At 64.7% G+C, this 114,387-nt stretch carries 105 protein-coding genes and 2 tRNA genes (2 of these 107 cut by a window edge); 77 read left to right on the plus strand and 30 right to left on the minus strand.

Annotated features, from left to right (window positions below; all coding sequences use genetic code 11):
- The 5 genes from argC to LDL32_RS14680 form a co-directional block, all read left to right on the plus strand.
- Positions 1-922: the 3' portion of an N-acetyl-gamma-glutamyl-phosphate reductase gene (gene argC, locus LDL32_RS14660; protein ID WP_233068114.1), read on the plus strand. Its footprint begins 14 nt before the window's first position; only the last 922 of its 936 coding nucleotides appear in the window; its start codon lies beyond the left edge, outside the window; it ends in the stop codon at positions 920-922.
- Positions 923-996: 74 nt separating this feature from the next.
- Positions 997-1,080 (plus strand) — tRNA-Leu (locus LDL32_RS14665).
- A gap of 55 nt (positions 1,081-1,135) precedes the next feature.
- Complete coding sequence (locus LDL32_RS14670; protein WP_233068116.1) at positions 1,136-2,317, plus strand: phosphoserine transaminase; 1,182 nt, start codon at positions 1,136-1,138, stop codon at positions 2,315-2,317.
- Positions 2,318-2,396: 79 nt separating this feature from the next.
- On the plus strand, positions 2,397-3,548 hold the full coding sequence (locus LDL32_RS14675) for an ATP phosphoribosyltransferase regulatory subunit (protein WP_233068118.1): 1,152 nt from the start codon (positions 2,397-2,399) through the stop codon (positions 3,546-3,548).
- A gap of 87 nt (positions 3,549-3,635) precedes the next feature.
- A complete protein-coding gene (locus tag LDL32_RS14680; RefSeq protein WP_233068120.1) occupies positions 3,636-4,925 on the plus strand; it encodes an adenylosuccinate synthase in 1,290 nt (429 codons plus the stop codon).
- A gap of 172 nt (positions 4,926-5,097) precedes the next feature.
- Here the strand turns inward: LDL32_RS14680 and rpoH are convergent, their stop codons facing one another.
- Both rpoH and LDL32_RS14690 read right to left on the minus strand, forming a co-directional pair.
- Positions 5,098-5,994 carry an RNA polymerase sigma factor RpoH gene (rpoH, locus tag LDL32_RS14685; protein ID WP_233068122.1) on the minus strand — a complete coding sequence of 299 codons (897 nt, stop codon included), beginning with the start codon at positions 5,992-5,994 and terminating at the stop codon, positions 5,098-5,100.
- 243 nt (positions 5,995-6,237) lie between these two features.
- The gene (locus LDL32_RS14690; protein ID WP_233068124.1) at positions 6,238-7,209 is read right to left on the minus strand and encodes an RluA family pseudouridine synthase; all 972 of its coding nucleotides are present in this window, start codon (positions 7,207-7,209) and stop codon (positions 6,238-6,240) included.
- On the opposite strand from LDL32_RS14690, the gene LDL32_RS18085 reads away from it, so the two are divergent.
- The 17 genes from LDL32_RS18085 to LDL32_RS14770 all read left to right on the plus strand — a co-directional run bounded on the left by LDL32_RS18085 (position 7,178) and on the right by LDL32_RS14770 (position 30,390).
- Entirely contained in the window at positions 7,178-7,297 is a 120-nt protein-coding gene (locus LDL32_RS18085; protein ID WP_370636710.1) for a hypothetical protein, read from the plus strand. The genes LDL32_RS14690 and LDL32_RS18085 overlap by 32 nt on opposite strands.
- On the plus strand, positions 7,258-7,611 hold the full coding sequence (locus LDL32_RS14695; protein WP_233068125.1) for a hypothetical protein: 354 nt from the start codon (positions 7,258-7,260) through the stop codon (positions 7,609-7,611). Before LDL32_RS18085 ends, LDL32_RS14695 begins: the two co-directional genes overlap by 40 nt.
- A gap of 93 nt (positions 7,612-7,704) precedes the next feature.
- Positions 7,705-7,780, plus strand: a tRNA-Glu gene (locus LDL32_RS14700).
- A 645-nt stretch (positions 7,781-8,425) separates the two neighbouring features.
- Positions 8,426-9,436 carry a glycosyl hydrolase family 8 gene (locus LDL32_RS14705; RefSeq protein ID WP_233068126.1) on the plus strand — a complete coding sequence of 337 codons (1,011 nt, stop codon included), beginning with the start codon at positions 8,426-8,428 and terminating at the stop codon, positions 9,434-9,436.
- 23 nt (positions 9,437-9,459) lie between these two features.
- A complete protein-coding gene (locus tag LDL32_RS14710) occupies positions 9,460-10,443 on the plus strand; it encodes an endoglucanase (RefSeq protein WP_233068127.1) in 984 nt (327 codons plus the stop codon).
- Between the two features lie 182 nt (positions 10,444-10,625).
- Positions 10,626-12,863 (plus strand): UDP-forming cellulose synthase catalytic subunit, encoded by a 2,238-nt coding sequence (gene bcsA / locus LDL32_RS14715; RefSeq protein ID WP_233068128.1) that lies wholly within the window; start codon positions 10,626-10,628, stop codon positions 12,861-12,863.
- A 1-nt stretch (position 12,864) separates the two neighbouring features.
- The gene (locus LDL32_RS14720; protein ID WP_233068129.1) at positions 12,865-15,276 is read left to right on the plus strand and encodes a cellulose biosynthesis cyclic di-GMP-binding regulatory protein BcsB; all 2,412 of its coding nucleotides are present in this window, start codon (positions 12,865-12,867) and stop codon (positions 15,274-15,276) included.
- Between the two features lie 2 nt (positions 15,277-15,278).
- Positions 15,279-19,256, plus strand: a complete 3,978-nt coding sequence (locus LDL32_RS14725; protein WP_233068130.1) for a cellulose synthase subunit BcsC-related outer membrane protein — start codon at positions 15,279-15,281, stop codon at positions 19,254-19,256.
- Positions 19,256-19,726 carry a cellulose biosynthesis protein BcsD gene (gene bcsD / locus LDL32_RS14730; protein ID WP_233068131.1) on the plus strand — a complete coding sequence of 157 codons (471 nt, stop codon included), beginning with the start codon at positions 19,256-19,258 and terminating at the stop codon, positions 19,724-19,726. The genes LDL32_RS14725 and bcsD overlap by 1 nt, the downstream gene beginning before the upstream one ends.
- A gap of 213 nt (positions 19,727-19,939) precedes the next feature.
- Positions 19,940-22,138, plus strand: a complete 2,199-nt coding sequence (locus tag LDL32_RS14735) for a glycoside hydrolase family 3 protein (protein WP_233068132.1) — start codon at positions 19,940-19,942, stop codon at positions 22,136-22,138.
- Positions 22,138-22,803 (plus strand): hypothetical protein, encoded by a 666-nt coding sequence (locus tag LDL32_RS14740; protein WP_233068133.1) that lies wholly within the window; start codon positions 22,138-22,140, stop codon positions 22,801-22,803. The genes LDL32_RS14735 and LDL32_RS14740 overlap by 1 nt, the downstream gene beginning before the upstream one ends.
- A gap of 175 nt (positions 22,804-22,978) precedes the next feature.
- Positions 22,979-23,437: a cupin domain-containing protein gene (locus LDL32_RS14745; protein WP_233068134.1), complete on the plus strand. Its 459-nt coding sequence runs from the start codon at positions 22,979-22,981 to the stop codon at positions 23,435-23,437.
- Positions 23,434-24,072: an NUDIX hydrolase gene (locus LDL32_RS14750; protein ID WP_233068135.1), complete on the plus strand. Its 639-nt coding sequence runs from the start codon at positions 23,434-23,436 to the stop codon at positions 24,070-24,072. Before LDL32_RS14745 ends, LDL32_RS14750 begins: the two co-directional genes overlap by 4 nt.
- Positions 24,073-24,167: 95 nt before the next feature.
- Entirely contained in the window at positions 24,168-26,051 is a 1,884-nt protein-coding gene (gene htpG, locus LDL32_RS14755; protein WP_233068136.1) for a molecular chaperone HtpG, read from the plus strand.
- Positions 26,052-26,477: 426 nt separating this feature from the next.
- Complete coding sequence (mtnA, locus tag LDL32_RS14760; protein WP_233068137.1) at positions 26,478-27,569, plus strand: S-methyl-5-thioribose-1-phosphate isomerase; 1,092 nt, start codon at positions 26,478-26,480, stop codon at positions 27,567-27,569.
- A 134-nt stretch (positions 27,570-27,703) separates the two neighbouring features.
- Positions 27,704-29,500 carry an aspartate--tRNA ligase gene (gene aspS / locus LDL32_RS14765; protein WP_233068138.1) on the plus strand — a complete coding sequence of 599 codons (1,797 nt, stop codon included), beginning with the start codon at positions 27,704-27,706 and terminating at the stop codon, positions 29,498-29,500.
- A gap of 5 nt (positions 29,501-29,505) precedes the next feature.
- Positions 29,506-30,390 carry an EipB family protein gene (locus LDL32_RS14770; protein ID WP_233068140.1) on the plus strand — a complete coding sequence of 295 codons (885 nt, stop codon included), beginning with the start codon at positions 29,506-29,508 and terminating at the stop codon, positions 30,388-30,390.
- Here the strand turns inward: LDL32_RS14770 and LDL32_RS14775 are convergent.
- Positions 30,365-31,150 carry an exodeoxyribonuclease III gene (locus tag LDL32_RS14775; RefSeq protein WP_233068142.1) on the minus strand — a complete coding sequence of 262 codons (786 nt, stop codon included), beginning with the start codon at positions 31,148-31,150 and terminating at the stop codon, positions 30,365-30,367. The two genes, LDL32_RS14770 and LDL32_RS14775, sit on opposite strands and share 26 nt — an antisense overlap.
- Complete coding sequence (locus LDL32_RS14780; protein WP_233068144.1) at positions 31,147-31,512, minus strand: iron-sulfur cluster assembly accessory protein; 366 nt, start codon at positions 31,510-31,512, stop codon at positions 31,147-31,149. The genes LDL32_RS14775 and LDL32_RS14780 overlap by 4 nt, the downstream gene beginning before the upstream one ends.
- A 126-nt stretch (positions 31,513-31,638) precedes the next feature.
- On the opposite strand from LDL32_RS14780, the gene LDL32_RS14785 reads away from it, so the two are divergent.
- The 8 genes from LDL32_RS14785 (at position 31,639) to serS (ending at position 40,173) form a co-directional block, all read left to right on the plus strand.
- The gene (locus LDL32_RS14785) at positions 31,639-32,817 is read left to right on the plus strand and encodes a deoxyguanosinetriphosphate triphosphohydrolase (RefSeq protein ID WP_233068146.1); all 1,179 of its coding nucleotides are present in this window, start codon (positions 31,639-31,641) and stop codon (positions 32,815-32,817) included.
- 112 nt (positions 32,818-32,929) lie between these two features.
- The gene (argS, locus tag LDL32_RS14790) at positions 32,930-34,735 is read left to right on the plus strand and encodes an arginine--tRNA ligase (protein ID WP_233068148.1); all 1,806 of its coding nucleotides are present in this window, start codon (positions 32,930-32,932) and stop codon (positions 34,733-34,735) included.
- Positions 34,732-35,772: an SPOR domain-containing protein gene (locus tag LDL32_RS14795; RefSeq protein WP_233068149.1), complete on the plus strand. Its 1,041-nt coding sequence runs from the start codon at positions 34,732-34,734 to the stop codon at positions 35,770-35,772. Before argS ends, LDL32_RS14795 begins: the two co-directional genes overlap by 4 nt.
- A gap of 7 nt (positions 35,773-35,779) precedes the next feature.
- Positions 35,780-36,655, plus strand: a complete 876-nt coding sequence (locus LDL32_RS14800) for a ScpA family protein (RefSeq protein ID WP_233068150.1) — start codon at positions 35,780-35,782, stop codon at positions 36,653-36,655.
- On the plus strand, positions 36,655-37,431 hold the full coding sequence (gene scpB / locus LDL32_RS14805) for an SMC-Scp complex subunit ScpB (protein ID WP_233068151.1): 777 nt from the start codon (positions 36,655-36,657) through the stop codon (positions 37,429-37,431). Before LDL32_RS14800 ends, scpB begins: the two co-directional genes overlap by 1 nt.
- A 78-nt stretch (positions 37,432-37,509) precedes the next feature.
- A complete protein-coding gene (gene tatB / locus LDL32_RS14810; protein ID WP_233068152.1) occupies positions 37,510-38,082 on the plus strand; it encodes a Sec-independent protein translocase protein TatB in 573 nt (190 codons plus the stop codon).
- A 7-nt stretch (positions 38,083-38,089) separates the two neighbouring features.
- Complete coding sequence (gene tatC, locus LDL32_RS14815) at positions 38,090-38,902, plus strand: twin-arginine translocase subunit TatC (protein WP_233068153.1); 813 nt, start codon at positions 38,090-38,092, stop codon at positions 38,900-38,902.
- The gene (gene serS / locus LDL32_RS14820; RefSeq protein ID WP_233068154.1) at positions 38,902-40,173 is read left to right on the plus strand and encodes a serine--tRNA ligase; all 1,272 of its coding nucleotides are present in this window, start codon (positions 38,902-38,904) and stop codon (positions 40,171-40,173) included. The genes tatC and serS overlap by 1 nt, the downstream gene beginning before the upstream one ends.
- A gap of 144 nt (positions 40,174-40,317) precedes the next feature.
- Here the strand turns inward: serS and LDL32_RS14825 are convergent, their stop codons facing one another.
- On the minus strand, positions 40,318-42,768 hold the full coding sequence (locus tag LDL32_RS14825; protein WP_233068156.1) for a helicase-related protein: 2,451 nt from the start codon (positions 42,766-42,768) through the stop codon (positions 40,318-40,320).
- 291 nt (positions 42,769-43,059) lie between these two features.
- On the opposite strand from LDL32_RS14825, the gene LDL32_RS14830 reads away from it, so the two are divergent.
- Positions 43,060-43,938: a ferredoxin--NADP reductase gene (locus tag LDL32_RS14830; RefSeq protein WP_233068157.1), complete on the plus strand. Its 879-nt coding sequence runs from the start codon at positions 43,060-43,062 to the stop codon at positions 43,936-43,938.
- Positions 43,939-44,064: 126 nt separating this feature from the next.
- On the plus strand, positions 44,065-45,465 hold the full coding sequence (gene gorA, locus LDL32_RS14835; protein ID WP_233068159.1) for a glutathione-disulfide reductase: 1,401 nt from the start codon (positions 44,065-44,067) through the stop codon (positions 45,463-45,465).
- Positions 45,466-45,621: 156 nt separating this feature from the next.
- Here the strand turns inward: gorA and LDL32_RS14840 are convergent, their stop codons facing one another.
- Positions 45,622-45,972 (minus strand): hypothetical protein, encoded by a 351-nt coding sequence (locus LDL32_RS14840; RefSeq protein ID WP_233068161.1) that lies wholly within the window; start codon positions 45,970-45,972, stop codon positions 45,622-45,624.
- 306 nt (positions 45,973-46,278) lie between these two features.
- On the opposite strand from LDL32_RS14840, the gene LDL32_RS14845 reads away from it, so the two are divergent.
- The 4 genes from LDL32_RS14845 to gltX all read left to right on the plus strand — a co-directional run bounded on the left by LDL32_RS14845 (position 46,279) and on the right by gltX (position 50,705).
- The gene (locus LDL32_RS14845; protein ID WP_233068163.1) at positions 46,279-47,682 is read left to right on the plus strand and encodes a class II 3-deoxy-7-phosphoheptulonate synthase; all 1,404 of its coding nucleotides are present in this window, start codon (positions 46,279-46,281) and stop codon (positions 47,680-47,682) included.
- A gap of 27 nt (positions 47,683-47,709) precedes the next feature.
- Complete coding sequence (locus tag LDL32_RS14850; protein ID WP_233068165.1) at positions 47,710-48,876, plus strand: nicotinate phosphoribosyltransferase; 1,167 nt, start codon at positions 47,710-47,712, stop codon at positions 48,874-48,876.
- Between the two features lie 50 nt (positions 48,877-48,926).
- The gene (locus LDL32_RS14855) at positions 48,927-49,295 is read left to right on the plus strand and encodes a hypothetical protein (RefSeq protein WP_233068167.1); all 369 of its coding nucleotides are present in this window, start codon (positions 48,927-48,929) and stop codon (positions 49,293-49,295) included.
- A gap of 72 nt (positions 49,296-49,367) precedes the next feature.
- Entirely contained in the window at positions 49,368-50,705 is a 1,338-nt protein-coding gene (gene gltX, locus LDL32_RS14860; RefSeq protein ID WP_233068168.1) for a glutamate--tRNA ligase, read from the plus strand.
- A 144-nt stretch (positions 50,706-50,849) separates the two neighbouring features.
- On the opposite strand, the gene LDL32_RS14865 is transcribed toward gltX, so the two are convergent.
- The 4 genes from LDL32_RS14865 to rpsD form a co-directional block, all read right to left on the minus strand.
- On the minus strand, positions 50,850-51,635 hold the full coding sequence (locus LDL32_RS14865) for an RNA methyltransferase (protein WP_233068169.1): 786 nt from the start codon (positions 51,633-51,635) through the stop codon (positions 50,850-50,852).
- The gene (gene cysS / locus LDL32_RS14870) at positions 51,632-52,996 is read right to left on the minus strand and encodes a cysteine--tRNA ligase (RefSeq protein ID WP_233068170.1); all 1,365 of its coding nucleotides are present in this window, start codon (positions 52,994-52,996) and stop codon (positions 51,632-51,634) included. The genes LDL32_RS14865 and cysS overlap by 4 nt, the downstream gene beginning before the upstream one ends.
- Positions 52,997-53,069: 73 nt before the next feature.
- Complete coding sequence (locus LDL32_RS14875; protein WP_233068171.1) at positions 53,070-54,632, minus strand: peptide chain release factor 3; 1,563 nt, start codon at positions 54,630-54,632, stop codon at positions 53,070-53,072.
- A 118-nt stretch (positions 54,633-54,750) separates the two neighbouring features.
- Positions 54,751-55,368, minus strand: coding sequence for a 30S ribosomal protein S4 (gene rpsD, locus LDL32_RS14880; RefSeq protein WP_007399117.1), 618 nt, complete (start codon positions 55,366-55,368; stop codon positions 54,751-54,753).
- 314 nt (positions 55,369-55,682) lie between these two features.
- Between rpsD and LDL32_RS14885 the strand changes: the two genes are divergently transcribed.
- A complete protein-coding gene (locus LDL32_RS14885) occupies positions 55,683-56,231 on the plus strand; it encodes an HdeD family acid-resistance protein (RefSeq protein WP_233068172.1) in 549 nt (182 codons plus the stop codon).
- On the opposite strand, the gene LDL32_RS14890 is transcribed toward LDL32_RS14885, so the two are convergent.
- Positions 56,210-56,983 (minus strand): NADPH-dependent F420 reductase, encoded by a 774-nt coding sequence (locus LDL32_RS14890; RefSeq protein WP_233068173.1) that lies wholly within the window; start codon positions 56,981-56,983, stop codon positions 56,210-56,212. The two genes, LDL32_RS14885 and LDL32_RS14890, sit on opposite strands and share 22 nt — an antisense overlap.
- Before the next feature lie 122 nt (positions 56,984-57,105).
- Between LDL32_RS14890 and LDL32_RS14895 the strand changes: the two genes are divergently transcribed.
- Positions 57,106-57,459: a hypothetical protein gene (locus LDL32_RS14895; RefSeq protein WP_233068174.1), complete on the plus strand. Its 354-nt coding sequence runs from the start codon at positions 57,106-57,108 to the stop codon at positions 57,457-57,459.
- A 13-nt stretch (positions 57,460-57,472) separates the two neighbouring features.
- Here LDL32_RS14895 and LDL32_RS14900 read toward each other — a convergent pair whose 3' ends face one another.
- From LDL32_RS14900 to alaS, 3 genes are all read right to left on the minus strand, one after another.
- The gene (locus LDL32_RS14900; RefSeq protein ID WP_233068176.1) at positions 57,473-58,351 is read right to left on the minus strand and encodes an endonuclease/exonuclease/phosphatase family protein; all 879 of its coding nucleotides are present in this window, start codon (positions 58,349-58,351) and stop codon (positions 57,473-57,475) included.
- A gap of 4 nt (positions 58,352-58,355) precedes the next feature.
- A complete protein-coding gene (locus LDL32_RS14905) occupies positions 58,356-59,048 on the minus strand; it encodes a carbonic anhydrase (RefSeq protein ID WP_233068177.1) in 693 nt (230 codons plus the stop codon).
- 299 nt (positions 59,049-59,347) lie between these two features.
- Positions 59,348-61,999, minus strand: a complete 2,652-nt coding sequence (gene alaS / locus LDL32_RS14910) for an alanine--tRNA ligase (protein ID WP_233068179.1) — start codon at positions 61,997-61,999, stop codon at positions 59,348-59,350.
- A gap of 147 nt (positions 62,000-62,146) precedes the next feature.
- Here alaS and tenA point away from each other — a divergent pair, with 147 nt between their 5' ends.
- Positions 62,147-62,851, plus strand: coding sequence for a thiaminase II (gene tenA / locus LDL32_RS14915; protein ID WP_233068180.1), 705 nt, complete (start codon positions 62,147-62,149; stop codon positions 62,849-62,851).
- On the opposite strand, the gene LDL32_RS14920 is transcribed toward tenA, so the two are convergent.
- The 5 genes from LDL32_RS14920 to aroB form a co-directional block, all read right to left on the minus strand.
- Positions 62,773-63,297: a GtrA family protein gene (locus LDL32_RS14920; RefSeq protein WP_233068181.1), complete on the minus strand. Its 525-nt coding sequence runs from the start codon at positions 63,295-63,297 to the stop codon at positions 62,773-62,775. The two genes, tenA and LDL32_RS14920, sit on opposite strands and share 79 nt — an antisense overlap.
- Positions 63,298-63,469: 172 nt before the next feature.
- On the minus strand, positions 63,470-64,576 hold the full coding sequence (locus LDL32_RS14925) for an OmpA family protein (protein ID WP_233068182.1): 1,107 nt from the start codon (positions 64,574-64,576) through the stop codon (positions 63,470-63,472).
- Between the two features lie 366 nt (positions 64,577-64,942).
- Positions 64,943-66,085 carry an OmpA family protein gene (locus LDL32_RS14930; protein WP_233068183.1) on the minus strand — a complete coding sequence of 381 codons (1,143 nt, stop codon included), beginning with the start codon at positions 66,083-66,085 and terminating at the stop codon, positions 64,943-64,945.
- Positions 66,086-66,496: 411 nt separating this feature from the next.
- Positions 66,497-67,726 carry an OmpA family protein gene (locus LDL32_RS14935; RefSeq protein WP_233068184.1) on the minus strand — a complete coding sequence of 410 codons (1,230 nt, stop codon included), beginning with the start codon at positions 67,724-67,726 and terminating at the stop codon, positions 66,497-66,499.
- Positions 67,727-67,992: 266 nt separating this feature from the next.
- Complete coding sequence (aroB, locus tag LDL32_RS14940; RefSeq protein WP_233068185.1) at positions 67,993-69,726, minus strand: 3-dehydroquinate synthase; 1,734 nt, start codon at positions 69,724-69,726, stop codon at positions 67,993-67,995.
- Between the two features lie 128 nt (positions 69,727-69,854).
- On the opposite strand from aroB, the gene LDL32_RS14945 reads away from it, so the two are divergent.
- The 3 genes from LDL32_RS14945 (at position 69,855) to LDL32_RS14955 (ending at position 72,037) form a co-directional block, all read left to right on the plus strand.
- Positions 69,855-70,070, plus strand: coding sequence for a hypothetical protein (locus LDL32_RS14945; protein ID WP_233068187.1), 216 nt, complete (start codon positions 69,855-69,857; stop codon positions 70,068-70,070).
- Positions 70,071-70,081: 11 nt separating this feature from the next.
- On the plus strand, positions 70,082-71,005 hold the full coding sequence (locus tag LDL32_RS14950; protein WP_233068189.1) for a tyrosine recombinase: 924 nt from the start codon (positions 70,082-70,084) through the stop codon (positions 71,003-71,005).
- A 75-nt stretch (positions 71,006-71,080) separates the two neighbouring features.
- Positions 71,081-72,037 (plus strand): acetyl-CoA carboxylase carboxyltransferase subunit alpha, encoded by a 957-nt coding sequence (locus tag LDL32_RS14955; RefSeq protein ID WP_233068191.1) that lies wholly within the window; start codon positions 71,081-71,083, stop codon positions 72,035-72,037.
- Between the two features lie 55 nt (positions 72,038-72,092).
- Here the strand turns inward: LDL32_RS14955 and LDL32_RS14960 are convergent, their stop codons facing one another.
- Positions 72,093-72,851: a molybdopterin-binding protein gene (locus LDL32_RS14960; RefSeq protein ID WP_233068194.1), complete on the minus strand. Its 759-nt coding sequence runs from the start codon at positions 72,849-72,851 to the stop codon at positions 72,093-72,095.
- A gap of 81 nt (positions 72,852-72,932) precedes the next feature.
- Here LDL32_RS14960 and LDL32_RS14965 point away from each other — a divergent pair, with 81 nt between their 5' ends.
- Positions 72,933-73,856: an SMP-30/gluconolactonase/LRE family protein gene (locus tag LDL32_RS14965; protein ID WP_233068196.1), complete on the plus strand. Its 924-nt coding sequence runs from the start codon at positions 72,933-72,935 to the stop codon at positions 73,854-73,856.
- Positions 73,857-73,859: 3 nt separating this feature from the next.
- Here LDL32_RS14965 and mutT read toward each other — a convergent pair whose 3' ends face one another.
- The 3 genes from mutT to LDL32_RS14985 form a co-directional block, all read right to left on the minus strand.
- On the minus strand, positions 73,860-74,867 hold the full coding sequence (gene mutT / locus LDL32_RS17935; RefSeq protein WP_305069323.1) for an 8-oxo-dGTP diphosphatase MutT: 1,008 nt from the start codon (positions 74,865-74,867) through the stop codon (positions 73,860-73,862).
- Positions 74,864-75,985 carry an aromatic ring-hydroxylating dioxygenase subunit alpha gene (locus tag LDL32_RS14980; RefSeq protein WP_233068198.1) on the minus strand — a complete coding sequence of 374 codons (1,122 nt, stop codon included), beginning with the start codon at positions 75,983-75,985 and terminating at the stop codon, positions 74,864-74,866. The genes mutT and LDL32_RS14980 overlap by 4 nt, the downstream gene beginning before the upstream one ends.
- A gap of 273 nt (positions 75,986-76,258) precedes the next feature.
- Positions 76,259-77,131 (minus strand): ATP-binding protein, encoded by an 873-nt coding sequence (locus LDL32_RS14985; RefSeq protein ID WP_233068200.1) that lies wholly within the window; start codon positions 77,129-77,131, stop codon positions 76,259-76,261.
- Positions 77,132-77,300: 169 nt separating this feature from the next.
- Between LDL32_RS14985 and yajC the strand changes: the two genes are divergently transcribed.
- Both yajC and LDL32_RS14995 read left to right on the plus strand, forming a co-directional pair.
- Positions 77,301-77,690, plus strand: coding sequence for a preprotein translocase subunit YajC (gene yajC, locus LDL32_RS14990; RefSeq protein ID WP_233068201.1), 390 nt, complete (start codon positions 77,301-77,303; stop codon positions 77,688-77,690).
- An 88-nt stretch (positions 77,691-77,778) separates the two neighbouring features.
- Positions 77,779-79,206 carry a sugar porter family MFS transporter gene (locus LDL32_RS14995; protein WP_233068203.1) on the plus strand — a complete coding sequence of 476 codons (1,428 nt, stop codon included), beginning with the start codon at positions 77,779-77,781 and terminating at the stop codon, positions 79,204-79,206.
- Between the two features lie 95 nt (positions 79,207-79,301).
- On the opposite strand, the gene LDL32_RS15000 is transcribed toward LDL32_RS14995, so the two are convergent.
- Positions 79,302-79,910, minus strand: a complete 609-nt coding sequence (locus LDL32_RS15000) for a superoxide dismutase (protein ID WP_034929349.1) — start codon at positions 79,908-79,910, stop codon at positions 79,302-79,304.
- A 129-nt stretch (positions 79,911-80,039) separates the two neighbouring features.
- Between LDL32_RS15000 and LDL32_RS15005 the strand changes: the two genes are divergently transcribed.
- Entirely contained in the window at positions 80,040-80,900 is an 861-nt protein-coding gene (locus tag LDL32_RS15005; RefSeq protein WP_233068959.1) for a squalene/phytoene synthase family protein, read from the plus strand.
- On the opposite strand, the gene LDL32_RS15010 is transcribed toward LDL32_RS15005, so the two are convergent.
- Entirely contained in the window at positions 80,897-81,772 is an 876-nt protein-coding gene (locus LDL32_RS15010) for an NAD(P)-dependent oxidoreductase (protein ID WP_233068205.1), read from the minus strand. The genes LDL32_RS15005 and LDL32_RS15010 overlap by 4 nt on opposite strands.
- A gap of 190 nt (positions 81,773-81,962) precedes the next feature.
- Between LDL32_RS15010 and LDL32_RS15015 the strand changes: the two genes are divergently transcribed.
- Both LDL32_RS15015 and LDL32_RS15020 read left to right on the plus strand, forming a co-directional pair.
- Positions 81,963-82,919, plus strand: coding sequence for a bifunctional enoyl-CoA hydratase/phosphate acetyltransferase (locus tag LDL32_RS15015; protein ID WP_233068207.1), 957 nt, complete (start codon positions 81,963-81,965; stop codon positions 82,917-82,919).
- A 349-nt stretch (positions 82,920-83,268) separates the two neighbouring features.
- Positions 83,269-84,765 (plus strand): malate:quinone oxidoreductase, encoded by a 1,497-nt coding sequence (locus tag LDL32_RS15020; protein WP_233068209.1) that lies wholly within the window; start codon positions 83,269-83,271, stop codon positions 84,763-84,765.
- A gap of 70 nt (positions 84,766-84,835) precedes the next feature.
- On the opposite strand, the gene LDL32_RS15025 is transcribed toward LDL32_RS15020, so the two are convergent.
- Positions 84,836-85,444, minus strand: a complete 609-nt coding sequence (locus tag LDL32_RS15025) for an NYN domain-containing protein (RefSeq protein ID WP_233068211.1) — start codon at positions 85,442-85,444, stop codon at positions 84,836-84,838.
- A 196-nt stretch (positions 85,445-85,640) separates the two neighbouring features.
- Between LDL32_RS15025 and folK the strand changes: the two genes are divergently transcribed.
- The 20 genes from folK to gloA all read left to right on the plus strand — a co-directional run bounded on the left by folK (position 85,641) and on the right by gloA (position 104,920).
- A complete protein-coding gene (gene folK / locus LDL32_RS15030; RefSeq protein WP_233068212.1) occupies positions 85,641-86,180 on the plus strand; it encodes a 2-amino-4-hydroxy-6-hydroxymethyldihydropteridine diphosphokinase in 540 nt (179 codons plus the stop codon).
- Between the two features lie 82 nt (positions 86,181-86,262).
- Entirely contained in the window at positions 86,263-86,658 is a 396-nt protein-coding gene (rpoZ, locus tag LDL32_RS15035) for a DNA-directed RNA polymerase subunit omega (RefSeq protein WP_233068214.1), read from the plus strand.
- Positions 86,659-86,718: 60 nt separating this feature from the next.
- Positions 86,719-89,016 (plus strand): bifunctional (p)ppGpp synthetase/guanosine-3',5'-bis(diphosphate) 3'-pyrophosphohydrolase, encoded by a 2,298-nt coding sequence (locus LDL32_RS15040; protein ID WP_233068964.1) that lies wholly within the window; start codon positions 86,719-86,721, stop codon positions 89,014-89,016.
- A 3-nt stretch (positions 89,017-89,019) separates the two neighbouring features.
- Positions 89,020-89,433 carry a holo-ACP synthase gene (acpS, locus tag LDL32_RS15045; RefSeq protein ID WP_233068216.1) on the plus strand — a complete coding sequence of 138 codons (414 nt, stop codon included), beginning with the start codon at positions 89,020-89,022 and terminating at the stop codon, positions 89,431-89,433.
- A gap of 127 nt (positions 89,434-89,560) precedes the next feature.
- The gene (lepB, locus tag LDL32_RS15050; protein ID WP_233068218.1) at positions 89,561-90,367 is read left to right on the plus strand and encodes a signal peptidase I; all 807 of its coding nucleotides are present in this window, start codon (positions 89,561-89,563) and stop codon (positions 90,365-90,367) included.
- Between the two features lie 2 nt (positions 90,368-90,369).
- A complete protein-coding gene (gene rnc, locus LDL32_RS15055) occupies positions 90,370-91,146 on the plus strand; it encodes a ribonuclease III (protein WP_233068220.1) in 777 nt (258 codons plus the stop codon).
- Entirely contained in the window at positions 91,143-92,060 is a 918-nt protein-coding gene (era, locus tag LDL32_RS15060) for a GTPase Era (RefSeq protein WP_233068222.1), read from the plus strand. Before rnc ends, era begins: the two co-directional genes overlap by 4 nt.
- A 116-nt stretch (positions 92,061-92,176) precedes the next feature.
- The gene (gene pyrH, locus LDL32_RS15065) at positions 92,177-92,920 is read left to right on the plus strand and encodes a UMP kinase (RefSeq protein ID WP_233068224.1); all 744 of its coding nucleotides are present in this window, start codon (positions 92,177-92,179) and stop codon (positions 92,918-92,920) included.
- Between the two features lie 54 nt (positions 92,921-92,974).
- The gene (frr, locus tag LDL32_RS15070; protein ID WP_233068225.1) at positions 92,975-93,541 is read left to right on the plus strand and encodes a ribosome recycling factor; all 567 of its coding nucleotides are present in this window, start codon (positions 92,975-92,977) and stop codon (positions 93,539-93,541) included.
- 129 nt (positions 93,542-93,670) lie between these two features.
- Positions 93,671-94,345 (plus strand): polyprenyl diphosphate synthase, encoded by a 675-nt coding sequence (gene uppS / locus LDL32_RS15075; RefSeq protein WP_233068967.1) that lies wholly within the window; start codon positions 93,671-93,673, stop codon positions 94,343-94,345.
- Entirely contained in the window at positions 94,329-95,174 is an 846-nt protein-coding gene (locus LDL32_RS15080; RefSeq protein ID WP_233068226.1) for a phosphatidate cytidylyltransferase, read from the plus strand. Before uppS ends, LDL32_RS15080 begins: the two co-directional genes overlap by 17 nt.
- Positions 95,175-95,218: 44 nt before the next feature.
- Entirely contained in the window at positions 95,219-96,376 is a 1,158-nt protein-coding gene (gene dxr / locus LDL32_RS15085; protein ID WP_233068227.1) for a 1-deoxy-D-xylulose-5-phosphate reductoisomerase, read from the plus strand.
- A gap of 48 nt (positions 96,377-96,424) precedes the next feature.
- Positions 96,425-97,534 carry an RIP metalloprotease RseP gene (gene rseP, locus LDL32_RS15090; RefSeq protein WP_233068228.1) on the plus strand — a complete coding sequence of 370 codons (1,110 nt, stop codon included), beginning with the start codon at positions 96,425-96,427 and terminating at the stop codon, positions 97,532-97,534.
- 192 nt (positions 97,535-97,726) lie between these two features.
- Positions 97,727-100,144 (plus strand): outer membrane protein assembly factor BamA, encoded by a 2,418-nt coding sequence (gene bamA, locus LDL32_RS15095; protein WP_233068969.1) that lies wholly within the window; start codon positions 97,727-97,729, stop codon positions 100,142-100,144.
- A 7-nt stretch (positions 100,145-100,151) separates the two neighbouring features.
- On the plus strand, positions 100,152-101,003 hold the full coding sequence (locus LDL32_RS15100) for an OmpH family outer membrane protein (protein ID WP_233068229.1): 852 nt from the start codon (positions 100,152-100,154) through the stop codon (positions 101,001-101,003).
- Between the two features lie 10 nt (positions 101,004-101,013).
- Complete coding sequence (gene lpxD, locus LDL32_RS15105; RefSeq protein ID WP_233068230.1) at positions 101,014-102,099, plus strand: UDP-3-O-(3-hydroxymyristoyl)glucosamine N-acyltransferase; 1,086 nt, start codon at positions 101,014-101,016, stop codon at positions 102,097-102,099.
- A gap of 90 nt (positions 102,100-102,189) precedes the next feature.
- The gene (gene fabZ / locus LDL32_RS15110) at positions 102,190-102,675 is read left to right on the plus strand and encodes a 3-hydroxyacyl-ACP dehydratase FabZ (protein WP_233068231.1); all 486 of its coding nucleotides are present in this window, start codon (positions 102,190-102,192) and stop codon (positions 102,673-102,675) included.
- A gap of 125 nt (positions 102,676-102,800) precedes the next feature.
- Positions 102,801-103,652, plus strand: coding sequence for an acyl-ACP--UDP-N-acetylglucosamine O-acyltransferase (gene lpxA, locus LDL32_RS15115; RefSeq protein ID WP_233068233.1), 852 nt, complete (start codon positions 102,801-102,803; stop codon positions 103,650-103,652).
- Complete coding sequence (locus LDL32_RS15120; RefSeq protein ID WP_233068235.1) at positions 103,642-104,514, plus strand: LpxI family protein; 873 nt, start codon at positions 103,642-103,644, stop codon at positions 104,512-104,514. Before lpxA ends, LDL32_RS15120 begins: the two co-directional genes overlap by 11 nt.
- A gap of 16 nt (positions 104,515-104,530) precedes the next feature.
- Positions 104,531-104,920 (plus strand): lactoylglutathione lyase, encoded by a 390-nt coding sequence (gloA, locus tag LDL32_RS15125; RefSeq protein WP_233068236.1) that lies wholly within the window; start codon positions 104,531-104,533, stop codon positions 104,918-104,920.
- 15 nt (positions 104,921-104,935) lie between these two features.
- Here gloA and LDL32_RS15130 read toward each other — a convergent pair whose 3' ends face one another.
- Positions 104,936-105,163 (minus strand): hypothetical protein, encoded by a 228-nt coding sequence (locus LDL32_RS15130; RefSeq protein WP_233068237.1) that lies wholly within the window; start codon positions 105,161-105,163, stop codon positions 104,936-104,938.
- 152 nt (positions 105,164-105,315) lie between these two features.
- On the opposite strand from LDL32_RS15130, the gene rpmH reads away from it, so the two are divergent.
- From rpmH to LDL32_RS15175, 9 genes are all read left to right on the plus strand, one after another.
- On the plus strand, positions 105,316-105,450 hold the full coding sequence (gene rpmH, locus LDL32_RS15135; protein WP_007399178.1) for a 50S ribosomal protein L34: 135 nt from the start codon (positions 105,316-105,318) through the stop codon (positions 105,448-105,450).
- Positions 105,451-105,526: 76 nt separating this feature from the next.
- Complete coding sequence (gene rnpA, locus LDL32_RS15140) at positions 105,527-105,877, plus strand: ribonuclease P protein component (RefSeq protein ID WP_233068238.1); 351 nt, start codon at positions 105,527-105,529, stop codon at positions 105,875-105,877.
- Complete coding sequence (gene yidD, locus LDL32_RS15145; RefSeq protein ID WP_370636713.1) at positions 105,874-106,170, plus strand: membrane protein insertion efficiency factor YidD; 297 nt, start codon at positions 105,874-105,876, stop codon at positions 106,168-106,170. Before rnpA ends, yidD begins: the two co-directional genes overlap by 4 nt.
- The gene (yidC, locus tag LDL32_RS15150; protein ID WP_233068240.1) at positions 106,170-107,960 is read left to right on the plus strand and encodes a membrane protein insertase YidC; all 1,791 of its coding nucleotides are present in this window, start codon (positions 106,170-106,172) and stop codon (positions 107,958-107,960) included. The genes yidD and yidC overlap by 1 nt, the downstream gene beginning before the upstream one ends.
- An 11-nt stretch (positions 107,961-107,971) precedes the next feature.
- Positions 107,972-108,643, plus strand: coding sequence for a ribosome biogenesis GTP-binding protein YihA/YsxC (gene yihA, locus LDL32_RS15155; protein WP_370636714.1), 672 nt, complete (start codon positions 107,972-107,974; stop codon positions 108,641-108,643).
- Between the two features lie 73 nt (positions 108,644-108,716).
- Complete coding sequence (gene argB / locus LDL32_RS15160; protein ID WP_233068241.1) at positions 108,717-109,622, plus strand: acetylglutamate kinase; 906 nt, start codon at positions 108,717-108,719, stop codon at positions 109,620-109,622.
- A gap of 123 nt (positions 109,623-109,745) precedes the next feature.
- A complete protein-coding gene (dapD, locus tag LDL32_RS15165) occupies positions 109,746-110,594 on the plus strand; it encodes a 2,3,4,5-tetrahydropyridine-2,6-dicarboxylate N-succinyltransferase (RefSeq protein WP_233068242.1) in 849 nt (282 codons plus the stop codon).
- 23 nt (positions 110,595-110,617) lie between these two features.
- Entirely contained in the window at positions 110,618-111,775 is a 1,158-nt protein-coding gene (gene dapE, locus LDL32_RS15170; protein WP_233068977.1) for a succinyl-diaminopimelate desuccinylase, read from the plus strand.
- Positions 111,775-112,416, plus strand: coding sequence for a hypothetical protein (locus LDL32_RS15175; protein ID WP_233068244.1), 642 nt, complete (start codon positions 111,775-111,777; stop codon positions 112,414-112,416). The genes dapE and LDL32_RS15175 overlap by 1 nt, the downstream gene beginning before the upstream one ends.
- Before the next feature lie 120 nt (positions 112,417-112,536).
- On the opposite strand, the gene truA is transcribed toward LDL32_RS15175, so the two are convergent.
- The 3 genes from truA to def form a co-directional block, all read right to left on the minus strand.
- Positions 112,537-113,358 (minus strand): tRNA pseudouridine(38-40) synthase TruA, encoded by an 822-nt coding sequence (truA, locus tag LDL32_RS15180; protein ID WP_233068246.1) that lies wholly within the window; start codon positions 113,356-113,358, stop codon positions 112,537-112,539.
- Complete coding sequence (fmt, locus tag LDL32_RS15185) at positions 113,351-114,286, minus strand: methionyl-tRNA formyltransferase (protein ID WP_233068248.1); 936 nt, start codon at positions 114,284-114,286, stop codon at positions 113,351-113,353. Before fmt ends, truA begins: the two co-directional genes overlap by 8 nt.
- A 77-nt stretch (positions 114,287-114,363) precedes the next feature.
- Positions 114,364-114,387, minus strand: the final stretch of a protein-coding gene (gene def / locus LDL32_RS15190) for a peptide deformylase (RefSeq protein WP_233068250.1). Its footprint extends 519 nt past the window's final position; 24 of the gene's 543 nt are visible here — the last part of the coding sequence; the start codon falls outside the window, past its right edge; its stop codon occupies positions 114,364-114,366.

Raw genomic sequence — 114,387 nt, forward strand, 5'->3', positions numbered from 1 at the left:
ACAGGCGACGGTCTTCATTGATGGCGAGGCAGGCACGACGGGACTGGGCATCCGCAACCGCCTGCGCCACCTGCCGGTCACGCTACGCTCCATCGACCCCGAGCGGCGCAAGGACCCGCAGGCACGCCAGGAGATGATGGCGGCGGTGGATGTGGTGATCCTGTGCCTGCCCGATGCGGCCGCGCGGGACGCGGTGGCGATGGCCGATGCCATGGGTGCGGATGCGCCCCGCATTCTGGATGCCAGCACCGCCTTCCGCACCGACCCGGCATGGGTCTACGGTTTTCCGGAAATGGATGCTGACCAGCCTGCCGCCATCCGTGGTGCCGCGCGGGTGTCGAACCCCGGCTGCTACCCCACCGGGCTGATCGGCCTGCTGCGCCCGCTGGTCAGTGCCGGGCTGGTGCCCGCGGACCATCCCGTGTGCGTCAACGCGGTCAGTGGCTACAGCGGCGGGGGGCGTAGCATGATCGAGGCGCATGAGCGTGACGGCGGCCCGGCGTTTGAACTGTACGGGCTGGGGCTGGGCCACAAGCACATACCGGAAATGACGCTGTACGCGGGTCTGGCGCAGCCGCCGGTATTCGTGCCGTCGGTCGGGCATTTCCCGCAGGGGATGATCGTATCGGTGCCGCTGCATCTTGACCGGCTGCCGGGCCGGGTCCGCATTGCCGACCTGCATGCGGTCCTTGCTGCCCATTATGCGGGATCGGACCGTATTTCGGTGGCCGAACCCTGCACGAAGCTGCTGGCCGATACCCTGGCGGGCACCGACCGGATGGAACTGCGCGTGCATGGCGATGACGCCCTGCGGCAGGCGGTACTGACCGCCCGGCTGGACAATCTGGGCAAGGGCGCATCGGGCGCCGCACTGCAGAATCTGGCGCTTATGCTTGGGCTGGAACCGCCGCCGCCCGTGTGATATAGCGGGTCCGCAAGACGTCCCTGGACTGATTGCCGTGGTATTCCGTCCCGCACGGGGTGGGGTGCCTGTATGCGAGAGTGACGGAACGGTAGACGTAGTCGACTCAAAATCGACCGCCGCAAGGCATGGGGGTTCGAATCCCCCCTCTCGCACCAGTGTGGCGCACCGGACCCGGTGTTGCTGTCCCCTTGCCGTGTCGCGAACAGGACGATGTCTCCCTTGCCTGAAGCCCTTACTGCAAAGCCGTCCGTGCGGCCCGCCAATCCGTGCTTTTCCTCTGGTCCGTGCGCAAAGCGGCCGGGCTGGTCGCTCAGTGCCCTGTCGGATGCGCTGGTGGGCCGTTCGCACCGTTCGGCCGAAGGGCGCGCCCGGCTGAACGAGGTCATAACCCGCTCCCGCGCCATGCTGGGCATGCCGGAGGAATGGGTGCTGGGCATCGTGCCCGCATCCGACACGGGCGCGGTGGAAATGGCGCTGTGGTCCATTCTGGGCACGCGGCCGGTGGATGTGCTGGCGTTCGAAAGCTTTTCCGCCACATGGGCCAATGACATCATCGCCCAGCTCGGGCTGCCTGACGCCCGCGTGCTGGAAGCCGGCTATGGCGAGATACCGGATCTGGCGCAGGTGGACTGGGCGCGGGATGTCGTGCTGACATGGAACGGTACGACATCGGGCGCGCGCCTGCCCTATGATGCCGCCATTCCCATGCATCACGACGGGCTGGTGATCTGTGATGCGACATCCGCCGCCTTTGCCATGGACCTGCCATGGGAAAAGCTGGATGTGGTCACATGGTCTTGGCAGAAGGTGCTGGGGGGGGAGGCGGCCCACGGCATGCTGGCCCTGTCACCGCGCGCCGTGGAGCGGCTGGTCTCCACGCCGGCACCCCGCCCGCTGCCCAAGATCTTCCGGCTGACCGGCAGCAAGGGGCTGATCGAGGGTATATTCCGTGGCGACACCATCAACACTCCCTCCATGCTGTGCGTTGAAGATGCGCTGGATGGCCTGAGATGGGCCGAGGAAGCAGGCGGCCTGATGGGCCTGATCGCGCGTAGCGAGGCCAATCTCGCCGTTGTGGCGGAATGGGAGGCGCGGTCGGACTGGGCACGCTTCCTGGCCGCCAATCCCGATCACCGCTCCAGCACGGCCATCTGCCTGCGTATCGTGGCGCCGTGGTTTACCGCGCTTGATCATGCAACCCAGGTAAAGGCCGCGAAGCAGATCGTCTCCCTGCTGGACAGGGAAGGTGTGGCGCTGGACGTGGGCAGCTACCGTGATGCACCCCCGGGCCTGCGGCTGTGGGGCGGGGCGACGGTCGAGGCATCGGACCTGCAGGCCGTCCTGCCATGGCTGGACTGGGCCCATGCACAGGTACGTGGCCAGTACGCCTGAACCAACCGTTTTCCGTATCCGATCCATCATGCCACGGTTCCGGCCATCGGTGTGATGCAGCACGACAGGCTTCCCGCATATGACTGATGACCCGCCGTTCAATCCCGCCCTGCTGCCGGCCGGTTTCGTGGACAGGCTCCCGCCCGAGGCCGAGGCCGAGGCCGCGGGGGTCGAAACCCTCATGCGCGTGTTTGCCGCCCATGGTTATGACCGTGTAACGCCGCCGCTGCTGGAATTCGAGGAAACGCTCCTGTCCGGCGCGGGCTCGGCGGTGGCGGAACAGACTTTCCGCCTCATGGACCCCGACACCAGGCGCATGATGGCGCTGCGGCCGGACATGACGCCCCAGATCGCCCGCATCGCGGCCACCCGCCTGCCCGACGTACCACGCCCGCTGCGCCTGGCCTATGCCGGGCCGTGCGTGCTGATGGGGGGCAACCGGGGCGAGGATGACCGGCAGATATCGCAGGCGGGCGTGGAACTGATCGGTCCCGACCGGCCGGAAGCGGATGCGGAAATCATCGCCATCGCGGCGGAATGCCTGGCCACGCTGCGGGTGGGCGGCGTTTCCTTCGACCTGACCATGCCCGCGCTGACTACGGCGCTGCTGGATGCGGGCGGATTTGACGCCCATGTGCGTGGCACGCTCATGCGTGCGCTGGACCGCAAGGACGCGGCAGCGGTGGCCCGGCACGGCGGCGTGCTGGCCGATGTGCTGATCCGTCTGCTTCATGCCGCGGGCCCGGCCCATGGCGCGCTGGCGGAACTGGCCGCCGTGGACCTGCCGCCAGCTGCGCGGGCGCTGAGCGCGCGGCTGGCCGCCACGGTTGCCGCGATCGAGGCCCGCGTGCCCGGCATCCGGCTGACGGTGGACCCGGTGGAATTCCGTGGCTGGCAGTACCATACCGGCGTGTGCGTCAGCGTATATGCCGCGGGCCAGCGAGAGGAGCTGGGCCGGGGCGGGCGTTACCTGTCCAATGATGACGAACCCGCCTGCGGCCTGACCCTGCGGCCTGACATCATCCTGCGCGCGGCCCCGGCGCTGCCCTGCCGTACGCGTGTGTTCCTGCCGTGGGGCACGCCGGCGGAAGTGGGGGCAGCCCTGCGGGCCGCGGGCTATGCCACGGTCAGCGCCCTGGGGCACGATGATGATGCGCGTGCGCAGGCGGTACTGCTGTCCTGCCCGCTGATGGTTGTCGATGGCCAGCCCGTCCCGGTGGATGGCGTGTAGGTCACATCACCCGATTTTTTCCAGAACCCGAAGTTTTTCCCGGTGGGCCGTGCTGTGCGGGCCGGGCAGCATATCAAGGAGCATGAAATGTCCAACGTCACCGTGATCGGCACCCAGTGGGGTGACGAGGGCAAGGGCAAGATCGTTGACTGGCTGGCCAGCCGTGCAGATGTGGTGGTCCGCTTCCAGGGCGGGCACAATGCGGGCCATACGCTGGTTGTGGGCGATCAGACCTACAAGCTTTCCCTGCTGCCCTCGGGGCTGGTACGCGGCAAGACGGGTGTGATCGGCAATGGCGTGGTGGTTGACCCCGAAGCCCTGCTGAAGGAAATCGACCGCGTCACGGCGCAGGGCCTGAAGGTCACGCCCGAGACGCTGAAGATTGCCGAAAACGCACCGCTGATCCTGCCCGTGCATGGCGCGCTGGACCGTGCGCGCGAAGCCGCGCGTGGTGACCGCAAGATCGGCACCACCGGCCGCGGCATCGGCCCCGCCTATGAGGACAAGGTGGCCCGCCGCGCCATCCGCCTGTGTGACCTGGCCGAGCCGGAAACGCTGGACTGGAAGCTGGATGAACTGCTGCTGCACCACAATACCCTGCTCAAGGGGCTGGGTGCGGAGACGTTCACCAAGCAGGCGCTGCTGGACTTCCTGAACGGTGTCGCCCCCCGCGTGCTGCCCTTCATGGCCCCGGTATGGGACCTGCTGGATGACAGCCGCCGCAGTGGTTCGCGCATCCTGTTCGAAGGCGCGCAGGCGGTGATGCTGGACGTGGACCACGGTACCTATCCGTTCGTGACCAGTTCCAACACCGTGGCCGCCAATGCGGGTACGGGTGCCGGGGTTGGTCCCACCAGCATCGGTTTCGTGCTGGGCATTGCCAAGGCCTATACCACCCGCGTGGGCGAGGGGCCGTTCCCCAGCGAACTGCATGACCAGATGGGTCGCACGCTGGGTGAACGTGGGCATGAATTCGGTACCGTAACAGGCCGCCCCCGCCGCTGTGGCTGGTTTGACGCCGTGCTGGTGCGCCGTGCAGTGCGTGTCGGTGGTGTGAACGGCCTGGCACTGACCAAGCTGGACGTGTTGGACGGGCTGGATGAACTCAGCATCTGCGTCGGCTATGAACTGGATGGCAAAAAGATCACCAGCTTTCCCTCTGCCCCCGGCGCGCAGCAGCGTATCCGCCCGGTATTCGAGACGATGGAAGGCTGGAAGGACAGCACGAAAGGCGCACGTTCCTGGGCCGACCTGCCCGCACAGGCCATCAAGTATGTCCGCCGGATTGAGGAACTGGTTGAAGCGCCAGTGACCCTGCTTTCCACCAGCCCCGAACGTGATGACACCATTCTGGTGCGTGATCCGTTTGAAGATTGATAAACTGGAACAGAAGTTTTTGGGTGCCGCCTTTTTTAAGAAGGCGGTGTTCCCTGAAGCTTTTTGAAAAAAGCCTCACCAGAACTTTCGTGAAAAAAAAGCCCCGCAGGCCAGTGGCATGCGGGGCTTTTTTAATGGCAGGGGCGGGAAAGGTGCCGGGATCACGCCGGGATCAGGCCGAAGGCTGTTCCCCATGCTGCGCACGGCGGGCGGCGACTTCCGCCTTCATGGCCGCCTGCAGCTTTTCAAAGGCGCGGACCTCGATCTGGCGCACCCGCTCGCGGGAGATGTTGTAGACATGCGACAGGTCTTCCAGCGTGGCCGGTTCATCCTTGAGCCGCCGTTCGGTCAGGATATGGCGTTCACGCTCGTTCAGCGTTTTCAGCGCATTGGCCAGAAGCGCCTGTCGACCGGAATATTCCTCGCTCTGGGCAAGGGTTTCTTCCTGATTGTCGTTGTCATCGACCAGCCAGTCCTGCCATTCGCCCTCGCCATCCATGCGCAGTGGCGCGTTCAGGCTGTGGTCGGGGGCGGCAAGCCTGCGGTTCATGTTGACCACGTCCTGCTCGGGCACGCCGAGGGACTGGGCAATCTTGTTGACCTGCTCGGGCTGCAGGTCACCGTCATCAATGGCCTGCATCTGCCCCTTCAGGCGGCGCAGGTTGAAGAACAGTTTTTTCTGGGCGGCGGTGGTGCCGATCTTGACCAGTGACCAGCTGTGCAGGATGTACTCCTGTATCGCGGCCCTGATCCACCACATGGCATATGTGGCCAGCCGGAAGCCACGGTCGGGGTCGAAGCGGCGGACCGCCTGCATCATCCCGATATTGCCTTCGCTGATCAGTTCACCCACCGGCAGGCCATAGCCACGATAGCCCATGGCGATCTTGGCAACCAGGCGCAGGTGGGAAGTGACGAGTTTATGCGCGGCTTCGGTGTCGCCCTTGTCCTTCCAGCGGCGCGACAGGCGAAGCTCCTCCTCGGGGGAGAGCATGGGGAATTTACGGATATCCCGAAGGTATTTGGACAGGTTGTTTTCGGGACCGGAAATAAGAGCAGAAGAGGCCATTGCAACGGACTCCTGTTCCAGAGGGATGGGCAGCTGTTGATCCGGTCTAACGTGACCGTGACCGGCGGGGTTGCATCATCACTCTGCTAGACGCACGACTGGACTTCTCACGTCCCCATATCCGGCCCCCGTCTGGGCAGCCTGATACAGGACGTCCAGTTAGCCTGGGGGCGTCGGCCCCGGCGAACAATCACTGAACATATGGATCTGCATCGGTTGAGTCAATGCGGATGCCCCTGCGCTTCAGGCAATGCTGTCCAGCAGAAGGGTGAAATCCGCAGGGGGCGGGGTTTCGAACAGCATCTGTTCACCGCTGCGGGGATGGACAAAGCCCAGCCTGCGCGCATGCAGCGCCTGGCGGGGAAAATCCAGTGCCGCGTCGCGTGCGGCAGGCGGCAGGGCACGCGCGGCGGCGGGCACGCGGCGCAGATAGACCGGATCCCCCACCAGCGCGTGCCCCGCATGGGCGAAATGGACCCGGATCTGGTGGGTGCGCCCGGTGGCCAGCCGGCATTCCACATGCGCCAGCCCGCCGTGAAAGGTTTCAAGGACCCGGTAATGCGTCAGCGCGTGCTTGCCGCCGCCATTGGCAATGACCGCCATGCGCTTGCGGTCGCGCCGGTCACGGCCGATCGCGCCATCGAATGATCCCTGCGACGGGGCGGGAATGCCCCAGCATATGGCCTGGTAGGCACGGTCGATCCGCCGTTCGGCAAAGGCGAGGGAAAGCGCCTGATGCGCCATTTCCGTCTTGGCCGCGACCATGATGCCCGACGTGTCCTTGTCCAGCCGGTGAACGATGCCGGGCCGCTTCTCGCCGCCTATGCCAGTCAGGCTCTCGCCGCAATGGGCCAGCAGGGCATTGACCAGCGTGCCGTCCTCGTTGCCCGGTGCCGGGTGGACCACCATGCCTGCGGGCTTGTCGAGCACGATCAGGTCGCGGTCTTCATATAATATGTCCAGCGCGATGTCCTGCCCCCGTGGCGTTGCGGGGATTGCGGGGGGGAGACGAATTTCATAACACATGCCAGCCCGCACCGGTTCGGCGGGGTCGCGCAGCGGGGTGCCATCGCGCAGCAGGTGGCCACTTTCCATAAGGGCCTTCACGCGGGAGCGCGACAGCGTGGGCATCGTGGTTGCGATGAAACGGTCGGTGCGCTGGCCCGAGTCATCCACGCTGGCAATGACGGGGGCTGGGGGGGCAGTGTCATTCATGGCATGTGTCTATCGGAAAAAACGGTATTCGGGAACGGAAAGCACGGAATGGAAAAACAGGGGTCGCGCGCGCTGCTTGCGGCGGTGATCGGGATGGGGGTCCTGCTGTTCATAGGGTCGCTGGTGCTGGTGGGCGTGCTGGTGCACCGCATGATGCACCCACGTCCCGCCGTTACGGCGGATGCGCGGGTTGCCACAATGCCCGTGGCGCCCGCCATGACGATGGGGGGCGAGAGCCTGCTGCTGGATGAGGCACCGGGCACGCATGTGCAGGCCGTGACCGTCCGGCCCGACGGGTTGCTGGCGGTCGTGCTGTCCGGAGGGGACAGGGCCGACCGCATCGTGATCTGGGACCCGACGGGGCGGCGTATCGTGGCGCGGCTGGATATCGGCCATCCCTGAACCATGTGGCCTGTACTGGCCAAAATGGCGGCCGCGGTGATTATCCACTTGCGTCCATTGCCCGGATCGCATAGAAGGCGGCCACCGGCCATTGTCCCGTTCGTCTAGAGGCCTAGGACGCCGCCCTCTCACGGCGGCAACACGAGTTCGAATCTCGTACGGGACGCCAGTGCTGTCAATGACATGGCCGTTACATGAAAACCCGCCAGAAGGCGGGTTTTTCGTTTGTACTCATCTATTTTTACTGAAAAGCAATCTTTCTCTAGGCATGGCAATGTTTTCCATATTAATATATAATAAAGGCACCTTTTATACTTGCCGGCATCATTTGACTGAAAAACATTGATTCAGATCAAGGTGCGTTGAAATTTAAAAATATTTTCCGTCTTTTAATTTTGCAGAATATGGCAGCATAGTGAAAACCTGTCGTTTCTTATGTTTCTCCTTATTGATTTCTGCAGGGATTACCAACGGACTTTTCGAGGGACGGCGTCCGGGCCTGACGTGACAAAAATGCAACTTTCTTTCCTGTTCCCATCGACGGGTGGTGGGTGGCTGTTTCGCACAGGGGGATGAAAACGTTATGGTCCCTTTCGTAATGAAGTCCCTCTGGTAATGGTTGCCTTTGGCTTGCAGGATGGAGGAGTTTGCGATTAAGCCGTGATGGTGCGGCCTGACAGGAAAATGAATATCGGACCTGAACTGCGGTTGCATGGGTCCTGGTTTCTGAGTGGTGTGGTGATCGATGCTGTTGGATTTTATGAAGCTGCAAAAACATGTATCCGGAATGGGACGTCGTTCTTTTCTGTCTGTCATGGCGGCAGCTGGCAGCGTCCCGTTCATCGCCTCCGCCAGCGCGGCCGATGATCCGGTCATAAATGCCCAGTGGGCCATTTTCCGCAGCAAGTATTTCCGTCCCGACGGGCGCATCGTCGATACGGGCAACAGCGGCGAATCCCACAGCGAGGGGCAGGGCTACGGCATGCTTTTCTCTGCCACGGCAGGTGATCAGGCATCGTTCGAGGCGATGTGGGCATGGGCCCGCACCAACCTGCAGCACAAGAATGACGCCCTGTTTTCCTGGCGTTACCTGGACGGCCATAATCCCCCCGTTGCCGACACGAACAACGCAACGGACGGTGACCTGCTGATCGCCCTTGGTCTGGTCCGTGCCGGGCGGCGGTGGCAGCGCGCTGATTATATTCAGGACGCTATGGCCATCTATGCCGACGTGCTGAAGCTCATGACCATGAAGGTCGGCCCCTACCAGGTTCTGCTGCCCGGTCATGTCGGTTTTGTCACCAAGGATTCGGTCACGCTCAACCTGTCCTACTATGTCATGCCCTCACTCATGCAGGCCTTTGCGCTTTCGGCCGATGCCCGCTGGCAGACCGTAATGGAAGACGGGTTGCGCATCATTGCCAAGGGACGATTCGGGGAATGGAAGCTTCCGCCGGACTGGCTTGCGATCAATCGCCAGAATGGCAATTTCTCCATAGCCAAGGGCTGGCCGCCGCGTTTTTCTTACGATGCGATTCGGGTGCCGCTCTATCTGTACTGGGCGCATATGCTGACCCCGGACCTGCTGGCCGATTTCACACGCTTCTGGAATCATTTCGGGGCATCCGCCCTGCCGGGCTGGGTCGACCTGACCAATGGTTCCCGCTCACCTTACAACGCGCCGCCGGGCTATCTGGCCGTGGCGACGTGTTCGGGCCTGTCATCCGCCGGTGGGCTGCCCACGCTGGATCATGCGCCGGATTACTATTCGGCTGCCCTGACATTGCTGGTTTATATTGCCCGTGGTGAGGGAGGGGGAATGTGAGTACGCCCGATAAGGAAGGCAACGTGACGACTCCACTGCCCAATGTGGATATGGATAATCCGCAGGATGTGTCGCGGATGCTCGTCAGTGGCTATGGGCTGAGTGGGGAAGGCTTCCACTACCGTTCCTTCGCGCGCCCGGTCATGCTGGAAGCAACGCCTGAACTGCCCAACGAATATGAAGATGATACCCATCATCATGTGGACGACAATCTTGCCGAATTTCCGTCGGCCCCGGTAGCCGAGCCGGAGCCGGTGGCGGAACCGGTACATATCCCTGTAATGCCTCCGATTCTTGCGGAAGTTGCGCCACCGCCACCGCCACCTCCCCCACCACCGCCGCCACCTCCCCCGCATACGCCTGTTGTGGCGCGCGTGGCGCCGTCTGTTGTGGAAACAACAGTGCCCGAGCCCGTGATTGAAGCGGCCGAGGCCAGGGCGGAAACGGCTGCAGCCACAGCGTCGCCGCCGGAGGTCCCGCCCCGGCAGGATACGGTACGCCCGGCCACGACAGCCGATACGGCGTCCCCTGCCGGGCATGAGCGGCGTGGACTGCAGCCTTTCGCCACGGCGCCCGCCGCAGCATCCGCTACCGTGCCGCCGCAGGCCGCGGCGCCTGGTGTTGCGTCCGGGGCGGGCGTGCCGTCCGTGCAGGCTGACGACTGGGCACCCGTGCCCAAGGCCCAGCAACGCCGTGGCCAGCGCCCCACGGGGCCGGGTTTCTTCTTTGCCAAGGGGAATGAGCGGATCATGAGCGCCCGACTGTTCCAGCCGGCACCTGTGGCCCGTCCTGCTTCCAAACCTGTTTCCAAGGTGACCACGATGACCAAGTTCGACAAGAGTGCCAAGAATAACCTGACCGGGCGCCAGTCCGCGCCGTCCGATAATTCACCGACCTTGACGGAAGTGTTCATGACGCTGGGTGGTCGTGCCACGGACAGGCTGGTGCCAAAGCCCAGCCTGCGTGATGCGCTGCTGCGCAAGCGTGAGGAAAGCGAGGGAGCCTGATCTTATCCGGGGATCAGGCCCTGTGGTCGGCCTGTCTGTCATGGATAGGGGACACAGGGGCAACCCGATGATCCGCAGGCTATGCGGGCCAAAAGGCGACATGACGGACCGGACAAGTCTGAAGGTTTTCTTTTGAGTGTAACTATCTGTTTTATCAGTATTTATTATCGGACGAATTATTGATGTCAGAGGTTCAGTCGTCAGCGCCTGCAGAAAGTTGGTTTGGTCGCGTTTCCAACAGGATACTGTCACTTCGGGGTGCCAGTTACGTCGTTGGGGCATTGGGCATATTTGCCCTGATTGCCGCGACTATGGGCACGCTATCGATACATGAACAGCTGATTGTGGCCATAACATGTGTCGTGGTCTTTTTTATCGTTGGCCGTCGCAAGAGCCGCCGTACGCAGCTCTTCCTGGAAGTACTGTCGGCCCTTGTTTCCCTGCGTTACCTGACGTGGCGCCTGACTGAAACACTGGATTTCGACACCTGGCTCCAGGGGCTGCTGGGCGTCACGCTGCTGCTGGCGGAACTGTATGCGCTGTATATGCTGTTCCTCAGCTATTTCCAGACCATCTCCCCTTTGCATCGTCCGCCGCTGCCCCTGTCTCCCAACCCGGATGACTGGCCGACTGTCGACATCTTCATCCCGACATATGACGAAAGCCTGAGCATCGTGCGCCTGACGGTGCTGGGTGCCCTGGGTATCGACTGGCCACCCGAAAAGGTGAATGTCTATATCCTTGATGATGGCGAGCGTGAGGAATTCGCCCGTTTTGCCGAGGAATGCGGCGCCCGTTACATTGCCCGTCCCGATAATGCGCATGCCAAGGCCGGCAACCTCAACTACGCCATCAAGCACACGACTGGCGATCACATCCTGATCCTGGATTGCGATCACATCCCGACACGCGCCTTCCTGCAGATTGCGATGGGATGGATGGTCGAGGATCCGAAGATCGCGCTGATGCAGACGCCGCATCACTTCTATTCTCCCGATCCCTTCCAGCGTAACCTGGCCGTCGGATATCGTACGCCGCCTGAAGGCAACCTGTTCTACGGGGTCATTCAGGATGGCAGCGACTTCTGGGATGCAACGTTCTTCTGTGGTTCCTGCGCCATCCTGCGCCGCAAGGCAATCGAGGAGATCGGTGGCTTCGCGACCGAGACCGTGACGGAAGACGCCCATACCGCCCTGCGCATGCAGCGCAGGGGCTGGTCGACGGCCTACCTGCGTATCCCGCTGGCCAGCGGCCTGGCGACGGAACGCCTTGTCACGCATATCGGCCAGCGCATGCGCTGGGCACGTGGCATGATCCAGATCTTCCGTATTGATAACCCCATGCTGGGGGGCGGTCTGAAACTGGGGCAGCGGCTTTGCTACCTTTCGGCAATGACATCGTTCTTCTTCGCCATTCCCCGTGTCATCTTCCTTGCCTTTCCACTGGCATTCCTTTTCTTCAGCCAGAACATCATTGCCGCGTCACCGCTGGCGGTGCTGGCCTACGCCATTCCGCACATGTTCCACTCCATCGCGACTGCGGCAAAGGTGAACAAGGGCTGGCGCTATTCCTTCTGGAGTGAAGTGTACGAAACCGTTATGGCGCTGTTCCTGGTGCGTGTGACCATCGTGACGATGCTCTTCCCCTCCAAGGGCAAGTTCAACGTGACGGAAAAGGGCGGTGTTCTGGAACGTGAGGAATTCGACCTTGGCGCAACATATCCGAACATCATCTTCGCGGTGATCATGGCGATTGGCCTGCTGCGTGGCATATATGCCCTGGGCTTCGAGCATCTGGACATCATTGCGGAACGTGCGTACGCGCTCAACTGCATCTGGTCGGTGATCAGTCTCCTCATCCTTCTGGCGGCAATCTCGGTGGGACGTGAAACCAAGCAGGTCCGGCATAGTCACCGTGTGAATGCCCGCATTCCCGTAACCGTGTATGATTACGACGGAAATATTAGCCATGGCATCACGCAGGACGTGTCCATGGGTGGGGTCGCCATTCACATGCCCTGGCGCAATGTGACGCCCGACCAGCCGGTGCAGACCGTCGTTCACGCCGTGCTGGACGGGGAGGTGGTCAATCTTCCCGCCACCATGAGCCGCAGCGCGAACGGCAAGTCCGTCTTTACATGGAACATCAATTCGCTCCCGACCGAAGCCGCTGTTGTCCGGTTCGTGTTTGGGCGCGCCGATGCCTGGCTGCAATGGAATGATTACGAGGATGACCGGCCGCTGCGCAGCCTGTGGAGCCTGATCCTCAGCATCAAGGCGCTGTTCCGCAGGAAGGGTCAGATGGTTGCCCAAAGTCGTCCGCAAAATAAACCCATTGCACTGCCGGTTGAGCGCAGGGAGCCAACAAGCAGTCAGGGTGGTCAGAAACAGGAAGGAAAGATCAGTCGTGCGGCCTCGTGATATGAAAATGGTGTCCCTGATCGCGCTGCTGGTCTTTGCAACGGGAGCGCAGGCCGCGCCAGTTGCATCCAAAGCGCCTGCCAACCAGCCTGCAGGCAGTGACCTGCCGCCCCTGCCTGCCGCAGCACCCGCAGCCGCAGCATCCACGCCTGCCCAGCCGCAGTCCGCAACCGCCGCCGCAACCAGCCCCGACCCGGCCGCAGCCAGCGCGGCCGATGCCGTGGTTGACAGTGCCGAAAGCGCAACCGGCATCGGTTCCGATGTGGCCACGGTGCACACCTATTCCCTGCGGGAACTGGGCGCACAGAACGCGCTGACCATGCGTGGTGCCGCACCGCTGCAGGGATTGCAGTTCGGTATTCCGGGCGACCAGCTGGTTACCTCGGCGCGGCTTGTCGTGTCGGGTGCGATGTCACCCAACCTGCAGCCAGAAAACAGCGCGGTTACGATCACGCTGAACGAACAGTATATCGGCACGCTGCGTCCCGATCCCTCGCACCCTTCCTTTGGTCCGCTGTCGTTTGACATCAATCCGATCTTCTTTGTCAGCGGCAACCGCCTGAATTTCAATTTCGCGTCCGGTTCAAAGGGATGTGCCGATCCGACCAACGGATTGCAGTGGGCCAGCGTGTCCGAACATTCCGAACTGCAGATCACGACCATCCCGCTTCCTCCCCGTCGTCAGCTGTCGCGTCTGCCCCAGCCGTTCTTCGACAAGAACGTAAGGCAGAAAACGGTTATTCCGTTCGTGCTCGCACAGACATTTGATCCCGAGGTCCTGAAGGCGTCGGGCATCCTGGCGTCCTGGTTCGGCCAGCAGACCGATTTCCGCGGGGTGAACTTCCCCGTGTTTTCCACCATCCCGCAGACTGGCAACGCCGTTGTGATCGGTGTGGCGGATGAACTGCCTTCCGCACTTGGCCGCCCCTCCATAAGCGGGCCGACCCTGATGGAAGTGGCCAACCCGTCCGACCCCAATGGCACCATCCTGCTGGTAACGGGTCGTGACCGTGATGAAGTCATTACCGCCAGCAAGGGCGTGAGCTTCGGGGCCAGTACGCTGCCGGTGGCGGCACGCATGGATGTGGCGCCGATCGATGTCGCACCCCGCGTGGCCAATGACGCGCCTTCCTTCATCCCCACCAACCGCCCTGTCCGGCTGGGTGAACTGGTGCCGGTCAGCGCCCTGCAGGGTGAGGGGTATACGCCCGGCGTGCTGTCCGTGCCGTTCCGTGTCTCGCCGGACCTGTATACGTGGCGCGACCGGCCGTACAAGCTGAACGTACGCTTCCGCGCGCCGGACGGGCCGATACTGGACGTGGCGCGTTCGCATCTCGATGTGGGTATCAACAATACCTACCTGCAGTCCTATTCCCTGCGCGAGAAAAGCACCATCGTCGACCAGCTGATGCAGCGCCTCACCGGTGGCGGCCAGAACGCAACCGTGGAAAAGCATACGCTGACCATTCCGCCCTGGATGGTGTTTGGCCAGGATCAGCTGCAGTTCTATTTCGATGCCGCGCCGCTGGCCCAGCCCGGATGCCGGCCCGGGCCCAGCCTGATCCACCTGTCGGTTGATCCTGATTCATCGATCGACCTGTCCAACGCCTATCACATCACGCGCATGCCCAACCTGGCCTACATGGCCAGCGCGGGGTATCCGTTCACCACCTATGCCGATCTTTCACGCTCCGCCGTGGTGTTGCCCGACCATCCGAATGGCACGGTTGTCAGCGCGTATCTCGACATGATGGGCTTCATGGGGGCGACGACGTGGTACCCGGTATCGGGGCTGGATATCGTTTCGGCCGATCATGTGAACGATGTGGCCGACAGGAACCTGATCGTCCTGTCTACGCTCTCCAATAGCGGGGATGTTTCATCGCTGCTGTCGAACTCGTCGTACCAGATTGCGGACGGACGTCTCCATATGGGGCTGCGCTCGACCCTCAGCGGCGTGTGGAACATCTTCCAGGATCCGATGTCGGCGATCACCGGCACCCGCCCGACCGAGGTCGATACCACCCTGAGCGGTGGCGTTGGCGCCATGGTGGAAGCGGAATCCCCGCTGGCATCCGGGCGGACCGTTCTCGCCCTGCTGTCAGGTGATGGGCAGGGGCTGGACAATCTGGTCCAGATCCTCGGGCAGCGTAAGAACCAGGCAAAGATCCAGGGCGATCTTGTTATCGCGCATGGGGATGACCTGACCTCATACCGCAGTTCTCCCCTTTATACCGTTGGCACGCTGCCCATGTGGCTCATGCCGGACTGGTATATGCATAACCATCCTGTCCGCGTGATCGTGGTGGGACTGGTCGGATGCCTGCTGATTGTGGCCGTGCTGGTCCGTGCCCTGCTGCGGCACGCACTGTTCCGCCGGCGGCAGCTGCAGGAAGAAAGGCAGAAATCGTGAACATGAACAGACGATACGTCTTTTCCCTTTCTGCCGGCCTGCTTGCCAGCAGTTGCATGACCGTGCTGGTGGCCGTGCCCGTTGCCCGTGCGCAGCAGGCCTCCACCGCCATGACCGGAACCCAGGCTTCGGGCGGTGCGGCGGCGCCACGGCAGATCCTGTTGCAGCAGGCCCGTTTCTGGCTTCAGCAGCAGCAGTATGACAATGCCCGTCAGGCGTTGCAGAACGCCCAGCGCGTGGCGCCGGACGCCCCTGACGTGCTTGAGGTGCAGGGTGAATACCAGACGGCGATCGGCAACCGGGAAGCAGCGGCCGATACGCTGCGGCATCTCCAGCAGGTGGCGCCGGGCAGCACTGCGGCAAACGGCCTGAGCGACCTGCTGCACGAACGCTCCATTTCGACGTCCGACCTGTCACAGGTGCGTTCCCTTGCCGCATCGGGGCATAACGCGCAGGCGGTGCAGGGATACCAGAAGCTGTTCAACGGCGGTAAGCCACCCCATTCGCTGGCGGTGGAATACTACCAGACCATGGCTGGCGTTCCGGCGGAATGGGACCAGGCCCGGGCCGGGCTGGCCGGTATCGTGGCGGCCAATCCGCAGGATTACCATGCCCAGCTGGCCTTCGCCCAGGCGCTGACCTACAACACGGCCACCCGCATGGAAGGTCTGGCGCGGCTGAAGGACCTGCAGGGCTTCCGCAGCCAGGCCCCGGTCGAGGCCGCGGCCGCCACCCAGTCCTACCGGCAGACGCTGGGCTGGCTGCCTGTTACGCCCACTACCCAGCCGCTCATGCAGCAGTGGCTTGATGCGCATCCCAACGATACCGAACTGCACGAGCATATGGTCCATCCGCCCGGCGGTCCGCCGGACAAGGCCGGTCTCGCGCGTCAGGCGGGTTACCAGCAGCTCAATTCCGGTCATCTTGCCGCGGCCGAGCAGTCCTTCCAGTCCGCGTTGCAGATCAATTCCCATGATGCCGATTCGCTTGGCGGCATGGGGCTGGTCAGCATGCGTCAGGGCGACGCCGCCGAAGCGCGTCGGTATTTTCAGGAAGCCATGGCGGCTGACCCCAAGACGGCGGACCGCTGGCGTCCCGCGCTGTCCGGCATGGAAATCAGCGGTGACTACGCCGCTGTCCGGCAGCTTATCGCCGCCCATCAGTATGCCGAAGCCAAGCAGCGCCTGAGCAGTCTTGCACGCCAGCCGGGCCAGTTTACCGGGGCCACCCTCATGCTGGCGGACCTGCAGCGGACAACGGGCCAGATCGGTGCGGCCGAGCAGGAATACCAGTCCGTTCTGGCGCGTGAACCGAACAGCCAGCTTGCACTGATGGGGCTGGCACGGGTCGAGATGTCGCAGGGCAAGACGGCGGAAGCCCGTGAACTCCTGTCCCGCGTCGGGCCGCAATACGCAACCCAGGTGGGGGAGATCGAGGTGACCGGCCTTATGGCCGCCGCATCCCAGACATCTGATTCGGCGCGCAAGGTTTCCATCCTGCGGGAGGCGATGACCCAGGCGCCGCGCGACCCGTGGGTGCGCATCAATCTGGCCAATGCCCTGCAGCAGCAGGGAGACATGGCCGAAGCCGGTCGCGTCATGCAGCCCATCCTGTCCAATCCCGTGACCGCGCAGGACCGGCAGGCCGGTATCCTGTATACCTATGGCAGCGGCAACGACGCGATGACACGCCGCCTGCTGTCCGGTCTTTCGCCCGATGACTATTCCCCCGCGATCCATGCCATCGCGACGGAAATGGAAATCAAGCAGGATCTGGCCAGCCGGCTGTCCATGGTAGCCAACCCTGTTCCGCTGATCCGTGAAGCCCTTTCTCCACCTGACCCGACGGGCGCGCGTGGCGTGGCGGTGGCGGACCTGTTCCGCCAGCGGGGCGACATGATCCATGCCCGCATGGCACTGCGCATCGCCTCCACCCGCACGCTCGACCTTTCGGCTGACCAGCGGCTGGCCTATGCCACGGAATACATGAAGATCAGCAACCCGGTTGCCGCAGCCCGCCTGCTTGCCCCGCTGGGGGACGGTAGCGGCACGGGGGCCGGCAATGCCCTGCTGCCCGAACAGGCCCAGACCCTGCAGCAGCTGCGCATGGGTATTGCCGTCGCTCAGTCCGACCTGCTGAACCAGCGTGGGGATCAGGCGCAGGCATATGACCATCTTGCCCCGGCCCTGCAGGCCGATCCGGAAGCGACATCGCCCAAGCTGGCGCTGGCGCGGCTGTATAACGGGCAGGGCAAATCCGGCAAGGCGCTGGAGATCGACCTGGCCGTGCTGCGGCACAATCCGCAGGATCTCGATGCGCGGCAGGCTGCGGTGCAGGCTGCCGTCAACAGCGATCGCAAGAACCTTGCGACCCGGCTTGCCATGGACGGTGTGCAGGAAAGCCCGATGGATGCCCGCGCCTGGCTGGCAATGGCCGTGGCCGATCAGGCTGATGGTCATGGCCACCGGACCATCAGTGACCTGCGCCGGGCCTATGACCTGCGTCTGCAGCAGGTTGAAGGCACGCGGGCCAGCGCCAGCGGGAACGGTGCGCAGGAGGAATCGCTTGAGCCGCCTTCAAGCAACCCGTTCCGCCATCATGGCTACGGGCGGCAGACGGAACTGGGCGCCCCGGTTACGGGTAGCGCCTACAGTACGGAAGCGACATCGCCTGAAGCATCCGACCAGATGCTGTCTTCCATTGCCGGACAGATCACCACGCTGCGTGAAAACCTTGCGCCATCCATTGACGGCGGTCTCGGTTTCCGGTCGCGTTCGGGTGAGCACGGCATGGGCCGCCTGACGGAAGCGAACATTCCCATCGTCGGGCGCCTGCCCCTGCAGGCGGGTGAATCCAGCCTGACCTTCTCGATCACGCCAACCATGATCTGGTCGGGTCAGCTTGATTCCGGTTCCGTCTATGACGTGCCGCGCTTTGGCACCGATATGGCCACGCAGGCATACAACCAGTATGTCAACTACATGAACCGCAACAACTCCCACAGCGGCCTGCAGACCGAACGTATCCAGGGTGGCCAGGCCGAAGCCGGTTTTGCCCCTGATGTGCAGTTTGGCAACAGCTGGGTGCGGGCCGATCTGGGTGCGTCACCGATCGGCTTCCCCATCACCAACGTGCTGGGTGGTGTCGAGTTCTCGCCCCGCGTCGGTCCGGTCACGTTCCGTGTCAGTGCGGAGCGCCGCTCGATCACCAACAGCGTGCTTTCCTATGGCGGCATGCGTGACCCCAACTACAATACGTCCCTTGGCCGCTATGCCCGCCAGCTTTATGGCAAGGAGCTGAGTTCGCAGTGGAGCCAGGAATGGGGCGGTGTCGTGACCAACCATTTCCATGGCCAGGTTGAGGCGACGCTGGGCAACACCATCGTGTACGGTGGCGGTGGCTATGCAATCCAGACCGGCAAGCACGTGCAGCGCAATGATGAGCGTGAGGCGGGTCTCGGCGTCAATACGCTGGTCTGGCACAATGCGAACATGCTGGTACGCATCGGTGTCAGCCTGACTTACTTCGGTTATGCGAATAATCAGGATTTCTATACATATGGCCAGGGTGGCTACTTCTCGCCACAGTCCTATTACGCGGCGACCGTGCCCATCCGCTACGCGGGGCAGCACAAGCGGCTTGACTGGGACGTGACGGGCAGCGTGGGCTACCAGGTGTTCCATGAACACTCCTCGCCGTTCTTCCCCACCTCGTCACTCATGCAGTCGGGGGCTGCGGCCGTTGCCGCCGACTATGTGACCAATGCAACATCGTCGGATTATCTCTCCCAGGAGACGGTAAACAGCGCCTATTATCCCGGGGATAGTATTGCTAGTCTTACTGGCGGATTTAATGCTAGGGTGGGCTATCGATTTACACACAATCTTCGTCTTGATCTGTCGGGGCGCTGGCAGAAGGCCGGTAACTGGACTGAAAGCGGCGCCATGATTTCCGCACACTATCTTATTATGGACCAGTAATGACAACTTTCAACGCAAAACCGGACTTCTCACTGTTCCTGCAGGCCCTGTCCTGGGAGATTGACGATCAGGCCGGGATCGAGGTGAGGAATGATCTGCTGCGCGAGGTCGGCCACGGCATGGCCGGCCGGCTGCAGCCGCCCCTGTGCAACACCATCCATCAGTTGCAGATTGAACTGAATTCCCTGCTGGCCATGATCAACTGGGGCTACGTGAAGCTTGAGCTCCTGCCCGAGGACCAGGCCATGCGGATCATCCATGAGGATCTGCCCCAGGTCGGCAGCGCGGGTGAGCCGTCGGGCACATGGCTGGCCCCCGTGCTGGAAGGGCTGTACGGTCGCTGGATCACGTCGCAGCCAGGTGCGTTCGGTGATTATGTCGTCACCCGTGATGTGGATGCCGAAGACCTGAACTCCGTCCCCAGCCAGACAATCATCCTGTACATGCGTACCCGCAGCAACAGCAACTGATCCGACAGGCCCGTCCCGGTCTGGCGCGCAGGGCCCTGCCCGTAGGCATGTACATGCCGTACCGGCAGGGTTTTTTGCATTCCGGCCCCCATTTCACGCGGGGCCCACGCCAGATCATGTGGGGCCGGGGTGAAGCATCCGATACTCCTGTCATGGCGTCCCGCCGCATGCCGTGACGTGATTTTATGCAACCGTCAAGGAAGAGTCAGCCGCATGAAACTGTCCCGCAAGATATTCCTGCTTTCCGCAGTGGCATGGGGTGTGGCGGTCTGTGCGCCCGCCCATGCGCGACATGCGGCGGCAGCTGACCCCGCCGATGAACGGGCGCGGCAGGTTCTCGCGCATATGAGCCTGCAGGACAAGATGTCCCTGCTGTTCAGCGTGGACGGCGGTGGTTTCAACGGTAGTGTCGCACCCCCGGGGGGACTGGGCTCGGCGGCCTATCTGCGTGCGCCCGCCGGGTCGGGCCTGCCGGACCTGCAGATATCGGATGCGGGGGTCGGCGTGCGCAATCCTGCGCATATCCGCCCCGGTGGCGCGGCGGTTTCCCTGCCATCCGGCCAGGCGACGGCCAGTACGTGGGACATGGACATGGCCCGCCAGGCGGGCGAGATGATCGGGCGCGAGGCATGGCGCAGCGGGTTCAACGTCCTGCTGGGCGGCGGGGCGGACCTGACGCGCGACCCGCGTGGTGGCCGCAATTTTGAATATGCGGGTGAGGACCCGCTCCAGACCGGGCGCATGGTGGGCAGCACCATCGCGGGCGTGCAGTCGCAGCATGTCATTTCCACGCTCAAGCATTACGCGATGAACGACCTTGAAACATCGCGCATGACCATGAGCGCCGATATCGACCCCGCGGCGATGCGCGAGAGCGACCTGCTGGGTTTCGAGATCGCGATTGAAACCGGGCATCCCGGTTCGGTCATGTGTTCGTACAACCGCGTGAACGACCTGTATGCGTGTGAAAATCCCTACCTGCTGAACACCACGCTGAAGCAGGACTGGCATTACCCCGGCTTTGTCATGTCCGACTGGGGGGCCACTCATTCCTCCGCCCGTTCGGCGCTGGCGGGGCTGGACCAGGAATCAGCGGGTGACCATACCGATGCGCGTCCCTATTTCACGGCCATGCTGGCGGCGGATGTCAAGGCCGGACGCGTGCCTGTCGCCCGTATCGATGACATGGCGCAGCGCATCGTGCGTTCCCTGTTCGCCACGGGCCTGGTGGATCACGCGCCCCGGCGCGGACCGCTGGATGTCGTGACCGATACGCTGGTGGCCCAGCATGATGAGGAGGAAGGCGCGGTCCTGCTGCGTAACGAAGGCAACATCCTCCCGCTTTCCCCCACCGCGCGCATCGCGGTCATTGGCGGGCATGCCGATGTGGGCGTGATCTCGGGTGGCGGGTCCAGCCAGGTCGACCCCATCGGGGGCGAAGCGGTGAAGGGACCGGGCAAGAAGGAATGGCCGGGCGATCCGGTCTATTTCCCGTCATCCCCGCTCAGGGCCATGCGGGCCGAGGCCCCGGATGCCCGCATCACCTATGAATCCGGCAGGAACATCGCCGCTGCCGTACGGGCCGCACGGGCGGCCGACGTGGCGGTTGTATACGCAACGCAGTTCACCTTTGAGGGGATGGACGCGCCGAGCATGCATCTTGATGATAACGCCGATGCCCTGATCACCGCCGTGGCGGCCGCCAACCCGCGCACGGTGGTGGTGATGGAAACCGGTGACCCGGTGCTGATGCCATGGAACAGCAACGTTGCGGGCGTGCTGGAGGCATGGTTCCCCGGTTCCGGCGGTGGTCCCGCCATTGCGCGCCTGCTGTTTGGCAAGGTCGCCCCCTCCGGTCACCTGACCATGACCTTTCCACAGGCCGAAAGCCAGCTTGCCCGCCCCGATATCGCGGGTGTTACGGCGGATAACGTGTTCGAGATGCAGTTCCACACCGATCAGGAACTGGTTTATGACGAAGGCAGTGATGTCGGGTACCGCTGGTTCGACCGCCATCACCTCAAGCCGCTCTATCCGTTCGGCCATGGCCTGACCTACACCACCTTCAGCACCGACGGGCTGGCTGTGCACAGGCATCATGACGCGGTGACGGCCACCTTTACCGTGCATAATACCGGCAACCGCCCCGGGGTGGACGTGCCGCAGGTCTATGTGGGCCTGCCCGACGGGGGCGCACGCAGGCTGGCGGGCTGGCAGCGGGTGAGCCTTGCACCGGGAGAGAGCCGCCAGGTATCGGTCCAGCTTGATCCGCGCCTGCTGGCACATTTTGATGGCCCGAAGGACCGCTGGAGCATCCCTTCGGGCACGTTCCGGGTATGGCTTGGCGCCTCCGCCACCGATGATCGCCAGCAGGTGAGCCTGCACCTGTCCGGCCGTCACTTCGCACCCTGATGGGTCAGGGGGCGGGAGGCCGCTGGCGCTGCGGGCTTGCGGTCGCGGGCGTGCTGGTGGCGTCAGGCACGGCCCGGGCCGGGACCCTGCCGGATACACCACTGAACCGCGCGCGCATGCAGATTGCGGTGCAGGAACTGGAAATCACGCTCCTGACCCATCCCAGCGCCACCCTCGCGCTGGAGGACTGGTGTGCTGCCCACCACATGGCGGCCAGCCCTGTCGTGACCGCGCACAAGATGATGCCCGTGGGGCCGGATGCCGTGCCGGCCACCGTGCGTACCGATCTGGGCGTGGGTGCGACGCAGCCGGTACGGCACCGGCAGGTGCAGCTTGTGTGCGGGACGCATGTACTCTCGGTTGCCGATAACTGGTACGTGCCGGACCGGCTGGATGCCGGGATGAACACAACACTGGAGCGGACCGACACGTCGTTCGGCCATGTCGTCGCGCCACTGCATTTTTCGCGCACCCGGCTGGAGTTCACCCGCCTGTGGTCGCCCTGGCCCGGTCCGGCCACGCAAGCCCGGTCCGTCGGCATGCTGGATGTGCCTGCGGTGATCATTCGCCAGCGCGCGGTACTGCGCGATGCGCAGGGCCAGCCCTTCAGCGAGGTGGTGGAAACCTATACGGACCAGACACTCGACACCTTTTCCCCGCGCTAAAGCAGACCCCGTTTGAATGGACACATTTAAACGGGTGAAGATGCCAGATAAACAGTGAGTTAGAGCAATTCCACTGGGCCAGAGTTCAGTGGAATTGCGCCAGGCGCGCATTGCGGTATGGGGGCGGGGACGCTACGCCAGGTACATGGCCCGAGACCTTGAGCAAGGACATACCATGACCGACCTGCGAGACCCAGCCACCCCCGCCGATGACGTACGCCGCCTGCTTGGCCTGCAACCCCACCCCGAAGGGGGCAGCTACCGGGAAATATGGCGCGATGCGCCCGATGACGGCACGCGTGGCACGGTATCGACCATCACGTTCCTGCTTGCGGCGGGCGAGCGTTCGCACTGGCACCGGGTGGATGCGGCGGAAATCTGGTGCTGGCAGGGTGGCAGTCCCCTTGTGCTGGAAATTGCCACGGCGCGGGGCGCGCCGGTTACCCGCGTTGTCCTTGGCCCCCTGCCGGGGCAGGGACAGGCGTTGCAGGCAGTCGTGCCCGCGGGCGCATGGCAGGCGGCATGCAGTCAGGGTGCGTGGAGCCTGATGGGCTGCCAGGTCGCACCGGTCTTCCAGTTCAGCAGTTTTGAGCTTGCCCCCGCTGGCTGGTCACCGGAAGGAGCCGGCGCATGACCGCCCCGCGCACGCCCCGGTGGCTGGTCTGGGCCCGTGACCTGCAGGCGCTGGCACAGAGTGGGCTGGCCTATACCGAAAACCCGTTCGACCGGGAACGCTATGACAGCATAATGAAAATCGCGGTCGACATGCTGGCCACCGGCAGCAATGCCGACATGACGCGCGTGCTGGAACTGTTTACCGGCCAGGATGGCTACGCCACGCCCAAGGTCGTGGTGCGCGCGGCCGTGTTTGATGAGCGGGGGCGAATCCTGCTGGTGCGCGAAGTGCTGGACCACGACCGCTGGACCCTGCCCGGCGGCTGGGCGGATGTAAACCTCTCGCCCGTGGACAACACGGTCAAGGAAGTGCGGGAAGAAAGCGGCTATGACGTCCGGGTCAAGCGGCTTGCCGCCGTGTGGGACCGTGACCGCCAGGGGCATCCGCCGGGGCCGTTCTCGTCCTATACGCTGTGCTTCATATGTGAACTGACGGGGGGCGCTGCGAAAACCAGTGTCGAAACATCCGAAATCGGCTGGTTCGCCGAGGACGATATCCCCGCCGACCTGTCGCTGGGCCGGGTACTGCCCGGACAGATCGCCCGCCTGTTCACCCATATGCGCGATGCTGGCCTGCCGACGGATTTTGACTGACCCCCGACCACGCAGGCCATTGAAAACACCGCAGGGATTTCCATATCCATTACAAATTGCAACTCACGGCATTTCAATAAAAACAGGAACAGCCCATGACGGAACAGACAACATCTCCCACCCCCGGTGCCACGGGCGAGCAGCATGAGTTCAGCGCCGAGGTCGGCCGCCTGCTCGACCTTGTGGTCCATGCGCTTTATTCCGAACGCGAAATCTTCCTGCGCGAACTGGTGGCGAATGCCGCGGATGCGACCGACAAGCGCCGCTTCGAGGCGCTGTCCGATGGCGCGCGCGCCCTGCCCGATGATGCGAAGATCCGCATCAATCCCGACAAGGACGCCCGCCTGCTGACCATTACCGATGATGGCGCGGGCATGAGCAAGGAAGAACTGGCCCGAAACCTGGGCACCATCGCCCGTTCCGGCACCCGTGCCTTTGGCGAGGAACTGGCCAATGCGAAACCCGAGGACAAGCCGAGCCTGATCGGGCAGTTCGGCGTCGGCTTCTACGCAGCCTTCATGGTGGCGGACAGGGTGGACGTGATCTCGCGCCGCGCGGGCAGTGACGAGGCATGGCAGTGGTCTTCCACCGGCAAGGGCAACTACACCATCAGCCCCGCAACGCGTGAGAAGCCGGGAACTGACATCATCCTGCACATCAAGGAAGATGCGGACGACTTCCTCGATTCGTGGCAGCTTGAAAGCATCGTGCGCAAATGGGCCGACCACATTTCGTGGCCCATCACCATCGTAAAGGATGGTGAGGAAACATCGGCCAACAAGGGCACGGCACTGTGGCGCAAGCCGCGTGGCGGCATTGACGAAGAACAGCTGAACGAGTTCTACCGCCACGTCAGCCACAATTTCGACACCCCCTGGGCCACGCTGCACTGGCATGCCGAAGGCACCATGGAATTCTCGGCCCTGTTGTTCATTCCCGGCAGCAAGCCCTTCGAATTCGCCGAGCCTGTGCGCGAAAGCCAGATCCGCCTGCATGTCCGCCGCATGTTCATTACCGACGATGCAGGCCTGCTGCCGCCCTGGCTGCGCTTCGTGACCGGCGTGGTCGATACGGAGGACCTGCCGCTCAACGTATCGCGCGAAATGCTGCAGGCGACACCGGTGCTGGCGCGCATCCGCAAGGCGGTGACCAACCGCGTGATCTCCGAACTCAAGACCCGCAGCAAGGACGAGGCGGATTTCGAGAAGTTCTGGGACAATTTCGGCCCGACCTTCAAGGAAGGCATCTGGGATGATGCCGTGCACCGCACGGAACTGGCGACCATCGCCCGCTTCCGTTCCAGCACGCAGGATGGCTGGACCACGCTGGATGCCTACCTTGAGCGCAAAAAGCCCGAGCAGGAAGCCATCTACTACCTGACGGGCGACCGCACGGAAATGCTGCCGTCCTCGCCCCAGCTTGAAGGCTTCCGCGCCCGCGGGATCGAGGTGCTGCTGCTGTCCGACCCGGTGGATTCCTTCTGGCCCGACCGGCTGGGTGTGTACAAGGACACGCCGCTGCGCAACATCAGCCAGTTCCACACCGATCTTGAAAAGTTCGGTGCGCCGGAGGAAACGCAGGCCGAAAAGGATGCGCTGGAAGCCGTAATCCCCGCGCTGAAGGAAGCGCTGGGTGACGCGGTATCGGATGTGAAGGGCACCAACCGCCTGGTCAACAGCGCGGTGGTGCTGGCGGCCCCCGAATCCGGGCCGGACCTGCAGATGATCCGCCTCATGAAGCGCAGCGGCCAGCAGGTGCCCGATACGGCGCCCGTGCTGCAGGTCAATCCCGGCCATCCGCTGATCGCCGATCTGGCGGCACGGGTGAAGAATGGCGACCCGGTGCAGGATATTGCCCTTGTGCTGATGGACATGGCCCGCATCCAGGATGGTGAAAGCCCGAAGGACCCGACCGGCTTTGCCCAGCGCCTGACCGCCATCCTGACGCGCCTGCCGCTGACGGACGGCCCGCAGGGCTGAATGTTCCAGCCTTATGGGGCTGGTCGGCACGATCCCGCCATGCATCGCGCATGGCGGGATTTTTTGTTCCTGGCGGCCGTCAGCCATCATTCCCCTGTCTGCCGCGCCATGGGGCCGTGTGCCCGTCATGAACCGCAGTATTTCTTGCGTGCATTCCCACGGCGTGATCATTCCCGCCCCCTTTCCTGTGTAGGGCGGCAGGACCACATGCACGACCGGGCATGCGCTCCGGTGTGGAATACCATGCGGACAGCCTGTATGATGGTTGCCCGGCGGGTGCAGGGCCATGTTGCCACGTTGTACAAAAGGCCCATATTGCCGGTTCGTGAAGTATTCGGGGCCGAAGGGGCTTGAATGCCGGCGGGGCGGATGCTTCCCTGCGCGCCCTTTTGTGTGTTCCGGTTTTTGGATGGCGGCACGTATTATATGAAGATTGATAACGTCTCTTATCGCAGCGTATGGGTGGACACGGATGATGGCTGGTCGGTCCATATCTTCGACCAGACCCGGCTGCCATGGTCGCTGGATATCCTGCGCCTGACCGAACGTGACCAGGTGGCGCATGCCATCCGTACCATGCAGGTGCGTGGCGCGCCGCTGATTGGTGCCGTGGCCGCCTACGGGCTGGCGCTGGCCCTGCGCCGTGACAGCAGCGATGAAGCCATGGAACGGGATGCGGCCATGCTTGCAGCCACCCGGCCCACGGCGGTCAACCTTGGCTGGGCGATCCGGCGCATGCTGACCCGCCTGCGCACCACGGCGGTCGCGGATCGCGTGGCGGCGGCGTATGACGAAGCCGGGCGCATCTGTGATGAGGACGTGATCCAGAACGAGGCCATCGGCCGGCAGGGCCTTGAACTGATCGAGGAAATCGCTGCCCGCCGTCCCGGCCCGGTCAACATCATGACCCACTGCAACGCAGGCTGGATCGCCACCGTGGACTGGGGTACGGCGCTGGCGCCGATCTACATGGCGCATGACCGGGGCATTGACGTACATGTGTGGGTGGATGAAACCCGCCCGCGCAACCAGGGCGCGTCGCTGACCGCATGGGAACTGGGCCGCCACGGGGTGAAGCACACGGTCATTGCCGATAACGCCGGTGGCCACCTGATGCAGCATGGCCAGGTGGACATGGTGATCGTGGGTACCGACCGCGTGACCCGCACGGGGGATGTGGCCAACAAGATCGGCACCTATCTCAAGGCGCTGGCCGCCCGTGACAATGGCGTGCCCTTCTGGGTGGCGCTGCCGTCCACCACCATCGACTGGACCATCAGCGATGGCGTGAAGGAAATCCCCATCGAGGAACGTGACGGGCGCGAGGTCACCCACATTCAGGGCCGTGACGAAGCCGGCAGCGTGACCGGCGTGCAGCTTGTGCCCGATGGCAGCAAAGCCGCCAACCCGGCGTTTGACGTGACACCCGCGCGCCTCGTGACCGGGCTGATTACCGAGCGCGGCCGCTGCCCCGCCACGGCGGACGGGCTGTGCGACCTGTTCCCCGAATACGTCTGAGCAGGCCCGCGCAGGGCACGGCCCTTCACCTATAACCTTGACACGGGCGGGCGGGATTGGCTTTGTCGCGCCTGCAACCGGGTGTGGCCCCACGGGGCGCACTCCCCCAAATCTGGTAGAATCAGGACAAGATCATGCATCCCTATCGTACCCATAGCTGCGCGGCCCTGCGGGCCGCCGATGCCGGGCAGACGGCCCGCCTTTCGGGATGGGTACATTCCAAGCGCGATCATGGCGGCCTGCTGTTCATTGACCTGCGCGACCATTTCGGCATGACGCAGATCGTGATCCCCGCAGGCTCCCCCGTGCTGGAAACGGCGGAACGCGTGCGCGTGGAAAGCGTGCTGACGGTCACGGGCGAAGTCGTGCTGCGTGATGGCGCGACAAAAAACCCCAACCTGCCCACCGGTGAGATCGAACTGCGCGCGCGTGAAATCGATGTCCAGTCCAGCGCCGACGTGCTGCCGCTGCAGGTTGCGGGCAACGAGCACTACCCCGAGGACCTGCGCCTGACCTACCGCTACATCGACCTGCGGCGCGACAAGGTGCATCGCAACATCATGCTGCGCGCGCAGGTGATTGCCAGCCTGCGCAAACGGATGACGGACCTGGGCTTCATGGAATTCCAGACCCCGATCCTGACCGCGTCCTCGCCCGAAGGGGCCCGCGACTTTCTGGTGCCCGCGCGCATGCATCCCGGCAAGTTCTACGCCCTGCCGCAGGCACCGCAGCAGTTCAAGCAGCTTGCCATGGTGGCGGGTTTTGACCGCTATTTCCAGATCGCGCCCTGCTTCCGTGATGAAGCGGCCCGCGCCGACCGCTCGCCCGGTGAATTCTACCAGCTTGATTTCGAGATGGCGTTCGCGACACAGGAAGACGTGTTCGCAACCCTTGAGCCGGTGATGGAAGGCGTGTTCCGCGAGTTCGGCGGTGGCCGTATCGTCAGCAAGGGCCCGTTCGAGCGCATTCCCTACGCCACGGCCATGGAAGTCTATGGCAGCGACAAGCCCGACCTGCGCAACCCGCTGAAGCTGTCGGACGTGACCGAAGCCTTTGCCGGTTCGGGCTTTGGCCTGTTCGCGCGCATCGCCGCCGATGGCGGGCAGATCCGCGCCATCCCCGCGCCGGGTGCTGGCGACCGCCCGCGTGCGTTCTTTGACAAGCTGAACAGCTGGGCGCGCGAATCCGGCGCCGGTGGGCTGGGCTACATCATCTTTGCCGAAGATGGCGGCAAGGGCCCGATCGCCAAGAACCTCGAGGCCGACCGGATCGAGGCCATCCGTGCAAAGACCGGCCTGACGGCAGGTGATGCCGTGTTCTTCGTCGCGGGCAAGGGCGATGAGATGGTCAAGTTCTCGGGTGCCGTGCGCACGCGGGTTGCGACCGAACTGGACCTGATCGAGCAGAATGCCTTCCGCTTCTGCTGGATCACGGATTTCCCGATGTACGAGCGTAACGAGGAAACGGGGCAGATCGACTTCTCCCACAACCCGTTCTCCATGCCGCAGGGGGGGATGGACGCGCTACAGAATCAGGACCCGCTGACCATCAAGGCGTTCCAGTACGACATCGTGTGCAACGGCATCGAACTGTCCTCGGGCGCGATCCGTAACCACCAGCCCGACGTGATGATCCGCGCATTCGAGATTGCCGGTTATCCCGCCAGCGAGGTCGAGGCCCGTTTTGGCGGCATGCTCAATGCCTTCCGCTATGGCGCGCCGCCGCATGGCGGTTCGGCGCCGGGTGTGGATCGCATGGTCATGCTGCTGGCTGATGAACCGAACATCCGCGAAGTCATCCTGTTCCCGCTCAACCAGCAGGGTGAGGACCTGATGATGGGCGCGCCCGCCCCGGTCGAGCCGCAGCGGCTCAAGGAACTCTCGCTCGCCCTTGACCTGCCGCGTCCCAAGCCCGGCCAGGCCAAGAGCTGACCCGCATGCACCCTGTTGCCCCCCAGCGCGGCCGCGCCGGATGGCTGGCCCGTGGCTGGGTGGCGGCGGGGGTTTCGACCGCATGGCTGTGGCATGGCCATGCCATGGCGGCCCCGGCCATGGCGGCCCATCGCGCGGTGTATGACCTGACGCTGGTGGCTGTAAGCGGGGGAGATGTCGTTACGGCGGAGGGAAAACTGACCTTCGTCCTGTCGGACATGTGTTCGGCATGGTCGACCCAGCAGCAGTTGCACCTGCGCACGGTGGACCGGGACGGCGGCGAATCGGTCAGCGATTCGGATTACGCCGTGCTAGAGGAAAAGGACGGCTCATCCCTCGTCTTCCGCGCCGACCAGACGGAAAACGGTCATCCTGCCCCCCGCATAGCGGGGGAGGCCAATATGCGCCCCACGGGCGGTTCCGTGCACTACACGGCCCCCACCCCGCATGACGTGGTGCTGCCGGCGGGCACGCTGTTCCCCGTGGCGCATACCGCAGCCGTGATCGCGGCGGGGGAGACGGGGCGCAGGCAGATCGCGCCCAGCCTGTTCGATGGTACGGTGGAAACCGGGGCGCTGGGCACCTACGTGCTGTTGCTGGGGCAGGAGACGCCGGTCGACACATCCTTTCCCGTCCTGAACGGCATGGCGGCGCAGCGGGTGCACGTGGCCTATTACAATCCCGCCACCCGCGACATGACGCCCATATTCGAGACCGGCATGCGCTACTTTGCCAATGGCGTGGCCGACCGGGTGGACATGGATTTCGGCCAGTTCCGCATGGCGGGCACGTTGCGGGAATTCCGGCTGCTGCCCATGCCGGGCCACTGTCCCGCCCCGGCCAGCGTGCCGGCTTTGCCGCCGCTCAGGCGGTTGCATCCGCCAGCGTAATGGCCAGCGGCACATGGTCCGATGGCTGGGCCCTGCCGCGCTCGTCACGCGCGGGCAGGGCAGCGAGCAGCCGTTCCGCCACCCGGGGGGAGAGCAGGGCGTGGTCGATGCGTAGCCCGCTGTCACGCTGCCAGGCAGCGGCCTGATAATCCCAGAACGTATAGAACCGCCCGGTGGGGTGGAGTGCGCGCAGCGCATCGGTAAGCCCGAGCCATAGCAGGCGGCGGAAGGCGGCCCGGCTTTCGGGCCGGACCAGCGCATCGGTGGGCGGCAGGGCGCCGGGGGCGTAGTCCTCATCGGTGGGGCAGACATTGTAGTCGCCCATCAGCACGAAATCCTGCCCGGCCTGAAGCATGCCACCGGCATGCAGGGCCAGTGCCTCCATGAAGGCAAGCTTGGAGTCGTAGCCCGGACCGCCGCCGGAATTGCCGTTGGGCAGGTACAGGTTGCCGACCACCAGCCCGCCCGTGCGTATTTCTACATAGCGGGCCTGCGGCGGGTCGGTCTCCCAGCCGGGCAGGGCGGTATGCGTGACTTCAAACGGCTGGCGGGACAGGATGGCCACGCCGTTATAGCTTTTCTGCCCGACCACGGTGCGTTCATACCCGGCCTGCGCGAATGCACCGGCGGGAAAGATGTCGGTGGCGCACTTGATTTCCTGCAATGCCAGCACGTCGGGCTGTTCGCGGGCCAGGTAGTCCAGCACATGGTCACAGCGCTGGCGGATGGAATTGACGTTCCAGGTAACGAGTTTCATCATTCGACCGAGAAGCTGGTGCCACACCCGCATGATGACGCGGCATTGGGATTGCGCACGGTAAAATGCGCGCCCATCAGGCTGTCGTTGAAGTCCAGCTCGGCCCCTGCCAGCAGGTCAAGGCTGGCCGGGTCCACCAGCACGCGTGCCGTGCCGGCGGGAATGACGGTGTCATCGGGCGCCACGGTGTTATCGAGCGCGAATTTGTACTGGAAGCCATTGCATCCCCCCGCTTCCACCGCAACGCGCAGCGCGGGTTCGCCATCTGGGGCCGGGGACTGTTCATCCAGGATCTCGCGCAGGCGGCGCGCGGCCGATTCCGATACACGGAAGCCATCGGTGGCGGGGGCAGGGGGCTGGGACATCGGGCTTCACCATGGTCAATGCGGCGCGGCGGGGCCGGATCATGTTGGCCACGGCGCGCGCGCGGGTTATGGATGGGGACGGTATCATCATGTGCCGTTCCATCCATGGCTGGATCCTGATCTTATATGAGTACTGCACCCTATGCTGTCCAGCCCGCCACCGCCCGTGGCAGGCTTTACCCGGAGGCCGAGGCCCCGACCCGGAGCCCATGGCAGCGTGATCGCGACCGGGTGCTGCATTCGTCGGGCTTCCGTACGCTGCAGTACAAGACTCAGGTGTTCCTCAACCATGAAGGGGATTTCTTCCGCACGCGCCTGACCCATTCGCTGGAAGTGGCCCAGGTCGCCCGCTCCATCGCGCGCAGGCTGCAGCTGGAGGAAGACCTGACCGAAGGCCTGGCCCTGGCGCATGATCTTGGCCACACCCCCTTTGGCCATGCGGGGGAGGAAGCCCTGGCGAGCGCCATGAAGCCATGGGGCGGTTTTGACCACAACACCCAGTCCCTGCGGCTGGTCACGTTGCTGGAGCGCCGGTATTTCGCCTTCGACGGGCTGAACCTGACATGGGAAATGCTTGAAGGACTGGCCAAGCATAACGGCCCCGTGGACCATCCCACCCCCTATGTGGCCGGGTACGCCGCCCGTCACGGGTTGGAACTGGAAAGCTATGCCTCCGCCGAGGCACAGGTGGCCGCCCTGTCCGATGATATCGCCTACCATGCCCACGACCTTGATGACGGGCTGCGGGCGGGGCTTTTGCATATCGAGGAACTCGAGACCCTGCCCGTGGTGGGCGAGGCGCTGGCCGAGGCCCGCCGCGCCCAGCACGAGGCCACGCATGCGGGCGGCAACAACGACCCCCGCCTGCGCCACGAGACCATCCGCCGCGTCATCAACACGCTGGCCATGGACCTGATCCGCCAGACCCAGCGCAATCTTGAACGGCTGGCCCCCCGCAGCGCGGATGACATCCGCCACGCCGCCCGCCCGGTCGTGGCCTACAGCCCCGGGATTGGTGCGGCCAATCTGGAAATCCGCAAATTCCTGTATGCGCGGCTGTACCGGCACTGGCGCGTCAACCGCATGACGCGCAAGGCAAGGCTTACGGTCGAATCGATCTTCTCCATCCTGTCGGATAACATGACCCTGCTGCCCGATGGCTGGCGCGAGGCGGCCCTTGCCGCGCGCGATGGGGGTGATATGGCGCGTGCGTGCCGCGAGGTGGCGGATTATGTTGCCGGTATGACCGATCGCTGCGCGATGGAGGAATATCGACGGTTGACGGACCTGTCCTCCCCGGGGTGAAACACCCGCAGCACGCCTGTCCGGCTGCTGCCCGTCTTGCGGGCGGGCCGTCGCGGGTCATCCATGCCGGGCCACAGGGTCCGTTACTGTTTTTGTCGGGAAACCAAACCGCATGTCAGACTGTCTGTTCGCCCGTTACCTTACGCATGTGCGCGATGCGTTGCGCACGATCATGCCCGACCTGCCCGAAGCGGCCCTGGCGCGGGTGGAGGTCACGCCCACCCGTGATCCCGCGCATGGCGACCTGGCGACCAATGCGGCCCTTGTCATTTCCAAGGCCGCGCGCCGCCGCCCGGCGGATATTGCAGGCGAACTGGTCACGGCCCTGGCAACCGTGCCCGGCATCGCGCAGGCGGAGGTGGCAGGCCCCGGCTTTGTCAACATGCGGCTGACCCCCGCCGTATGGCAGGGCGTGGCGCATGCCGTGCTGGTGGCGGGGGAGGAATACGGCACCTCCACCGCCGGCAACGGGGTGAAGGTGAACGTGGAATACGTCTCCGCCAACCCCACGGGGCCGATGCATGTGGGGCACTGCCGGGGTGCGGTGGTGGGTGACGTGCTGGCCAACCTGCTGGCCAAGGCGGGCTACGCGGTGACCAAGGAATATTACATCAACGATGCCGGCGCGCAGGTGATCGCACTGGCATGGGCCACCTACTGGCGCTACCTGCAGGCGCTGGGTACCGCCCTGAGCGAGGAGGAATTCGCGCAGTCCGTGCCCGGCGGCAAGGTCCAGTACGGCGGCGACTACCTTGTGCCCGTGGGCCAGGCGCTGGCTGAAAAGCATGGTGACACGCTGGCCGCCCCCGGCCTGCGGCCTGCCGAACCCACGCTGTGGCTGGACACCGTGAAAAAGGAAGCGGTGGATACCATGATGGGCATGATCCGCGAGGATCTGGCAGCCCTTGGCGTGCATCATGATGTCTTTACCAGTGAAGCCAAGATTCTGGCCGATGGCGAGACCGACCGCGCCATTGCAGCACTCAATGCCAAAGGCCTGATTTACGAAGGCGTGCTGGAGCCCCCCAAGGGCAAGCTGCCCGATGACTGGGAAGCCCGGCCCCAGACCCTGTTCCGCTCCACCGAATTCGGTGATGACGTGGACCGCCCGCTGCGCAAGTCCGACGGGTCCAATACCTATTTCGCCAATGATATCGGCTACCATGCCGACAAGATCCGCCGCGGCGCGGATGTGCTGGTGGATGTGTGGGGGGCCGACCATGGCGGTTACGTCACCCGCATGAAGGCGGCCGTGGCGGCACTGGCAACGGACGGGAAGCCGGTTCTGGACGTGCTGCTGTGCCAGATCGTGCGCATCGTGCGCGACGGGCAGCCGGTGCGCATGTCCAAGCGCGCGGGCACCTTCGTCACCCTGCGCGACCTGATTGACGAGGTGGGCCGCGATGCCGTGCGCTTTACCATGCTGACCCGCAAGGCCGATGCCCAGATGGAATTCGACCTGGATCAGGTGGTGGCGCAGAGCCGCGACAACCCGGTCTTTTACGTGCAGTACGCCCATGCGCGCTGCCGCTCGGTACTGCGTGGTGCCGCCGAGATGGTGGAGAAGGGCGTATTCCCGGCCCCCTTCACCCCGGCTGACCTGCGCGCGGCCGACCTGTCGGGCCTGACATCGGATGCGGAACTTGCGCTGCTCCAGCGCATGGCGCAGTGGCCGCGCATGGTGGAGGCCGCGGCCAGTGCGCATGAACCGCACCGCATTGCCTTCTATCTCAATGAACTGGCATCGGATTTCCATGCCCTGTGGAACCGGGGCCGCGATGACACCACCCTGCGCTTCCTGCAGGAGAACGATGTCACCACCACCCGCATGAAGCTCGCCCTTGTCGAAGCCACGGCAACCGTGCTGCGATCGGGGATGAACGTACTCGGCGTACAGCCGGTCGAGGAGATGCGATGAGTCCTGACGAAACGCCGCCCCCCGGCGCCCCCCCCACGGACAGGCAGGCAAACCCGCCCGCACCCGACCCCTATGCCACGCGTCCCGCCGCGGGCCGGGAGCGCATGGGTGCTGATTCCAACCCCGATCTTGAACCGCGCACCCCCATCGACCCGCTGGAGGACACGCATGCCGGCCGGCCCGCGCGCGGGCGCGGCGGGTTTGACATCAGGGCGATGATGGCGCGGTTCGCGGGCAGCAACCTGCTGGGCGATGACCCGCTTACGCGCAAACTGGTCTATGGTGCCGCCGGACTGGGCGGCGTGCTGGTGGTGGCCATTGGGGGCTGGTCGCTGTTCGGCCACCATCAGGATGGCATTCCCGTGCTGGGGCCACCGCCGGGGCCGGTACGGGTCAAGCCCGCCGATCCGGGTGGCATGCAGATCCTGGGCGCGGCCGATGGCATGCCGGGTGATGGCGGGGTGATGCGCCTATCCCCGCCACCCGAACAGCCCCAGCCCGACGCCATGGCCCGCCAGTATGGCCAGACGGCAGCAGGGGATGAAAACGGGGCGGCTTCAGGCAGCGCCCCCGCCGGCCCGGCATCCGCCCCGCCGCCCCCCGCAGCGAATGCGGCCCTCTCCGGCCCACCGGCCCAACCCGCACCGGCCCAGTCCGCACCGGCCCAGTCCGCACCGGCCCAGTCCGCACCGGCACGGCAGGCGGCGCAGGATACGACGGAGGATGAAGCCCCCGCCCCTGCGCCCCGTGCCCTGCCGGCACCCGTGCCGCGTGCCACCGGCAGCCAGGGAACAGGCAGCTATGGCGTGCAGCTTGCGGCCCTCGATACGCATGAAGCGGCGCTGAAAAGCTGGAACCGGCTCGTCACCCGCTACCCTGACGTGTTCGGTTCGTACCAGCCTGCCGTGGTTCAGGCGGAACGCAATGGCAAGACGTTCTACCGCCTGCGGGTCAAGGGACTGGGCAAGGCACAGGCCACGTCGCTGTGCGAGAAGGTCAGGGCAAAAAGCCTGCCATGCGATCCGGTCCATTCCTGATGGCCCCATGCCGCAGGCCCCCGTGCAGCGGCCGGGACGGGTGAGCGGGCAGGACAACGGACCTGCCACCGCCCCGGTCGTGTCTTCCTCGGCCCCCATACTGCATCTGGAGGGGTTCGAGGGGCCGATGGACCTGCTGCTGGAACTGGCGCGCGCGCAGAAGGTTGACCTGTGGCGCATTTCCATCCTGCAGCTGGTGGAGCAGTACCTGGCCGTGGTCCGGGCCGCCCACGGCGTGGTGCGGCTGGAGCAGGCGGCGGACTGGCTGGTCATGGCGGCATGGCTGGCATGGCTCAAATCCCGGCTGCTCCTGCCCGAGGATGATGACGAAGCCACCGATGCCGAGGAAGCGGCGGCCCTGCTGCATGAACGGCTGCTGGAACTCGAGCGCATGGTCCAGCTTGGCCGCTGGCTGGGCGCGCGTGCCCAGCTGGGTTTTGACGTGTTCGCGCGCGGGCAGGCGGAAAGTCTTGTGGCGGTTGACCGCTCCGGCCTGGCGGTTGACGTGCCGCAACTCATGCGCGGGTACATGGCCGCCATGCGCAGGCGGGTGCGCAGATCCGTCTACCAGCCGCGGGTGCTGCGGTTCTGGACGGTGCAGGATGCGCTGGGCCGGCTGCGGCGCATGCTGGGCACGCCGGATGCACGGGTGGATGACTGGTGCGGGCTGGAGCGTTTCCTGCCCGACCTGCCGCCCCGGCCCGACATGACGGACATCATGGCGGAAACCGGCCGCCGGGCCGCCGTGGCGGGTACGCTGCTGGCCAGTCTCGAAATGGCGCGCAACGGCGCGATCGAGCTGCGGCAGACCGAACAGTTCGGCCGTATCCTGCTGCGTGAACGGATGGACGAAGGAACACAACCCGGAAAGGACATGGCCTGATGACAGATGAGCGGCAGGCTGGCCTGCTACCCGATGATGTCGTGCCGCAGCCGGTCGCGGTGCGCGTTTTTTCCCTGCGGCTGGTCGAGGCGCTGGTCTTTGCCCGCGCCGACCCGCTGAGCACGCGGGCCATAGCCGAGGTCCTGACCGCGCAGGGCGGCATCCCGCATGACGTCACGGACCGCGATGCGTATGTTGCCGCCACCCTTGCAGCCCTTGGCGCGCAGTATGAAGGGCGCGGCGTGGTGCTGGTGGAGGTGGCGGGGGGATGGCAGTTCCGCACGGCACCCGACCTTGCGCCGCGGCTGACCCGTGTCATGCCGCGTCCGCGCAGGCTTGCACGCTCCACCATGGAAACGCTGGCCATCATTGCCTACCACCAGCCCTGCACGCGTGCCGAGATCGAGGAAATCCGCGGCGTGAGCCTGAGCCAGCAGGTGCTGGACACCCTGCTGGAAGCGGAACTGATCCTGCCGCTGGGGCGCAAGGAAGTGCCGGGGCGACCCATCCTGTGGGGTACGTCGGCAGGGTTCCTGCGGCATTTCGGGCTGAAGGATCTGGGTGACCTGCCCCGGCGCGAGGAACTGCTGGTTGATGTGCCCGATACGGGCATGCCGCAGGAAGGAACCGGGGCGCCCGCCGTCCCGGACCCCGATGCGGCGGGGGCGCCTGACCTTGATGTGCCGGGCTCCGGTGTGCCGGACCTCGATATGCCGGATTCTGGCGCGCCGGACCCGGATGCGCCGGACGAGGTTCCTGACCCGCCCGCGTCGTGATAGGTGTGCGGGACGATAGGTGGTATGCGGGTTTGCGCGGGTGGGCAGCCAGCCGCGCGGTGGTGAAGGAAACTGGTCATGTTCGATTTCGCGTGGTCTGAATTTGCCCTGGTCGGGGTGGTGGGCCTGCTCCTGATCGGACCCAAGGACATGCCTGTCGCCATCCGCACGGTGACCGGGCTGATCAAGAAGGCGCGCGGGCTGGCCACCGAATTCCAGTCCCATGTGGATGAAATGGTGCGCGAGGCCGACCTGGGCGAAGCCCGCGAGCAGCTGGGCCAGCTCAGGCGGATGAACGTGCGTGACAGGATCATGGACGCCATTGACAGTGACGGCGCGCTGCGACGTTCGCTGGATGATACGCGGCCCGCGGCCGATACCGCCCTGCCGCCATCCGTCATTCCCCCACAGCCCATGGATGCGCTGCCCGAACAGAGGATTCCCACCCGTCACCATATCCCGCCCCTGGCCGATCCGGTGGCGCCGGTGGAGGACACGCTGGTGGTCGATGCCCCGGTCTTTCTCCCGCCGCGCACCGCGCGGCGCATCGCCGCCGAACTGCCCGGCCTGACGCCGCCCGCCTTCCTGCCGCCGGTGCGTGTCATCCACAGGGGGCAGCGTGTCTCCGTCACCTCTGGCGGGCGGGAATAAGACCACGATGGACGCAGGAGACGAGACCCTGAAGCCCGATGATACGATCAACGACCAGCCCATGCCCCTGCTTGAGCACCTGGTCGAACTGCGGCGCAGGCTGCTGTGGTCCATGGCGTCGTTCGTGGTGTGCTTTGCCGTCTGTTACTATTATTCGGAACAGATCTATTTCTTCCTGGCCAGGCCGCTGGGTGCCATCATGCGCCAGAAGGGTGAGCAGCCGCACCTGATCTATACCGCGCTGTACGAAGCCTTCTTCACCTACATGAAGGTCGCCTTCTTCGGTGCCGCGTGCCTGTCGTTTCCCATGGTGGCGGTGCAGGCGTGGATCTTCATCGCACCCGGGCTGTACCGTAGCGAGAAGCGGGCCTTCGCGCCATTCCTGGTGGCCACCCCCATCATGTTCACGATCGGTGCGGCGCTGGCCTATTATTTCATTTTTCCCGCCGCGTGGAAGTTCTTCCTGTCCTTCCAGACGGCGGACGGGCAGGACGGGCTGCAGATCGAACTGCAGGCCAAGGTATCGGAATATCTTTCGCTGGTCATGAAGCTGATCCTGGCGTTCGGCATGGCGTTCGAACTGCCGGTTGTGCTGACGCTGATGGCGCGCGTGGGGCTGGTGACATCGAAGGGACTGGCGAAGGTGCGGCGCTATGCCTATGTGGGGGCGTTCGTGGTCGCCGCCATCCTGACCCCGCCCGACGTGATTACCCAGACCGGACTGGCCGTGCCGCTGATCGGGCTGTACGAAATCTCCATTCTCTGCGCCCGCCTTGTCGAGCCGCGCAATCCGCCTGATGCAACCGAGGAGACGACCTGATGCATGACCTGCGCGCCCTCCGCGCCGACCCCGAAGGTTTTGATGCCGCCCTGAAGCGGCGGGGAGAGCCTGCCGTGGCACAGGCCCTGCTGCTGCTGGACCACGACCGCCGCGCGGCCGAGACCGCGCTGCAGGAACTCCAGGCGCGGCGCAGGCAGATATCGAAGGAAATCGGGGGCCTGCGCCGGACCGGCGGTGACAGCACGGCGCTGGAAGCGGAAGTGGCCGGTGCCAAGGCCCGCATGGAAGACCTTCAGGCCCGCGTGGACGAACTGGACGGCCAGATCCGTGCAACACTGGAACGCCTGCCAAACCGGCTGGATGCAGGCGTGCCCGATGGCGCGGATGAAAGCGCGAACGTGCTGGTGCACCAGTTCGGGACACCGCGCGAGTTCACCTTTGCCGCGCGTGAGCATTTCGAACTGGGCGAGGCGCTGGGCCTGATGGATTTCGAGACCGCATCCCGCCTGTCCGGCGCGCGGTTCGTGGTGCTGCGTGGCCAGCTTGCCCGCCTGGAGCGCGCCCTTGGCCAGTTCATGCTCGACCTGCATGTGGGCGAGAACGGCTATACGGAAACCGCCGTGCCGGTACTGGTCAATAGCGAGACCATGTATGGCACCGACAAGCTGCCCAAATTTGCCGACCAGTCCTTCCGCACGGAAGATGGGCGGTGGCTGATTCCCACGGCGGAAGTGCCGCTGACAGCCGTTGTGGGCGCGCAGATCCTGCCCGCGGACGCGCTGCCGCAGCGCATGGTCGCGCTGTCCGCATGCTTCCGCAGCGAGGCGGGGGCGGCGGGGCGCGATACGCGCGGCATGCTGCGCCAGCACCAGTTCCAGAAGGTGGAGATGGTCAGCATCACCACGCCCGAGGAGAGTGACGCCGAGCACGAGCGCATGACCCGCTGCGCGGAGATGGTGCTGGAAAAGCTGGGCATTCCCTACCGCCGCATGCTGCTGTGCGCGGGTGATACCGGTTTTGGCGCGGCCAGGACGTTCGATCTGGAAGCCTGGCTGCCAGGGCAGAAGGCATGGCGTGAGATCTCGTCATGCTCCACCACGCGCGACTTTCAGGCCCGGCGCATGAATGCCCGATACCGTGGCGCGGATGGCAAGCCTGCCTTTGTCCATACGCTTAACGGTTCCGGTCTTGCCGTGGGCCGCACGCTGATCGCGGTGATGGAGAACTACCAGACCGTGGACGGCAGCATTACGGTGCCCGATGTACTGCGGCCGTATATGGGTGGTATCGAGGTCATCCGTCGGGCGTAAACGCCCGCCCGCGGCACGGGCAGGAAACCAGAGGAAGGTTCTGGTAAAGCTTTTTTCCAGAAAGCTTCAGGGAATGCCGCCTTTTTAAAATAAAGGCGGTACCCGGAAACCTTTATTCCCTGCCAGCAAGTGACCTGATGAAGTTCAGCGCCCCTTGCGATGGGGGCGCTTTCCTTTTGGCGGCCCGCCATCGCGGCCGCGGCGCCCGGGCGGGCTGGCACGGCTGTCCGGGCGGAAAGGGGACGCGCCGGGTGCGCGGGCGCGGATGCTCTGCTGGCGCAGCACGTCCTCGATCCAGTCATTGAGGCGCGCGGTCGTGGCCTCGGCGTCCTCGCGGTTCACATAGGCTTCGGGAAAGCGCAGCGCCAGCCACCGCCAAGCCACCAGCCGCTTGTGCCGCTTTTCGGCGCGTTCCAGTTCCGTGCGCTCGGCCCGTTCGGCGGGCGGCAGGCGGCCCGTGCCCGGCGGCGGCACGGCATTGCCCGCCGCGTGGTCCGCCGCCCAGTGCACAAGGCGCTGGATGCCGTTGTCACGGTCATCCACCGGGCACATGGCGTAAACCCAGCGCTGGGCCAGCGTCAGGTCGGCCACACCCTCCAGTGCCGTGGCAATGGCGAAGGCCTGTTCCATGTTGGCCAGCCGGTAATTCGGGTCGTCCCGCCGCAGCACCGCGCGGCGGATGCGCACCAGCACGCCGAACAGGCTGTCGGACCCGATTTCGGCGGCAACGGCCTGCACGATATCCGCATCCGGCTGCACCTGCGGGCGCATGTCCTCGATCGGCTGGGGGGGCGCTGCCAGCATGGCATGGATGAAGGACGGGCTGCCCACGCCCTCCAGCACGGCCACGATACCCTGTTCATGCCTGCCGTAGCGCCCGGCGCGGCCGCCGATCTGCTTGACTTCCTGCGGGTTGAGATCGCGCGTCTGGTTGCCGTCATATTTGCGCAGGGCGGCAAAGACGACGCGGCGGATGGTCAGGTTCAGCCCCATGCCGATGGCATCCGTCGCGATCAGGATATCGGCGTCACCGTCATTGAAACGCTGGGCCTCCGCCCGGCGGACTTCGGGGCTGAGCGCGCCATATACCACCGCAACCCGCTTGCCCTGCGCCAGCAGCAGCGCGCGCAGGTCCAGCACCTCGCGGCGCGAGAAGGCGATCAGCGCATCGTGCTTCTGCAACTCGTGCAGGCTGACCGAACGTTCGGCGGCGACCAGCGGACTTTTGCGCTCCAGCCGGATTTCATCCACCGGGTCGCCGCACAGTTCGGCAATGCGCCTGACCATGGGAATGCAGTCTGGCGCGCCAAGGATGAACAGGTGCCGCGCGGGTGCGCCCATGATGGCCGCCGTCCATGCCGCCCCCCGGTCGGGATCGGTCAGCATCTGGGCTTCGTCGATGATCGCGACATCGACCGGGTTGTTCAGCGGGCACATTTCCACGGTGGCGGCCAGATGGCGGCTGCCGGGCACGTCGATGCGTTCCTCCCCCGTGGCAAGTGACGTGGGTACGCCGCGCGCGGTCAGCGACTCGCGGAACTCATGGGCCAGCAGGCGCAGCGGGGCGAGCGCCAGCCCGCTTTGCGCCTGTGCCAGCGCATCCAGTGCCGTGTGGGACTTGCCGCTGTTGGTCGGCCCCGTCACCAGTGTGATGCGACGATTGAGCGCGCGCGCCGTGCGGAAATGGGCGGCATAGCGGTCAAGGGCCGCGACCTGCGCGATGACGGCATTGCCGATGCGCTGGTTGCCAAGGTCAGGGGCCAGCGGCGCGCGGCCCGGGCCTTCCGGTCCTTCCCTGCGCCACTGGGGAAGCTGCTGGCGCAGCGCCATGAGCTCGCCGGGGTCGAACTCCCAGCGTTCCTGCCCGCCCGGCTGGGGCACGCGGCGGGCGACGGGCAGGCGGTTTTCGGCAATCCAGCGCAGCGCCTCGCGCTGGGAGCAGCGCAGCAGGCCGGGCACGTCGCTGAAGGGGACAAGGCTTTTTTCCCACTCCCGCAGGCGCAGCACTTCCTCGCGCCGGCGGGTGCGCGCCGTTTCTTCTATCCGGGTGTCGCGGTCCCGGCGGCTGGTATCCTCGCGCTCCATCTCGGCGGCGAAGGCTTCGGGGTCCGGCAGCGCGAACGCATCCGCCACGGCCAGGGCAAGGGTGCGGGTCCCGGCAGGTGCAAGCGTGCGGCCCGTGCCATCAAACAGGTCGCCACGCACGTTATCCATGGCCGCGCGCGGACTGTCACCCTGCGCGCGCAGTTTCTCGCGCAGCACGGGGGCAAGTGCTGCAAGCAGGCGGGCATCGTCGGGTTCGGGGTCGTCCACCGTCATGGCGGCGGCTTCCGTATCCGCGCGCGTGACCCATACCTGCCCTGCGCGGCGGGTCAGATCCATCAGGCGCGAGCCCCATGGCTTGCGGCGCACGGTGCACAGGGCTGTGCGGAAGCCGGCATCGTCTATCCGCTGGGCGCCGGGGGGCAGCATGCGTGCGATCACGCGCTCCAGCTTGGGGCGTTCACGGGTTTCAACATGCAGGCCGGTTGCGGCAATCGCCGCGTCCAGCGCCAGCAGGGCAGGGGCGGCCCGGTCGGGGAATTCAGAAGTCATACTGCCTATGTGCGTCATCCGCGCGGTCGGGACAATGGACTCAGTACTTGCATCCGCGCGTGAAATCATTGAATAGAAGCCCGCATCGTACGCATGTGACGTGACATGAGCGCCCCGGAATGGGCATTGTGCGGTGAATTCAGCTTCCCGTGGCGCGTGATATGTTTGTTTGTGCTGGAATTCCACGCTGTGGATGGCCTAGACATGCCCGCCTGAGCGATATCGTTGCGGGGCGCATGTTTCAGGAAATCCTGTGTCTGCGTCATGTCCAGCCGGGAGAGTGATAACCAGATGTCCGATACGTTGATTGTGCCAACCGCCGAGACCATGCTGACGGGTCTTGCCCCGGTCGAGGGTCAGGCAGGCGTGTTCCACCTTGCCGAGCCGACCAAGGAATACGGCCACCTGAATGCGGAGACCGTCCTGTCCGTCCATCACTGGACCGACCGGCTGTTCAGCTTCACCACCACGCGCGATCCCGCGCTGCGCTTCGAGAACGGCCAGTTCACGATGATCGGCATCGAGGTCGAGGGCAAGCCGCTGCTGCGCGCCTACAGCATTGCCAGCGCGAATTACGAGGACCACCTCGAATTCCTGTCCATCGCCGTGCCCGACGGGCCGCTGACCTCACGCCTGCGCCATGTGAAGGTGGGGGACAAGGTGCTGATCGGCCGCAAGCCCGTGGGCACCCTGCTGCTGGACAACCTGCGTCCGGGCCGCAACCTGTATTTCCTGTCCACCGGCACGGGGCTTGCGCCCTTCATGAGCCTGATCAAGGACCCGGAATGCTACGAACGCTACGACCACGTGATCCTGAGCCACACGGTGCGCATCTCGGGTGAACTGGCCTATTCCAACCACATCCGCCACGAACTGCCCGAGCACGAGTTCCTGGGTGAGGACGTGAGCGGCAAGCTGCTGTACTACCCCGCCGTAACGCGTGAGGAATTCGCGGTGACCGACCGCATCACCAAGCTGATCGAGACGGGCAAAATCTTTACCGACCTGAACATTCCCGAACTGGACCCCGAGCATGACCGCGTCATGATCTGCGGTTCGCCCGAAATGCTGGCCGATACGGAAAAGCTGCTGCAGGACCGTGGCTTTGACGAGGGGAACAACTCCAACCCCGGCGCCTATGTGGTGGAAAAGGCATTCGCTGAACGCTGATCCCCAAGCCCCCGGCCACACACCATGGCCGGGGTTTTTTTATTGGTCCCGCCGCATGCCAGCGCGGCGGGAGAGCCGGCGTGCGGCGTGCTGTCCCGTCCGGCCGAGACAGGATGCACAACCGGCATGAGTCATGATTTTGATCTGTTCGTAATTGGCGCGGGCTCCGGCGGGGTGCGCTGCGCGCGCATCGCGGCCAGCCACGGCGCGCGCGTGGCGGTGGCGGAAAGCCGGCACTGGGGCGGCACCTGCGTCAACCTTGGCTGCGTACCCAAGAAGCTGATGGTCCAGGCCAGCGACTATGGCGACTGGGTGGAGGACAGCCACGGCTTCGGCTGGAACACGAAGCGCGGCCAGCATGACTGGGCTGCCCTGATCGCCGCCAAGGACCGTGAGATCGAACGCCTCAACGGTATCTATGTCTCCATGCTGGAAAAGGCGGACGTGGCGCTGTTTACCGGCCATGCCACGCTGGAGGATGCGCATACCATCCGCATTGATCCCTCGCCACTGGCCCCGCAGGCACAGCCCCGCCGTGTTACGGCCGCGCGCATTGTCATTGCCGTGGGTTCCACGCCCACCGTGCCAAGAATACCGGGCGCGGAATACGCCATTTCCTCCGATCAGGCCTTCCACCTCGAGGAACGCCCCCAGCGGGTGTGCATGGTTGGCGGGGGGTATATCGGGGTGGAGTTTGCCGGCATATTCCGTGGCTTCGGTTCGGAGGTGGACCTGGTCTACCGCCAGCCCCAGCCGCTGCGCGGCTTCGATGCCGACCTGCGCCATGCCGTGCATGACGCCATCGACCTGCGTGGCATCCGCCAGCATGCAGGGGCATCGCCCACCGAAATCGGGAAACGCGCAGACGGCAGTTTTTCGGTCAGCCTTGATAATGGCACACGGATCGAAACCGACTGCGTGTTCTTCGCCACTGGCCGCCACCCCAAGATCACCCATCTGGGCCTGACGCAGGTGGGGGTTGCGATGCAGGAGAACGGGCGCGTCATCGTGGATGAAAACAGCGAGACATCCGTGCCCGGCATCTACGCCATTGGCGATGTGACCAACCGGCTGAACCTGACCCCCGTCGCCATTGCCGAAGGGCATAACCTGGCCGACCGCCTGTTTGGCGCGGCCCCGCCCCGGCAGTGGTGCTATGCCACCACGCCCAAGGCCGTGTTCTTTACCCCCACCGCCGCCAGCGTCGGCCTGACGGAGGCCGAGGCGGCGAAGGAAGGCGATGTGGATGTGTATGTCAGCCGCTTCCGCCCCATGCGCAATACGCTCAGCGGCCGTGCACAGCGCACCTTCATGAAGCTGGTGGTCGATCAGGCCACGCAGGTGGTGGTGGGCGCGCACATGCTGGGTGATGACGCGCCCGAAATCATGCAGGGCCTGGCCATCGCGGTCACGGCACGGCTGACCAAGGCGGACTGGGACCGTACCATAGGCATTCACCCCACCGCGGCGGAGGAATTCGTGACCATGCGGACGCGCACGCGCGTCACACCCCACAAGGTGGATTAAAACAGGATAAAGGCTTCCGGGCGCCGCCGTCTGTCCGGAAGCGCCACCAAAAACGGTTTCATGATTTGCAGGCCGGTCCGGGCAGCATTCAATAAAAAACCGTTGCCGGGTCTGCTCCGGCAACGGTTTTTTTTCATACAGCAGGCAGGAACGGGCCTAGCGCGGGGCCACCCAGCCATTGCCGGTGGAATCGCCAAGCTGGCCATCGCCGTTAATCCCGCTGCTCTGGTATGCGGAACCGAATTTGGACAGGTCGGTGCCGGTGACCGAGTCACGGTGCACATGTTCCAGATGGTCGGGGTCCGGCCCATGGTTCAGTTCCATGGAAGGCGCTTCCTCGTACCCGGGCGGAAGATGGTTGCGCTGGCCATGAACGGTCATTTTGTCTTCGCTCTGGCTGTTGCTGTCATCACCGCTGTCTTGCGGTGCGGCCATGGCCGTCACGCTGAACAGGCACAGCCCTGCGGACAGGGCGGTTAAGAATTTCCCACGCATCGTCGTGGCCATGATCCGTAATCCTTTTAGCTGGGCAATCACCATGCCAACCATGCGCCACAGGGGAAAGGCGTGGTCCGACAGGCCAACCATGTCAGTTTTACATATGGGTACGCTTTACCGTATTGCGACCGTCAAGGCCATGGGCGGGGCCGTTTTGTGGCCCGGATGCAACATTTTGTACGGGCATTGCGCGCCGCGATGCCGGGCCGGGGCAGAACAGGCTTTGCCATGGCGGTCTTTTTTCGACATAAAGACTGCCCTTCCGCCGCGGGTGGCGGGGACTGTCTTGTATCAAGAGGAATTAGGATCCGACCCATGAGTGCGACGCACAGCCACAGCAGTTCTTCCCGGCAGGCCTGGACGCCGGAGAGCTGGCGGTCGTTTCCGGCGCGGCAGATGCCGCGATACCCCGATGAGACGGCCCTGAGCGGCGTCGAGGCCCGCCTGCGCCGCTACCCGCCGCTGGTCTTCGCCGGGGAGGCCCGGCGCCTGCGCGCCCATCTGGCGAAGGCCGCCACCGGGCAGGCCTTCGTGCTGCAGGGCGGCGCGTGCGCCGAAAGCTTCAGTGAGTTCACCGCCGATATCGTGCGCGACACCTTCCGCGTGCTGCTGCAGATGGCGGTGGTACTGACCTTTGGCGCCAAGGTGCCGGTCATCAAGATCGGGCGCATGGCGGGGCAGTACGCCAAGCCGCGTTCGTCCGATAACGAGACGAAGGGGGGGGTGACCCTGCCGTCCTATCGCGGTGACATCATCAATGGTTCGGATTTTACGGAAGCCGCGCGCATTCCCGACCCGAAGCGCATGGAAACCGGCTACTTCCAGTCCGTCGGCACCATGAACCTGCTGCGCGCCTTCGCCAGCGGTGGCTATGCCAACCTGCATGAGGTGCATCGCTGGAACCTGGGCTTTGTCGAGCGCTCGCCGCTGGCCCAGCGTTATGGCCAGCTTGCCGAACGCATTGGCGAAACACTGGACTTCATGGCCGCCTGCGGCCTGACGGCGGCCACCACGCCGCAGATTGACGAGACCGAGTTCTATACCTCGCACGAAGCCCTGCTGCTGCCCTATGAGCAGGCGCTGACCCGTATCGATTCGACATCGGGCGAATGGTATGACTGCTCGGCCCATTTCGTATGGATCGGCGACCGTACGCGCCAGCCCGATGGCGCGCATGTGGAATTCCTGCGCGGCGTGCGCAACCCCATCGGCATCAAGGTCGGTCCCACCACCACCATCGAGGACCTTGAGCAGTTGCTCGATATCCTCAACCCGTCCGATGAAGCCGGACGCATCTCGCTCATCTCGCGCATGGGGGCGGGCAAGGTACGCGACCATCTGCCGCCGCTGCTCGAAAAAGTGATGGCTACGGGGCGCACGGTCACATGGCTGTGCGACCCCATGCACGGTAACACCAGTTCGACCTCGACGGGTGTCAAGACGCGCTCGTTCGATGCCATCCTGTCCGAGATTCACGGGTTTTTCGATGTGTTCGAGGCCGCCGGCGCCAACCCCGGCGGCGTGCATTTCGAGATGACCGGCCAGAACGTGACCGAGTGCATCGGCGGTGCCCACCGCTTGACGGAAGATGACCTTGGTGAGCGCTATGAGACTTTCTGTGACCCGCGGCTGAATGCGGAGCAGTCGCTGGAGATGGCGTTCCGTCTGGCCGAGGAGCTCAAGACCCGGATGCATCGCATGGCGGCCGGGGCACGCTAGTCCCGTCGGGACAGGAACGGAGTGACCATGACCCAGCGTGACAGGACAGCCCGTGACCGGAATGCCGGCGCGGTGGAGCACGATGTGATCGCCGCCCGCACGGATGCGTATTTCAACCGCACGCGGGCCATCGTCGAACATTTTGGCGACAGGAAGGTGACCTATGCCATTTTCCTGCGCCGTCCCGTCGTGTCTGCCCCGCGGCTTATGGTGGACTGGCTGCATGCCGTGGCGGCCGAGCGCGGGATCACGATCGAATGCGACCTCATGTTCCCCGAGGGGACATGGGTGGGCGCGGGTGAACCGCTTGCCTACGTGACCGGTTCGTTTGCACAGCTCGCGACGCTGGAGACGCTGCTGCTCCAGCGCCTTGGTCCCGCCTGTGTCGCGGCCCACAATGCCTACCAGATGGCCATGGCGCTGCCGCATGTGCGCTTCATGGCCATGGAGGCCCGGCACTGCGCGGGCTTTGGCATGCAGGAACAGATGGCCTATGCCGCCTCCGTCGGCAGCCACGCCGCCCAGAAGGAGGGCGCACTGGGCTTTATTGGTGGCGCCAATGATGCCACGGCGCATTATTTCGGCACGGCCCGGGGCCTGGGCACCATGCCGCATGCGCTGGTGGGCTATGCCGGGTCCACCCTGCGCGCCGCCGAGATGTTCCATGAGGTCTATCCGGAAATGGATCTTGTGGTGCTGGTCGATTATTTCGGGCGCGAGGTGACGGATGCGCTGGAAGTCTGCCGCCATTTTCCCGATCTTGCGGCCACAGGGCGGCTGGCCGTGCGGCTGGATACCCATGGTGGCCGCTTTCTGGAGGGGCTGGACCCGCAATCGTCCTATGACGTGCTGGAGCGTCATACGCCGGGCAGCATAAGGCGCTACCGATCGGACAAGGAACTGCGCTATCTGGTAGGCACCGGCGTGTCGGCCGCCGCCATCTGGCGCATGCGCGAGGCGCTGGACGAGGCGGGATTCGCGCATGTGCGCATCGTCGCGTCCTCGGGCTTCAGTGTTGAAAAATGCCTGAGCATGGCCGACGCCCATGCCCCGGTGGATGTGATCGGCACCGGCTCCTTCATTCCCGACCACTGGTCCGAGACCTATGCCACGGCGGATATCGTGGCCTATGACGACATGCCCCGCGTCAAGGCCGGGCGCGAGTTCCTGCTGCGCCACAACCGCGCGCGCTAGGGCACGCGGCACCGCCGCCGTTACGCGACCGTTTAACGAAAGGCTTCATCTTGTCAGAGACCATTTTTGCCCCCGAAGGGGGCTGGCGTGTGCGGATTCTGGATCTGTCGGGCGGTGCGGAAGACAATATTGTCGAGGAAGTGGGCGGCTTCCCCGATCTGATCCAGGCCAACGCCTTCGCGCGTGCCTATGTGCGCGACAGTATCGAACGCTGCCGTATGGCGGGCCTTTCCCCGGCTGATGTGCTCAAGGCGTGGTTTACCTTCGGGGAGGACGCGGAAGTGCTGGAAGCGGGCGACCAGGGCTGGCGTTCATCCAACGAACTCGATGATTTCGCGGCCCACGCGGCAACACCGATGGAGCGCGACTGGCGCGCCTTCGACCCGCGCCGCAACACGGACGATGAAGAGGCGGACTGAACGCGCCGTTTCATGGCGGGTCGGGTCATGTGCTCTCTGGTGTTCGGGGCGTAATCGCCGCATATAGGGGGCATGAAACTCCGTTTTGCGCCCAGCCCGACCGGGCTGATCCATGTCGGCAATGCGCGTCAGGCCATTGCCAATGCCCTGTTCGCCCGCCGCCACAGGGCCAGCTTCCTGCTGCGCATTGACGATACTGATCGCGGTCGCTCGAAAGAGGAATACGTGCAGGCCCTGCAGGACGACCTGCGCTGGCTGGGCATCGGCTGGGATGAATTCGTGCGCCAGTCCGACCGGCTGGAGCGTTACGCGCTGGCCATTGAAAAGCTGAAGGCAAGCGGGCGGCTTTACCCGTGCTTTGAAAGTGAGCAGGAACTCGCCTCCAAGCGTGAGGCGCGCATCCGCATGCGCAAGCCCCCGCTGTATGACCGCGCCATGCTGCGCATGACACCGCAGCAGCGTGCGCAGGCCGAAGCCAATGGCAAGGTGCCGTACTGGCGCTTCAGGCTGTCCGACCACCGTACGGTGGAATGGAACGACCTGGTCATGGGGCCGTCGCGCGTCAAGCTGCCTGCCATTTCCGACCCGGTTCTGGTGCGCGCGGATGGCACGGTGCTGTATACGCTGGCCTCTGTCGTGGATGATATGGAACTGGGCATCACCCACATCATCCGGGGTGAGGACCATGTGACCAATACCGGCGTGCAGATTGACATCGCGGAAGCACTGGGCGCGAAACGCAACCAGTTTACTTTTGCCCACCTGCCGCTTCTGCTGGATGAAGGTGGTGGCAAGCTGTCCAAGCGGTTTGATGGACTGTCGATTCGCGCGCTCAGGCAGGACGGGATCGAGCCTTCGGCCATCGTCTCCTATCTCGCCCGGCTTGGCAGCGCCGATGACCCGGAACCGCTGTCGTTCGATGAACTGGCCAGAAGCTACGATCTCGGTCGTGTCTCACGCTCCGCCGCGCGGTTCGACATGCGCCAGCTGCTGGGGCTGAACCGTCGCGTCATGCACGCCATGCCGTTTGAGGAAATCCGCACGCGCCTGCCCGAAGGGGCTACCGAAGCCTTCTGGCTTGCGGTGCGGGGCAATGTGGACATGGCGGGCGAACTGCGCCACTGGTGGGATGTCATGGCCGGCGGGATCGTGCCCCCGGTCATTGATGAAGCGGATCGTCCCTTCCTGCTGCAGGCGCTGGAGTCGCTGCCTGCGGAACCGTGGGATGGCACGACATGGAAGGCATGGACCGCCGCCGTGAAAGAGGCCACAGGCCGCACGGGCCGCGCCCTGTTCCACCCGCTGCGCCTGGCGCTGACGGGGGAGGACAGCGGGCCGGAAATGCGCGACCTGCTGCCGCTCATGGGCCGGGCGCGCGTGGCTGACCGGCTGCAGATCGCAGCGCGCTGATATAAAAAGGCCCGGTTCCGTACCGGGCCTTTTTTCAACGGAAAGACGTTTTTGGTGGAGCTTTTTTCAAGAAGCTTCGTAGAAGGCCGCCTTTTTAAAAGAAGGCGGCGCCCGAAAAACCTTTATTCTTTTCCGGTAACCTTCTTACCGCTTGTCACCCTGTCGCGCCTTGCGCCCGCGTGAAAGCTCGGTCACCACGCCATGCAGCGTGCGCAGTTCCTGCTCCGTCACCTCGCCACGCAGGAAGAAGTGGCGCAGGTTGCGCACCATGCCCGCGCGCTTCTGTTCATTGCGCAGGAAGCCGCAGTCATCCAGATCGGTAATCAGGTGGCGCATGAAGTTGTCGAGTTCGCCACGGGTGGCCACATGCGTCTCGTTGGTCATGAGGGTGCGGGGCTGGGTCTGGTCCTCCGTCATCCACCACTCATAAGCCATGATCATCACCGCCTGCGCCAGGTTGAGCGACATGAATGCGGGATTGAGCGGGTAGCGGATCAGCGCATCGGCGCGCGCCATGTCCTCGTTATCCAGTCCCGCGCGTTCGGGGCCGAACATCAGCCCGACCTTCAGGCCGCGATCCGTCATCTCGCGCAGTTCCGCAGCACCGCCGCGCGCGGTCAGCACCGGCTTGACGATATGGCGCGGGCGCGGGCAGGTGGCAAAGACATGGTGCAGGTCGGCCACCGCATCATCCACCGTGTCGAACACCTGTGCGGATTCAAGAATGCGGTCGGCCCCCGACGCGCTGCGCCATGCGCGCTCAAGCGGCCAGCCATCACGTGGTGCGACAAGGCGCATGTGGAACAGCCCGCCATTGGCCATGGCGCGGGCCGTGGTGCCGATGTTCTCGGCCATCTGGGGCCGGACAAGGATCACGACCGGGCTGTTGCCAATGGGGCCGATATCCGCCCCGCCGTCACGGCCGGTCATGCCTGCCTCCATGTCGTGCCCTGCGGGCCGTCTTCCAGCACGATTCCCTGTGCGGCAAGGTCATTGCGGATTTCATCGGCGCGGGCAAAGTCACGCGCCTTGCGGGCGGCCAGCCGTTCTGCAATCAGGCGTTCGATATGCGCCGGGTCCACCTTCGCGCCACCACGGAACCATGCTTCCGGCGTGTCGTTCAGCAGGCCGATCAGGTTGCCCGCCGCCTTCAGTTGCGCCGCGGCCATGCTGTCCCCCGCCATGGCGGCATCGGCCAGTGCGTGCATTTCCGCCAGCGCGCGGGGCGTGTTCAGGTCATCGCACAGCACCTGTACCACGCTGTCAGGCGCGGGCACGGTGTCCTGCATCGGATCAAGGTTTTCCAGCGCACGGTAGAAGCGGCCGAGCATCTGACGCGCCTCCTCCAGCCCCTCACGCGTGAAATTCAGTACCGAGCGGTACTGCGCGCGCAGCAGCAGCAGGCGCAGGGCCTCGGCGGGCGTGTCACGCAGCACGTCGCGCACGGTCAGGAAGTTGCCGAGGGATTTCGACATCTTCTCCCCGTTCACCAGCAGCATGGCGTTATGCACCCAGTGGTTGGCGAAGTGACCATGCGGGTGGCAGCACATGCTCTGCGCGCGCTCGTTCTCATGGTGGGGAAACAGCAGGTCCGATCCGCCGCCATGGATATCGAAGCTTTCGCCCAGATAACGGTGTGACATGGCGGAACATTCGATATGCCAGCCCGGCCGCCCCCGGCCCCACGGGCTGTCCCAGCCCGGTGTCTGGTCATCGGACGGCTTCCACAGCACGAAATCACCGGGATCACGCTTGTAAGGAGCAACCTCCACCCGGGCGCCAGCAATCAGGTCATCAGGCGTCCGGCCCGACAGCGCACCGTAGGACGGGTAGGTATTCACCGCGAACAGCACATGGCCTTCTGCTTCGTAGGCATGGCCACCTGCGATCAGGCGGGCGATCATGTCCTGCATCTCGCCAATATGGTGGGTCGCGCGTGGTTCCACATCTGGCGGCAGGATGGAAACGGCGGCCAGGTCTTCATGGAAATCGGCAATGGTGCGTGCGGTCAGGTCGGCGATGGATTCGCCACTGGCATGGGCGCGGGCGTTGATCTTGTCATCCACGTCCGTGATGTTGCGCACGTAGGTCACGCGCTTGTACAGGTGGCGCAGCAGGCGCACCAGCACATCCGCCGTGAGCATGGCGCGCAGGTTGCCGATATGCGCCAGGTCATAGACCGTGGGGCCGCAGTAATAGACCCGTACGTTATCGGGTGCCAGCGGGACGAAGGGAACGGTGCTGCGCGTCCTGCTGTCATGCAGGTGCAAACGGGGCTGTGTGTCGGACATGATGCGCCTAGATGCGACAGACTGGCAGGGGGACGCAATAGTTCATCTGCACCCGCCCCGCCGGGGTGGCCGGTCAGCCGATTTCCTGGCCGATCTGCTTGATGTCATGGAACGTCAACTCCGGGTTTCCTTCCGCCGTGCGCTTCATCATGAACGCGGATGAGGCAAGGAAGACCGGGTCGCCATCAATATCATCCGCCATGGCCGTGCGGTTAGCCATGCAGAAGGCTTCCAGCCTGTCACGCGGGCCGGTGACCCAGCGGGCAAGGTTGTACGGCGTCGATTCGAAGCCGATCGCCACCCCGTATTCCCCCTTCAGCCGCGACTGAAGCACGTCAAGCTGCAGCGTGCCGACCACGCCCACGATCGGTGGCGCGCCATCCTGCGGGCGGAACAGCTGGACCACGCCTTCTTCCGCCAGTTCGGTCAGGGCCTGCCGCAGCTTCTTGGCCTTCATCGCATCATCCAGCCGCACGCGGCGCAGGATTTCGGGGGCGAAGTAGGGTACGCCGGTAAAGCGCAGGTCCTCGCCCTCGGTCAGCGTATCGCCAATGCGCAGCGTGCCATGGTTGGGAATGCCCACCACGTCGCCCGCGAATGCTTCCTCGGCCAGCTGGCGGTCACGGGCAAAGAAGAACTGCGGGGTGTGCAGCGCGAACTGCTTGCCAATGCGCACATGCTTGAGCCGCATGCCGCGCTGCAGTTTGCCCGAGCAGATGCGGGCAAAGGCCATGCGGTCGCGGTGGTTGGGGTCCATGTTGGCCTGGATCTTGAACACCAGCGCGGTCAGGGCGGGTTCATCGGCGCGCACGCTGCGGGTTTCGGTCGCCTGGTCACGCGGCGGCGGCCCGAAGGCGGCCAGCGCGTCCAGCAGGTCGGTCACGCCGATTTCCTTCATCGCACTACCGAAGAACACCGGTGTCAGGTGCCCCGCGTTGAAGCTTTCCAGGTCGAATTCCGGCAAGGCGGCCTCGACCAGTTCCAGTTCCTCGCCCAGCTGCACCATGCGCGGGTCGGACTGGTCCAGCGGTTCGCTCACGTGCAGTTCACGGCTGCGGATGTCATAGGTGCCGACGAATTTGGCGGCACGGCCCACCGGCCATGTGGCGGGCGAGACATCCAGCGCCAGCGAGGACGAAATTTCATCGAGCAGGGCAAACGGGTCCTGCGCCTCACGGTCCATCTTGTTGATGAAGGTGACGATGGGAATGTCGCGCAGGCGGCAGATCTCGAACAGCTTGCGGGTCCGGGCCTCGATGCCCTTGGCGGCGTCGATCACCATCACCGCCGCATCCACCGCCGTCAGCGTGCGGTAGGTATCTTCCGAGAAGTCTTCATGGCCCGGCGTGTCGAGCAGGTTGAAGATGCAGCCGCCATATTCGAACGTCATGACCGATGTCACGACGGAAATGCCGCGGTCGCGCTCGATGCCCATCCAGTCCGAACGCGTGCGCCGCCGTTCGCCCTTGGCCCGCACGTTGCCCGCCATCTGGATCGCGCCACCGGCGCGCAGGATGCGTTCGGTCAGCGTGGTCTTGCCCGCATCGGGGTGGGAGATGATGGCGAATGTGCGCCGCCGGGTAATTTCGGCGGCAAGGGCGGTATCGGCTGCGGTGGCGGTCACGGTCTTGTCCATTCCTGCGGCTGGCCCGGCGGAAGGGAGGGGGAAGCGGGCAGGGGCCAGAAACGCGGACGCCGGACGCGGGGACAAAACCCCACGCCCGGCGTCACGCCTGCCCGGTTCCGGGACTTGATCAGCGAGAGTAGAATTCGATGACCAGGTTCGGTTCCATCTGGACCGGATACGGAACGTCCGACAGCTTGGGGCTGCGCAGGAAGGAGCCCTTCATCTGGCGGTGGTCCACTTCCAGGTATTCCGGCACGTCGCGCTCGCCGCTCTGGGCCGCATCCAGCACGATGGCCAGCTGCTTGGACTTCTCGCGCACTTCGATCACGTCACCATCACGCACCAGGTAGGAGGGGATGTTGACCTTGCGGCCGTTGACCGTGATGTGGCCGTGGCTGATAAACTGACGTGCCGCGAACGGGGTGATCGCGAACTTCAGGCGGTAGACAACCGCATCCAGCCGGCGCTCCAGCAGGTCGATCAGGTTTTCGGAGGTGTCACCCTTGCGGCGGACGGCCTCGTCATAATACTTGCGGAACTGCTTTTCGCCGATGTTGCCGTAGTAGCCCTTCAGCTTCTGCTTGGCCATCAGCTGCACGGAGAAGTCGGAAGGCTTCTGCTTGCGGCGCTGGCCATGCTGGCCGGGACCATATTCGCGCTTGTTGACCGGGGACTTCGCACGGCCCCACAGGTTCACGCCAAGGCGGCGATTGATCTTGTACTTGCTCTCAAGGCGCTTGCTCATCTGCGCGCTCTCTCTTCATTCATCTGCATGGCGGCGGACGGGCCGCATCCATGGTGTTGCACCGGTAGGTCCTGTTCCTCATGAACAGGGCGGGCGCGCTCCGTATTACTGGCACCGGGGAGCAATCACCCATGGGCACCAGCCGGATCGTCCACGTTCCCGGCAGTCGGGCGCATATAGAAGTCCTGCCCGCTCCTGTCAATCTCCACCGTAGGGTCTGCCGCGTGGCAAAACTCTGTATCGCACCGGCAGCCGCCTTTGTTATGAAGCAGGAACCGGGATGGCACGGGCCAGCAGGGACAGGAGGATTACACATGGATACGTCATTTACGCAGCGCTGGGGGCTGTTCGTGGGGCTGGGGGCGATTTCCTTCGGCCTTGGCATCGTGGCGTGGGTAGATGCACTGGCCGTCTCGCTTGCCAGCACCATCCTGCTTGGCGTGCTGCTGTTCGTGGCGGGTACGGTGCAGCTCGTGCACGCCTTCGTGGTGCGTGACTGGAGCGGGCGGCTCATGTCCATCCTGGGTGGTGCGCTTTATATACTGGCAGGCACCATGATGATGGAGGAACCGGCCACGGGTTCCATGGTCATTACCCTGTTTATTGCCGCCTGCCTTGCGGTGTCGGGCATCGGGCGCATCATCATGGCGTTCCAGCAGCGTGGCCTGCAGGGCTGGTGGCTGATCCTGCTGGGGGGTGTCATCAGCCTGCTGGTGGGCGTGTGCCTGTATGCCACCCTGCCGTGGTCGGGGCTATGGCTGATCGGCACGTTCGTGGCCGTTGAACTGATCGCGGCGGGCATCGGCTGGATCCAGTTCGGCCTGGCGCTGCGCCAGGCGGTCTACATCCCGCCCGCGAACTGAGCGGCGAGCCTGCGGTTGACCGGATTGTCCGCCGTAACGCCCAGCAGGGTGCGCAGGTCATTGGCGTTCATCTGCGCCTCAAATCCTGGGTGGCCGGGCTGGAACAGCATCGCGGCAGACAGCGGGCCGACCATGACCGGGTCGAAGCCAGCGTCATGGATCAGCCAGCCCGCCGTGTACAGGGCCTGCAGCACATCCCCCGCCATGGGCAGCGCCAGGCGGGGGGGGGTGCGCCAGGTCTGGGCTGCAAGTGTCGTCATGTCTTCCGAATTGAAGCACCGGACAACGGAGGCGGACGGAAACAGGGACTGGGTGGTGATGCCCGCCCCGTTCTTCTGGGCCAGGCGGCCGATCTTGCCGTCACGCCAGCCATAGGGATTGGTGGCATCGATCAGCGGCTTGTCGCCAATGGTCGCACCGATGGTGTGCCCCAGCACCGGCAGGGCGCCATAGGGTACGGCCAGCACCACGGCATCCCCGAATTTCGCGGCTTCCTGCACCGTGCCGGAACGGGCGAGCGGATAGAGTTCGGATGCAAGCCTGTTCGCGGCTTCCTTCTTTATGTCGGCAAACATGATCTGGTGGCCCGAGCGGTTCCATAAATGGCCCAGCGTGCTGCCGACATGGCCCGCCCCGATCATGCCGATGCGCAGCGGCCTGCCCGCACGCGCCGCAACCGGCAGGGCCGTGGGCAGGAGCGTGGCAAGCAGGGCGGTCAGGCCCTGTCGGCGGGTCAGTTTCAGGGCTGGCATGCATCTCTCCTGTTCTGGCGGTATGTGGTAGTATGGCACGTCATGGCCAGATCCGCAGTTTGGTTCTTTGCCGACCTGCCGGTATATGGCACAGACTTGGCTGAAGCAGGAGTACAGCGTCAATGACCGATACCCCCGATCAGGACAGCACTGTCGTCGCGCAATCCGCCGTGCCTGCTGGCGTGGAGCATCCCGAACAGGCACTGCATGAAGCCGTGCAGACGGACGAAGCCGCCAGTGCCGCGACGCATATTCCCGATTCCGGCCCGCTGCCCGATGCGCAGGAGCATGTGGTCACGACCGACCATGATGCCGTGGCCACGACACCCCAGGCCGCCGCCGCCGCTGCTGGCATGGACCCGGCCTTCATGCCGTACAAGGAACTGTTCCAGCTCATGGGGGCGGTGGTGTTCGTGATGATCGTACTGATGGTAGGGGTCAGCGCCATGCACGATTCCGGGATCTGGCCCGAATAGGCCCGGCGCGGGTTCAGGGCAGGGACAGGCGTACCGAGACCGGGCAGTGGTCGGACAGGCGGATGGCATCCTCGTGCCCGCCAGTACCATAGAGCATCACGCGCAGGCTGTCCGGTTGCAGCCATGCGCGCGCGGGGCCACCGAGCAGGATATGGTCGATGAAATAGCTGCCGCCTGCGCAGGGACTTGCGTGCCCCGCGGTTGCAAGCGTGAGCGGGCCACTACTGGCAAGGCTGCGCAGCGCCGGGTCATCAGGGGCAAGCAGGCGGTTGAAATCACCGATGACCGCAAAGGCCTCGCCTTCATCCTGCCGTTCCAGGATCCAGTCCGTGATGACGGCAATCTGCCGCAGTAGTGTATGGCAGGCCGGCTTGCGGCTGTCGGGCCCCGAATCGCGACATCCGGCCTTGAGATGCACCACCAGCACGCGCAGGCTGTCCGCCCCCGTGCCGATGCTGACATCCAGTCCCGAACGGAGATGGCGCGGCGCATCGGGCGGATAGACATCCAGCGCCGTGACATCCGCATGCCGCGTCACCGCCAGCCCCGTGCGAATGGCAAGAGCGACCTTCTGCACCACAGGGTCATGGGAGACAAGGATATGGTAGCCCGGCGCGGGAAACAGCCGGGCGGCCAGTTCCGGGCTGTCCACTTCCTCCAGCGCCGCGATATCGGGTGCCAGGCGGCGGGCATAGGCCGCCAGCCGCTCCAGTTCCGCCGCCGTACGGGGGGTGACATCGGCGGGCAGGGCGGCATCGCCCTGCGGGCGGGTGGTCAGCCAGTCCAGATTCCATGTGGAAAGCCTGATATCCCCCCGCGCGACCGCGGCGGCAGGCGGAAGCAGCAGGCCAAGGATGACGGGCAGGCAGCAGGCCACCCGCCATCCGGTCATGGTTTCAGGCCGTGGGCGGGCTGTCGTCCTGCTGGGCACGCAGCTGGGCGATGGCTTCATCCACATGGATGAAACGGCGCGATGTTTCATCCAGCACCACAACTTCCCCACTGGCGATATCATAGAACCATCCCTGCAACGTCAGGGTGCCACGGGCAAGCCCCGCCGCCACGGCGGGGTGGGTGCGCAGGTGGGCGATCTGGAGCTGTACGTTCTGCTCCGACAGGCTGCGCACGGTGGCCGGGCCTGCATCCGATGCTTCCAGCACGGCGCGCGCGGCCTCGGCATTGCGCAGCCAGCTTGCCACGGTGGGCATCTTGCCCAGATTGGCGGCCTCGGGGTCGAGCAGCGCCTTCATCGCGCCGCAGTTGGAATGGCCACATACGATGATGTGCGAAACCTTGAGCGCGCTGACCGCATATTCAATGGCCGATGATACGCCGCCCAGCATTTCCCCATAGGCGGGGACGATATTGCCGATGTTGCGCAGCACGAACAGGTCACCCGGTCGGGTCTGGGTAATCATGCTGGGGTTTACCCGGCTGTCGGCGCAGGCAATGAACAGCGTATCGGGGGACTGGCTGTTGGCAAGGCTTGCAAACAGGTCGCGGTTCTGCGGAAAGACTTCGGTATTGAAGCGCTCAACACCATGCAGCAGGTCGATCAGCGTATCCCGGGCGGTATTGGTAGCGGCCATTATAAAATCCTGTCACACGAATGTCCGGACACGGGGAAAGCCATGATCCGCACCACCATTGCGGTACAATGCGGTACCCCGGACGATATCCAGCTTCCCCTGTATCATGAAAACCCCCATCAGTCCCAACAGTTTCTGGATGAACTGATTTGGAAATACTATGTAACCGCGATATAATTAAGGAATATTCATTTACTATATTGTAGTATTCATGTGCCTGACAGTGGGGTGTACAGCACAACGGCGCGCCTGGGCGCGCCGTTGGCGGATGAAAACCCGTATGGGGCAGGGCGGCCGGCCTAACCGGCAGCACCCTGCTGCAGGGCGGTACGCACGGCTTCCAGCGCTGCGTCCACCTTGCTGATATCGGGGCCACCAGCCTGCGCCATGTCGCGCCGGCCCCCGCCACCCTTGCCATCCATGGCGGCACTGGCCGCGCGCACCAGTGCCACGGCATCGACCTTTTCACTCAGGTCGGCGGTTGCGGCGACCACGATGCTGCCCTTGCCATCGGCAGTGGAAATCAGGGCAATCACGCCGGAACCGATTTCCTTGCGCAACGAATCCGCCAGCGGCTTGAGTTCCTTGGGCGGCAGTTCACCCACGTTGCGGGCGTCGAGCCGGATGCCATTCACTTCCACAATGCTGCTGGCGGCCTGGCTGCCGGATGCCAGCTTGCGCTGCAGGTCCGAAATCTGGCGTTCCATCACCTTGCGCTCTTCCAGCAGCACGGCAAGACGTTCCGGTGCTTCGGCCGGGGGCACGCGCAGCATGGCGGCAACCTGATTGAGGCGCTCCTCGGTGGCGATGGTGATGTTTTCCGCCGACCGGCCGGTCACGGCCTCGATCCGCCGCACGCCGGATGATACACCGCTTTCCGATGTGATGCGGAACAGCCCGATATCCCCCGTGCGGCGGACATGCGTGCCGCCACACAGTTCGATCGACCAGGCGGCGCGCCCTTCCTCGGGGCCACCCATGGAGACCACGCGGACCTCATCGCCATATTTTTCACCAAACAGGGCCATCGCGCCCTCTTCAATGGCTTCGTCGGGTGTCATGTGGCGGGTGGTGACGTCCGTGTTCTCACGGATGCGGGCATTCACTTCGGCTTCGACATCCGCCAGTTCCTCGGGGGTTATGGGGCGGGGCTGGCTTACGTCAAAGCGCAGGCGGTCCGGTGCGTTCAGGCTGCCTTTCTGGGTGACGTGCGCGCCCAGACGGCGGCGCAGGGCCTCATGCAGCAGATGGGTTGCGGAGTGGTGCGCGCGGATGGCGGTGCGGCGGGTGTGATCGACCTGCGCCGTGACCGCCATGCCCGGCTTTACCGTACCTTCGATGACCGTGCCGTAATGTACCAGCAGGTCGCCCAGTTTCTTCTGCGTATCGGTAATGGCGATGTGCAGGCCGGGGGCCGTGATGGTGCCGGTATCGCCCACCTGGCCGCCGCTTTCACCATAAAAGGGTGTCTGGTTGAGCAGCAGGGCCACCTTCGTGCCGGGGCCGGCACTTTCCACCTGCGCGTTGTCCACGACCACGCCCTGGACTTCGGCGTCCGATGTCTCGGTGGTGTAGCCAAGGAATTCGGTGGCGCCGAAGGCGTCTCGCGCCTCGAACCACACGGTCTCGGTCGCGCTGTCGCCCGAACCGCTCCAGGCGGCGCGGGCGCGCTTGCGCTGCACGTCCATGGCTTCGTTGAAGCCCGCCACATCCACGTTGTGGCTGGTGCCGCGCAGGGCGTCCTGTGTCAGGTCAAGCGGGAAGCCGAACGTATCATACAGCTTGAAGGCAACGGCACCTGGCAGCGGTGCGCCATCGCCAAGGCGTTCCGTCTCGTCCGCCAGCAGCGACAGCCCGCGGTCGAGCATCGCCTTGAAGCGCTCTTCCTCCCCCTTCATCGTCCCTTCGATCAGGGCGCGGGCGTGGATCAGTTCGGGATAGGCCTCGCCCATCTGCCGGATCAGCGCGGGAACCAGCTTGTAGAAAGTCGGCTCCGTCGTGCCCATCATGTGCAGGTGGCGCATGGCACGGCGCATGATGCGGCGCAGCACGTAGCCACGGCCGTCCTTGGACGGCAGCACGCCATCGGCGATCAGGAAGGAGGTGGAGCGCAGGTGGTCGGCCACCACGCGGTGACTGGCATTGAACGGCCCGTCCGGGTCCTGACCCGTCACCTCGGCGGAAGCCAGGATCAGCGCGCGGAAGGTATCGGTATCATAATTGTCGCGCTTGCCCTGCAGGATGGCGGCAAAGCGTTCCAGCCCGAGCCCGGTGTCGATGGACGGGCGCGGCAGGGGCGAACGGGTGCCGGGCGGGTTCTCGAAATACTGCATGAACACGAGGTTCCAGATCTCGGTAAACCGGTCGCCGTCCTCATCGGGGGAGCCGGGGGGACCACCGGCCACGTCGGGGCCATGGTCATAGAAGATCTCGGAGCACGGGCCACACGGGCCGGTATCGCCCATGCGCCAGAAATTGTCGGCAGTTGGAATGCGGATGATCCGGTCATCCGACAGGCCCGCGATCCTGCGCCACAGGCCGGCTGCTTCCTCATCATCGGCATAGACGGTGGCCAGCAGCTTTTCCCTGGGCAGGCCAAAGGTGCCGGTGACCAGCTTCCATGCCAGTTCGATGGCTTCCGCCTTGAAATAATCCCCGAACGAGAAATTGCCCATCATCTCGAAAAACGTGTGATGGCGGGCGGTATAGCCCACATTGTCCAGGTCGTTGTGCTTGCCGCCCGCGCGCACGACCTTCTGGGCCGTTGTGGCGCGGGAATAGGGACGTGTTTCCTGCCCGGTGAACACGTTCTTGAACTGCACCATACCAGCATTGGTAAACAGCAGTGTCGGATCGTTATGTGGCACCAAGGACGAGGACGGCACGATCTGATGCCCGTTCCCCGCAAAATAATCGAGGAAGGTGGCACGAATGTCGTTTGTTGTGGGCATGGCGGGAAACAGACGATCCTGTATTGAAGATATAGAAACCGGATTCATTCACCTAGCGCACGTAGCACCATACCGGAAGTACGAACATGCGTGTTCGCCCATATGCCATGGCATGACAGGCGGGCAAGACCAGCAGGAGAGAGCAATATGACATGGAAATGGGTGGCGGAACAGGACTGGCCGCTCCTGACAACCGGGCTTGCGGGGCGTCTGCGCCGTGACTGCATGCCCCGGTGGCTGGAATTCGTCTGCCACCCCTTTGTGCGGGGGGTGGCCGATGGCTCCCTGCCGGCCGATGCGTTCAGGAACTTCCTGATCCAGGATTATCTCTACCTGATCCAGTACGCCCGTGCCTGTGCGCTGGCTGTTCACAAGGCCGACGGGGTGGCGGGCATGCGGCAGGCGGTACGATTGCTGTCGGGCCTGCTGGACACCGAACTGTCCATGCATGTCGGCTATTGCCGGGAATGGGGGATTGCGGAAGATACGCTGGAGCAGGCCGAGGAGTCTCTGGAATTACTTGCCTACAGCCGCTTTATACTTGACCGCGCCCAGACGGGCGACCTGCTGGACCTGCTTGTCACCATGGCGCCATGCCTGATCGGCTATGCGGAGGTCGGTGCCAGGCTGCATGCCAGTCCCGACACGCGCAGGCAGGGCAATCCTTACTGGTCATGGATCAACCTGTATGGAGGGGACGCATATACCGTGCTGGTGGAAGACGGGATCCGCCGCCTGGATCAGGTTGGCGCGGCCTATGGCGCTGAGGCGCGTTATCCCACCTTGCTGCGGGAGTTCACGACAGCAGTGCGGCTGGAGACCGCATTCTGGGCCACGGCACGTTCGGGCTGAAAGGGCACGATCTGTGCGCAGGGACGCGCATCGGTCCGGGATTCCCCGTGGAAGACAAGTTTCCGGCTGATATGAAAGTTCGCCATCATGCCCGCGGCGGCCCCGGCCGCCAGGGCCAGGACAGGATTGGCCTTGAAGATGGGGGAGAGGTGGAACAGCATGAACACGCAGCCACGGTTCAGGAAGAACCCCAGCGAGTTGCCTGCAAGGAAACGGAACCACTGGATCACGAAATGATGCTGGTTCCCGGCCTTGCGGAAAGTCCACAGACGGTTGATGAACCAGTTGATCGATGCCGCGATGAAATACGCGGCGATGGTTGCGGTTGTCAGCCCGACCAGCGGGCGCAGGCTATAAACCGCCGTTGTATCCCAGCCCAGTCCTAGCAGCCCGACAATACCGAATTTCAGGAATTGCGTGATTTTCTCGGAAGGGAGTTTGAGCAAGGGATAATCCTTTTGCCTGCCGTGGCAGGCCTGCAGGCCATATGGTCAGGATACGGCCTGTCCACGGAAGCCGGACAGGCGTCTGGTATCGTATTAAGGCAAATACTGATCCAGTAAAAGAGAAAAGGGGGCACCAAGGCACCCCCTTTTCATCATGACCGTCCGGGCAGCATCAGTGCAGGATGATCTCGACGCGACGGTTCTGGGGCTCACGCGTGTCGGGGCCGGTGGGGACCAGCGGGTGGGCTTCACCATAGCCATGGATGTCGATGGCGTTGGCGGGCACGCCGTCACGGATCAGTTCAGCCTTCACGCTGTCAGCACGACGCATGGACAGGCCAAGGTTGTACTGCTGGCCACGCGGGCCGGGGTGGGCTGCCGTGTTGTCGGTGTAGCCGTTGACCTCGATGCGCGTGGTCTGGACGTGGGTGGAAGCCTGTGCGGCCTCTGCCACGATCTCACGCGAGCGGCCGGTCAGGGCTGCGCCGTCCCAGTCGAAGAACACCAGGTAGGTGCGGGCCGCGGTCGGTGCGGGCGGCACGACGGCGGGGGCCGGCGGCGGCGGCGGCGGCGCGTTGTTGAACGCGTAGCGGACGCCTACGATGAATTCGTGGTTGAAGCGGTGGTCGAAGCGTTCAGCACTCGTGTAGCCACCACCGGAAGCGCGGATGTTGCCCATGCCGAAGTCTTCAACCTGACCAACCATGCGGTATTCGGTGGTCATCTGCAGGCCAGACACGCCCGGGATGTCGTAGGCCGCACCGACGATACCCTGATAGGCAAAGCTGCCGTTCGTACCCTTCATCTGGGCGCCGGAGGACATGCCCGTGACATTTGCGTTTTCCCACAGGTAACCGGCACCGGCACCGACAAACGGCGTGACAGGCACATCAATGCCGAACAGACGCTTCAGGTCGATATCATACAGTACGTTGACGAAGCCGCCATACGAACGGTCATGACCCTTGGTCTTCTCGGTGTCGACACTGGTGATCGCGGTCCAGCTGTAGGCCCCTTCGACTTCGGCGCGCAGGCCGTTACCGAAACCCCAGCCGACGTTGGCAAAGCCGGTCCAGCCATGGCCGTGACGGACATGCTGGCCATAGTCATTGTTGCCGTTGGCACCGTTTTTGTCTTCAGCATCATGCATATGCTGGGTCTGGGTCAGATCGTAGCCACCGCCGATGCCGACATACGGGCCAGTGATGGTGGTTGCCTTGGCGGCGAACGGTGTCGCTGCAAGCAGGCTGGTTGCCAGCAGGGCAGAGCGGAGACGCATATGTTCGTCCTTCCTCATGTTATTACTTCTTTGTAAACCACATCGCACATGGGATGCGAAGATTAATCAATCTACAACCCTAAACACCGCGTGCCGCCGGGGGTTGCGTCGTTCTGCCGGACCGGGACGGCAAAAAGGTAACACCCTGGCCAATGCGCGCAAGTCAGTCGGTTTTTGCGTTACAGAACAAGTATCTAGATGGGGAAGTTTTTGCGGCAGACAAGCGCCTGGCCCCTGTAGAAAAGAATCTGGTGCAGAAATATCACAGTAGGACGGGAAGTATTTCAAAAGTTAAAAGATTTTTTCATGCATAAAAAAAGGGGGCACCGAAGTGCCCCCTTTCTTTCAGTGACCGACTGGCCAGGATCAGTGCAGGATGATCTCGACGCGACGGTTCTGGGGCTCACGCGTGTCGGGGCCGGTGGGGACCAGCGGGTGAGCTTCACCATAGCCATGGATGTCGATGGCGTTGGCGGGCACGCCGTCACGGATCAGTTCAGCCTTCACGCTGTCAGCACGACGCATGGACAGGCCAAGGTTGTACTGCTGGCCACGCGGGCCGGGGTGGGCTGCCGTGTTGTCGGTGTAGCCGTTGACCTCGATGCGCGTGGTCTGGACGTGGGTGGAAGCCTGTGCGGCCTCTGCCACGATCTCACGCGAGCGGCCGGTCAGGGCTGCGCCGTCCCAGTCGAAGAACACCAGGTAGGTGCGGGCCGCGGTCGGTGCGGGCGGCACGACGGCGGGGGCCGGCGGCGGCGGCGGCGGCGCGTTGTTGAACGCGTAGCGGACGCCTACGATGAACTGGTGGTTGAAGCGGTGGTCATAGCGCATTGCAGCACGACCCGAGTTCTGGCCGTTATAGGATGCACCAGCGGAGATGTTGCCCATGCCGAAGTCTTCAACCTGACCAACCATGCGGTATTCGGTGGTCATCTGCAGGCCAGGCACGCCCGGGATGTCGTAGGCCGCACCGACGATACCCTGATAGGCGAAGCTGCCATTCGTACCCTGGCGGTTGGTCGAGAAGCCCGGAGCGCCTGCGAAGGTGTTGGCCGTGCTGACGTTCTGCCACAGGTAACCGGCACCGACACCGACGAACGGCGTGACGGGCACGTCAATGTTGAACAGACGCTTCAGGTCGATGTCATACAGCACGTTGACAAAGCCGCCATAAGAACGGTCATGACCCTTGGTGCGACCGCCGTCACCGGTGCTGGTGATCGCGGACCAGTTGTAGGCACCTTCGATTTCGGCGCGCAGGCCGTTACCGAAACCCCAGCCAACGTTGGCAAAGCCGGTCCAGCCATGACCGTGGCGGGTATGCTGGCCATAGTCATCGTTGCCGTTCTGGCCGTTCTTGATCTCGGCACTGTGCTCGTGCTGGGTCTGGGTCAGGTCGTAACCACCGCCGATGCCAACATAGGGGCCGGTGATGGTGGTTGCTTTGGCGGCAAACGGTGTTGCCGCTGCCAGCAGGCTGGTAGCCAGTAACGCTGCGCGAAGACGCATATTTAAGTCCTCAAACTCTGTTGTTGCAGGGCAAAGCCCCATCTTGTGGGCCGGGCAATGGATTTGCCCCGAAGACAGGGCAGCCTGAGATTACCCGCAAGCTATGATGCGGGGATTAGCCTGTCTGGACTGAATTGAGAATGGGTAAAATGGAGCAGGCAGGGCATGTGTGGCAAAAAAAACACATATCTTTCAGCAAGCTTTTGAAAGGCTCATGGAAAGTTGTGGGTTTATAAAGGATTTTTGCCAGTCACCAGTCAGCCCCTTCTATTTTGCATAGGACGTTGCCGGAAATGGGGGGGCTGGTTTTGTGCCTCTCCGATCCTAAACGATTCGATATGAAAAAGGGAGAATGCATGCGCATTCTCCCTGATTCCCGAAAGGTTTCCGGTTTCTGGAACGGGCCGCCGGTCAGTGCAGGATGATCTCGACGCGGCGGTTCTGGGGCTCCCGCGTGTCGGGCCCGGTGGGGACCAGCGGACGGGCTTCACCATAACCCTGCACGGCAATGGCGCTGGCGGGCACGCCGTCACGGATCAGTTCGGCCTTCACGCTGTCCGCGCGGCGCATGGACAGGCCAAGATTGTACTGCTGGCCACGCGGGCCGGGCTGGGCGGCCGAATTGTCGGTATAGCCGTTCACCTCGATGCGGGTGGTCTGGACGTGGCCGGATGCCTGTGCCGCCTGCGCCACGATTTCCCGCGCGCGACCGGTCAGGGCCGCGCCATCCCAGTCAAAGAACACCAGGTAGGTACGGGCCGCCACCGGTGCGGGCGGCACGACGGCAGGGGCCGGCGGCGGCGGCGGCGGGGCGGTGTTGAACGCATAGCGGACGCCAACGATAAACTGGTGATTGAAGCGCTGGTCATAGCGCAGGTGGCTGTTATCCGTGCCGTAGGTGCCGTTGTTGTACGACTGGGTGATGTTGCCCATGCTGAAGGACTCGACCTGCCCGACCATGCGGTATTCGGTGGTCATCTGCAGTCCGGCAACCCCGGGTATGTCATAGGCCGCACCGACAATGCCCTGGTAGGCGAAGCTGCCATTTGTGCCGTGCTGGCGCAGGTTGAGGCTGCTGTTGGATGCCATTACCGTGTTGCTGTTCACATTTTCCCACAGGTAACCGGCACCCACACCGACGAATGGCGTGACAGGCACGTCGATGTTGAACAGGCGCTTGAGGTCGATGTCATACAGTACGTTGACAAAGCCGCCATAGGAACGGTCGCTGCCCTGGGTCCGGCCCGAAGTGGCGCCGCCCCTCGGGCCGCCCTGGCTGAAGCTCATCCCCGACAGGCCGGACCAGCTGTAGGCCCCTTCCACTTCGGCGCGCAGGCCGTTGCCAAAGCCCCAGCCAACCGCCGCGAAGCCGGTCCACCCATCACCATGGCGCATCCGTTCGCGGTAATGTTCGTGGGGGGTGTATGTATTCGCGATGTCGGCCCTCTGGGCGGCACTCGTGCCGTGACTGACATAGTCATTCATCAGGGCTTCATTGTCGAAATCATGAACATGCTGGGTCTGGGTCAGGTTATAACCGCCCCCGATATCGGCATAGGGACCGGTGATTGTTGTTGCCATGGCGGTGACAACCGGTGTCGTGGTCAGTGCAGTCGCCAGCAATGCCGCGCGAAGACGCATATTCCCGTCCTTGATACTTGATCAGACGCCTTCTTTCCTGTGGAGATGGGGGCATTCCACACTGGCCTGATGCTTGTTGACACAATTGGCCCGGGGGCCGTGATCTCGGTGCCGGCGGGAAGGTGGGAACATGACGTGCATCCAGCCCAGCCAACCCATGGCGGGACCGTTGTGCGGGGCAAGGATTGAAATACGGTAAATGCCCCTTTCCCGTCGGGGAAAGGGGCTGGCGCTGTGGTAAAAAGATCACATGGGTGGGGGACGGATCAGGGCGTGCAGCCATCCGCGCGCAGTACGTCCAGCACCGCCTCGTCGGGCACGTCGCGGCAGGTGAAGGCGCGGCCGATACCCCGCACCAGCACGAAGGACAGGCGGCCATCGCGCATTTTCTTGTCGCGCTGCATGTTGCGTACAAGCTGGCTGGCCGGGAAGGTCCGCCCCGTGTCCCCCACCCGCGCGGGCATGGACAGCTGCTCCAGATGGCGGGTCACGCGCTCCAGATCCTCCGCCGGGCAGTAGCCCAGCCTGACCGACAGCATGAAGGCCAGCCGCAGCCCGATGGACACGGCCTCCCCATGCAGCAGGCTGCCGTCATAGCCCATTTCGGCTTCCAGTGCGTGGCCGAAGGTGTGGCCGAGGTTGAGCAGCGCCCGGCCATCGACCTTGCGCTCCTCGCGCTCGTCTGCCGTGACCACGCGGGCCTTGAACGCACAGGCCATGCGGATGGCTTCGGCCTGCATGGCCGGATCACCCGCGAGCACCGCCGCCCCATGGCGTTCGCACCAGTCGAACAGGCCCGCATCCCCCAGCAGCCCGGACTTGACGATCTCGGCATAGCCCGCGCGCAGTTCACGCACCGGCAGGGTGGCAAGGGTGGATGTATCGGCCAGCACGGCGATGGGCTGGTGGAACGCGCCCACCAGGTTCTTGCCGAACGGGGTGTTGATGCCCGTCTTGCCACCCACGGACGAATCCACCTGCGACAGCAGGGTGGTCGGCACCTGCACGAAGGGCAGGCCGCGCAGGGTGGTTGCGGCACAGAATCCGGCCAGGTCCCCCACCACGCCACCGCCCAGCGCCACGACCGTGGTGCCGCGTTCCACATGGGCTTCCAGCAGGGCGTTGGTCACGTGTTCATACATGGCCATGTTCTTTGATCCCTCGCCGGGGGGAATGGTGATGACCTCGGCGTGGATGGCGGTCTCCTCCAGCCCTTCGATCAGGCGGGGCAGGTGCAGGGGGGAGACGGTCCGGTCCGTCAGGATCACCACGCGCTTCTGTGGCAGCACGGGCGCCAGAAGCGCGCCCGCGCGGCGGATCACGTCGGGGCCGATCATCACCTCGTAGCTGGCGCGGTCCAGCCGCACGGGCACGCGCAGGGGCTGCAGGTTCTGCTTCAGGGCCTGCATGACATGGTCGGCGCTGTGTTCCACGTTGTCATCTCCACAATCCACGATGATGTCCGCCTCCGCATAGACCGGGTGGCGTATGTGCATGAGATCCGCCAGCACCGCGTGCGGGGAGGCCGCGTTGAGCAGCGGGCGGTGCGTGCGTTCCGCAACCCGCTGCACCAGCAGCGGCAGCGGGCAGCGCAGCCAGATGGACACGGCATGCTCGCGCACGCTGGCGCGCGTGCGGGGGTCCATGAATGCGCCCCCCCCCGTTGCCAGCACCACCGGCGGCCCGGACAGCAGGCGGCGGATGACCAGCCGCTCGCCCCGGCGGAATTCCGGTTCACCGTATCTTTGGAACAGGTCGGCAATCGAGCAGCCTGCCGCACGTTCGATTTCCTCGTCCGAATCGATGAAGGGCATGCCCAGCGCCGCCGCAAGGATGCGGCCGATGGTGGTCTTGCCCGCCCCCATCAGGCCCACCAGCACGATGGTCCGCCCGCAGCCGGCCTGCCGGGGGGCGGATGAGCCAACGGCGGTCAGGTCAAGCGGAATGCTGAGCGATGGGGACTCCGGGCTGGGCCGGTCGGGGGGAATCTGGCGTGACATGCGGCACAACCTAACATACAGCAGGACAGGACCGGTAGACTCCGCCCCCGGGGCCAGTGTCGCGCATGGGGCGCATCTGGCCGTGACGGGCGTGATGCCGGAATGTGCTGGATATGGGAAGCGGTTGGATGGTCCGTATAGTTATTGCCGTGGTTGGCGTTCTGGCCCTGTGCGCCGTGGGGGGCTTCTTCTCGCTTGGCGCCTTTCCGCCCGCGCTGGTGCAGCAGACCGTGCACAAGGATATTACCTTCGCCCCGCCTGCGCCGCCCGCTGCGGCGGCCCTTCCGGCGCCGCTGGGCACGCCCGCGCCGCTGCCGGTGACACCGCTCGCGCCGATGCACTGAGGGGCGGCGCCGTGTCGATGGACGGCGTTGACGCCTTTCTGGAAATGCAGGCTGCCGAACGGGGTGCCGCCCTCAATACGCTTCATGCCTATGGCCGTGACCTGGCGGATCTCGCGGCGGTCCTGCATGCCGGTGGCCTGACGGCGCGTACGGCGGGGGAAAATGACCTGCGGACCTATCTGTCCGGCCTTGCGCGGCAGGGGCTTGCGGCACGCACGCAGGCGCGCAGGCTGTCATGCCTGAAGCAGTATTTCCTGTTCCTGGCGCGGGAGGGACTGCGGCCGGACAATCCTGCCGCGCTGCTGGAAGCCCCGCGTCTGGACACGCCGCTGCCGCGTTTCCTGTCGGAGGGGGAGGTGACGGACCTGCTGGCCGCCTGCATTCCGGAACCCGATGCCACACCGGCGCGCAGGCGCAGGCTCCTGCTTGCCCGTGCGGCGCTGGAGATCCTGTATGCATCGGGCCTGCGCATATCCGAACTGCTGGCCCTGCCACGCCGTGCGCTGGATGCGGCGCCGGGCATGATGCTGGTGCGTGGCAAGGGCGGACGCGAGCGCATGGTGCCCATGTCGGCCCGTGCGCGGGCCGCCGCCCGCGCGCTGATGGATGTCGATGCCGGGCGGAAAAGCCCGTTCCTGTTCCCCGGTCGCGGGGCGGCCCGGCCCATGACCCGGCAGGGATTTGACCGAATCCTGCATGACGCGGCCCTGCGCGCGGGGCTGGACCCGGCACGGCTGTCGCCGCATGTGCTGCGCCATTCCTTCGCCACGCACCTGCTGGCCCACGGGGCGGACCTGCGCGCGCTGCAGGTGCTGCTGGGTCATGCCGATATCGCGACGACACAGATCTATACCCATGTCATGCTGGACCGGCTGCGCGATGCGGTGGCGGCCCATCATCCCCTGTCCCATGCGGGGGAGCAGGCCGCCGGGTAGACAAAAATGCATGGCGGGACAATTTCGCCGTGCGAAAATGTTTGGCTGGCGTGCAGGCTGTGCTATCGGCAGCGCATGCGCCAGTTTCTAGATTTCGAAAAGTCGGTCGCCGAGCTTGAGAACAAGATCGACGAGCTTCGCAGGATGTCCGGTCCGGACGGGATCAACATTGCGGAAGAGATCACCCGGTTGAGCGAGAAAGCCGACCGGCAGTTGCGTACGGCCTACGCCAAGTTGACCCCATGGCAGAAGGTGCAGGTCGCCCGCCACGCCCAGCGGCCCCATACGGTGGATTACATCGGTGCGCTGATTACCGAATTCTCGCCGCTGGCCGGTGATCGCCTGTTTGGCGAGGACAAGGCCATCATTGGCGGCATCGGCCGTTTCAATGGCCAGCCGGTGGTGGTGATCGGGACCGAACGCGGTGCCGAGATCGAGACACGGCTCAAGCACAATTTCGGCATGGCCCGGCCCGAAGGCTACCGCAAGGCCCAGCGCCTGATGAAGCTGGCGGGACGATTCGGCCTGCCAGTCCTGACCTTCATCGATACATCGGGTGCGTGGCCCGGCATCGATGCGGAAGCGCGCGGCCAGGCGGAAGCCATTGCCCGCTCCACCGAGACCTGCCTGAACGTGCCCGTACCGGTCATCGCCACCGTCATCGGCGAAGGCGGGTCCGGCGGTGCCGTGGCACTTGGCGCGGGTGACAGGGTGATGATGCTGGAGCACGCCATCTACTCCGTCATCTCGCCCGAGGCCTGTTCCTCCATCCTGTGGCGTGACCCCAAGCAGGCGAGCACCGCGGCGGATGCGCTGAAGCTGACCGCGCAGGACCTGCTCCAGCTGCACCTGATCGACCGCATCATTCCCGAACCGCTGGGCGGTGCGCAGCGTGACCCGGCTGCGGCCATCCGGGCCGTGGGTGACGCCATTGCCGCCGAATTGCCCGGCCTGCAGACCAAGGATCCGGCACTGCTCAAGGCGCAGCGGCGCGACAAGTTCCTTGCCATGGGGCGTGAAGCGGTTTCCTGATCTCTCAGCTCCCCCGCCCGTGCCGCCGTATGCGGCTACGGGCGGGGATTGATCGTCAGGCTTTCCCGGGTTCGCCTTCCTGCGGTTCAAAACCCATCCCGGCAATCAGGTCGCGCACGGCACCAGCCGCGTCCCGCACCGCCTGCGTGTCGGTCCCCTTGCACAGCAGGCACACGCCACGCTGGTTTTCATCCAGCCGGTAGGGATAGGAGCCGATGTCGATGGCGGGATAGCGATGCTGTATCGCTTCCAGTCCCGCGGCCAGTGCGCCTTCATACAGCCCGCTGGCATGCCATGCCATTGATGTGACCGGCGTGCCGTGTGGCAGGGTGGGCAGCACTTCCTCGAACATCGCACGCATGATGCGCGGCACGCCCGCCATGACATGCACGTTGCCCATGGTGAAGCCAGGCGCGACCGAGACCGCGTTGCGGATGGGTGTCGCCCCCTGCGGCATGGTGGCCATGCGCTGGCGGGCGGCGTTGAACGTGCCGGGGGCAAAATGCGCTTCAAGCAGGCTGAAGGTTTCAGGCTGGTGGACCCAGGGCACGCCAAACGATTCCGCAACGCAGGCTGACGTGATATCGTCATGCGTCGGCCCGATGCCGCCGGTGGTGAACACGTTGTCATAGGCCGCGCGGGCCTCGGTTACGGTACGGACGATGACGGCGCGGATATCGGGGATGATCCGGACTTCGCTCAGGGTGATGCCGGTTTCCGACAGGCGGCGCGCGATATACTGCACGTTCACGTCCTGTGTGCGGCCGGACAGGATCTCGTTGCCAATGACAAGCAGGCAGGCTGTGGGATTCATTGTACTCATTCCACTCGGTTGCGGGCGGGGGCATTTCACGGTCACCCTATAATGACAGACAGCCCATCAAAAGGAGAAGCCATGAACACGCCAGCCATGCCCCAGCCACACTGTGTATGGGATATCAGGGCGCAGCTGGGTGAAGGCCCGGTCTGGTCCATGCGCGAGCAGGCGCTTTATTTCGTGGATATAGTGGGGCAGGCCATCCATCGTTTCCACCCCGCGGATGGCAGGCATGACTCATGGGCGGCCCCCCTGCGCCCCGGATTCGTGGTGCCGGTCAGCGACGGCACGCTTGTATGCGGGCTGAAGGGCGGGCTGTACCGCCTTGATCCCGGAACGGGGCAGTTCACCTGTCTGGCCGCGATCGAACGGGAACTGCCCGGCAACCGCATCAATGACGGCTGTGTCGATTCGAAAGGCCGCCTGTGGTTCGGCACCATGGATGACAGCGAGACCGCGCCCAGCGGTGCGCTGTATTCCGTCACCCGCCATGCGGGCGGGCTGGATGTCCAGCGCCATGACGAGGGATATGTCGTGACCAATGGCCCCGCCGTCTCGCCCGATGGCACGAAGCTGTACCACAACCATTCCCCCGCCGGGATCATTTACGTGTTCGACCTTGCCCCTGATGGCGGCCTGTCCAACCGGCGCATCTTCGCCCGTGTGACGGATGGCTACCCCGATGGCGTGGTGGTGGACAGCGCGGGCACCTTGTGGGTGGGTGCATGGAACGGGGGACGGATCATGCGTTTCACGCCCGATGGTGTGGAACTGCCGCCGGTGGCGGTGCCTGCCGTCAATGTGACCAAGGTGGCCTTTGGCGGTCCCGACCTGCGTACGCTCTACATCACGACAGCGCGGAAGAATACGCCGCCGGACGTGCTGGACCGCTTCCCGCAGGCGGGCAGCCTGTTCAGCATGCGCGTGGACGTGCCGGGGCAGCCGCCGGTCGCCTTGCCGGTGGACGAAGTGACGGCATTGCGCGGCATCACGCAGGGTTAGGAACTAGAGCAGGTCCTGCAGAAGCGGAATGAGCGGACGGTCGGCATCTGGCATGGCGTAGTCGCGCAGGTTTGCGGCGGGTACCCATTCCAGCTTCTGGCCTTCGCGCGCGGTGGGCGTATTCCGCCACCGATGGCAGACATAGACGGGCATGAGCAGATGGAAATGCCCGTAATCATGGGAAATGAAGGTGAACGGCGCCAGGCAGGAGCGGGCGACATCCAGGCCCAGCTCCTCATCCAGTTCCCGGACCAGCGCTTCTTCCGGTGTCTCGCCCGTTTCTACCTTGCCACCGGGGAACTCCCACAGTCCGGCCATGGACTTGCCTTCCGGCCGGCGCGCCAGCAGCACGCGGGCATCCGAATCCACCAGCGCCACGGCGGCGACCAGAACGATCCGGCGCGGGTTGCCCGGCCCGGCACTGGCGTCGGGCATGGCTTCGCCAGACAGGTCGGCATGGCGTGCCACGAACAGGCGCACGGGGTATTCCCCCCCGCGTGAGACGAATTCCTGCGTGCCGGTGCCGTCCTCGCGAAAGCCGATCCGCTTCAGCACCGCGATGGAGGCATGGTTGTCGTGCGCCGCCGAAGCCGTAAGCCGGTCCACCGGCAGGTTGGCCAGCGCCCAGCGCGCCAGCCGCCCCGCCGTGGTGCTGGCAACCTTGCGGTTCCAGTGCGCGCGGCCCACCCAGTAGCCCAGCGAGCAGGAGCGGTCGGCGGCGTTGATGCGCAGCCCGATGCAGCCGATCAGTGCATCGGGCTGGTCGGATTGCGGGCAGGTGATGGCGAAGTGATAGGCTTCGCCACGCTGGGACTGTTCTATGGTGGCCGCGATCCATTCCTCGGTCAGGGCCAGCGAATACGGGAAGGGAACGCGGCTGAGCATCCGCACCACGCTCCAGTCATTGATCAGCCTGTGCATTGTGCCCGCATCTGATGTGCGGACTTCACGCAGGCGGTATTCGCCAGCCTCCAGTAGGGTACCCGGATCATGTCCTCCATGAACGCTCATGCGCCGGAGGCACCCCGGGCGACGGGTGCGGGCGCATCCTGTTCCGCCGGCAGTCCGCATTCGGCCAGCAGGGAACGCAGGCTGTTGATAACGGGGAAGATTTCCTGGTTGCGGTCCCCCCCCTGCTCGTACCAGGCATTCTGTTCCAGTTCCACGATCTCGCGGTCCTCACGGAAGATCCGTTCGGTAAACGCGGTCAGGAACGGCCAGGCCAGATCCAGTATGCCCGGAATGCCCGGCCGCTTGATGGACAGCAGCCCGAATACCCGGTTGGTCAGTTCCGCTTCGTCCTGTGGCACGTATGCAATCCACAGATCCATGACCGGCGCGTTGTCACCCGTCTGGATATGAAGGGTCTGGTAGGGATAGGTGGTGCGGATGGTCATCACGTCGCGATGGGCGAATTTCTCGCTGTTATCGCGCTTCTGGCCAAAGATCAGCGCCTCGCCGATCGGCTGCTTGCCGCCGGTGCGCGCAAAGCTGTAGCGCGCCTCCACCAGGCCGGGACCACGTTCCTGGCCCAGGAAGCGCGGCTTCATCTGGCCCATCTGCTTCATGTGCATGAACTGGTGGTTCATATCCATCAGGTTCTCGTGCATGAAGCTGTAATGGCAATGCACAAGCTGGCCGAAGCGGCGGGTCTTGTAGGCCGGGCTGGCCACTTCCGCCAGGCGGGGGAAGGGGGTTGCGTCAGCCTTTGTCGCATCGCCGGGGAAGATGAAGATCAGGCCATCGACCTCCCGCACGGGATAGGTGCGCACGCCATTGGGCAGCTTGCCCTTGCCCAGATAGGGCACGTCGATGCAGCGGCCCGAGCGGCCATAGGCCCAGCCATGATAGCAGCACTGCACCGATTCGCCCTTGACCGTGCCCTTGCTGAGCGGGACCTGCCGGTGGGCGCAGCGGTCTTCAAGCGCGAAAAGGCTGCCCCCTTCCAGCGGGCGGACGAGGGCAATGGGCTGCCCGGCATACCGGGTCCCGATCGTCTTGCCGGGCTTCACTTCCCGTGACCAGGCGACAGGATACCAGAAATCGGGGTTGGCGCGGATTCGGCGCAGGTCCCGCCCGGTTATCGGGGCGGAAGACTGCATGCTGTCGGGCGATAGCGACTGATCCATTGTCTCTCTTGACTGTTTACAGGGCACGGCAGCCTGATGTGCCATGGGCAGGACACAGGTTGTACAGGTAAGTTGCGAAACATTCCCAACAATATCTTGCCGCCATGGCGATATTAAGGATGTTTTTTACGGGCAGGGCAAATGGTTCAACGTGATCATGCTTTGTCACATATGTTCCGGTTCCTCCCGCCCGTACCGGCCACGCCCGTTCCGCCCATGGGCCGGCCATCCTACCCTATGGCAGTACCGGTCCGGTGCAATCCTTGTGATGGATCATCCTTGGGCAGAAAGTTCGGCGCTCAGGTCCTCGATGAACTGGAACGCCACCCGTCCTGACCGGCCGCCGCGCCCCAGTGACCACGCATTGGCCTGCCGTACCAGCTCCGCATCCGTGATCGGCAGGCCGCGCTCCTTCGCATAGGCACGGACCATGGCCAGGAACGTGTCCTGCGCGCAGTTATGAAAGCCGATCCACAGGCCGAAACGGTCGGACAGCGAGACCTTCTCCTCCGTTGCCTCGGCGGTGTTGATGGCGGTGGAGCTTTCGTTCTCGATCATCTCGCGCGGCATGAGATGGCGGCGGTTGGACGTGGCGTAGAACAGCACGTTGGCCGGTCGCCCTGCTATGCCGCCATCCAGCACGGATTTCAGCGCCTTGTAGTCCGCGTCCTCGCGCTCGAAGGACAGGTCGTCACAGAACACGATGAACCGGCGCGGGCTTTCGCGTAGCAGGGCCAGCAGGTCGGGCAGGCTGGCCAGGTCCTCGCGCTGGATCTCGACCAGGACGAGTCGCCCCGTGCCGGGGGCGGGGGACCTGCCATCCACCAGATTGGCCTGCGCATGCGCCGCCTTGACCAGTGATGACTTGCCCATGCCGCGCGCGCCCCACAGCATGGCGTTGTTGGCGGGCAGTCCGGCGGCGAAATGCAGCGTGTTGTCCAGCAGCAGCCTGCGCTGGCGGTCGATGCCCTGCAGCAGCCCCATGTCGACATGGGCCACATGGGCAACGGGGCTCAGGCGGCCAAGGTTGGGGTGCCAGATGAAGGCGTCCGCAGCCTCCAGCCCCGCCAGTGACGGGGCCGGGGGGGACAGCCGCTCAAGGGCGGCGGCAATGCGTTCGAGAACGGGAAGGGTCGTGCTGTCCATCGTCGGTCCTGCTTCAGCGTGGAATTTCGGTGGTGTCTGCCACCGGGGGCTCCGGAGCGCGTTGGCCAGCAGTGGCAGGCGAACGCCTTGACGGGAAACAGGCGAAAACTATGGTCCGCATGGCAAACCCGCAACCCGTTCAATCCCTCCATTTGCCGGAAAGATAGCAATGCCCTCGATTTTCAATGATTTACTGACAACCCCCGCCCATGCGCAGGCGGCAGGCGGCGGCCTGCTCAGCGGGGATGGCATCATGGCCGTGCTGCCTTATGTCGCCATGTTCGCCATTTTCTATTTCCTGCTCATCCGCCCCCAGCAGGTCAAGCAGAAGCAGCTGCGCAGTCAGCTGTCCTCCCTGCGCCGGGGTGACCGGGTGCTGACGGCAGGGGGCATCATCGGCGTGGTGCAGAAGGTACAGGCGGAGTCCAACGAGGTCGAGGTCGAGATCGCGCAGGGCGTGCGCGTGGCCGTGCTGCGCGATACCATCAGTTCGGTCATTACCAGCGCGGCCACCCCCGCCAATGACACAAAGCCCGAGACGGCCAAGAAGAACGCCTGACCCCGCTTTATTGTTCCATCGTTCCGCGCGCGCGGGCGAACTTCCCCCCTGCTGTGCCGTTCTTGGTGCAAAGCAGGAGTGATGGTGAATGCACACGCAGCCCGGCGCCGCCCCGACTGACCAGAGCATCCGGCACAGGCCAGCCATACGGGGGCGCGCCGGACTGATCGGGGTACTGGCCGCGCTGTCCGGTGTTCTGTTCGGTCTGGATACCGGGGTCATGTCCGGCGCACTGGACCTGATCGCGCAGGAGTTCATCCTGTCCGACTTCCAGCGCGAATCCATGGTGGCCATCATGCTGCTGGGGGCGGCGGTGGGCGTACTGTGCGCGGCGTGGATGTCGCATGCATGGGGGCGCAAGCGCACGCTGGTGCTGACCGCGGGGCTGTTCGTGATCGGCCCGCTGCTGTGCGCGGAGGCCACATCCTTCCGCATCCTGCTGTTCGCCCGCCTGCTGCTGGGGCTGGCCACGGGGGCGACCACCTTCACCACCCCCCTCTACATTGCCGAAATTGCCGATTCAGGCAGGCGTGGCGCAATGATCCTGGGCTACCAGCTCATGATCTCGTTCGGGCTGCTGGCGGCCTTCGTGTCCGACGGGCTGTTCTCCTATTTCGGGGTATGGCGGTGGATGCTGGGCATTGTCGGCTTTCCGGGGCTTGTGTTCATGATGGGGGTGCTGTTCCTGCCGCCCAGCCCGCGCTGGCTGCTGGCGCAGGGGCGTGAGCGTGATGCACGGCGCGTGCTGATCGAACTGCGCGGCCTGCCGCGCATGGTCATGGCCGAGCGCAATGCCATCATGGCCCGGCTTTCGGCGCGGCGTGACGGTGTTGGCAGCTTCATGCGCGACCCCAACTGCCGCCGCGCCATGTGGCTGGCGGTGGGGCTGCAGGTGGCGCAGCAGTTTTCGGGCATCAACGCGGTGCTGTACTATGCCCCGCGCCTGATCGGACTGGCCGGATACGGGCATTACGCACAGGTATGGGGGCCGGTAGGGGTCGGGGTGATCAACCTGCTTTCCACCTGCATCGCCACCACCTGTGTCGACCGCGTGGGGCGCAGGCCCATGCTGATTGGCGGATTCGCGCTCATGGCGGTGGCCATGGCGGGGCAGGCGATCATGGTAGCGGGCGGCATACCGGACATGCCGGTCATGCGGCTGCTCATGGGCGGGTTCATGCTTCTGTTCGTTGGCGCGTTCGCGTTCTCCGCCGGGCCGCTGGCGTGGCTGCTCTGTGCCGAGATCCTGCCGCTGCGCGGGCGGGAATTCGGCATGGCGTGCTCCACCTTCGCCAACTGGGTCGCCAACATGCTGGTCAGCGCCACGTTCCTGACCGGGCTTGAACTGCTGGGGGTGGATACGGTGCTGTGGATCTATGCGGGACTGAATGCCCTGTTCCTGGTCATGGTGGTGCTGCGCGTGCCCGAGACACGGGGCATGACGCTGGAACAGATCGAGGCGGAACTGATGCGCGGCACCCGCCTGCGTGCGCTGGGCAGCCGGATGCGGTCGTGACTGGCGGGTGCCACGTGGCGGCATGAAGGACACGCGGATACAAAAAACCCGGCACATGGCCGGGTTTTTCGTGGTCTGGCCAGTCTGGGGCCGGATCAGGCGGACTGGAGCTGTGCCTCGGCGAATTCGTAGTTGGCCAGCTTGTCCAGGTAGTTGACGATGTAGTCGGGGCGACGGTTGCGGAAATCCAGGTAGTAGGAGTGTTCCCACACATCGAGGCCCAGCAGCACCTTGCCCTGGCCTTCGGCCAGCGGGTTGGAGCCGTTGGCGGTCTTGGTCACCTTCAGCTTGCCGTCCGAACCCAGCACCAGCCATGCCCAGCCGGAGCCGAACTGCGATGCGGCGGCAGCCTTGAAGTCGGCCTTGAACTTCTCGATGCTGCCGAAATCCTCGATCAGCTTCCTGTTCAGCGAATCGGGGATCGCACCGCCCGACGGCGCCAGGTTCTGCCAGAACAGGATGTGGTTCCAGTGCTGTCCCGCATTGTTGAACACGGGCGCCAGGTCGGGCTTGCCCTTGACCATGAGGATGATTTCCTCAAGCGACTTGCCCTGCAGTTCAGGCTTGGATTCGACAAACCCGTTCAGGGCCGTCACATAGGCCTGGTGGTGCTTGTCGTGATGCAGCTCCAGCGTTTCCTGGCACATGCCACGATTGGCAAGGGCATTGTAGGCGAAGGGAAGGGACGGCAATTCGAAAGCCATGAACATTCTCCTGGGAATTGCAAGGGGCAGCCAGCGGCCGCCATACCAAGATTGCTATGGGGGCGGAGCGGACGCGTCAAGTGACGGACACATGAGCACCGCCATCCCATGCCATCCGGACCCAACGCCATGACGGGCGGGATGGATGCATGCCCATCGGGCGCTTCGCCCCTGTCGCTCATGCACACCGCCCGCCAGGTGGACCCGGACCGCTTTTTCTGCGCGCTGTTCCTGCCGCCGCCCGCGCGCAGTGTCGCGATGGTGCTTATGGCCTTCAATCATGAATGCACGCGCGCCCTGTCCATGCCCGCGTCGTGGTCGGTGGCAGGCCCCATGGCGGGGCTGATCCGGCTGCAATGGTGGCGCGATGTGCTGGAAAGTGGCAACGCGCAGCGTGTGGAACTGGCCGCAAGCGTACTCGACCTGCTGGCACGTGGCGTGGTGCGGCGGGGGACGCTGCTGGCGATGATCGAGGCACGGGAATGTGAACTCGAAGGCCTGCCGGAGTGCGCGGCATGGCAGGCCGCCATGCTCGATGGCGCGGGCGGCATGCAGGTGGCCATGGCGCAGGCGGCGGGCATCGCGGGTGCGGACGTGCTGGGCCGGGTGCGGCTGCTGGGCGGGGTTTATGGTGTGGGTGCGCTGGTGCGCTACCTGCCCGCCGTGCTGGCCGCGGGCCGCTGTCCGCTCTCTGATGATGCCCTGGCCGAGGCCGGGCTTACGCGTGACGGACTGCGTACGGGGCAGGCCACGCCCGCCCAAATCGAAACCCTGCGCACCATGCTGCGCCAGCAGGGCCGCGACTGGCTGGCGCAGGCGCGCATGGGTGGCCGCCTGCCGCGCCCGGCACTGGCCGCCAGCCTGCCCGCCGTGCTGGGGCTGCGCGACATGCGATCCGCCGCCATGACAGCGACAGCGCGCGATGCCCTGCCGCGCGGCATGGGCGACCGGCTGGCGGTCATGGCGGCGCTGCTGCGCGGGCGGATCTAGGGGGTGTTGGCCACCAGGCTTTCCATGACCGCGAACAGGGCGGAATAATCCTCGTCCGGGTGGCGGCGGCGGGTGAGCGACAGGCTCTGGGTCGCAGCCGCCATGGCGGGCAGGGGGGCAGTCTGGCGCGCGGCACTGGTCAGCAGCAGGCGCATGTCCTTCTGCATCAGGCGGGCGGGGAACTGCGGGCTGAAATCCCCCGCCTTCGCCGCCTTGAGCTTGCGCTTGTGATGGGGCGAGATGACCGGTACCTCATCCAGCGCATCGAACAGCATGCCGCGTTCCAGCCCGGCGGCCAGACCGTAGGCAACACCTTCGGCCACCACCGCCAGCGTCGATCCCATGATGCCGTTGATCACCAGCTTGAGCTTCGTGCCGCAGCCCGCGGGTCCTGCGTGGATGGTCAGGCGGCCAATGGTGTCGAACACCTTCTGCACGCGCCCTATCGCATCGGCCGTGCCGCCCGCCAGCACGATCAGGTTGCCTGCCTCCGCCTCCGGCGTGCTGCCCGCCACGGGGGCGTCGATCACATGCAGGCCGCGCGCCGTGCCTTCCGCATCCAGGGCTTCGGCGGTCTCGGGGGCGATGGTGCTGGTGTTGATCAGCACGCCGCCCGTCTTCAGTCCGGCCAGCACGCCCTCGGGGCCATGCAGGGCCCTGGCCAGCGCCTCGTCATCGGGTACGGAGACCAGCACGATATCGGCTTCCGCCGCCAGTGCGCGGGCGGATGGCAGGAAGCGCGTGCTGCCATCCCCCCCCTTGCCCGAGGGTGTGTAGGCCGCGATCCGGTAGCCCGCCTTGACCAGATTGGCCCCCATGCGGGACGCCATGGCCCCGAAGCCGACAAAGCCGATCAGGGGAGTGGTGGACATGCGTGTTCTCCTGTCAGGTTGCATGTGGCCCATGGGGCCACGCCTTCATGATGTGGGGACCAGCATGCATGAGGACAGGCCCCGCTGTCACCCTGAGGCGCTGGCTCGCATAAAGATGATGGCGGTGGGGGATGGGGTCGTGTGGCATCAGGTGGCAACAGTCGTCTGTCCGTAACGGGAAGAAGACACGATGCGCAGCCTGCGGTTTTTTGATGATCTTGCCCATGACCTCGCCAGCCATCCGCCCATGGCGCTGGGCGTGGTCTATCCATGCAGCGTGCCCGCGCTGCACGCCGTGGCCGAAATTGCACGACAGGGGCTGGCCGTGCCGTTTCTGATCGGGCCGGCGGCGGAGATCCGCCAGCTTGCGGCTTCCGCCTCCCTTTCCCTTGATGGCTGCCGGATGGTGGATGTGCCCACCCCGCAGGACGCGGCGCGCAGGGGAGTGGCCATGGCGCATGGGGGCACGGTCGCGGCCCTGATGAAGGGATCGCTGCATTCCCGCATTTTCCTGCACGAACTGGGCCATCACGAAGGCGGGCTGCGTACGGAGCGGCGCATGAGCCATGTCTATGTGCTGGATGCCCCGCAGGCCCCGCGCGTGCTGCTGGTCAGCGATAGCGCGGTGAACATCGCCCCCGATCTCGCCACGCGCTGCGACATCGTGCAGAACAGCATCGACCTTGCGCGCATGCTGGGCATCGCGCAGCCACGCGTGGCGCTGCTTTCCGCCGTGGAGGTGGTCAACCCCGACCTGCCCTCCACGCTGGATGCGGCGATCGTGTGCAAGATGGCCGAACGTGGCCAGATCACCGGCGGCGTGGTGGACGGGCCGCTGGCGCTGGACAACGCGATCAGCCCCGAGGCGGCGCGGTGCAAGGGCGTTGCCTCCCCCGTTGCGGGGCTGGCCGACATACTGGTGGTGCCGGATCTGGAGGCGGGCAACATCCTGGCCAAGCAGATGACCTTCATCGGGCAGGCGCAGGCGGCGGGCATTGTCATGGGCATGCGTGTGCCCGTCATCCTGACCAGCCGGGCCGACGCGGTGCCGGTGCGCGTGCTGTCATGTAGGGTGGCGGCAACCATGATCGCGCAGGGCTATGGCACAGGCCCGGCACCGGCCCGCGTGGATGACGCCCAACCATGATGCGTGTATGGAAGGGGCCGCCTGCTCGCGGGATGTTGTCCATGCCGGCCACGCCCTGTTCCGGGCGCGGTGGGCGGGGCATTGCGGCGCGCACCGCGCCCGGGCGGAAGGGCGGGTACCGTTCCTCGCGCAGAGATGATGCCGTGGCCTGCCGCACATGGTGGCAAGGAAGGGGCTGACAGACTGTACCGGCCATGTGGCGCGTGCCATGCGGGCCGGGGTGCCGGTCAGGCCGGCGCCAGATCATGAACGTGCAATCAGGCCGGGTTCCCCGCGCCACCGGGTGGCTGCCCGGTCCAGCCGATGAACAGCCACGCAGCGGGTTTCCGATGCCGATCCGGAGAATGCCATGACCTCGAATTCCTCCTCTGCCGCCTCCACTTACGATGTGGTCCTGATTGGCGGCGGAATCATGAGTGCCACGTTGGGCGCCATGCTGCGCCAGCTTGAGCCGGGCCTGTCCATCGCCCTGTTCGGGCGGCTTGATGACGTGGCGCTGGAAAGTTCCAATGGCTGGAACAATGCGGGTACCGGCCATTCCGCCCTGTGCGAGCTGAACTACACCCCGCTGCGTCCCGACGGGACCGTCGATATCTCCAAGGCCGTGAACGTGAACGAAGCCTTCCAGGTCTCGCGCCAGTTCTGGTCCTATCTGGTGGAGACGGGGCAGATTCCCAACCCGCGTGATTTCCTGACCCCCGTGCCGCATATGAGCTTTGTATGGGGCCCCGAGAATGTCGATTTCCTGCGCCGGCGCTATGCGGCCCTGCAGCAGCATCCACTGTTCGAGGGCATGTCCCTTTCCACTGATGCGGCACAGCTTAGCCAGTGGATGCCACTGGTCATGCAGGACCGGGCACCTGGCCAGCAGCTTGCGGCCACGTGGCATCCGGAAGGCACGGACGTGAATTTCGGCGCGCTGACTCACCGCCTGATCGATCTGCTGCGTGGCAAGGCGGGCTTCGACCTCAATCTCGGCCATGAGGTGGAAGATCTCAAGCCCGCGGGCAGCAATGAATGGGATATATCGGTCCGCGCCATGCATGGCGGGGCGGAGCGCCGGGTCCGCGCGAAATTCGTGTTCGTGGGCGCGGGCGGCGGTGCACTGCACCTGCTGCAGAAAAGTGGCATACCGGAGGCGCGCGGCATTGGCGGCTTCCCTGTCAGCGGGCAGTTCCTGCGCTGCACCAACCCCGAGATCGTGGCCCGGCACCAGGCCAAGGTGTACGGCAAGGCATCGGTGGGTGCGCCGCCGATGTCGGTGCCGCATCTCGATACACGCGTGATCGATGGCCAGCGCGGGCTGCTGTTCGGGCCTTATGCCGGGTTCTCGACCAAGTTCCTCAAGCAGGGGTCATGGCTGGACCTGCCGCGTTCCATCCGCATGGACAATATCGGGCCCATGATGGCGGTGGGCCGCGATAACATGGCGCTGACCCGATACCTGATCCAGCAGGTGCTCCAGTCCAGTGAGGACCGGCTCAGGGCGCTGCGTGACTTCGTGCCTACCGCGCGCAAGGAGGACTGGGAACTGATCACCGCGGGCCAGCGTGTGCAGGTGATCAAGAAGGACCCCGTGCGTGGTGGTGTGCTGCAGTTCGGCACGGAGGTGGTGACCGGGGCGGGCGGGTCCATTGCGGGGCTGCTCGGGGCATCGCCCGGTGCGTCCACGGCGGCACCCATCATGCTGACGGTGCTGCAGCGCTGCTTCGGCACCCGTCTGCCGCAGTGGGAAGCCCGCCTGCGCGAGATGATCCCATCCTATGGCGTCAAGCTGGGGCAGGACGCGGCGCTGTGTGCCCAGGTGCGCGCCCGTACCCGCAAGACCCTGCAGATGGAAGGCTGAGGCAGCCATAAAAAACCCGCCCGGCCAGTATGGCGGGGCGGGACAGGGGACCTGTATCAGGGCTGCGGGATCAGTCCTCGTCGTGTTCGCTCATCTGGTCGGCTGGGTGGCGCACGGGCGGCGCCGCGTTGCGCGGCACACGGTTTTCGATATGGCGGCGCATGAAGTTGGACGAGATGTCGGCCAGTTCGATGAACTGGTCGGCCTGCCTGCGCAGTTCATCCCCGATCAGCGGCGGCGTGGTCTTGATCGAACCGACCACCGTGGTGCGCACGCCCTGGCGCTGCACGGATTCCAGCACGCGGCGGAAATCGGAATCCCCGCTGAACAGGGCGGCGTGGTCGATATGCGGCGCCATTTCCATCATGTCCACCGTCAGTTCCACATCCATGTTGCCCCGTACGCGACGGCGGCCATTGTGGTCGATGAACTCGCGCGCGTTCTTGGTGACCAGCGTGTAGCCGTTATAGACAAGCCAGTCGGTCAGGGGCTTGAGGGGGGAATATTCCTCTGTGTCCAGTACGGCGGAATAATAATAGGCGCGCAGGACATTTGATTTCGCGCGGAAAAACTGCAGCAGTTTGCGGTAATCGACTTCAAAGCCAAGATTGCGGGATGCGGAGTACAGGCTGGTGCCATCTATGAAAAGACAAAGCCGCTCCTGGGGTTGAAAAAACATTTATGATCTGTCCCTGAAACAAGAATGTGAATATGTCATAACTAGGTTAAATTCTGGTCTGGCATGTATTTTGTATCGAAGTGGCAAGTTGTCTGACAGCAATGATCCTCGATATGTAGAAACCCCAGCCATGGCGGAAGTTCCCCATGGGCAGGGATTACTAACCGACACGAAGCTTCCGGAATACAGTTTTCATATGACAATGCCGCAATATGCCACTTCCCCCAATGACATAACAGTTGCCGTTGGCGCCAATCTGCCACGTGAAAGTGGTGAAACTGCGGCCATGACATGCCTGTGGGCGGTGGAGCGGCTGGCACGCCTGCCGGGGCTGCGGGTGGTGGGGGTATCACGCTGGTATGAAAGCGCGCCGGTGCCGCCATCGGGTCAGCCGCCCTATGTGAACGGAGTCGTGCGGCTGTCCGGCCAGGTGGACCCGGCATGGCTGCTGGCGCGGCTGCATGAGATCGAGGCCGAGGCCGGGCGCAGGCGTACCACCCTCAACGCGGCCCGCCCGCTTGATCTCGATATCATCACCATGGGCGCGCTCGTGCGTACGGCCCCTGACCCCGTCGTGCCGCATCCGCGTGCCACGGTGCGGGCCTTTGTGCTGCTGCCCCTGCGTGATGTCATGCCCGACTGGCGCGATCCCGTGACGGGGCAGGGGATCGATGCCTTCCTGCCCGGCGTGGCGGGGCAGGAGATCACGCCCATGGTGGACCCCGCGGCGGACTGAAATACTTGCGTTGGGACAGGATAGGGGCTACTGGGGTAAATTCTGATCAACACAACCAATTAACAACCGGAGTTCAGGCCTGATGGCACGCGTCACTGTCGAGGACTGCGTTGAGCGGGTTCCCAATCGTTTTGAACTGGTGCTGCTGGCGGCCCAGCGTGCACGCGCCCTGTCGCGTGGCGAGGAAATGACGATTGACCGCGACAACGACAAGAACCCCGTCGTCGCCCTGCGCGAGATCGCTGACCAGACCGTGGGGCTGGAGCAGATCCGCAGCGACCTCATCCGTTCGCTGGCCCGCGCGCCCGAGCCCGAGCCCGCCGATGAGGAAGTGGTCGACCTGATCCCGACCGAACAGAACATCTTCGGCCTGCAGGACGTCTCGGCCGAGGAAGAGGCCCGCAACTCCGGCAATGGCATGTCCGCTGAAGAACTCGAGGCCTCGGTCGAGGCCGCGCTGAGCGGACGGGGCCGGTAATATCTGACGAAGGGGTGGAAGGTGACTGACCCGGCCGGATCGGACACGACATCTTCCTCCATGCCCGTGCCGGTCACGGGTAGCGTGGCCGCCACCGGTGCGGCCACCCACCCCGTGACGGCGGGTGGCGGGGAGCGCGCCATATCATGCGAGGGACTGATCCGTCGCATCCACGCCTATGACCCCACGGCCGATGCGGACCAGATCCGCCGGGCCTTTGCCGTGGCGCAGGCCGCCCATGCGGGGCAGGCGCGTGACAATGGCGATCCCTACATCACCCATCCGCTGGCGGTTGCCAACATACTGGCTGGCTTCCATCTGGATACCGCCTCGATCATCACGGCGCTGCTGCATGACACGATCGAGGATACCGGGGTCACGCAGAAGGAACTGCGTGAACAGTTTGGCGATACCGTTGCCGAACTGGTGGATGGCGTCACCAAGCTGACACGGCTGGAACTGCAGTCAGACCGGACCAAGCAGGCGGAAAACTTCCGCAAGCTGGTGCTGGCCATGTCGCGCGACATCCGGGTTCTGCTGGTCAAGCTGGCGGACCGGCTGCACAACATGCGCACGCTGCATTACGTGCAGCGTCTGGACCGCAGGCAGCGCATCGCGCGCGAGACGATGGAGATCTACGCCCCCCTGGCCGGCCGTATCGGCATGGACAAGGTGAAGGTGGAACTCCAGAACCTGTCCTTCGGGGCGCTTGAGCCCGAGGCGATGGCCACCATCCGCGCCCGCCTGAACTACCTGCGCGGGCAGGGCGCCGATGTGATCGAGGAGATCCGCCGCGAACTGCAGGCCCTGTGCGTGCAGGCCGGGCTGGAGGGCGTGGAGGTGACGGGGCGGGAGAAGACGCCCTATTCCATCTGGGAGAAGATGCAGCGGCGCAACGTTGCCTTCGAACAGCTGTCCGACATCATGGCGTTCCGCATTCTCGTGCCATCGCGCGGGGACTGTTATGTGGCGCTGGGTGCGGTGCATGCGGCCTATCCGGTCATTGCCGGGCGGTTCAAGGACTATATTTCCACCCCCAAGGCCAACGGCTACCAGAGCCTGCATACGGGCGTGACCCTGCGCCACCCGCGCAACCAGAAGATCGAGGTGCAGATCCGCACGCCGGAAATGCACGACGTGGCGGAAAACGGCGTGGCCTCGCACTGGCTGTACAAGCAGTTGCCCGATGCCGCCGGCAGCCGGGAAGCGAAGGGCGTGGTGTCCGGCCTGCGCTGGGTGCAGGACCTGCTGGACATCCTTGAGGATTCGGCAGCCCCTGACGAGTTCCTCGAGAACACGAAGCTTGAACTCTATCAGGACCAGGTCTTCTGCTTCACGCCCAAGGGACAACTTATTTCCCTGCCGCGTGGCGCGACCCCGGTGGACTTCGCCTATGCGGTGCACAGCCAGGTAGGCGATACCTGCGTTGGCGCGCGCATCAATGGCCGCCTGATGCCGCTGCGCCACGAACTGCAGAACGGCGACCAGGTCGAGATCATGACCGCGCGCGGGGGTACGCCCTCGCCTTCGTGGGAGCGGTTTGTCGCCACCGGCAAGGCGCGTGCGCGCATCCGCCGCCATGTGGCGCTCCAGCAGCGTGAGGCGCATCTGGAAAGCGGCCGCGTGGCGCTGGCCAAGGCCTTCCGGCAGGAAGGGGTGGACGGTTCGGAAAAGGTGCTGGACAGCCTGCTCAGGGACCTGCGCCTGCAAAGTGTTGCCGACCTGTATGTGGCCGTGGGCAATGGCAACCAGTCCGCGCGTGAGGTGGTGCAGCTTGCCTACCCCGAACTGCGCCGCGCGCCGCGCGCGCCGCGCATGGTGCCGGGGCTGTCCATGCGCACGCCGGCAGGCGGTGCATTAAGCGGGGGGGCACCCGCACGGCGCAGACCCGTGGCGGGCGGCATGGCGCTGGCGGGCGTGGGCGCTGGCATGGCTGTGCATTTTGCCGGGTGCTGCCACCCGCTGCCGGGTGACCGGATCGTGGGCATCGTCTCGACCGGCAAGGGGATCACGGTCCATGCCATGGGCTGCCAGACACTGGAAACCTTTGCCGCCACCCCGGAGCGGTTCATGGACCTTGACTGGGATTACGACCTGATCGCCCGCAACGCCACCGGCGCCCATACCGGGCGGCTGAGTGTCGTCACCGCCAACGAGCCCGCCATGCTGGCCACGCTGACCAACATCGCCGCCAAGCACGAAGGGGTGATGGTCAACCTGCGCATCATCAACCGCCAGCTTGAATTCATGGAGATCCTTGCCGATATCGAGGTGCGTGACCTGAGGCACCTGACCGCCATCATGGTGGCGCTGCGTGCGGCCAGGGGTGTGGTGCAGGTCGAGCGGGCAAGGGGTTAGGCAATGCTGATCGGCACAGGCTCCGATCTGTGCGATGCCAGACGCATCGAACGGGTTCTCGCACGGCATGGCGCACGCTTCGAGCAGCGGGTCTTTACCGCATGCGAGCGGGCTGCGGCGGCGCGCAGGCAGGGAGACGCCCGGCTTGGCACCTATGCCAAGCGCTGGGCGGCAAAGGAAGCCTGCGCCAAGGCGCTGGGCACGGGCTTTGCCCATGGCGTGTTCCACCGCGACATGGGGGTGGAGAACCTGCCCGGCGGCCAGCCGGTCATGCGGCTGGAAGGGGGCGCGCGGTCGCGGCTGGAAATGCTGCTGCCCGCCGGGCATGAAGCCTGCATTTTCCTGACCATGACCGATGAACATCCCTATGCCTTCGCCCAGGTCATGATCATGGCCCGGAAGGCCCCCGCCGGCTGAAGCCCGTGCAGGCCCGCGGGCCAATGCTTGACAGGCAGGGTGTGCGTGGGCTTGATCCCCCCGTTATTCGTCCGGCGATGCCTGTCCGGTCGATGCCAGATCCGGATAAAAGAACAGCTATATGCCCATGGACGATAACAAGACGGTTCCCTCCCCCTCCCAGACCCGTGCGGCGCGCCGTGATGGCGGCATTGTCGACCTTGTGCGCACGGTGGTCATTGCGGGCGTGCTGGCGGTCAGCGTGCGTACGGTACTGTTCGAGCCGTTCAACATCCCGTCGGGCTCCATGATCCCGACCCTGCAGGTGGGGGACTATGTATGGGTGGCCAAATACAGCTACGGCTATTCGCATTTCTCGCTGCCCGGTTCGCCCAACCTGTTCACGGGGCGCATTCTCGACAGTACGCCCCACCGGGGTGACGTGGCGGTGTTCCGCTTCACCAAGGATACGTCGATCGACTACATCAAGCGCATCGTCGGGCTGCCGGGTGACAAGATACAGATGCGTGAAGGCAGGCTGTATCTCAACGACGTGGAAGTCCCCCGTGAGCCGGAAGGCGAATACACGGCCATAGACGAGCACCGCACCCATATGGAAGGCGACCGCTACCGCGAGATCCTGCCCGGCAGCGCGGGCCACGGGCCGGTCGCGCATGATATCCTCAAGCTGACGGATGAGGGCGGCAAGAACGACACGCCGGAATACGTGGTGCCGCCGGGCTACTTCTTCGCCATGGGCGACAACCGTGATGACAGCGCGGACAGCCGCTTCATGGGGGATGAGCCGCAGGATCTCGGGTTCGTGCCGATGGAGAACCTGATCGGGCAGGCCAAATGGATCTTCATGTCCGTCGATGCGGCACATCCGTTCTGGCAGGTCTGGTACTGGCCGGCCGAGATCCGGTGGGGCCGCCTGTTCATGGGAGTCCACTGACCATGGAGGCGCAGCGCGTGCCCGAAGCCGAAATCCGGCGGCTTGAGGCGTGTCTGGGCTACCATTTTACCCGGGGCGACCTGCTGCTGCGTGCGCTGACCCACCGCTCGGCGGCGCATGAGCGCAGCGGAAACCGCCGTACGCGCCAGGCCGTGGCAACCCGGGGTGCGGGTTCCAACGAACGGCTTGAATTCATTGGCGACCGGGTGCTGGGCCTGATCATGGCCGAATGGCTGCTCGAACGTTTTCCGGGCGAGCAGGAGGGCGCGCTCGGTCCGCGCCACGCGCATCTCGTCTCACGCACGGTACTGGCGGAGGTAGCCCACGCCATGGGCCTGCAATCCGCGCTGGACGTGGCCGAGCACGAGGCCCGCGCCGGCGTGCGGCAGATGGCCAACGTGCTGGCCGATGCGGTGGAGGCCATACTGGGCGCCATCTACCTTGATGGCGGGCTGGCGCCGGCCCGCGCCTTCGTGCGGCGGATGTGGCGGAATGCCATCGTGGCGCAGGCCCGCCCGCCCAAGGACCCCAAGACTGCCCTGCAGGAATGGGTGCTGGGCCGTGGCCTGCCCCTGCCGCGCTATCGCGTGGTCTCGGCGGAGGGGCCATCCCATGCGCCGCGTTTCGTCATTGCGGTGGACGCGCAGGGAAAAACCGGGCAGGGAGTGGCGGGCAGCAAGCGCGCGGCCGAAAGCGATGCCGCATCCGACCTGCTGCGCCAGCTCGGCGCGGACGGGCAGGCCGCATCTTCCACCGACCGCAGGGGGCACGGACAATGACCGCGCAGGATCACGACAACACACCAACACGCTGCGGGTTCGTGGCCATCGTGGGCGCGCCCAACGCGGGCAAGTCCACGCTGCTCAACCATATGGCCGGCACCAAGCTGTCCATTGTCAGCCCGAAGGCGCAGACAACGCGCTTCAGGGTGCTGGGCATTCTCATGCGCCAGCACGCCCAGATCCTGCTGGTGGACACGCCGGGCATCTTCCAGCCAAGGCGCAAGCTTGACCGGGCCATGGTGGCCGCCGCCTGGACGGGTTCGGATGATGCGGACATCACGCTGCTGATCGTCGATGCCCGCGCGGGCATGACCGACGCGCTGCGCGCCATTGCCACCCGGCTGGCCGGGCAGAAGCGCAGGCTGTGGCTGGTGCTGAACAAGACCGACCTCGTGAAGCGTGACACGCTGCTGCCGCTGACGGCGGAGCTGTCAACCATCCTGCCGGTCGAGCACGTGTTCATGGTCAGCGCCCGTACGGGCGAGGGGGTGGACGACCTGCTTGACCGCCTGGCGGCAGCCCTGCCCGCAGGGCCGTACCTCTACCCCGAGGACGACCTGACCGACCTGCCCGACCGCCTGCTGGCGGCCGAACTGGTGCGTGAGCAGATCTTCCTGCAGACACATGAGGAAGTGCCCTACGCCGCCACGGCGGAAACCGAGGGCTTCCAGGAACGCCCCGACGGGTCCGTGCGGATCGATGTCACGATCTATGTTGCCCGTGCATCCCACAAGGCCATCCTGATCGGCGAGCGCGGCAGCCGGATTCGCGCCATTGGCGAAAAGGCGCGCCATGAACTGGGGCGGTTGCTGGGGCGTACCTGCCATCTTTTCCTGAATGTGAAGGAACGCGCGGGATGGGATGAGGAACGTGCCCGCCTGCGCGCCCTCGGCCTGGATGATGCGTCCTGAATCCTCAAAAGAGGAATGGATCGGCTTGTGGGGGGGGGCATCCCTCTATATGACAGGGCATGGTCGGGCGGCCTGCCCGTCCCCAGTCCTGTTTGCCTGACCTGTGCCGAGGATCAATGACCCAGTCCGTCAAACCCCAAGCCCCGTCATCCTACAAGCGCGTCCTGCTTAAGGTATCGGGGGAGGCCCTGATGGGCAGCGGATCGTATGGTATCGATCCGGCGACAGTCGATGGTATCGCGGCCGACGTGGCCGCCGTCGCCCGCACCGGCATCGAGGTCTGCCTGGTGATCGGGGGGGGCAACATCTTCCGCGGGGTTGCCGCCGCCGCACGCGGCATGGACCGTGCGCAGGGTGATTACGCCGGCATGCTCGCCACCGTCATCAACGCGCTGCTCATGCAGAACGCGCTGGAGCGGCACAGCATCCCCACGCGTGTGATGACCGCCATCCACATGTCCTCCATTGCCGAACCCTATATCCGCCGCCGCGCCGTGCGCCACATGGAAAAGGGGCGGGTGGTGATCTTCGCCGCCGGAACCGGCAACCCGTTCTTCACCACCGATACGGGTGCGGCACTCCGCGCGGCGGAAATGGAATGCAACGCCCTGTTCAAGGGCACCCAGGTCGATGGCGTCTATTCAGCCGACCCGCGCAAGGTGCCCGATGCGAAGCGCTACGACACCCTGACCTACCGTGACGTGCTGGCCAATGACCTGAATGTCATGGATGCGGCGGCCATAAGCCTGGCGCGCGAGAACCGGCTGCCGATCGTGGTCTTCAACATCCATGAGCCGAACGCCTTCTCCCGTGTCATGCAGGGCGAAGGGCGCTTCACCACCATCGTGGCGGCGGAATAAGGCAGGGCATACACGGGCGGGACCCGTGCACAGAGAATCAGAAGGAGGGCCACAGTGTCTGTCGATCAGAAAAGTTTGCTGGCGGATCTGACCCGCCGCATGGACGGCGCCATCGAAAGCCTGCGCCGTGACTTCGCGGGGCTGCGGTCTGGCCGGGCCAGCCCCGCCCTGCTGGAACCGGTGCGTGTGGAAGCCTATGGCGGCGAAGTGCCGCTGACGCAGGTCGGCTCCATCGCCGTGCCCGAAGCGCGCATGCTGACGGTGCAGGTATGGGACCGCACGCTGGTGGGCGCGGTCGAACGCGCGATCCGGGATGCGGGGCTGGGCCTGAACCCGGCGGCCGATGGCCAGACCGTGCGCGTGCCCATTCCGCAGCTGACCGCGGAACGCCGCAACGAACTGGCCCGCGCGGCTGGCAAGTATGCCGAGAATGGCAAGATCGCCGTGCGCGGCGTGCGCCGTGATGGCATGGACCAGGCCAAGAAGCTGGAAAAGTCCAGTGAAATCAGCGAGGACGATGTCAAGACATGGTCCGACGCCATCCAGAAGCTGACGGATCAGTACGTAAAGCGCGTGGATGACCTGCTGGCCGAGAAAGAGCGCGAGATCAAGCAGGTCTGATTTGTTCCGTGCGCAGCGTATCCATCCTGCTCCATCATATGTGTGACTGAGGGGGGCAGCCAGCTCTTGTCGGAGTCAGATCATCGGGCCACAGGTCGTGCCGGCCTGCCGGCGCATGTTGCCATCATCATGGATGGCAATGGTCGGTGGGCCAGCATGCGGGGCCTGCCGCTGCTGGCGGGACATCGCGCCGGGGCCGAGGCCGTGCAGCGTACCGTGCGCGCGGCCATAAGCCGCGGGGTGGGATGGATCACGCTCTATGCCTTCTCCTCGGAGAACTGGCGGCGCGCACCGGGTGAGGTCGCGGATCTGACCGGCCTGCTGCGCTATTACCTGCGGCACAAGGTGGCGGAACTGTCGCGCGAAGGGGTGTGCCTGCGCATCATCGGCGACCTGTCACGCTTCCCCGCGGACATACAGGAAGAAGCCAGGCGGGCCGAGGCGGTCACGGCGGCCAATGGCAAGCTGGTGCTGGTGCTGGCGCTGTCCTATGGCGGGCGGGCCGATATCGTGCAGGCCGCCATCCGCATGGCGCAGGCCGTGGCACGGGGCGAGCGTGCCGCCGCCGATATTGATGAAGCCACCTTTGCCAGCGCACTGCTGACGGCGGGCATGCCCGACCCGGATCTGGTGGTGCGGACCAGCGGGGAGTGCCGCCTATCCAATTTCCTGCTGTGGCAGTCGGCCTATGCCGAACTGGTCTTTCTCGATACCCCGTGGCCGGATTTTGACGAGACGCATTTCGATACCGTGCTGAACATCTACTCACGGCGTGAAAGGCGATTCGGTGCCAGACCAGCCTGAAAACGGGGCAAAGCCCCCCCCATCCGGCAAACCGGGGAACTGGAAGGACCTGCGTGCCCGGGTGCTTTCCGCCGCCGTTCTGGTGCCGCTTGCCGCGCTGTGCGTGTGGGTGGGTGGCGTGGTCTATGGCGTCATGATCGTGCTGGCCATGGCGGGCATGGCGGCCGAGTGGGCGCGCATGTTCGGTTTCGGGCTTGAGACAAGGCGCGGCCAACTCAGCCTTGCCTGGGCCGCGTGCATGGGTATTGCGGCGGTGGCGGGGCACTGGAGCGGCGCGCTGCTGGTCATGGCGACGGGTCTTGTGCTGGGGCCGGCGCTGTGGGCGGGGCAGGTCGCCATCGGCTGCGCGGGGCTGTCGCTTCTGTGGCTGCGTTACATGAGCGTGCCGGGGGCTGGCGTCGTGCTGTTCCTTGTCGCCTGCGTGGCGCTGAGTGATACCGGTGCCTACATGGCGGGCCGCCTGTTCGGCGGGCCAAAGCTCGCGCCACGTATTTCACCCGCCAAGACATGGTCCGGTTCCATCGGCGGGCTGTGCTGCGCCGTGGTGGCGGGCATGCTGATTGCGACCCTTCTGCCCGGTGCGCAGCCCGGTGCCCTGTTGCGCGGCGCCGTGTTCGGTGGCCTGGTGGCCGTGGCGGCGCAGGTGGGCGATCTGGCGGAAAGCGCGCTCAAGCGTGCACGGGGGGTCAAGGATTCCGGCACCATCCTGCCCGGCCATGGCGGCCTGCTGGACCGTTTCGATGGCCTGCTGGTAGCCGCCCCCATGGCGGCCCTGCTCTCTTTGGGGGCAGCGGGCGGCGCTGCTTTCTGGTATGTGGGCCTGCGCTGAAGCCATGGTCCCGGCCATGAAAAGTTTTGGGGAATGACACAATAATGAAAACAGTTTCCGTTCTGGGCAGCACGGGCAGCATTGGCTGTTCCACGGTGGACCTGCTGCTGCAGGCGCCTGATCAGTTCCGCACCGGTGCGCTGGTCGGTGGCCGCAATGTCACGAAGCTGGCGGAGCAGGCCCGTCTGCTGGGCGCGCGGCGTGCCGTCATTGCCGATGAAAGCCTGCTGCCGGAACTGGAAACCCTGCTCGCGGGCAGCGGCGTGGAAACCGCCGGTGGCCGTGCTGCCGTGATCGAGGCGGCTGCCCTGCCGGTGGACTGGACCATGGCGGCCATTACCGGGGCCACCGGGCTGGAGCCGACGCTGGCGGCCGTACGCAATGGCGGCCATGTGGCGCTGGCCAACAAGGAAGCGCTGGTCTGCGCGGGCGATGTCATGCTGCGCGCGGTGGCGGAGGCGGGGGCTACGCTGCTGCCGGTCGATTCCGAGCATAATGCCGTATTCCAGTCCATGGCCGACCGGCAGGTGGACCAAGTCGAGAAGATCATCCTTACGGCATCGGGCGGCCCGTTCCGGCGCGCCACCCTGGAGGAAATGGAAAAGGCCCCGCTGGAAGCCGCCCTGAAACACCCCACATGGAGCATGGGCGCCAAGATCACCATCGATTCCGCCAGCATGTTCAACAAGGGGCTGGAACTGATCGAGGCCGCGCGCCTGTTCAATGTGACGGAAGACAGGCTGGATGTGGTCGTGCACCCGCAGTCGATCGTGCACAGCATGGTGCAGTATACCGATGGCTCGGTCGTGGCGCAGCTTGGCTCGGCCGACATGCGCATTCCCATCGCCCACACACTGGCATGGCCGAAGCGCATGCCCACCAATTCGCCCCGGCTGGATCTGGCGGCGCTGGCGCGGCTGGATTTCGAGGCGCCCGATGAGGTCCGTTTCCCCGCGCTGCGTCTGGCGCGCGAATCCCTGCGCATGGGGGGCGCCATGCCCGCCATCCTGTCCGGCGCCAATGAAATTGCGGTCGAGGCGTTCCTGAATCGTGAAATCGGGTTCCTGGATATTGCGCGGATCGTGGAGGATGTGATGCACTCCATCGGTGCACAGCGTGCCGATACGCTGGAGGAAGTGCTGCACTGGGATGCGGAATCGCGCCGTATCGCCCGCCTTCGCACGATTGCCCGCGCGGCCTGACATGATTCTGGATGGCGTTTCGGGCCGTCGGGAGATAGCTTAGCGTTCATGCATGATCTGATACGGACCGTCCTGGCCTTCTCCCTTGTGCTCGGGGTGCTGGTTTTCATTCACGAACTGGGTCACTACCTCGCCGCGCGCTGGCGTGGCGTGCATGTGGAGGTATTCTCGATCGGTTTCGGCCGTCCGCTGCTGCGCTGGCATGACAGCGTGGGCACGGAATGGCGCCTGTGTCCGGTGCCGCTGGGCGGCTATGTCCGCCCGCATGGATTCGAAGGGCCGGAAGACGCGACCGAGGAACAGAAAGCCGCATGGCAGCCCGGCCGCACCTTTCATGACAAGCCTGTCCTGTCACGGGCCATCGTGATCGTGGCGGGGCCGGTCTTCAATTTCCTGCTGGCCATCGTACTGTTCACCGGACTGTTCGCCATGTCCGGCCAGCCGCACATCCGTAACGAGGTGGCGCAGGTCGTCCCCGGTAGCGCCGCCGCTGCGGCCGGAGTGGAAAAGGGCGACGTGATCCTGCGTGTGGGTGAGCACACGGTGCGTGACGTGACCGATCTGCAGTCCTTTGTCGGTGGCCAGGCGGGGGCACAGACCACGCTTACGGTGCACCGGGGCAATGCGGACATGACGCTGCCCGTGCATGTGGGCAGCGTGGCGGAAAAGGGCGGGACACCGCACGGGCAGATCGGCGTGTCCTTTGCCATGGAAATGGGCAGCCCCCAGTCCCTGCCCACCGCCTTTGTCTCTGCAGTAAAGGAGACGTGGAACGTCTCGGTCCAGACCCTGCAGGGGCTGTGGCAGATGATCACCGGCCAGCACAGCACCAAGGACCTGGGCGGCCCGCTGCGCATCGCCCAGATGTCGGGCCAGGTGGCGCAGTACGGGCTGCCCAGCCTTGTCTCGTTCATGGCGCTGCTGTCGATCAACCTTGGTCTGATCAACCTGTTTCCGGTGCCGATTCTTGATGGGGGTCGGCTGGTGTTTTATATTTTTGAGGCTATTCTGGGGCGACCGGTTTCGCGGCGTGTGCAGGAGATCAGCTTCCAGGCCGGTTTCGCGCTGATTGCGGGACTGTTCCTGTTTTCAACCTTTAACGATCTGTCACATTTTGGCCTGTTTCAGTGGCTCGCATCGCGGGCTGGACAGGGTTAAGGTGCAGCGGGTGTCACAAGGGCTTGCACAGGGTGGCGTATATCGGATAGGTCCGCCACGAAGGCTGATACATGACAGGAAGGGAGCCGGCCCTCCATCCGGTCTTAATGCATGGCTGATCCGCATGCCGAGTGGTGAGGAATAGCGATTTTGTCGAGTAAACGTTCAGCGCTGCTTGCGTCTGCCTGCATTATCCCGCTGTTCTGGACGGCCGGGGCGCATGCGCAGGACGAAGGAGCACAGAACACGCCATTCGGTGGGGACATGGCACCTGTGGAGGGAGCGGAACAGCAGGAACCTGCGGTCGAGCCCATCAAGGCACCCCCGCTTGAAGATCCGATCGAGGCGGTTGACATCAAGGGCAACAGCCGGATCGAGACCAGCACCATCCTGTCCTACATGGTGGTCCAGCCGGGCGACCGCTTCAATCAGGACCTGCTGGACCGTTCGCTCAAGACCCTCTACGCCACCGGCCTGTTCCATGACGTGACGCTCAAGCGCGTGGGGAACGTGCTGGAAGTGCACGTGGTCGAAAGCCCGATCGTCAACCGCATCGTGTTCGAAGGCAATCACGCCGCCAAGGATGAGGACCTGACCAAGGTCATCACCCTGCGCCCGCGTGCGGTCTATTCCCCGCAGGGCATTTCGGCCGACAGGCAGAAGATCCTGGGCGTGTATGCGGAAAAGGCCCGCTACGCCGCGACCGTGACGCCACAGATCATCCGTCTCGCGCATAACCGTGTCGATGTGATCTTCCACATCAACGAAGCGCAGAAAACGCTGATCAAGAAGGTCACGTTCGTTGGCAACCGTTCCTTCAGCACGGCACGGCTGGCAGGTGTCGTCTCCTCGAAGGAGACGGCGTGGTACCGCTTCTTCGCATCCACCGACCAGTACAACCCCGAGCGGATGAAATACGATGCGGAGCTGCTGCACCGTTTCTACCTGAAGAACGGCTTTGTCGACTTTCAGGTCAAGAACGCGACGGGCGAGCTCTCGCCTGACCGCAAGAGCTTCTACATCACCTATACGGTGGAGGAAGGGCCGCGTTACCGCCTGAACAAGATGGACGTGCGTTCATCGCTGCGCCATGTCAGCGCGGAATCCATGCGCAAGTACATCTCGCTGTTCCATAACCAGTGGTACGACGGCTCCGCCATCCAGCACAATGCCACGGACATGCAGGAGATGCTGCAGGGCAAGGGCTATCCCTTCGCCATGGTCCATCCCGAAATTGCCCGCAACCCCGAAAAGCATACCGTCAACCTGCTGTTTGACATAAGCGAGGGGCCACGGATGTATGTCGAACGCATCGACATCAATGGCAACACCATTACCGAGGACAAGGTGATCCGCCGCCAGCTGCCCATGGCCGAAGGCGACCCGTACACCCCGCTTGACCGCAAGTATTCCAAGATGATCCTGGAGGATCTCGGGTTCTTCAAGACCGTCTCGATCGACCAGACGCCCGGCTCGGCGCCTGACAAGGTCAACATTTCGGCCGACGTGGTGGAGAAGCCGACGGGCGAGTTCTCGCTGGGTGGCGGTTATTCGGCCGATGCCGGCGTGCTGGGCAACCTTGGCCTCAAGCAGCACAACCTGCTGGGCACGGGCATCGACGCAGGCTTTACCGGCACGGCAGCCTATTACGAGGATCAGGCCGACATCTCGCTGACGGACCCGTATTTCCTCAACCGCAATCTTGTCGCGGGCATCGACCTGTTCGGTATCCAGAACCGCTACATGACGTATCAGAGCTACTCCGAAGCGCGTATCGGCATGACACTGCGCATGGGGTATTCGTACAACAACCACCTGTCACAATCGTGGAGCTATACGCTGACCGATCGTGACATCGGGGATACGTGGTCGGATTCGTCGTATTACGTGCAGGATCAGAATGGCTGGTCGCTCCTGTCGCAGCTGAGCACCACGCTGACATACGATACACGTGACCGCAGGCAGCAGCCGCATAAAGGTTTCGTGGTACGTGTGGGCGGTGACTTTGCCGGCATCGGTGGCAACGAGCGCTACCTGCGTGGCAAGGTGGATGCCGCCTACTACATCCCGCTTGACAGCATCATGGGCAACCATGACTGGACCGTCAGTTTCCGTGCGGGTGCGGGTGACATCATGAACTGGGGCGGTGGTCGCAGCGATATCATCGACAACTTCTACCTTGGCGGTAACTCCCTGCGCGGCTTCATGGATGGTGGCGTTGGCCCACGAAGCTACGCCATCCCGGCGCGTGACGGTAACCCCATGCATTCGCAGCAGGACTTCCTTGGTGGTCGGTTCATGTACACCGCGTCCGCCCAGGTGGACTTCCCCATCCCGTTTGCATCGGCCATGGGGATCAAGGGACGTTACTTCGTGGATATGGGCGGTCTGGACGGCCTGCGCGTGCGCCGTCGCTACACGTCCATGAAGGACTGGCCGAAATATACCCCGGTCTATGACGATACGTTGACACCGGTGGTATCGACCGGCGTTGGTATTGCATGGAAAAGTCCGTTCGGTCTTGTGAATATCGATCTGGGCGTGCCGCTGCACAAGGGCACGAACGACAGGACCCAGCTGCTCCGCTTCGGCTTCGGCCAACAATTCTGAGGTGATAATGTTGCGTAAATCCGGCCTCTGTCTGCTTGCCGCAACCGCCCTGATCGGGTGGGGAACCGTGGCCCTACCGGATGCCCGTGCCCAGGGAAATGGCGGCAACGCGGGCTGGTTCGTGCCCAAGGCATCCCAGCCCGCCACCCACGCGCCCCAGCACGAGGCCGCCGCCCCGGTGGCGCTGCCCGCCGCCCCCGCCGATAGCGAGGACGCGCAGCCCCAGAACCCGCCCATCCTGCCGGTGCCCCCCGTGCCGAAGGCGCCGGACGTGCCCAAGAGCGCGCCGCCGCCATCCCCCATCATTGGCGTGATCAGCGTGCCGGAAGTGATGCGCCTGTCGTCCGCGGCACAGCAGGCCGAGCGCGTGCTGGGCGCGCGCCGCGATGACCTGGCGCGCGAGGCGCAGAAGGAACAGGCAGGCTGGCGTGACGAGCAGCAGAAGCTGCAGGGTCAGGCCAAGACCATGTCGTCCGACCAGATACAGACCAGCGAGCGCAAGCTGCAGGAACGTGTGATCGCGGCGCAGAAGGATTTCCGCAACCGCAACCGCATCATCCAGGAAGCGGCACAGGTCGCCCTTGGCCAGATCGAGCGTGAACTGGTCCAGATCATCCGCCAGCTTGCCGCCAGCCGTGGCATGAACCTGGTGCTGCATCGTGAACAGGTGGCCCTGAGCCAGGAGAGCCTGGACATTACCCAGCAGGTGGCGACTCAGCTGAACGCGGTGCTGCCCACCGTATTCATCCCTGCCGCCAACGTGGACCCCGAAGTTCTGGCCAAGTCCGGCACCATGCCGACCACGGCCGATGCCGACAGGCCCGCCGCGGCGCCTGCCGCTACCCCCGCGAAGCATTAAGGTCGCCTTCATGACAGTGACGCCGGATAATGTCCCGGGCGATCCGCGTTTTTTTGTAAAGCATGGACCGTTCGGGCTGGAGGAACTGGCCCGGCATGGCGGTGCGGAACTGCGGCCGGCGGCGGATGGCGTGGCCGTACCTGGTGGCTTTACCGGGATCGCGCCGCTGCAGTCCGCTACGCGTGGGCAGGTCAGCTTTCTCGATAACCGGCGCTACCTGCCGTTGTTGGCGGGAACGGGGGCAGGGGCGGTTATCGTGGCGCCGGCCTTTGTCGACAAGGTGCCCCCCCATGCCGCGGCCCTTGTGTCCCGGTCGCCTTACCAGGCATGGGCGCGGATCGCATCGGTGTTCTATCCCCCCCCGCCGGTAAACCCCGGTATCCACCCGACCGCCGTGATCGGCGCGGGGTGCGAGATCGACCCCACGGCTGCCATTGGCGCCTTTACGGTGCTGGGGGAGCGGGTGCGCGTGGGCGCGGGCGTGGATATCGGCACGCATGTCAGCATTGGCCAGGGTGTGCAGATCGGGGCACGATGCCGCATTGGCGCGCATGTCGCCATTTCGCACGCACTGCTGGGGGAGCGGGTGACGCTGCTGCCCGGCGCGCGGATCGGGCAGGACGGGTTTGGCTTTGCCGTGACGCCCGAAGGTTTCGAAAGCGTACCCCAGCTCGGCCTTGTCGTGCTGGAGGACGGGGTGGAAATCGGCGCCAACTCCACCGTTGATCGCGGGTCGATCCGCGATACGGTGATCGGCGCGGGCTCACGCCTCGACAATCTGGTGCAGATTGGCCATAATGCGCGGCTGGGACGCTGCTGCATTGTCGTGTCCCAGGCCGGCATTTCCGGTTCGACCGAACTGGGTGACTTTGTCACGGTCGCGGCCCAGGCCGGGCTGATCGGACATATCAAGATCGGCGCCAGGGCGAGGATCGGGGCGCAGTGCGGTGTCATGTCCGATGTGGAGGCAGGGGCGGATGTCATAGGCAGTCCGGCCATGCCTTTCCGGGAGTTCTTCCGGAATGTGGCCTTCCTGCGCCGGATGGCCAAGAAAACGACGCAGGATGGAGCCGGGGAAAAGGCCGACAGGGCCTGATCGCCTGATCCCATCAGATATGCAACCGGTAGGCGGGGCCTGTTCCATCTGGTGGCGGGCCTTTCCTGACCGAACAAGTGGTTGGACGACGTGGATAAAGAAGTAGAGGCACTGCCGGCGGACAAGACGCCCGCGATCCTGGAATCGATTGACATCATGCGGATCATGGAAGCGATACCCCATCGCTATCCGTTCCTGCTGATTGATCGCATGGTGGATATCGTGCTGGGGCAGTCGGCGGTCGGCATCAAGAATGTCACGGTCAACGAACCGCATTTCCAGGGGCACTTTCCCGCGCGCCCGGTCATGCCCGGTGTCCTGATCATCGAGGCAATGGCCCAGACCGCGGCCAGTCTGGTGGTGCTGACGCTGGGGGCGGCGTTCGAGGGCAAGCTGGTCTATTTCATGACCATAGATGGCGCGAAGTTCCGCCGCCCGGTCGGGCCGGGCGACCAGTTGCGCATTCATGTCGAAAAAGAACGTAGCCGTGCCAATGTCTGGAAATTCAAGGGTGTAGCGCGCGTGGATGGCGTATCTGTCGCCGAGGCAACATTCAGCGCCATGATTATGGGTTGATCCCGCACGAAGCGGTTCCGGCTGCGTGTACCCTGTGGTACGCGTGGCCTGCTTCGGGTCTGTAGGCCATATTACTTGCGGGGATGGAGGCTATTCTGGCAGGAAGTTCATCTAACGGTACCCAAATGGATGAACGGCGTGGAAAAGCGCCTGAAATCCATCCGTCATCCATCGTTTCCAGCCGTGCGCGTCTTGGCAGTGGCGTGCGGATCGGGCCATGGTGCACGGTCGGGCCGGATGTCGAGATCGGGGACAATGCCGAGCTGATCTCCCACGTCGTGATTGACGGACACACCACCTTGGGCGAGGGCGTGGTGTGCTATCCCTTCACCACCGTGGGCATGGCGCCACAGGACCTGAAATACCGGGGCGAGCCGACGGCATGCCAGGTTGGCGCGCGCACCATCATCCGTGAGAACGTAACCATCCACCGTGGCACGGCTACAGGTACCGGGGTGACCCGCATCGGGCCGGACTGCCTGATCATGGCCAATTCCCATGTCGCGCATGACTGTACGCTGGGCCGTGGGGTCATCATCGTCAACAACGTGGTCATGGGTGGCCATGTGGTGATCGGGGATGACGCACGCATCATGGGAGCCGCGGCGCTGCACCAGTTCGTGCGGATCGGGCATGCGGCACTGGTTGGCGGTGTGTGTGGTGTCGAAGCCGATGTCATTCCCTATGGCAGCGTGCTGGGCAACCGGGCGCGGCTGGTGGGGCTGCACTGGATCTGGCTGCGTCGCAACGGCGTGCAGGCAGATGAAGTGCGCCGCATGCGGCAGGCCTTCCGGGCGTTGTATCCCAAGGCCGCGCACGCGACCGGCGCGGTTTTTCAGGCCCGGCTGGAACATGTGCGCCAGACTTATGGCAATGACCCGCGTGTGGTCGAAATCCTTGATTTCATCGCCGCTCCCAGCCATCGCGGGCTGGTACGTGTCCAGAGTGGGGACATGATCGAGAGCGATGGCGCCTGAATTCCGGCCCGATGGTCGACTACATGGGGCATGCGTCGGCATCCTGGCCGGTGGCGGCCCGTTGCCCGCTCAGGTTGCCCGCGCCGTCGAGCAGGCGGGAGGGCGCGTATTCATCATAGGGTTCCAGGGTTTTGCTGAACCCGGGGTCATCGGGCACTGGCCGCACCGCATGGTCCGGCTTGCGGCGGCGGGGGATATCCTGTCCGGCCTGCATGCGCATGGATGTCGTGACCTTGTGCTGATCGGTCCGGTAAAGCGGCCCTCCCTTGGCAGCCTGCGGCCCGATGCCACGGGCGCGCGGATCCTTGCACGTATTGGCAGGGCCCTGTTCGCGGGGGATGACGGCCTGCTGGGCGCGATCGTGCGTGTGCTGGGGGAAGAAGGCTTTACCGTCCGGGGTGCGCATGAATTCCTGCCCGGGTCGGTGGCGCGCCGTGGCGTGCTTGGCGCCGTCGGCCCTGATGCATCAGCCTGTTCCGATATTGTTCTTGGCCGCGACGTGGTGCGGCAGCTGGGCAGGCTGGATATCGGTCAGGGCTGCGTGGTGCAGGGGGGGCTGGTGCTGGCGGTCGAGGCGCTGGAAGGCACGGACCGGATGCTGGAGCGCGTGGGCTCCCTGCGGCAACCGGACAGGCCGGGTGGCGTTCTGGTCAAGATGGCCAAGCCGGGGCAGGAGCGCCGGGCCGACCTGCCGACCATCGGCCCGCGTACGGTTGCGGGCGCCATGGCGGCAGGGCTGCGGGGCATCGCCATGGAGGCGGGCGCCACGCTGATAACAGACCCTGCCGCCTGTATCGCCATGGCGGATGAGGCCGGTCTTTTCCTGGCCGGAATCGGCAGCGGGGATGAAAAGATAATCTGAAAGGGAAGAACGCCGGATGGGAACCTACCTGCATACAATGGTGCGCGTGCGCAATCTCGAGGCCAGTCTTGATTTCTATCGCCTGCTGGGCATGCATGAACTGCGCCGCCGGGAAGTGCCCGACGGCAAATATACCCTTGTGTTCATCGGCTACGGAGACAACGCGGCCGGGCAGGCGGAAATCGAACTGACCTATAACTGGGGCCAGGATGATGGCTACGAGGTCGGCACGGGCTTCGGCCATTTTGCCGTGGGCGTGCCGGATGTGACGGCGGTTGTGGAAACCGTGCGCGAAGGTGGCGGCAAGGTCACGCGCGAGCCGGGGCCGGTCAAATTCGGCACGACGTTCATCGCCTTTGTGGAAGACCCGGATGGCTACAAGATCGAACTGATCCAGAAGCCCTGAACCCGCCCGCGCCCGTCAGGGTGCAGGGCGTGCCAGCAGGCGGCGCATGGCGCCGAGTTCCTTTGTCGCCGCGTCCAGTGCCTTCAGGATGTCCTGCGCCGCCTGCCTTGTGCGTTCGTCCCCGCTCAGGGCAAGCGAATCCGCGCGCAGCATGGCGGGTGAAAGGTGGCCACGGATGTCGTGGATGTGCCGCCGCAGCGTTTCATCAAGCGGTGGGGCAGAGTCGCTGGCTGGGCTGGTCATGTAAATCGTCCGGTTGTGGCGCAGAAGGGTATCAGCATTGACGTTGCCCGAAAGCGGCAGTATAAGGCGCCGCTCGGGGCATCCGTATCATGCGGTGCCTGGTGGAATTTATTCCGTAACCTGTCTGTCATTGTCAATCTGGGAGTGCCGTTGTGAAGCGCACGTATCAACCCTCGAAGCTGGTCCGCAAGCGTCGCCACGGCTTCCGTTCGCGTATGGAAACCGTTGGTGGCCGTAAAGTTGTTGCAAACCGTCGCAGCAAGGGCCGCAAGCGTCTTTCTGCCTGAGGCAGGTGACGTCTGTACGGTCCTCGCACCACGGTGCCCGGGACCATGAATGTCTCGATAACAGGGGCGGCTAAAAGTGGCCGATCAGTCCACGCGCCTTAAAAAACGCGCCGAGTTCCTGCGGGTGGCGGCCAAGGGCCGCAAGGCACCCGCACCGGGGCTGGTGCTTCAGGCGCTTGAACGCGGTGACACGGCTGCTGCCCGGTACGGTTTTACCGTTACCAAGAAAGTGGGTAATTCCGTCGTGCGCAACCGGGCGCGGCGGCGCCTGCGTGAAGTGGTCCGGCTGCTGGACCGCGAACTGGCGCTTACGGGCGTCGATATCGTGGTGATCGGCCGGTCCGGTACATGCGGGCGGCGGTTTGACGCCCTGATGGGTGACTACCGCAAGGCCCTGCGCAAGGCAGGGGTGAAGGAAGAATCGTGATGACGTCTTCCATCAGCCTGCCTGCCCATATGCTGCGTGCGGCCATCCGCGCGTATCAACTGGTGATCCGCCCCATATGGGGCGCGCATTGCCGCTTCTCCCCTTCATGCAGTCATTACGCACGTAACGCGATTGCCCGGCACGGGGCAATGCGTGGCAGCGTGCTGGCCGGCTGGCGCATCCTGCGCTGCAACCCGTGGAACGCGGGTGGGTACGATCCCGTGCCCGGCATGGCCTGCGGCTGTGACATGCATGACTCCATGAAAAACAGTAAAAATCTGGCGGGTCGCTGATGGATATCAAGCGTTTTATGGTGGCAACGGCACTGTCTGCCGTGGTGCTGGTCGGTTTTGAATATTTCCTGCCACAGCAGAACCATAAGACGGTCGAGCAGCAGGCCCCGGCCCCGGCAGTGGCCCCCCCGTCCGGAACGGGTGCGGCCCCCGCCGACACACAGGCCGCATCCGACCAGCCCGACCCGCGCGTGGCGATCGACGCGGACCGCGTGCATGGCTCGCTTGACCTGCGTGGCGCGCGCCTCGATGATCTGGTGCTCAAGAATTACCATGAGACCGTGAAGGACGGCAGCCCGCTGGTGCGCGTGCTTGAACCGCGCGGGCAGGAACAGCCTAACCTGGTGGAGGTGGGCTGGAGCAATATCGGCGGCGGCCATGTTGCCGTGCCGGACGCCAGCACGCTGTGGACCGCCGACCACGAGACCCTGACACAGGCCCAGCCCGTCACCCTGAGCTGGGACAATGGGCAGGGGCAGGTGTTCAGCATCACGGTCGGAATTGACCAGAATTACATGTTCTCGGTCACGCAGAAGGTGGTCAACCACGGGGGCGAGCCGGTCTCGCTGTATCCCTTCTCCCGCGTGGAGCGTGGCTATACCCCGGTCGAGACGGGTGGCTATCTTGTGCATGAGGGGCCGATTTCCGTCATCGACCACCGGCTGGACGAAAGTTCCTACAAATCGCTGCGCAAGGGCGCCGTGCCGCCGGGCAATATTGCCTGGACCAAGGCGGGCCAGGGCGGCTGGGCCGGCATTACCGACAAGTACTGGCTGGCTGCCGTCATCCCGCAGCAGGATAGCGACGTAGCAGGCACCTATGCCTATCAGGGCACGGGTGGCGGGGAAAAAGGTACCTATGACGTAGGCTTTACCGCGCGTGCGCCGCTGGTCGTGGCAGCGGGGGGCGAAGCCAGCACCGAGAGCCATGTCTTTGCCGGTGCGAAGGAAGTGCCGCTGCTGGAGAAATACGAATCCAGCCTGCATATCCCCGATTTCTGGAAAGCGGTCGATTTTGGCTGGTTCGCGTTCCTGACGCGCCCGATCTTCACGGTGCTGGACTGGCTGAACACCATGCTGGGCAATTTCGGCCTGGCGCTGATGGCGTTCACGCTGCTGGTCAAGGCGCTGTTCTTCCCGCTGGCGACCAAGCAGTTCCATTCCATGGGCAAGATGCGCCAGCTCCAGCCCAAGATCAAAGCCTTGCGCGAACGTTACAAAGACGACCAGATGGCGCTAAACCAGCAGATGATCGCGCTGTACAAGCAGGAAAAGGTCAATCCGGCCAGCGGCTGCCTGCCCATGCTGCTGCAGATCCCGGTGTTCTGGTGCCTGTACAAGGATCTGTATGTCACGATCGAGATGCGGCATGCGCCCTTCTTCGGCTGGATCCATGACCTCTCGGCGTTCGATCCGACAAACCTGTTCACCCTGTTCGGCCTGATTCCGTGGAATCCCTCGGTCATCTCGTCCATGCTCCAGCTTGGTCTGTGGCCCATCGCCTTCGGCCTGACCATGTTCGCGCAGATGCGCCTCAACCCCACACCTGCCGCCGACCCGGCGCAGCAGAAGATGTTCCAGTTCATGCCGATCATCTTCACCTTCTTCATGGCGCGGCAGCCATCGGGGCTGGTGATCTACTATTGCTGGAACAACCTGCTGACCATGGCGCAGCAGACCCTGATCCAGCGCCGCATGAACAGAAGCACGCCCGTCGTGCAGCCGCCCGCCGGTCCCGGGCTTCCCGCCGGGAAGAAACCGGCTGCAAAGAAACCCGCCGGAAAGAAATAGGTACGCGGAGCATGATGGTGGAATTTTCCTCTTCCACACCGACACCGGAAGAAATGGAGCGCGACCGTGAAATCGGTCGCGTGCTGTTCGCAGGTGAATTCAACTTCGTGTTCGGTGCCCAGAAGCTGGGGCAGCTACCGGACCCGATCCTGCCCGAGATCGCTTTTGCCGGGCGCTCCAACGTGGGCAAGTCCAGCCTGATCAATGCGCTTACGGGCAGGCGGGCGCTGGCGCGGGCTTCCTCGGAGCCGGGGCGGACCAAGCAGCTCAATTTCTTCGAGATGGCCCACCGCCTGACCCTGGTGGACATGCCCGGTTACGGTTTTGCCAAGGCCGCCAAGGCGGTCAAGGAAGACTGGCAGGGCATGATGTTTTCCTACCTGCGTGGCAGGCCGACCCTGCGCCGGGTGGTGCTGCTGCTGGACAGCCGGGTGGAGGTCAAGGCGAGCGACCAGGAAATCATGAAGATGCTGGACCGCGCGGCCGTGACGTTCCAGGTCGTGCTGACCAAATGCGACGTGCCCAAGCCGCATGTGCTGGAGGCCAAGCTGCGTGAGGTAAGTGCCATCGTGGCCACGCACGCGGCGGCCTTTCCCCACGTGCTCGCGACCAGCAGCGAGACGGGAATGGGGATCGAGGACCTGCGCGCCGAACTCGCGCGGCTGGCCAATCCGCCGGCATAGGAAACCATGCAAGCGCCTGCTCCATGCCACGGGGCAGGATGAACGACACGTCAGGAGCGAAGGGACCGTTCGGATGACAGCAACAGGACCGGGCGACCGGGAAGCACAGGTACGGGCCGAGGTTCTGGCCAGGGCGCTGCCCTACCTGCGTCGCTACGCGGGTGATACGGTGGTGGTTAAGTATGGTGGCAGCGCCATGGTCGATACCTCGCTCTCCACCGCATTCGGCCATGACATCGCGCTGCTCAAGCAGGTGGGTGTGAACCCGGTGGTGGTGCATGGCGGCGGCCCGCAGATCAGCGCGATGCTCAAGCGGCTGCAGATTGAATCCAGCTTCATCGATGGCCTGCGCGTGACCGATGCCGCCATGATCGACGTGATCGAGATGGTGCTGGGTGGTAAGGTGAACAAGCAGGTCGCGGGCCTGATCAACCGTGCCGGCGCGCTGGCGGTGGGCATTTCGGGGCTGGATGGCGGGCTGATCACTGCACGCCGCCTGCAGCGCCGCGCGCGCGAGAACGGGGTGGAAACCGACCGCCTGCTCGACCTTGGCTTCGTGGGGGAACCCGCGCGTATCGACCCGCGCGTGATCTATGCGCTGTCCGGTTCCGGGCTGATACCGGTCATCGCACCCATTGGCAGCAGTGAGAATGGCGAGACCTACAACATCAATGCCGATACGGCGGCCGGTGCGATCGCGGGGGCGGTCAACGCCAGCCGCCTGCTCATGCTGACCGACGTACCCGGCGTGCTGGACGGTGATGGGAAACTGATCCCCGAACTGACGGCGGAAGATGCGCGCCGTGGCATTGCCAGCGGCATGATCTCGGGCGGCATGATCCCCAAGGTGGAAACCTGCCTTGAAGCCGTGCGCGCGGGGGCGAAGGCCGCTGTCATCCTTGACGGCCGCGTGCAGCATGCCTGCCTGCTCGAGCTGTTTACCGAAGCCGGGCCGGGCACCCTGATCCGCGGCGCGTAGCCGCACCCGGCGCATGCGTTGACATCGGACCCGATCCTTCGCATGGTCCGCAGGCAATCAGTAAAGGCGGGGGCACCCGGCGCAGGCCGCAGGGATCCCGCCCCAGACAGGATATTTACCAATATGACCGATACATCCCTCCAGAGCCAGATCGAGGCCCTGTGGGAGCGTCGCGAGACGCTGTCCACCGCAACCACCGGCGCTGACCGTGAAGCTGTCGAGACCGCGCTGCTGGCGCTGGATTCCGGCAGGCTGCGCGTGGCGACACCGGGTGAAGGCGGCTGGACTGTCAATGAATGGCTGAAGAAGGCGGTGCTGCTGTCCTTCCGCCTGAACGACAACCGCCTGGTCGAAGGCGGTGGCGCGGGCGCGCCCAGCTATGACAAGGTACCGCTGAAGTTCGCGGGCTGGGACCAGGCGGCCTTTGCCGATGCCGGTTTCCGCGCGGTGCCTGGTGCCATCGTGCGCCGTTCCGCCTTCGTCGCGCCCGGTGTGGTGCTGATGCCCAGCTTCGTCAATGCCGGTGCGTATGTGGATAGCGGCACGATGGTCGACACATGGGTGACGATCGGCAGCTGCGCCCAGATCGGCAAGAACTGCCATATCAGCGGCGGTGTCGGTATTGGTGGCGTGCTGGAGCCGCTGCAGGCCGCCCCCGTCATCATCGAGGACAACTGCTTCATCGGCGCCCGTTCGGAAGTGGCCGAAGGCGTGGTGGTCGAGCGTGGCAGCGTGCTGTCCATGGGTGTGTTCCTTGGTGCTTCCACCAAGATCGTGGACCGCGCCACGGGTGAGATCTTCATGGGCCGCGTCCCGGCCTATTCCGTTGTCGTGCCCGGCACGCTGCCGCCGCGTCAGGCGACCAGCACTGATGGCAGGCCGCTGCCCTCGCTGGACTGCGCGGTGATCGTCAAGCGCGTGGACGAGCGTACGCGCGCCAAGACCTCGATCAACGACCTGCTGCGCGGCTGAGTAGCATCATGACGGATGGCGGAATGGTGGATACGGATCAGGATCCCGGTGGCGTTGTCAGCCTTGCGCGTGACCTGATCCGCTGCCCGTCCGTCACGCCGGATGATGGCTGCGCCATCGGCGCCCTGGCCGATGTGCTTGAACGCATCGGCTTCAGCGTGACCCTGCTGCCATTCGGGGCGGGGGCGTCCCGCACCCCCAACCTGTTCGCGCGTCTGGGCACGGGGCAGCCGCATGTATGCTTTGCGGGCCATACGGATGTCGTGCCGGTGGGCGATGCGGCGCAGTGGAGCCATGACCCCTTTGGCGGCGAGATCCATGATGGCATCCTGTTCGGGCGCGGCGCATGCGACATGAAGGGGGGCATTGCCGCCTTTGTCGCCGCCGTCCGCCTGTACCTGCAGAAAGTCGGCACGCCACGGGGGTCGATCAGCCTGCTGATTACAGGCGATGAGGAAGGCCCGGCCACCAACGGCACCGTACGCGTGCTGGAATGGATGGCGGAACATCAACAGATTCCCGATTTCTGCCTGGTGGGTGAGCCCACCAATCCCGCGGGCATGGGGGACGTGATCAAGATCGGCCGCCGTGGCAGCCTCAATACCCATATCGTCGTGCACGGCACGCAGGGGCATGTGGCCTATCCGCACCGGGCGGACAACCCGGTCCACCGGCTTCTGGCCCTGCTGGGGGAACTGACCGCCGCCCCGCTGGATGCGGGTAGTGAGTGGTTCGAGGCCTCCAGTCTGCAGGTCACCAGCCTTGACGTGGGCAACACGGCCACCAATGTCATTCCTGCACAGGCCGAAGCCCGGCTGAACATCCGCTTCAATGACCTCCATACCGGGGCCGACCTTGCGGGCTGGATCCGCACCGTGGCCGCACGCCACGCACCCCGGGCACAGGTGGACATATCCATAAGTGGTGAGTCGTTCCTGACCGAGCCCCGTGCCCCGGTCGAGGCCCTGCGCACCGCGGTGCGCACGGTGACGGGGCATGTGCCCCGGCTGGATACGGGGGGCGGCACGTCCGATGCCCGGTTCATCAGCCGTTACTGCGCCGTGGCGGAATTCGGGCTGGTGGGCGCCAGCATGCACAAGACGGACGAACATGTCAGTCTGGCGGACCTGCGGCAGTTGACGGCGATCTATGCCGGCTTTCTTGAAAAGGTAATGCATTGATGTCTGATCGCGGCGCATCTCCCGACCCCAATGCAGCGGGGTTTGGTGGTATCCTCAGGGGAATGCTGCTGCTGGGCCGTGGCCGGGCGGAAGGGATCACCTATTTCGGCAGTTCGCGTGATGCCGTGCTGTCCGCGCTGGCACCGCGTCTGGCGCTGTGGCTGGTGCTGGGTGGACTGACCCTGGGCTATGCGCCGCAGGCGATCAGCGGGGTGAAGGTGCTGTTCGCCCTGTGTCTTATCCTGCTGCCTGCGGTCGTGACCTATACCCTGGCGCATCGCTGGAAGCGGGAGGCGCTGTGGCCGCGCTACATTACCGCCACGTGGTGGACGGACTGGGTCACGCTGTTCGTTGGGCTTGCGGTTGCGTTTCTCATGGCGCTGGCGTCACCCAGGCTTCTGCAATCCGCCATGGGGGCGATGATCCTCAATGGTGTCGAGTTCGCCTACAGCCTGTGGCTGACATGGTATGTGGCCCGTATCGGCCTGCTGCTGCGCCGGGGGCAGGCAGTGGTGCTTGTGCTGGCCATTGTGGGCAGTCTTGGCCTGCTTGTACTCATGACCGGCCTGCTTTCACCGGGACAGCGCGCATGGCATGAATTCCTCTATCCCATGCTGGTGCAGCAGGGGGCGGCGCACTAGGCCCGTTTTTCAGGAAATCAGAAGTTTCTCCTGAAGCTTTTTCGAAAAGCTTCAGGAGACGCCACCTTTTTGAAAAAGAGGGCGCCCAAAAGCTTTCATCACTTTTCATCAACGGATCATTCAGCGGCTGAACGGGTTTTCCGCATAACCCACACCGGTCAGGCACAGCCCTTCCGGCGGGGCGGTGGGGCCTGCCGCGCGGCGGTCACGTGCCGCCAGGGCATGACCGACCTGTACCGGTTCCCATCGGCCTTCGCCCACCAGCTTCAGGGTGCCCGCCATGTTGCGGACCTGATGGTGCAGGAAGGAGCGCGCGGCCGTTTCAATGATCACATATTCCCCCTCCCGCCGCACATCCAGCCGGTCCAGCGTGCGGACCGGGCTGCGCGCCTGACATGCCGTGGCGCGGAAGGATGTGAAGTCATGCCGACCAAGCAGGCAGGTGGCGGCCTGCTGCATGCTCTCCACGTTCAGCGGCGCGCGGACATGCCATACCTGGCCATCTTCCAGCGCCGGGCGTGCCGCACGGTTCAGGATACGGTAGCGGTACGCACGGGATATGGCGGAAAACCGGGCATTCCACTGTGGCAGCACCGGGCGTGCCATAAGCACCACGACCGGGTGGGGTTTCATGTAGAAGTTCAGACCGTCGCGCACCGTGGCGCTGGACAGCGTGACATCAGCCGGAAAATCCAGATGGGCGACCTGCCCGCTGGCATGCACGCCCGCATCGGTGCGGCCGGCGGTAATGCTGCGTACGTCGCGGCCGTTGGTCAGGCGGCGGGCCGCCGCTTCCAGCAGGCCCTGGATGGAAAGCAGGTCCGGCGCCTTCTGGCGCTGCCAGCCGACAAAGCCACGCCCGTCATATTCCATCAGCACCGCCCAGCGGCAGACCGAAGCGGGCGCTGCATCGTCCGGGCGCGCAGGGGGCATGTCAGGCATCGGGCCGCTCCGTGCCAAGACACGTGCCGGGCGCAACAGCCTGTCCGCGCTGGAAGGCATCGGCCTCCATCATGCCGCGCCCGGGGCGTTGCAGGCGCATGATGCGCAGCATCGTGCCCTTACCACAGGCAACCCGCAGCCGTTCATCCACCACCGTGCCGGGGGCAGCCTGTGTGTGACCCGGCGCAATTTCTGCCGCCCCGATCTTGATGACTTCCCCATTCAGCACGGTGAAGGTGCCGGGCCATGGGGTCAGGGCACGGATCTGGCGGTCAATGGCGGGGGCGGGGGCCGTCCAGTCGATGCGACCGTCCTCCCGGCTCAGGCGCTGTACATAGGTTACACCGGTCTCGGGCTGCGGCGTGCCGGGATAGGCGGGCTGGCGCAGGGCTTCCACGATCAGCCGTCCGCCCATGGCCGCCAGATCATCGTGCAGGGTGGTGGCGGTGGTGCGCGGGGTCAGGGCTACATGGTCACGCAGCAGCATCGCCCCCGTGTCCAGCCCGGCATCCATCTGCATGATGGTGACGCCGCTTTCGCTGTCCCCCGCCAGAATCGCTGCCTGTATGGGGGCGGCACCGCGCCAGCGCGGCAGCAGGCTGGCATGGATGTTCAGGCAGCCCCGGTGCGGGGCATCGAGCATTGCTTCGGGCAGGATCAGCCCGTAGGCGGCCACCACGGCGGCATCAAGGTCAAGGCCGCGGAAATAGGCCTGTTCTTCCACATTGCGGCGGAGTGAAAGCGGCGTGCGTACGGGAATGCCCAGTTCTTCCGCCGCGACCTGCACGGGCGAGGGGCGCAGCCTTTTCCCGCGCCCGGCGGGCCGGGGGGGCTGGCTGTAGACGGTTATGATGTCATGCCCGGCCCGGTGCAGGGCACGAAGGGCGGGCACGGCGAAATCGGGCGTGCCCATGAAGGCCAGTCGCATGGCGTTGGGGTCCGTTCAGGCTGGGCCGGCCCCATGCTGGAAAACCCAAGGTTCCGGCGGGTGTGATCCGCGTGCGGTCAGTGCTTCTGGCGCTGTTCCTT

Source organism: Komagataeibacter sp. FNDCF1 (assembly GCF_021295335.1).
Taxonomy (GTDB): Bacteria; Pseudomonadota; Alphaproteobacteria; order Acetobacterales; family Acetobacteraceae; genus Komagataeibacter.

Bases quoted from the DNA above. Each gene is read 5' to 3' on its own strand.
- LDL32_RS14670 (WP_233068116.1), top strand. From the start codon at position 1,136: ATGTCTCCCTTGCCTGAAGCCCTTACTGCAAAGCCGTCCGTGCGGCCC.
- LDL32_RS14675 (WP_233068118.1), top strand. From the start codon at position 2,397: ATGACTGATGACCCGCCGTTCAATCCCGCCCTGCTGCCGGCCGGTTTC.
- LDL32_RS14680 (WP_233068120.1), top strand. From the start codon at position 3,636: ATGTCCAACGTCACCGTGATCGGCACCCAGTGGGGTGACGAGGGCAAG.
- rpoH (WP_233068122.1), bottom strand. From the start codon at position 5,994: ATGGCCTCTTCTGCTCTTATTTCCGGTCCCGAAAACAACCTGTCCAAA.
- LDL32_RS18085 (WP_370636710.1), top strand. From the start codon at position 7,178: ATGACGGGGGCTGGGGGGGCAGTGTCATTCATGGCATGTGTCTATCGG.
- LDL32_RS14690 (WP_233068124.1), bottom strand. From the start codon at position 7,209: ATGAATGACACTGCCCCCCCAGCCCCCGTCATTGCCAGCGTGGATGAC.
- LDL32_RS14695 (WP_233068125.1), top strand. From the start codon at position 7,258: ATGGAAAAACAGGGGTCGCGCGCGCTGCTTGCGGCGGTGATCGGGATG.
- LDL32_RS14705 (WP_233068126.1), top strand. From the start codon at position 8,426: ATGGCGGCAGCTGGCAGCGTCCCGTTCATCGCCTCCGCCAGCGCGGCC.
- bcsA (WP_233068128.1), top strand. From the start codon at position 10,626: ATGTCAGAGGTTCAGTCGTCAGCGCCTGCAGAAAGTTGGTTTGGTCGC.
- LDL32_RS14720 (WP_233068129.1), top strand. From the start codon at position 12,865: ATGAAAATGGTGTCCCTGATCGCGCTGCTGGTCTTTGCAACGGGAGCG.
- LDL32_RS14725 (WP_233068130.1), top strand. From the start codon at position 15,279: ATGAACAGACGATACGTCTTTTCCCTTTCTGCCGGCCTGCTTGCCAGC.
- bcsD (WP_233068131.1), top strand. From the start codon at position 19,256: ATGACAACTTTCAACGCAAAACCGGACTTCTCACTGTTCCTGCAGGCC.
- LDL32_RS14735 (WP_233068132.1), top strand. From the start codon at position 19,940: ATGAAACTGTCCCGCAAGATATTCCTGCTTTCCGCAGTGGCATGGGGT.
- LDL32_RS14740 (WP_233068133.1), top strand. From the start codon at position 22,138: ATGGGTCAGGGGGCGGGAGGCCGCTGGCGCTGCGGGCTTGCGGTCGCG.
- LDL32_RS14745 (WP_233068134.1), top strand. From the start codon at position 22,979: ATGACCGACCTGCGAGACCCAGCCACCCCCGCCGATGACGTACGCCGC.
- LDL32_RS14750 (WP_233068135.1), top strand. From the start codon at position 23,434: ATGACCGCCCCGCGCACGCCCCGGTGGCTGGTCTGGGCCCGTGACCTG.
- htpG (WP_233068136.1), top strand. From the start codon at position 24,168: ATGACGGAACAGACAACATCTCCCACCCCCGGTGCCACGGGCGAGCAG.
- mtnA (WP_233068137.1), top strand. From the start codon at position 26,478: ATGAAGATTGATAACGTCTCTTATCGCAGCGTATGGGTGGACACGGAT.
- aspS (WP_233068138.1), top strand. From the start codon at position 27,704: ATGCATCCCTATCGTACCCATAGCTGCGCGGCCCTGCGGGCCGCCGAT.
- LDL32_RS14770 (WP_233068140.1), top strand. From the start codon at position 29,506: ATGCACCCTGTTGCCCCCCAGCGCGGCCGCGCCGGATGGCTGGCCCGT.
- LDL32_RS14775 (WP_233068142.1), bottom strand. From the start codon at position 31,150: ATGATGAAACTCGTTACCTGGAACGTCAATTCCATCCGCCAGCGCTGT.
- LDL32_RS14780 (WP_233068144.1), bottom strand. From the start codon at position 31,512: ATGTCCCAGCCCCCTGCCCCCGCCACCGATGGCTTCCGTGTATCGGAA.
- LDL32_RS14785 (WP_233068146.1), top strand. From the start codon at position 31,639: ATGAGTACTGCACCCTATGCTGTCCAGCCCGCCACCGCCCGTGGCAGG.
- argS (WP_233068148.1), top strand. From the start codon at position 32,930: ATGTCAGACTGTCTGTTCGCCCGTTACCTTACGCATGTGCGCGATGCG.
- LDL32_RS14795 (WP_233068149.1), top strand. From the start codon at position 34,732: ATGAGTCCTGACGAAACGCCGCCCCCCGGCGCCCCCCCCACGGACAGG.
- LDL32_RS14800 (WP_233068150.1), top strand. From the start codon at position 35,780: ATGCCGCAGGCCCCCGTGCAGCGGCCGGGACGGGTGAGCGGGCAGGAC.
- scpB (WP_233068151.1), top strand. From the start codon at position 36,655: ATGACAGATGAGCGGCAGGCTGGCCTGCTACCCGATGATGTCGTGCCG.
- tatB (WP_233068152.1), top strand. From the start codon at position 37,510: ATGTTCGATTTCGCGTGGTCTGAATTTGCCCTGGTCGGGGTGGTGGGC.
- tatC (WP_233068153.1), top strand. From the start codon at position 38,090: ATGGACGCAGGAGACGAGACCCTGAAGCCCGATGATACGATCAACGAC.
- serS (WP_233068154.1), top strand. From the start codon at position 38,902: ATGCATGACCTGCGCGCCCTCCGCGCCGACCCCGAAGGTTTTGATGCC.
- LDL32_RS14825 (WP_233068156.1), bottom strand. From the start codon at position 42,768: ATGACTTCTGAATTCCCCGACCGGGCCGCCCCTGCCCTGCTGGCGCTG.
- LDL32_RS14830 (WP_233068157.1), top strand. From the start codon at position 43,060: ATGTCCGATACGTTGATTGTGCCAACCGCCGAGACCATGCTGACGGGT.
- gorA (WP_233068159.1), top strand. From the start codon at position 44,065: ATGAGTCATGATTTTGATCTGTTCGTAATTGGCGCGGGCTCCGGCGGG.
- LDL32_RS14840 (WP_233068161.1), bottom strand. From the start codon at position 45,972: ATGGCCACGACGATGCGTGGGAAATTCTTAACCGCCCTGTCCGCAGGG.
- LDL32_RS14845 (WP_233068163.1), top strand. From the start codon at position 46,279: ATGAGTGCGACGCACAGCCACAGCAGTTCTTCCCGGCAGGCCTGGACG.
- LDL32_RS14850 (WP_233068165.1), top strand. From the start codon at position 47,710: ATGACCCAGCGTGACAGGACAGCCCGTGACCGGAATGCCGGCGCGGTG.
- gltX (WP_233068168.1), top strand. From the start codon at position 49,368: ATGAAACTCCGTTTTGCGCCCAGCCCGACCGGGCTGATCCATGTCGGC.
- LDL32_RS14865 (WP_233068169.1), bottom strand. From the start codon at position 51,635: ATGACCGGCCGTGACGGCGGGGCGGATATCGGCCCCATTGGCAACAGC.
- cysS (WP_233068170.1), bottom strand. From the start codon at position 52,996: ATGTCCGACACACAGCCCCGTTTGCACCTGCATGACAGCAGGACGCGC.
- LDL32_RS14875 (WP_233068171.1), bottom strand. From the start codon at position 54,632: ATGGACAAGACCGTGACCGCCACCGCAGCCGATACCGCCCTTGCCGCC.
- rpsD (WP_007399117.1), bottom strand. From the start codon at position 55,368: ATGAGCAAGCGCCTTGAGAGCAAGTACAAGATCAATCGCCGCCTTGGC.
- LDL32_RS14885 (WP_233068172.1), top strand. From the start codon at position 55,683: ATGGATACGTCATTTACGCAGCGCTGGGGGCTGTTCGTGGGGCTGGGG.
- LDL32_RS14890 (WP_233068173.1), bottom strand. From the start codon at position 56,983: ATGCCAGCCCTGAAACTGACCCGCCGACAGGGCCTGACCGCCCTGCTT.
- LDL32_RS14895 (WP_233068174.1), top strand. From the start codon at position 57,106: ATGACCGATACCCCCGATCAGGACAGCACTGTCGTCGCGCAATCCGCC.
- LDL32_RS14900 (WP_233068176.1), bottom strand. From the start codon at position 58,351: ATGACCGGATGGCGGGTGGCCTGCTGCCTGCCCGTCATCCTTGGCCTG.
- LDL32_RS14905 (WP_233068177.1), bottom strand. From the start codon at position 59,048: ATGGCCGCTACCAATACCGCCCGGGATACGCTGATCGACCTGCTGCAT.
- alaS (WP_233068179.1), bottom strand. From the start codon at position 61,999: ATGCCCACAACAAACGACATTCGTGCCACCTTCCTCGATTATTTTGCG.
- tenA (WP_233068180.1), top strand. From the start codon at position 62,147: ATGACATGGAAATGGGTGGCGGAACAGGACTGGCCGCTCCTGACAACC.
- LDL32_RS14925 (WP_233068182.1), bottom strand. From the start codon at position 64,576: ATGCGTCTCCGCTCTGCCCTGCTGGCAACCAGCCTGCTTGCAGCGACA.
- LDL32_RS14930 (WP_233068183.1), bottom strand. From the start codon at position 66,085: ATGCGTCTTCGCGCAGCGTTACTGGCTACCAGCCTGCTGGCAGCGGCA.
- LDL32_RS14935 (WP_233068184.1), bottom strand. From the start codon at position 67,726: ATGCGTCTTCGCGCGGCATTGCTGGCGACTGCACTGACCACGACACCG.
- aroB (WP_233068185.1), bottom strand. From the start codon at position 69,726: ATGTCACGCCAGATTCCCCCCGACCGGCCCAGCCCGGAGTCCCCATCG.
- LDL32_RS14945 (WP_233068187.1), top strand. From the start codon at position 69,855: ATGGTCCGTATAGTTATTGCCGTGGTTGGCGTTCTGGCCCTGTGCGCC.
- LDL32_RS14955 (WP_233068191.1), top strand. From the start codon at position 71,081: ATGCGCCAGTTTCTAGATTTCGAAAAGTCGGTCGCCGAGCTTGAGAAC.
- LDL32_RS14960 (WP_233068194.1), bottom strand. From the start codon at position 72,851: ATGAATCCCACAGCCTGCCTGCTTGTCATTGGCAACGAGATCCTGTCC.
- LDL32_RS14965 (WP_233068196.1), top strand. From the start codon at position 72,933: ATGAACACGCCAGCCATGCCCCAGCCACACTGTGTATGGGATATCAGG.
- mutT (WP_305069323.1), bottom strand. From the start codon at position 74,867: ATGAGCGTTCATGGAGGACATGATCCGGGTACCCTACTGGAGGCTGGC.
- LDL32_RS14980 (WP_233068198.1), bottom strand. From the start codon at position 75,985: ATGGATCAGTCGCTATCGCCCGACAGCATGCAGTCTTCCGCCCCGATA.
- LDL32_RS14985 (WP_233068200.1), bottom strand. From the start codon at position 77,131: ATGGACAGCACGACCCTTCCCGTTCTCGAACGCATTGCCGCCGCCCTT.
- yajC (WP_233068201.1), top strand. From the start codon at position 77,301: ATGCCCTCGATTTTCAATGATTTACTGACAACCCCCGCCCATGCGCAG.
- LDL32_RS14995 (WP_233068203.1), top strand. From the start codon at position 77,779: ATGCACACGCAGCCCGGCGCCGCCCCGACTGACCAGAGCATCCGGCAC.
- LDL32_RS15000 (WP_034929349.1), bottom strand. From the start codon at position 79,910: ATGGCTTTCGAATTGCCGTCCCTTCCCTTCGCCTACAATGCCCTTGCC.
- LDL32_RS15005 (WP_233068959.1), top strand. From the start codon at position 80,040: ATGACGGGCGGGATGGATGCATGCCCATCGGGCGCTTCGCCCCTGTCG.
- LDL32_RS15010 (WP_233068205.1), bottom strand. From the start codon at position 81,772: ATGTCCACCACTCCCCTGATCGGCTTTGTCGGCTTCGGGGCCATGGCG.
- LDL32_RS15015 (WP_233068207.1), top strand. From the start codon at position 81,963: ATGCGCAGCCTGCGGTTTTTTGATGATCTTGCCCATGACCTCGCCAGC.
- LDL32_RS15020 (WP_233068209.1), top strand. From the start codon at position 83,269: ATGACCTCGAATTCCTCCTCTGCCGCCTCCACTTACGATGTGGTCCTG.
- LDL32_RS15025 (WP_233068211.1), bottom strand. From the start codon at position 85,444: ATGTTTTTTCAACCCCAGGAGCGGCTTTGTCTTTTCATAGATGGCACC.
- folK (WP_233068212.1), top strand. From the start codon at position 85,641: ATGACAATGCCGCAATATGCCACTTCCCCCAATGACATAACAGTTGCC.
- rpoZ (WP_233068214.1), top strand. From the start codon at position 86,263: ATGGCACGCGTCACTGTCGAGGACTGCGTTGAGCGGGTTCCCAATCGT.
- LDL32_RS15040 (WP_233068964.1), top strand. From the start codon at position 86,719: ATGCCCGTGCCGGTCACGGGTAGCGTGGCCGCCACCGGTGCGGCCACC.
- acpS (WP_233068216.1), top strand. From the start codon at position 89,020: ATGCTGATCGGCACAGGCTCCGATCTGTGCGATGCCAGACGCATCGAA.
- lepB (WP_233068218.1), top strand. From the start codon at position 89,561: ATGGACGATAACAAGACGGTTCCCTCCCCCTCCCAGACCCGTGCGGCG.
- rnc (WP_233068220.1), top strand. From the start codon at position 90,370: ATGGAGGCGCAGCGCGTGCCCGAAGCCGAAATCCGGCGGCTTGAGGCG.
- era (WP_233068222.1), top strand. From the start codon at position 91,143: ATGACCGCGCAGGATCACGACAACACACCAACACGCTGCGGGTTCGTG.
- pyrH (WP_233068224.1), top strand. From the start codon at position 92,177: ATGACCCAGTCCGTCAAACCCCAAGCCCCGTCATCCTACAAGCGCGTC.
- uppS (WP_233068967.1), top strand. From the start codon at position 93,671: ATGGATGGCAATGGTCGGTGGGCCAGCATGCGGGGCCTGCCGCTGCTG.
- dxr (WP_233068227.1), top strand. From the start codon at position 95,219: ATGAAAACAGTTTCCGTTCTGGGCAGCACGGGCAGCATTGGCTGTTCC.
- rseP (WP_233068228.1), top strand. From the start codon at position 96,425: ATGCATGATCTGATACGGACCGTCCTGGCCTTCTCCCTTGTGCTCGGG.
- LDL32_RS15100 (WP_233068229.1), top strand. From the start codon at position 100,152: ATGTTGCGTAAATCCGGCCTCTGTCTGCTTGCCGCAACCGCCCTGATC.
- lpxD (WP_233068230.1), top strand. From the start codon at position 101,014: ATGACAGTGACGCCGGATAATGTCCCGGGCGATCCGCGTTTTTTTGTA.
- lpxA (WP_233068233.1), top strand. From the start codon at position 102,801: ATGGATGAACGGCGTGGAAAAGCGCCTGAAATCCATCCGTCATCCATC.
- LDL32_RS15120 (WP_233068235.1), top strand. From the start codon at position 103,642: ATGGCGCCTGAATTCCGGCCCGATGGTCGACTACATGGGGCATGCGTC.
- gloA (WP_233068236.1), top strand. From the start codon at position 104,531: ATGGGAACCTACCTGCATACAATGGTGCGCGTGCGCAATCTCGAGGCC.
- LDL32_RS15130 (WP_233068237.1), bottom strand. From the start codon at position 105,163: ATGACCAGCCCAGCCAGCGACTCTGCCCCACCGCTTGATGAAACGCTG.
- yidC (WP_233068240.1), top strand. From the start codon at position 106,170: ATGGATATCAAGCGTTTTATGGTGGCAACGGCACTGTCTGCCGTGGTG.
- yihA (WP_370636714.1), top strand. From the start codon at position 107,972: ATGATGGTGGAATTTTCCTCTTCCACACCGACACCGGAAGAAATGGAG.
- argB (WP_233068241.1), top strand. From the start codon at position 108,717: ATGACAGCAACAGGACCGGGCGACCGGGAAGCACAGGTACGGGCCGAG.
- dapD (WP_233068242.1), top strand. From the start codon at position 109,746: ATGACCGATACATCCCTCCAGAGCCAGATCGAGGCCCTGTGGGAGCGT.
- dapE (WP_233068977.1), top strand. From the start codon at position 110,618: ATGGTGGATACGGATCAGGATCCCGGTGGCGTTGTCAGCCTTGCGCGT.
- LDL32_RS15175 (WP_233068244.1), top strand. From the start codon at position 111,775: ATGTCTGATCGCGGCGCATCTCCCGACCCCAATGCAGCGGGGTTTGGT.
- truA (WP_233068246.1), bottom strand. From the start codon at position 113,358: ATGCCTGACATGCCCCCTGCGCGCCCGGACGATGCAGCGCCCGCTTCG.
- fmt (WP_233068248.1), bottom strand. From the start codon at position 114,286: ATGCGACTGGCCTTCATGGGCACGCCCGATTTCGCCGTGCCCGCCCTT.